The organism is Arthrobacter sp. ES3-54 (genome assembly GCF_029504395.1).
Lineage (GTDB): Bacteria > Actinomycetota > Actinomycetes > Actinomycetales > Micrococcaceae > Arthrobacter.
On sequence record NZ_JAQFIF010000008.1, the window covers coordinates 1 to 115,343 of the forward strand.

A 115,343-nucleotide genomic window follows, 5' to 3' on the forward strand; every position below is an offset into this window, starting at 1 on the left:
CAATTCAACCAATTCAATACAATAAATTGGTATCAACAAACTTGGCACACTATTGAGTTCTCAAACAACAGACACACCCGGCACCACCACAACCACTCGGTCAAGGATCGCTCCGGAGCAACTTTTCAAACTTACCCGATCTTGGGAGTGTTTGCAAATTCGCACTTCTGCGATTTACATTCTCTCAAGAAGGTCCCCGCCTTTATTTAGCACGCAAATTCGCGAACCATTTTCAGGCTGTTTAGAAGGGGGTCGGTCGCTTTCTTTCCGCATCAGCGGCGGCGACTCGAATTACTTTACACGCCGGGAGGACCGGGCACAAATCGGCCTCCTGAGGTGCCTCCTGGCGTCATAATCCCCGCATCGGCGCGGAATCCTCCCGTCCCAGCCGCCCCCGAGGGCATGCCAGTCGGCGTCGGACTTTTATGTAGTGGGTCACACCCCGCACAGGCCTCGCCTGACAGCGAGGAGCTGTTCAATCTCCCGACGGGGCCGCCCCTCCGGGCGGCTGTCCACTCCACATAGCCGCGGCTGTCCGTTGCGCCGGAACGGCCCCGCTGGCTAGGGTGGATGCTAAGCATGCTTAGCATGTGCATGGCGGGCAAGCTGTCCGCGCTGAAACCCATGATCCGGAGGAGCACCATGACTGACCAGTACACCTTCAAGAACCCGGTAACAGCGTACGAACACATCTCACCCCCGAAGCAGAGCCAGCCTGAACCCGGTCTGGATGCCAAGCTCACCCCGAAGTCGGACCTGGGCGAGGACACCTACCGAGGCACCGGCCGTCTCGAAGGCCGCAAGGCGCTCGTCACCGGAGCGGACTCCGGCATCGGCGCCGCCACGGCCATCGCGTTCGCACGCGAGGGCGCCGACGTCGTCCTGTCCTACCTGCCCGAAGAGGAGGAGGACGCCACCCGGATCGCGAACCTGATCGAGAAAGCCGGGCGCAAGGCGATCAAGGTTCCCGGTGACCTCAAAGACTCGGCGACATGCCGCGAGCTGGTGGACACTGCGGTGCGCGAGCTGGGCGGTTTGGACATCCTGGTGAACAACGCCGGCAAGCAAGTGGCCCAGGAGGACATCGGTGAGATCACCGACGAGCAGTTCGACCACACGCAGAAGACCAACGTCTACGCCATGTTCTGGCTGACCAAGGCCGCCGTGCCGCACCTGCCGGCTGGATCTACCATCATCAACACCACGTCCATCCAGGCCTACAACCCCTCGCCGACTCTCGTGGATTACGCCACAACCAAGGCCAGCATCAACAACTTCACCAAGGGTTTGGCGCAGCAGCTCGCCCCGAAGGGAATCCGAGTCAACGCGGTCGCGCCCGGGCCTATCTGGACGCCGCTCCAGCCCAGCAGCGGGCAGCCCGTGGAGGCCTTGCCCGAATTCGGCAAGGACACTCCCCTGGGCCGGGCCGGCCAGCCGGCCGAGCTTGCCCCGGCGTACGTGTTCCTGGCGTCCGCTGAGTCCAGCTACGTCGTCGGCGAGACGCTCAACGTCAACGGCGGCAGCCCCACGCCGTAGTCCAGTCCCGTACTCGATTGCCGGCGCCGGGTGAACCGTGCGGTCCTTCCCTGCAGCGTCAAGATGCTCGGGGAAGGGCCGCTTTTCACCGAGGTGACCCTACGCGATATCCGGGTCAGGGGTCTGGATGAAGCTTCGTCCCGGGCCTATATTTTGCTTAATGGCAATAGCGCGGTCGTACCAAACGGGCGCGGCGTGTTCAGGAGGAGATCATGAGCCCGACACCTAAACAGCCTTTGACCGACGACAGCATCAAAGTCCGTCAGGTCAGCCATTACCAGTTCAGCTGGGTGGCGGGTGAGCCCGGAAAGCCTGGCACGTGGACGCTTCAGTTGGTCCTTGATCAAGGCGCATGGGAAGAGGTCCTGACGTTGGACGGGCAGGATGCCGAGAACCTGCAGACCCTCCTTTCCGCGTCGGCGACCGTGTTTTACGATGTGCCGCGACGGACCCTGATGTTCGGGACCACAGCCTCGGGGCAGCGCTAGTCGTTCCGGCGGTGCCGCATGCGGACCCGCTCAAGCCTGTCTTTGGTCAAGTTTCGCCGCGCTATTCTCTCCCTGCTACGGCACTGCTAGCTTGACTGGATGGAACGATCTCTGGTCAGGCCGAGGAACCGCAAGATTATCGCAGGAGTGTGCGCCGCCCTCGCCGAGCGCTTTGGTATCTCTAAGACGGTGGTCCGCCTCGGCTTCGTGTTCTTCGGCCTCTTCGGCATCGGTGAGTTCGTCTACATTGCGCTGTGGATCCTCATCCCCAAGGGCCGGTAGCGGAAAGTCACCGCGCCGTCTATGTCTCGACGAAAGCCACCTGTGTGGAATATTGCTGATAGAGCTTGACGGCCTCTTCGATCTCGATGTGGCCGAAGTTCAACGCGACCTGCAGCCCCTCCAGCTGGGCGCTGCAGGTTTCGGCCGCGCTCACGCGGTCCGCCAGCGAATGGGACGTGGCAAAGTTCGTGGCCAGCGCCGCGGCCACAGAACAGATCACCGCCAGCAGACACAGCCCGCGCCACACCACCGAGTCGTCGCTCAGGTTGAAGAGTTCGGCCACCGCGTTGGTGAAGCCCGTGCCCCCAACGGCGGGCCCGGCGGTAAACGCTGCGGCCAGCGCGCTGCCCACGATGCTGGTGTTGGCCAGCCGGGTGCGCCGGGGCCTTTCCCGGCCGAGATAGGCGCGGATGGCGCGCTGCTTCTCCTCGATGCGGTTGGACAGCCTTTGCCGCGTATCGGATGTTTCGTCCATGACCTGGTCCCCGGTTCCCTCGCCGATCGTGTCCGCACGCCTGGAAAGTGGGATCCGGCGGCCAGCGGTCCCCCGGTTTCTCCGGCCTCCCCCAGCCAGCGCGGGAAGCATCCCCCGTGGCCGCTCTCCTCCCGAAACGCGCACACGTTTAGGATGCTCCCGCGCCACTGCGGGTGTCTACTGTCACGAGCGGCGTGAAGAGGAGCCCGAACCAGGGGCACCACGCCGATCCGGCCATCAGTCCTTCGTCTTCAGTTCCTCGGCGAGCATCACGATGATGCCGCTGGGACCACGAACGTACGTGAGTTTGTAGACGTCCTCGTAGGTCGCCACGCCGCGTAGCGGCCGGCAGCCGTGCCTCGCGGCGATCTCAAGGGCTTCGTCAATGTCGTCGACTGAGAAGGCGACGCGGTGCATGCCAATCTCGTTGGGACGAGTGGGGCTCGACTCAATTGCTTCGGGGTGGATGTACTCGAAGAGCTCAAGGCGACCGTGACCGTCTGGTGTTTGGAGCATCGCAATTTTGGCATGGTTGCCATCAAGGCCCACGGCAGTATCGGTCCATTCACCACTGACCGTGTCACGGCCGACGACCGTGAGACCGAGGTCGGTGAAAAAGGCGATCGTTGCTTCGAGGTCGCGAACGGCGATGCCGACGTTCTCAAGTTTAATGGCCATGCATTGCACGCTACCGAGTCGGGCCGATTAGCTCCAGTGGGTAGGGGGACTCAATCGAACAAGCCCCGTGGGCAATGAGGGCAACGGTAGTTCTGTCATGGGTCAAATCCGAGCTGACGGCGGCGAACCCTGATGCGGTCGCCCTCTCAGGGTCCGCTTACCTTCTATGCCCTTGAAGGAGCGTGATCCTCGTCAGTTGATGATTTCGCCTCCCTCGTCCGCACGGAGTGCTGCCAGGCGTTCTTTCCACGCCTGGAGCGCCTCGGGCGCTTGTCGTGTCCAATCGGTGACTTCGCCGACGACCCTGAGCGGGGCACTGCTGCGATATGACCGGGTGGGGTTGCCGGGGAATTTCTTGTCGGTCACGTTCGGGTCGTCCTCGAATGCCCCGGTCGGCTCGACGGCGTAGACGCGCGGGGCGCCGTCACCCGCCGCGAGTTCCGCAGCGAGTCCCGCACCGTTCGGAAAAGCGGTGAAATAGATGTGATTCATCACGACTTCGGGACGGTAGTTCGACCTGAAGCCCGCCCTCAGGAGATCACCGTCCCGGAGGTTGGCTTTCGTGCCGTGAAAGAATGGACCCTCGTCCAGCGGTTGGCTCACAGCTACAGCCTAAGGCGACGACATCGCCGAACAGCCTCCGGCACGGCAGACGCTCGATTTGCGGGCGATGGAGACGCCCACAGAACGCCGCCACCAGGCGCTGAACTCCACAAAGGCACCGCACGACGTCGGGCCTGACCCCCGCTTCCAATGCTGGAAGTGGGGGTCAGGCCCGTTCGGTTACTGGCGTGCGGCTGCTGGGATGCGGTCAGCGCAGGGACCGCAGCGACGCGTACGGTTCGCTGGGCAGGTTGCCGGCCATCCACGGGCGGGTGGACCGGACGGGCGGGGTGTGGCCCCGGCCGTCGCGGAAGACCGCGACGATGGTGGCGACGGCTGCGTAGACCACGAGTCCGGCGAGCAGGATAGCGGCAAATTCCATTTGAGAAGCACCTCGGGCGAGTGATGGAGCTGGTTGTTGGGGCGGATGATGGAACAGGTTGTTTGGGCCGGATTCCGGAGTGATCGGTGAGGTTCAGAGCGGCGGCTGTGGTTCAGGTTTCCCGGTCCTTTTGTGGTGACAAGTCCAGTTTCCGCGCCCACCGTGTGAGCCACCGTGTGAGGGCTTTTCGCCCGGTTTACGGCCCGGATCGGCTCGAGTCAGGCGCCCGCCACTCCCCCGACGCACGCCCGCCAACACCCCCTCCCGCGCGGCCGCTGTCGGCGTAGCATGACTCATATGGCCGAGACTTGGATTCGGCTCCTCGGTCCGCCCAGGATCGAGTCCGCTGGCACCGCACTCCGGCAGCCCCGGGGCCGCAAGGCGTGGGCTGTGCTGGCCTACCTCGCGCTGCAACCGGGCGGCACCGGCCGGGCCCGGACGGCCACGATCCTGTTCCCCGACGCCGAGGACCCGCTCGGCGCCCTGCGCTGGAACCTCTCCGAGCTGCGGCGGACCCTCGGCCCGGATTCGGTCGGCGGCGACCCGCTGCGGCTGGTGTTGCCGGCCGGGTGGAACTGCGATGTGAGGGCGGCGCTGGCCCCAAGCGGCGACGCCGATCCCCGCACTTTCGACGGCGAGCTCCTGGAGGGCCTCGCCTTCGCGGACTGCCCCGTGTTCGAGTCCTGGCTGGAGGACCAGCGGCACCGGCTCGAGAACTGCGTGCTGACGCTGCTCTACGAGGCCTCGCTCGCCGCGCTGGCGGCCGGAAGGGCGGACGACGCCGTCGACCTCGCCACCCGCGCGCTGCACCTGGACCCCTTCAACGCCGACTGCCACGCCGTGCTGATCAAGGCCCTGGTGTCCCTGGGCGAGTACCGGCGGGCGCGGGAGCAGGCCGACAAGTGCCGCGAGCTTTACCGGCGGGAGCTCGGGCTCGGGGTGCCCGCGGAGGTGCGCCGGGCGCTGTCCGACGCGGCCCCCGCGGCCGAGCCCGGGCTGCCGGCCAGCTCGGCCGCGGTGCGGTCCTACCTCGATGCCGCCGAGGCGTCGCTCTCGGCAGGCTCGGTGGACCGCGGGCTGGAACAGTTACGGCTCGCGGCTGAAATCGCACAACGGACCGGCGATCACCATCTGCTCGCCGAATCCCTGGTCACGCTGTCCGGGGCGCTGATCCACCAGGCCGGTGGCCGCGGCGCCGAGGTGGCGGATCTCCTGCACAGAGCTTTACAAACAGAGGCGCTGAAATCGGAGGGATTGGACCCGGAGTCGCTGTCAAAGGCGCACAACCCCGGACGGCCGGCGTCGCGGGTGGCGGCGGCCGCGTACCGGGAGCTCGGGTACCTGTCCGTGCAGCGCGGCATTCCGGACCGTGCGGCCGGCTGGCTGGAGCAGGCGGCCCGGGCGGCGGACGGGTTCGACGATGAACGGTCCAGGATCCTGGCCATCCAGGGCATGGCGGCCTCGGACACCGCACATTACGGCGAGGCGCTGGCGGCCCTGGCCGAATCCAGCCGGCTCGCCACCGCCGCGGGCGGCCGGCGTCTGCTGGCGTTCAGCGAGGCCCTGACGGGCCGGGTGCATCTGCTGCGCGGGGATTTGGAGCCGGCGGCCGAAGCCTTGGACCGGGCCCAGGAGCTGATCGCGGCCGAGCACTGGACGGCGTTCGAGCCCTTTGTCGCCGGGCTCCGCGGCGAGACCTTCCTCGCCGCCGGCAAGCTGGACGACGCTGCTCCCCTGATCGACCGCTCGTGGGTGATGGCCGATGTCGCCGGCGACCACTGTTACCTGACCCTGGCCGCCGGGGCCAAGGCCCGGCTCAGCATGGCGCTGAACGATCCGGCCGCGGCCGAGTCGTGGCTGAAGCGCGGGCTCGACACCTCTCCCTGGTATCTCTGGTACCGGGCGCGGCTGCTGGACACGGCCGCCGAGGTCGCGATCGACGGCGGCTCCCCCGCGGCCGGGGACTACGCCGACCGGCTGGGCACCATGGCCAGCCGCGGCGCACTGCGCGAACTCGTGGTCCGGGCGCACTCGCACCGGGCGGTCCTGGGCGACACCGCCGCCGCGGAGACGATTCCGTGGCTTGCCAAGGACATCGATAACCCGGCTCTCAATGAGTACCTGGCGCGGCGCGGCCAGCTCTGACGACGGGCTAAGCCGCGGGGGCTGTGGCGCCTCTGTGTCGTCGCTGCGCGGGCGCGAAGTTTCCTGCTGACGGGACGGAGACCCGGTGCTGGGGTGACGAAATGGCAGCAACCCTGGTTCGTCCCCGGCGTGGCAAGGTCTTCGCCGGGGTGTGTGCGGCCCTGGCCGACCGCTTCGAGGTCCCGCGGGCGTTCGTCCGCGTCGGGTTCATGTTCTTCGGCCTTTTCGGCGTGGGCGAGTTCGTCTATATCGCGCTGTGGATCATCATCCCCCAGTCCGATTACCCGCCGCGCAGGACTGCGCACGGCGCAGCTCTCATCACTGGAACTAAGTAACCCATCCATCGCGCTGCCCCGTGCCCTAGGATCGCGGTATGGGGCCAACCGAGGACTTGTTCGAAGGTCCACCGTCCGGATTGCCGGAGCCAATGCGTCGGGGCCGGGCACGGTATCAACCGGCGGCGGGCGAACCGGCCAAGGTCAGGCACGTCGGGGGCTATGCCCCGTTCATCGAATTTTGCACCGACCGCGGAGTCCGGGCCGAAGAAATGGCCTCGGACCCTGAGCGGCTCATTTCGTTCCTGCGCGCGTTCAGCTCTCACTTTGAAAACGACAGCATGCTCAGTGCCGCGGCGGCCGTCTTCGCCGGGAACGCCATCGCCCGCCTGAGACCGGACGCGCAGTGGGCCGCATACGAAGGCGCACCTCCGACGGTGGGAAACCGGCAGCGGCAGTTCGACGTCGACCGTCTGCTGGTGGCTGTGCGCAGCGCGGACGAACAATCATTGCGCGGGTTCGTTTCCGCGCTTTTGGACTGGGCCCGGGAGGAAGTGGATGAGTCCCCAGCAATGCAGCCCGTTCCGGTATCACCGACGGCCGGACAGCCCCGCTATGTCCGGCCGGACTTGCCGACGGCCACCCACTACTCCCGAGACGGGGAACCCATTCCCTACGGCCGGCAGTGGGGCGCGGAGGGGCCCGATCCCGATTCCTACAGCGTGGACAGCCATTCCGAGCGTTTCGCCGGACTTCACATCGTGGCGCGTGCCTTGATCGACCATCTGGCTAACGCGTACGACGTCGAGGTCCACGAGGATCCGGTCCGTGCCAGGGATCTGCTGATCGAGGTCCGGGACGTGCTGCACGCGGTTCGGGTCACCCCGCGGCGTTCCGGAGCGGCTCCACTGACCTTTGTGCTGACCGGCTATCCGGGCGTCGTGGTCCACGCCGGAGTGCTGCACGACTTCAGGTTCCCCGTGTGCGGCTGCGACGCGTGCGACGAAACGGCGGAGACAACAGCGGACCGCATGGAGCGGCTGGTGCTCTCGGTCGCGGCCGGCGGATACGCCGAACGCTACCCGGTTGGCAGCCGGCGGTGGAGCGAATACGCACTCACCGCATTTGACGGCTCCGGCTCGGAAGGCGGAAGTGGCGAACCCGGCCCCGTCGCCCCCGCCCGACTCCACGAGGCAGAGATCCGGCTGCGGGACGTAGCCGGTCTGTGGAGTCCATGGCCGCTGCGGGGGAGCTGAACGTCGACGGCGCCGGCCCGCCGTCGTCGACCTTCTGTTAAAGCACAGGCGGGTTAAACAAAAGCAGGGCCCGTCCGAAGACGGGCCCTGCTAGAAACCTAACGGTCCCGGGTATCTAAGGAAATTAGATAGCCTGGATGTTGGTGGCCTGGGGACCCTTGGGGCCCTGCTCGGTTTCGAAGGAGACCTTCTGGTTCTCTTCGAGGGAGCGGAAGCCGGAGGAGTTGATCGCAGAGTAGTGTGCGAAAACGTCCTGTGAGGAGTCATCGGGGGAAATGAAGCCGAAGCCCTTTTCAGCGTTAAACCATTTGACGGTACCAGTAGCCATTATTTTTGTCCTTCGTGAAGGTGGAGGAACTGTCCCGACTTTCGGGTCCTCCTGTTTGGGGTGCTCAAAACCGCTGCTTCAGAAGAACATGGGCTTTCGACCATGCGTACTGCCTGAACTACGAACTGCATAAACACAACAACAGGATCAACCATACAGGAGATTCCGGACACCATTTACCACTGCCCCCTCGAGCGGCCGTCGGCGGTAGCCCGGCCGGCACCGTGCCGCCCTCTGCGCGCCTCGCCTGTCCCGTGCCCGGCCGCGGGCATATCCTGCAGGAAGACCAGTCCGTGACCGTCAGTTACCAGAGGAAGACCCATGGAAATGCCGAAAGTGTCCGACGCCGACAAGGAGCACTTCCGCTCGGTGGTCCCTGACCACCCCGAGGTGGTCATCAAGCCGATGTTCGGAAACCTCGGGGCGTTCGTGCACGGGAACATGTTCGCCGGCCTCTTCGGCCCCACCATCGGCGTGAAGCTGGCCGAGGCGGACAAGGAGTTGCTAGAAGGCAGTGAGCGGACCGTTCCGTTCGGGCCGCCGGAGCGTCCCATGGGCGGCTATACCGGCTTGCCGGAAGTCTGGAACGCCGAGGGCTCCGGCGATGAGGCGCGGGCCAAGGCCTGGGTGGAGAAGGCTTATTCCTATGTCGCCGGGCTGCCGCCCAAGGAGTCGAAGGTTTCTAAGCCCCGGCCCAAAAAGGTAGAAGGCTAGGGCTGGACAACGTTCACGAGTTCTGACCGGCTGCCGGTTTCCAGGTCCTCGGTAAGGGCCAGCGCACCAATCTGGGGGCAGTGATATTTATACTCCCGGGAGTTCTTTTCCAGCGGCGTCCAGTCGTAGACCTTGACGCAGTCGGTGTACGTGCCTGACTTGGTGGAGACGGTCTCGCCGGTAGCTACAGTGTCCCGCATGTCTTCCGCGTGACCAACGTAAAATTCCTGCCTGTAGGAGTCGCCAGGGCGCTGCTCGGCCTTCATCCAGATGCCGGCTTTTGCCCCATCTTTTCCATGGCGAAAGCTGCCCGCGTGGTGCACCAAGATCCCATTCAAGTAGTTGTCCACGTCCTCGCCGAAGTACCAGACGTCGCCGTTTTTGTGTTGCGCCAGGTAATCCCGGGTTTCCTCCACCAGCTGCCCGTTCTTGTACTCCTTATCCAGGTAGACCGCCGTCTCAACACCCCCTATGGTCACGGTCTCCGGCAGGATCTCGATCTCGATCCTCTCAGTCACTTTTCCGTGATCGGTGGTCTCGTACGTCAGTTTTTTGCCGATTGGGAGGGCGAAGTATTTGTTAGTGATTTCGGTGGTGAAATCTGCTGGGTTGATCTGCGGGGTGTACTCCGCGGCCCTACTCCTTTTTGCGTTGTCGAGGACAAATAATGTCGCCCCCGCAACAACAAGCAACAGGACGATAACACCAAAGAAGATTTTGGTTCGCCGATTCATGACCCTTTCCCACTCCTTCTGAGTAGAAATTCCTGTAGGTGGTCAGAGCACCGTTGTTTGCCCATGGCCATAGGAAAAAGACTTGCCCAAGGCCATAGGAAAAGATAGGGCAGTCCGCCCTGAACCAGAACACCCTGGCGAACACCACAATTGGGCCCCACGCCGGCGTCGGGCACCTGTACGCAGCGAGGCTACGGGCATATCCTGCCAACAAAGCCAGCCCTGCACCTTGGCTACGGGAGAAGAACCATGGTTACCCCGACGGCCGCCGGACATGCGGCTCCGCAAAGCATCCACACCCTCGTGATCGGCGCCGGGCAGGCCGGGCTGGCCACCAGCTACTGGCTCACCCAGCACGGCGTGGAGCACAATTTGCTGGAACGGCGCGAAACGCTGGGCGGAGCGTGGCAGGACCGATGGGACTCGTTCTACCTGAACACACCCAACTTCTCGTTCATGCTGCCGGGACTGACGTACGACGGTCCCGAGCCGGATGCCTTCCTCCCCCGCGACGCCGCCATTGGCCTGTTCCGCGACTATGCGCAGCGGATCGCCGCGCCGGTGCAACTGGGCACGGAGACCACCCGGATCGTCAAAGCGGGCGGCCACTTCAGCGTGGAGACCACCGGCGGGCACTTCACGGCGGAGAACGTGGTCCTGGCGAACGGCGCCTTCCAGAACCCGCGGATCCCCGCCGCGTCCGCCGGCCTCCCGCGGCACGTGCACCAGCTCCACAGCCACGAGTACTGCAACCCGCAGCAGCTGCCCGACGGTGCCGTGCTGGTGGTGGGCACCGGGCAGTCCGGCGGCCAGATCACCGAGGACCTGCTGGCCGCCGGCCGCGAGGTCCATTTGTCGGTGTCCGCGTGCCCGGAGGCGCCCCGCAGGTACCGCGGCCGGGACACCTTCTACTGGATCGTGCAGATCAACCTGCACGGCCCCGCGTACGGCATCAACGGACTCCAGGTGGAGCAGCTCCCCTCCCCCGCCGCCCGCTTCATGTGCAACCCGCTGGTCTCCGGCAACGACGGCGGACACAGCATCCATCTGCGGGCATTGGGCCGCCGCGGCGTGCGGCTGCACGGCCGCTTTGAGGGAACCGACGACGGCGTCCTCGCCTTCAGCGACGACCTCCCCGGACGCCTTGCGATGGTGGAGGCCGGGTTCGGCCAGCGCCTCAAGCCAATGGCGGACGCCTACATCGCGGCGGCGGGCATCGACGCACCGGCCGCCGAACCGCCCCGGGACGACCCCTGGCTTCCCGGGGAGTCCGGCGCGCGGCTGGACCTGGACGCGGAGAACATCACGTCCGTCATCTGGGCCACCGGTTACGGCCTGGACTTCAGCTTCCTGGACATCCCTGTGCTGGACGAGTGGAACTACCCCCGGCACTCCCGCGGGGTCACTGAGGTTGCCGGACTGTACGCCGTGGGGCTGCCGTGGCTGACCCGGCACGCCTCGGCCACGCTGGCACTGGTGGGCGAGGACGCCCGATACGTGGCCGAGCACATCGCCGGGAGGAACGCGCGGGCTTAAGGTGCTCTTCGCGCTTCGTAGGGAAGCGCGTCCATGACGAACCGACAAGGCGGGAGCCGCGCATTAGGTTATTGACCGCCGTTTGGGGCCGGAGTAATTTACCCAGTAGCCGTGCTGTAACCCGTTGAGACGAGGGCGAACCTCGTTCTGAATCACGCCAAGGCAAACCGCGCGACGATGCTGGGTTGCCAAGGTGCATCCGGTCTCCGCCGCTGTGGAAGCCTGCGGCATAGGCTTTTGCCCTCCACGACACAGGGCCCCATCGGCTGCTAAACCAATTACCCGGCACGACCCCAGTGGCCGTGCCCAGTTGCCCCGGGCATGCCCCGCCCGGGCGAATCGGAGTACACGGTGGACAACAGCTCTTTCCAGGCCCTCCAGGAGAAAGTGCGGGGCCAGGTCATCACGAGCGATCAGGCGGACTACGACACCGCGCGTGCCGTATTCAACGGAATGATCGACAAACGCCCCGCAGCCATTCTGCGCGTGTCGCAAGTCGCGGACGTCATTGCAGGCGTGAACTTCGCGCGGGACACCGGCCTGGACCTGGCGCTGCGCGGCGGCGGCCACAGCGCGCCCGGGTTCGGGACCTGCGACGGCGGCCTCGTCATCGACTTCACAGGCTGCCGGGGCGTGCGCGTGGATCCTGCCAATGGGACAGCACGGGCCGAAGCCGGAGTGACATGGGCGGACTTCAACCACGCCACGTGCGCATTCAGCCTTGCCACCACCGGAGGCATCATTGGATCAACGGGTGTTGCTGGACTAACTCTCGGCGGAGGCATCGGCTACCTCGCCCGCAAGTACGGGCTCTCGTGCGACAACCTGAAATCCGCGGACGTAGTGACCGCCGACGGGAAATTTCTGGTCGCCAGCGACACGCAAAACGAGGACCTCTTCTGGGCGCTGCGCGGCGGGACCGGCAACTTCGGCGTCGTGACTTCCTTTGAGTTCAACCTTCACCCCGTGGATGTTCTCTACGGCGGAGTGATCATCTACCTTCTGGAGCACGCCGACGCGGTGGCAGGGCTCTACCGGGATTACATCGCCACCGCACCGGAGGAAATGGGAGTGTTCCTGGGCTTCCACCAGGGACCGCCTGTCCCCTTCCTGCCTGAGGAATATCACGGGAAGCCCGGTGGTGCTGGTGGGCGGCTGGGCGGGCCCCCACGACGAAGGGGAGCGTCAATGGCAGCCGTTCCTTGACGTTGCGCCCGTCGCCGGCTCCTTCCTGGGTCCCCTTCCCTACACGGTGCTAAATACACTCTTCGACCCCATGTATCCCAAGGGCCTGCAGGCCTACTGGAAGTCCGCATTCCTGCCCCGCCTGACCGACGACGTCGTCCGTGTCGCTGAGAAGTTCGGCGAGGCCATTCCGAGCGTCCAGACGGCCAACCACTTCTATCCAATTAACGGTGCCGTCCAGCGGGTCGGGCGGGACGAGACCGCGTTCCCGTACCGCGACGCCGACTTCGCAGTGGACATTGCCTGCCATTGGGAGGATCCGGCCGACAATGAGGCCAATAGGAAGTGGGTGCGCGACTACTATGCCGAGCTCCACCCCCTCGGATCCGGTGCGGGCTACGTGAACTTCCTCGACGCCGACGACCAGTCACACATCGAGGACACCTACGCGGGGAACTACGCCCGGTTCGCCAAAGTCAAGGCCAAGTACGATCCCGGCAACCTCTTCCACATCAACCAAAACATCAAGCCGGCAGGCTGACACTTCGAACAACCTGGCGAGTGCTCGTCGTGCGCCGACGCGGCGGTCAGTTCTTCTTCAGCTCCTCGGCGAGCATCAGGAGGATGCCGCTGGGACCGCGGACGTAGGTGAGCTTGTAGAGGTCCTCGTACGTCGCGACGCCGCGTAGCGGATGGCATCCGTGCCTCGCGGCTGGGCTCGGTAACCGCTACCGCGGCCGACAAGCTTCAGGAAATCGATGCCCGCATCCAGGACCTGCAGCGCACGCGAGACGCGCTCCAGACGCTCCTGCACCAGCAGTACATCGATCCGACTCTGGTATGCCCGATCGTGCAAGCACTCGGCGTCGATTCCTCGACGTGTTGACTCTTAGCAGGAGCCTCCACCAGCTTTACTGGCGGAGCACTCAAGCCAAGGCTCTGGCTACCGGACGGCCTTGTCTGCGTTCACTCGACCCTTCGCCCAGAAGGTGCCAGTGCCGGAAATCTTGTCGGCCGTTGATTCGACGTTGGCGCGGACCGATGTGTTCGTCGCACCAGGGTGGGAGCTCCAGGCAAGCGCGGCAGTCGCAGCGACGATGGCTGAGGACATGGAACTCCCGTTTCCGACGTCGTAGCCGAAGGAGCGCTGGTTCTGCGTCCCGAGGACAAACGTGTGGTTCGGGAATGTCGAGTAGACATTGACGCCGGGCGCTGCGACGTCCACCCAGCTGGCTCCGTAGGTGGAGAACGATGCTTTGGCGTCGGCGTTGTCGGTAGCGGCGACAGCGATGACGTTGGGGTACGCGCCGGGATAGATCTTGCTCTGGTTGCCGCCGTTGCCTGCTGCGGCAACCAGCACCACACCTTTGCTCCAGGCGTTATTGATGGCCGTCTCCAGGGTGCGTGAGGCCCGCACTCCCAGGCTCATATTGATCACTTTCGCGCCGTTACTGACCGCCCAGTTGATCCCGTTCGCAAGGCCAGAGCTGGACCCGACTCCGCTGTCGTTGAGCACCTTACCGGCCAGGACCGTGCAACCCGGACACACTCCGGCGACACCGACCGTGTTGTTGGAGCTGGCGCCGACGATCCCGGCCACGTGGGTACCGTGACCGTAATTGTCTTCATTGGTGGCCGCGTTGCTGAAGTTCGCCCGCAGCACGACCTTCGGGTTGATGTCGGGGTTGTCGCTGGCAACACCTGAATCGAGGACTGCAACTTTGATGCCGCTCCCGGTCGTGATGTTCCATGCTTCGACGGCGTCCACATCGGCGTCCGGTTTGGACCCGGCGACAGTAAGCGTGCCGGCAGTGTTAGTAAATGATTGGCCAGTGTTTTGCAGGGCGTACTGGCGGGGGAAATACTGGTCATTTGTCGCGGCACCGACCTGCTCGTCCGGCTCGGCGTACTCCACCGCCGGGTTGCGGCTCAGGGCCTCAATGAGCTGGGTTTCCTTGCCGGCCGGTACGTTGACGACATGCGCGCCGGTGCTGCCGATACCAGCGCCTTCACTCAGGGCATGCTGGCGCAGTACGCCGGCCGCCGCTCTGGCATCGCGGAACTTGACGATGATCTGGCCTGTGATCTGTTGCGGCTCCGTTGCCGCGTTGCCCGGGACAGCTACGGTGAGCGCACCGAACCCCAGGACTACCGCTGCGAAGCTGGCAATAACAAGATTTTTCATACGGAGCATCTTGGCCTTAATCTGCACCGGTTAGGAAGCGTCTGCCGGAAAATTACTCCCGCCGGTCCTTTGGACAGACGCAGCCGCCTAGCTCGTTTTAAGGACGGCCGGTTCTGCTATTTCGTGCGCCAATGCGTGCTGATAGACCCGGGCTGGCAGCTGAGCTGGAACGGTGAGTTCCAGCTCTGCCGGGCGAGTGTATGCGTTGGTACGCTGGGTGTGTCACCGGTTCTCAGGAGCTGAGCATGCGGGAACAGCAGGACATTGTTGTCATCGGCGGCGGTCAGGCCGGGCTCGCGATGAGTCGGGTGCTGCAGCAGCAAGGTCGCGAGCACGTCGTCTTGGAGCGCGGGCGGGTCGGTGAGCGCTGGCGGACCGAGCGCTGGGACTCGCTTCGCTTTCAGTTCCCGAACTGGACTCTGCAGCTGCCTGACTACGCATATCAGGGGCTCGATCCGGAGGGGTTCGCCCACTACCGCGGGATCCTTCGTCTCCTGGAGGACTATGCGGGACACATGGCGGCACCGTGCGTGAGCACACCGAAGTCCAAGGTCTCGCAGCGCTCGGCGGGGATGAAGGCTTCGAGCTGTCCCTGGCTGACGGGTCCATCCGCGCGCGGAACGTCGTCATCGCGACGGGGCCCTTTCAGCTTCCCCGGATCCCCGCCTTGGCGCACGAGGTCCCACGATCGGTCATGCAGCTCGACCCCACGCGCTACCGGCGTCCCGAGGCCCTGCCGGAAGGTGCTGTGCTAGTTGTCGGAAGCGGTGCCTCCGGCACCCAGATCGCCGACGAACTGCTCCGTGCAGGACGCCGCGTCTACCTCTCGGTCAGCAGGCACCGGCGCGTCCCGCGGCGCTTCCGGGGCAAGGACGCCTACTGGTGGTTCGAAGCACTGGGCCGTTTCGCGCAAACCATCGACACTTTCCCCGAGCGTCAGTACCCGCCGTCGACGGTCGTGACAGGGGTGAACGGCGGCTACGACGTCGACGTTCGCAAGCTTGCGGCAGCTGGCGCGAAGGTGATCGGCCGGGTCACCGGAGCGTCAGCCGGCGAGCTGGGGGTGCAAGCCAACGCGAATCAGATCCTCGATGAGGCCGGTCAGGCGTACGCCAGCTTCGTGGCGGCAGCACGGGACTTTATCACAAGATGCGGTGAGGATGGGCTCACCGAGGCGGATCCGGGGGAACCAGAGCCTCTTCCCGGTGTACAAGAGGTGGATTCGCTGAGTCTCCGAGTGGAAGGCATTACCACAATCATCTGGGCGACGGGGTACGCCTACGACTACGGCTGGGTCAGGATTCCGGTGTTCGACGCCCGCGGCCGGCCCGCCCAGCAGCGCGGCGTCACCGCCGTTCCGGGCCTTTACTTCCTTGGGCTGCACTGGATGCACACCTTCAAGTCCGGCCTGCTCTCAGGAGTCGGCGCCGACGCCGAATTCCTGGCCGATCGGATGTCTCGGGGGCGCCAAGAATAGACATTGCGGGACGGTGACGCCAGCTTGGGGACGGTACGATCTGTTCCATTGGCAGCGCAGCGGCGCTGCCGGCCGGAGCATATTTGGGGGAATGGACCGATGGTGGAACTGAAGCGCATCTACTGGAGCCGGCAGGCTCTGCGTCTCGCCTATTCGGCTTCGATGGTCTGGTTGGCCGTCTCGGTTGTGACGGCGTTGATGCCGAAGGGGAAGGTCGACTCGGGGAACAGCGCATCAACCGTCGCCGGGGTCTTTCGCAGCCTTGTCGACAGCGTTCTGGCCGCGGTGGCGCTTCCGGGGCTGTTGATCGTTGTTCTATTCATTGTCGCGGCGGTTGTTCACAGCCGGGACGTCCGACGGCGGGACCCGCTCCGGCGTTTCAGTCGCCAGCAGCGCAGGGAGGGCATGGCGCGCGCCGGCGGTCAGTGCGAGATGGAGGCCGACTCGGGCGTCGGTGCTCCCGGCCCGCGGAGCATGGTGACCACTTCTTTCCGTGGTCCAAGGGCGGCACCACCACCCTGCAGAACTTCGTTGCCGCCTGCGCCAGGTGCAACCGAACGAAAGGCGCCAGGATTCCGTCGCCCGGTCAGCAAGCAAGGATAGAACGACGACGGCGGGAGTACGTTGCGTTGGCCGGTTCCGTCAACGTCGGCGAGCGGCGACGCCTAGCCTGAGCGACGTTAGCCGAGCCAAGAGCGTCCCCTGCTGAACGCCTGCGTGAATCAGTGACCCTTCCCTCGGCGAGGGACCGGACAACGAGGTCGACACCCTGGTGATCGGCGCAGGGCAGGCCAACCTGGCCACGAGCTAATCGCCCACCCGGGCCGGCGTCGAACTTCAACTGCTGGAGCAGGGGCCGGAACTGGGCGGCGTCTGGCAGGACCGCTGGGACTCCTTCTACCTGAACACGCCCAACCTTGCGTTCCTGCTGCCGGCAAGTGACTACAACAGTCCGGAGTCACCGGCACCAAGCCCTGGTTGCCCGGCCGGGACGGCCAGGCAACCAGGTGGCCGGGCAACCAGGGAGCGCTGACCTGAGGTCACGGCAAGCAGGGCCGCGACGCTCGGCGGCAGGTCAGGCGGAGGCAGCTGCTGAGCGGACAGCTTCGGCCAGAGACGTGGCGGGGCGTCCGATAAGCGCCTTCAGGTCTCCGGTGCTGACCAGAAGGTCACCTCGGGCAATCCCCAGATCAGAGTCCGCCAGGATTTCCGCGAAGGCCTCCGGGACTCCAACACCCGCCAACATTCCGGCGTACTCCTGCGGGGGGAGGTCCTGATAGGAGATTTCCCTGTCGGTCGCCGCGCTGATCTCCGCCGCGAGCTCATCCATGGTGAACGGTTCGTCGCCGCCCAGCTCATAGATTTTGCCGGCCTGGTCGTCGGCAACCAACACAGCAGCCGCAGCGTGGGCGTAGTCGGTGCGGGAAGCTGCGCTGACGCGGCCCTCCCCTGCGCTTCCGGCGATCCCACCCTGTGCGAGCGTGCCGGGCAGCTGATCGGTGTAGTTCTCCAGGTACCAGCTATTACGAAGGAGAACGAAAGGAACGCCCGCTTCCTGCAGGATGGTCTCGGTTTCCTGGTGCTCCACTGCCAGCTTCATCTTTGTGGTGTCCGCGTTGGCGATGCTCGTGTAGGCGAGCAGTTCAACACCTGCTGCCTTGGCGGCCTCGATGACGGTTCGGTGCTGCTCCACCCGCTGCCCCACCTCGCTGCCGGAAATGAGGAGCACCTTCTGCGCCCCCTGCAACGCCTCCTCCACGGAGGCGGGATCGGTGTAGTCCATGGCCTTGACCTGGACGCCGCAGGCCGCGAAGTCTGCGAGCTTTTCGATGGAGCGGCCCGTGGCCACGATGTCCTCCGCAGGAACGTTGCGCTCCAGCAGGGCCTCGACTACATGGCGGCCCAGCTGGCCGGTTGCGCCGGTGATTACGATGCTCATGGATTTCCTTTCGATTTGGTGTCTATCACCAATCACAACCAAGGAATCTTCAACCTACTTCCCAAAAGAGAGTACGCACTTTGAGGTAAGGTACTGGCATGAAAGTTAGTACCGCCGATCCAGCCCCTGCCACGCGGCTCCCCGCCGCCCTGGCCGACGGCGTTTTTCCGGCCGGCTGCCCCAGCCGCACCCTGCTCGACCACATCACCAGTAAGTGGGGCGTGCTGATTCTGCTTGCTTTATCCGAGGGCGGGCAGCGGTGGAGCGAATTGCGACGGCGCGCCGAGGGTGTTAGCGAGAAAATGCTGGCCCAGACCCTGAAGACCCTTGAGCGCGATGGCTTGGTAAGCCGGAAAGCCCAGCCGGTCATTCCGCCCCGGGTGGACTACAGCCTCACGGAGCGCGGCTATGAGTTGAGCGCCCTGCTGGTTCCGCTGGTTGCCTGGGCCTTCGAGAACGCTGACGACATCATCAACGGACCGCGCACCGACTAACATAACAGGCATCAGCGGGCGCCTCAGCGAGCCAGTACGCGCGGCTCGAAGGAGCGGGCAATGACTGCCGGCACAGCCTCCGCCTGCGGAACGTGAGCCGCCGGGGCGTCCGGCCGCAGCGCAGCACCGGGGAAGATAGGACGACGGCATCCCCCGCCTTCGGCGGCGACCTCCCGGCCCGTCTGGCGCAGGCGGAGGCAGGGTTCGGGCAGCGGATGAAGGTGATGCTGGATGCCCGCAAAGGCATGCGTGGCTAGGGCAGCCGGTCCAGCCTTAGGAGTGCCTGCGGGGTGTGCCAGAGGACATTTTTCATCCATTGGCTTCCGAGTCCCCAGCCTTCGAGTACCTGAATCTGGTGGCTGTAGGAGTAGGGAATCGAAGGAAAATCCGTGCCGACGACGACTTTGCACCGCGACTAAAGAGGGAGCGGAGCACCTGCTAGTATCCCCCTCATGACCCCATCCGAGCTCTCGCCGCAAGTCGAAGAGGCCATCTCCGCTCTCTCGGGCGAGCGTTGGCCCGTCGCACGGGCGAAGGGCCGCGTGCGACCCGTTCCCGGCCTGTACGCCATTTATGGCGACGCCGAGGCGTGGGCCGCCCTGGGCCTCGACCCAAAGCCGGGCTCCGCGCTGTACATCGGCAAGAGCGAGGACGACCTTGTGAGCCGGGAACTCGACACCCACTTCGCGGCCAGCCCGACCAAGAAGCCACGTACGGGCAGTTCGACGGTACGGCGGTCGTTCGCCGCACTGCTGCGCGACGCGCTCGACCTGCACGCGGTTCCCCGCAACCCCGATAAGCCAAGCCACTTTTCGAACTACGGGCTCACGCCGGTTGGAGATGCCCGGCTCACGGCCTGGATGCACGAGCGCCTGTCGCTCGCAGTGTGGGAGCTACCGCCGTTGCTCGCGCAGGCGCTCGGACAGGTTGAGGTCGCAGTCATCCACCGCTGGATGCCGCCGCTGAACATTATGCACAACCCCCGGCCGCTCCCTCGGCTGCGCCGGGCGCGCGAGGTGATGACCCGGGAGGCATCAGGCGCGCAAGTCAGGGAGGCGTCCGCGGTCGTGGCCTCCGTCCCCTCGCCCCGCCAGTCTGCCCCGGCCCCCGCCGCAGAAGCAGGCGGACTCACGCCGGTCGAGCTAGCACGCGAGGTCGGCAAGAGCCCCAAGACGATCCGGCAGGCACTGCGAGATAAGTACGGCAAGCTGCCGTTTGAGGGCGACCGCTGGGGCGCTCTCACACCCGAGCAGGAGGGTTACCTTCGCTCCCGCTTCCATTGATTGGAGCATTGCTGGTCCCACGCCATTAGGGCAACGGCAGTTGCCCTAATGGCGCTGGCGAGTCAAGAAACGGCAGCTAGTGCCCGCCGGATATCTGGCCGGGCTTCGATATCAGACCGCTGCGAGGTAACTGATCGTGATTCTCACACGCCGAACTTCTCGCTCGCGCTGGCCAGCATGCCGTGTGACGGGCCCGCCCCAGAAGCATTCATGCTTCGAGATGAGCTCATCGGCCATTTCCGGCACTATGCGGAGAGCATCGACGCTCCTGTCCGCACGGGTGCGGATGTCACGCGTATCGCGCCCGCGGATGGCGGCGGCTTCACCGTGGCCACAACCCAGGGCGGCTGGCGGGCCCGGAACCTGGTGCTCGCTACCGGCGGTTACCAGGAACCGAAAATCCCCGCACTGTTGGCGCAACTCCCCAGCCACCTCCTGCAACTTCACACCGACAGCTACCGCAACCCGGGCCAACTGCCCGACGGTGCCGTACTCATCGTTGGCACCGGCCAGTCCGGCGGCGAGATCGCCGAGGAACTGCTCGCCGTCGGCCGCGAAATCCACCTGGCGGTGTCCACGTGCCCGGAAGCACCGCGCCGGTACCGCGGCCAGGACCTCCTCTATTGGATGATGCAGCTGGCACAATTCGGCCCCGACTACGGACTGAACGGCCTCACCGTGGGGCAGCTACCCTGCCCCGCGGCGAGGTTCGCCTGCAACCCGCTGGTGTCCGGCGCCGACGGCGGCCACCACGACATCCACCTGCGGGACCTCGGCCGGAGCGGCGTCCGGCTGCACGGCCATTTGGAAGCAGGCGACGACGGCGACCTCGTCTTCAGTGATGACCTTCCGGAACGCCTGGGCCTGGTGGAGGGGGCGTTCTACCAGCGGATGAAGCCGATGTTCGACAGCTATATTGCCGCCGCCGGCATGTCGGCACCGGAGCCGGGGCCGCCGCGCCAGGACGACTGGCTTCCGTCGGAACCGGCGCGGCTGAACCTCGAGGCCGCCAACGTCACGTCGGTCCTCTGGGCCACGGGCTACCGGCTGGACTTCAGCATCCCGGACATCCCGGTGCTGGACGAGTGGAACTACCCCCGGCACCACCGCGGCGTCACCGAACACCCGGGCCTGTACGCCGTCGGGTTGCCGTGGCTGACCGGGCACGGCTCGTCCATCGTGGCGGGCGTGGGCCGCGATGCCGAATACATCGCGCAGCACATCGCTGGGAACGTCGGCGCCCGGTGAAGGCGACGTCCAAGAGGGGCGGCTACCCCGCGCAGGGCCCGCCGAAGTCCACCGGTGCGGCGAGACCGGCCGAGCTGAACCAGTCCCTGGCCCAAGCCTGGACCGAGGGCACAGCGAGTTGCTCGGCAACAAGCTCCGGCGGCCCGTCGAACACGGACTTCCCCTCCTCCAAGAGGTCCCCGGTGCCGCTGCAGGCGAGGCGCCCGAAGAGGGCAGGCTGGTCGAGGAAGGGAAGCTTCCCGCCGTCGCCGTCGGTCAGCACGCCCCAGCGCGAGGTGAACAGCGAAAACTCCTCCGGACGTTCCCCTCGGTCCGCCATGAGCGGGCAGGCTTCGCCGTCGAGCTGAATCCGCCGGTAGTTGGGCTCCGTTTCGTCGAGGGCCATCAGTTGGACGTCGTCCAGCCACGAAAGCCAGACCGCTGTGCACTCTCCCATCATTGGATACGGGGCGGCGGCGATGTAGCCGGCCTTGCTCACGTGGGCGGAGTGGCCAACGGCGATGTTGTGGAGCTGCCCCCGGACCAGCGGCAGGACCGCGCTGACAGGCTGGTGGTAGCTGGCGAATTTCCGCCGCATCACGTCGGCGCTTGAATTCGAGCCGATGGAGACCACCAGGGAACGCGCTTCCAGCGGTGCCGCGCTGGCCTGCGCGAGGGCTTCATCCAGTCCGGCTGAAAGCTCAAGGGGCCGGAAGTCATTGCCGTCCATGACACCCGAGGCCACGGGCGGGTCCCACGGATACAGCAGCGGATCGAGATGGCCGGCGCGGCCAGCCCCGCTCAGTCCCATGGAACTAGCCGGGCGAAGCCGTCGGCATCGTGCTGGAGAGTAGGCAAGGTGGCCCGCTTTCATGGCTCGGGACTTCCAGTGTCCCGCACTTTCGGTAAACGGGCAGCGTTTTTCCCGTATTCAGGCGCGACCGCCCGGTCACCATGCCCCCTAGTGTCAAGATCGTCAGCCACCAGGCGCTTAATGCGCTGGTTTCGCTCAAAGCGAACACTCGTAAGCCGACTATTTCTGGCGCGGTCAGAAGCCGTCACAGGTACCTCGACAAGACACCAGCGAGCCTACCTCCCGTAGTCACAAGCCACGCAACGAGCTCTTGCGACTGAGCCTCGTCTAGGAAATCACCGGGACGACTGATAACGAGTTTGGATGCCTTGCGGTCGGGCTTTTCATCCCATTCGAGGACCGACCCGAGGTCTGCTTCGATGGCGTCGCGCTGGGCCAACAACTTCGCGTAAAGCTCTTTGTCGTGGTTGATCCAGAAGAGGGCGGTGACAGTCTTCTTCTGGGAGTTGGCCTGAAGGGAGATCACGCCACGGGAGTCTCCTATGCTGACGTCATACCAGTGCTGTGGGAGGGGCTTGCGCCAAGATTCAATGTTGGTCGCGTTTGCAATGCCGTGGACCCTTACGCGCTCGAAAAATTCAAGCTGGGCGTCCTGCAGGGACGTCCGGCTGCCGGCTTTGGCTTGGGGCTTGATCTTCCTGCGGCGTGCGGAGAGCGCGTCCTCGTCTACGTCCAGGCCGGCGGCCTCCGCGAGTTCTTCTGCACCCATGAACTGCTCAGGATCCGCATGGCCTTGCGCATCGAACCGGAGGCCCTCCGCCTCAAGGACCAGGCGTGGGTTATCGTTGCGGCCGGGTTCGATCCAGCGGAAACCAGGTGAGATCGTCCCGCCGCTCTGCAAGACTCTCCAAGCGTTGGCCATTGGGTAGTTCGCGATAATCGCGGCCAGCGGCTGGGCCCAGGTACCGGCCACGATCGCGACGTCGCCGTACGAAGTCCAACGCCCTGCCGGGATCTCGGCGACGATCGCAGCAACTTGGCTGCGCAGCGCTGACGGCTCGTCGCCGACTGCGATGATTCTCTCGTCCGGTCCCGGCCACAGCTCGATGATCTTCTCTGCTAATTCAGCGCTACGGACACTGATCTCGTCGACGCCCCACGTGGCGTGCGCAGCAATTGATTGGTTCATCGATACGCCGCTCTTGGCTAACATCTCGCGCTTCACTTCGAAGGGTTTGTTGCTGAGCTCACTGTTGTAGCCACTCAGAGTCAGGTTTCCGAGCGTATGAACGACCCGCTCGTGTTCGTAGTCGATGTCCGCATCGGCGCAGAAGCCCATCGCGAACGCCTTGCGCACGGAATCAGTCATGGTCTGCGGCAACACATGCTCAATGGTCAGATGCCTAGGGTCGAGCTCGACGATCTCCTTCGGGCGGTACGCCTCTTCGAGCCACTGCAGGATGAGCTTTTTTTGCGCTCCGCGGCCCTGCCAGTAAAACGCGATCGTCTTGGCAGCCTCGCGAACCTGGAGGTCGGTCGCAAAATGCTTGCGGCCTCGGGACAGGTACTCGCGCAGCGCGACGTCAATGCGGGCTGCATCACTGATCGCACCTACAGCCTGCAGCAGCGTTCGGTTCAGATTTGCGGTGGCGCGCCCGATCACTATGCGCCGCACAAAATACGATTCCAGGTACGTCAGCGCGCGCACAACCTCATCGTCAGCCGCGGTGCCGGCAGCACGTCGGGCGAGGATCTGCATCACCACCGGATACGCGGTCGTCGAGCCCCAAGCTTTGATCCTGGTGAGGCGACGGCGAATCCCAGGGTGCTTCTCCCCCGCAGGCTTGAGAATCGTCGCGAGCACGTCACCCAGCTTGGCTATACGGATTACCTCAGCTTCTAGCTCGTCGACGTTCCGTAGTCTCTCGAGCCGACGTTGTTGTCCGACGTAGGTATCTGACTGCTTCGCACGCTCGTCGCGCTGAGCGAGGTCGAGCCAGAACAACAGCTCGAGGTTCTCAGAATCAAGCTTCCTCTCCAGTGGAAGCCAAATGTTCTCGTAGACCGTCTCTGCGCGATCACCGAGGCGCATGAACAAATAGTTCTTGAGCAGGTCGCTCTGCGTCAGGCGGAGGCCGGTATTGTTCAGCGACTCAAAGATGCGGTGCGCGTTGTCGGAGGGCTCGGCCGTGACGACGACAAGCGCCAGACCGCGTACGACAGCGGCTTCGAGCAGCTCCAAGTTACGTGGATCGTCCGGGTCGCCGGCCGCGGCGATCTTGGAGCGGAAGAACCGGTAAGCAGCGCCAACGGCATCCTCGCCGCCAGCTTGTGGCGCACGATTGAGTACCGCCATATAGGCAGCCCGGTCTGTCTGGGTCGGCATGACCTTGAGCGGCTTGCCGCTGTCGAAGACATTGACCAGGTACTGCGCGTCGATTCCGTTGGCGCGTTCGGAATGCCCCGCTTCGACCAGGTGATCACGGAGCGCAGCCAGAAGGAGCGTGAGCGTGGTCAGGCGCTGCTGCCCGTCGACGACGAGGAACTTGTTGACCCCGATAGCGCCAAAATCAGGACTGCTCGCCAGCACGAGAGAGCCGATGAAGTGGGAGGCCTTCGGGTCGTCTCCAATGGTGCGCTCCAGCTCAACGACGTCCGACCACAGCTGGTCGAGCTGCTTCTTCCCCCAGGAGTACACGCGTTGATAGAGCGGAACCTGGTACTGCTTCTTGCCTTCTAGAACACCTGCAAGCGTCCCGTTCTCCGCCCGAACCACACATGCCTCCTCTGGATCTCAGTGGCGGTGGAACCGCCTGCCACCGTTACAGGGTAACCGCGAGCCTGGAGTTACCTATGCGGCAGAAGAGTTCGAGGCCCGAGAATTCACCGGAGATTGGCAGGCAGCCGTCGCGGTCCTACAGGTTGCTGGATAATTGTGCCTGACAGGACCAGGCACCCAGGATCTTGGCAGGCTCGAGCAAGTTCCAATCACTACGGATGCGTCAGCACCTTCACTGCCGAGTCCTTTGTTGATGAGGGTGCCGAAGCCCTGTTCCACGAGATCGTCCAGCGCGATTCTGCTCGTGATGAACGATTGAGCTCCACCTCGCCCTCCTACACCATCTTGATGATGGCGGGATGGTCACGGACCTAAGCGACGGCGCCACGCAGGTCGATCTCCTGAGCACAAGCTTCTTCATGTTCAGGGTGGCGTTCCCGACATGAGCACACCTAGCAGCGCTCCCCCGCGCCGGACGGCGGTGAGCCTGCTTTCGAGCACCGCTTTCACGCTGGCGTACTCGAACGCGACGTCGGCGCTGGTACCGCCTGGGGTCCCAATGACCGGCCGGCCGAGCCTTCCGTCTGTGCGCTCGGCGTGGCATGGGATGAGTGTCGGATGCAACCGATAGCTTTGGACTCGGAACAAAGATGACTGAATTGCGCCTCGGCGCAGAGAAGCGGAGGCACCCGATGAGGCGCAGAGAGGCACGACCACCCCGCTTCGACGTCCGGAAGGGCGCTGCGGCTTCACCGTGTCTTGTTGCTTCCCCACGGAGGACTCTCGGATGAGCCGTACGCTGAGCGCGCACCAGGCGAAGTTCTATGCTCACGAGCTGCAGCGCAGCTACGCAAACGATCACGTCGGCAAGCTCGCCGGCCTCCTGTTCGACGCGCAAGTAGAGCCTAAGCCGCACCAGATCGACGCTGCCTTGTTCGCGCTGCAGACGCCGTTTCTGCCGGGCGTGATCCTCGCTGATGAGGTTGGCCTCGGGAAGACGATCGAGGCGGGCATCGTCATCTCGCAGTACTGGGCGGAGCGGCGCCGCAGCATCCTGATCGTTGCCCCGTCGAGCCTGCGGCAGCAGTGGCAGCAGGAGTTGCACGAAAAGTTCCTGATCCCGTCCGCGATCCTTGATCCAAAGTCGAAGGACGCCCTGCTCGCTCACGTGGGTGGGCGCTCAGCGCAGGTGCTGATCTGCTCGTACGAGTTTGCGCTACGGCACGAGACCTCGCTGCTCGCGGCGTGGGATCTCGTCGTGGCGGACGAGGCTCACAGGCTGCGCAACCACTGGACAGGCAAGACCAAGGCCGCTGAGGCGGTCGCGCATATCGTGCAGGGTGCCCACAAGACGGTGCTGCTGACGGCGACGCCGCTGCAGAACAAGCTCGAGGAGCTGTACGGCCTCGTGTCGATCTTTGACCCCGGCTACTTCTACTCGCTTGAAGCGTTCCGAGAACGGTACGTCAAGAACCGGGACCTTGGTGGCGATGACGACTTGGTCGAGCGCGTTGCAACGGTCTCGAAGCGCACGCTTCGGCGAGACGCCGATAAGTACATACACTTCACCAAACGTATGCCGCTGACGGTCGAGTTCACACCGTCCGCCGACGAGGCGCGTCTCTACGACCTGGTGAACGACTACCTGCAGCGCGGTGAGCTGTTTGCCTTCGCAGGCAGTCAGCGCCACCTTTCCGCCCTGATCATCCGTAAGCGCCTCGGATCATCAACTTACGCCGTCGCCAGCACGCTGGAGAACATCGCCAATCGTCTGGCGGATGAGGTTGCGTCCGGGCAGCGCCGCGACGGTCGCGGCGGCCTGGTGGCGGCTGACTTCGCGGTTGACGATGAGATCACGAGCGAAGAGCTTGAGGAGGCCGAGGAGATCGAGGTAGCCACGCCTGGCTCCGGTGCATCTTCGATGGCTTTGGACGAGCCGCTCCTGGAGGCCATGAGGGCCGAGGTTGCTGAGCTGCGGGAGTATGCGGCGCTGGCTCGTTCGATCACCAAGAACCAGAAGGCGGTCAAGCTCGGCGAGGCGCTCGACCTCGGTTTTGAGCGCCTTCGCGAGCTGGGCGCTCCCGAGAAGGCCATCATCTTCACTGACTCGACCAAGACGCAGGAATACATTGCACGCTCCCTCCGTGAGACCGGCCGTGGCGACGGGCTCGTCCTGTTCAACGGCTCGAACAACTTGCCGGAGCAAACGGCGATCTACCAGGAGTGGCTAAAGGCCAACCAGGGCGGCGACCTGATTACCGGGATCGCCGCTGTGGATCGGCGCAAGGCGCTCGTGGACTATTTCCGGAACGAGGGCACGGTCATGATCGCGACCGAGGCGGCGGCCGAGGGCATCAATCTGCAGTTCTGCTCCATGCTCGTCAACTACGACCTGCCTTGGAACCCACAGCGCGTCGAGCAGCGTATCGGCCGCGTGCACCGCTTTGGGCAAAAGCACAACGTCGTCGTCGTGAACTTCTCGAACAAGGGCAACATCGCCGAGCAGCGCATCCTGGAGCTGCTGACGAACAAGTTCCAGCTGTTCTCGAGCGTGTTCGGTGCCAGCGACGAGGTGCTCGGCGCGATCGAGGACGGTCTGGACTTCGAAAAGATGATTAGCGGCATCCTCAACAGCTGCAAGACCGCCGACGATCTGGATGCCGCGTTCCGAGAGCTTGAGGGCCAGTACGCGACCGAGATCTCTCGCGAGATGGCTAACGCCAAGGCCAAGGTCTTCGACAATCTCGATCCGCATGTGCAGGATCGCCTCAAGGCATACGACACGCAGTCCGGCGAGGTGCTCAACAGGTTCGAGCGCCTGCTGCTCGCGGTGACGCGGCATGAGCTGGATCGATTCGCCACCTTCGAAGGCGATGGTCGCACCTTCCTGCTGAACGAATCGCCCGTCAGTGACGCACCGACCGGACGCTACTTCTTCAAATCGCAGCCGCTCGCTAACGCCCACCAGTACCGCTACGTGAGCCCGCTCGCCCAGCACGTCGTCGATGTCTCGAAGACCAACCACACCCCTGCGAGTGAGCTGACGTTCTCACTCAGCAAGTCGGAGCGTGTCAGCAGCGCGATCCGAGCGCTGGAGGGCGCCAGCGGCGAACTGACCGTCAGCCTCGCGACCTTCCGCATGAAGGCACGCGACGAGGACGTCTCCGAGTCCTACATGCTCGCCGGCGCACTGACCAATGATGGACGCTGGCTCGACGAGGAGTACGTCGCGGACATCTTCAACCTAGCCTGCACCTCCGTGGGAGAGCAGCCTGTCGTGACCGACGAGAGCCGCTTCGCGTTCCACCTGGACGCTCGCCGGGCCGAGCTGGAGAAGGAAGTGCAGGGCCGGAACTCCCGCTACTACGATCAACAGGAGGAGCTGCTCTACCGCAACCAGCAGGATCGGAAGGCCGAGCACGAGGCCGCGATCCGTGACTACCGCGCCAAGGAAAAGGAAGCCCGCAAGCTGGCACGTCAGGCCGATGATCCGATGGAACAGCTGCGGCTCAAGAAGGAAGCCCGCAAGTGGGAGCAGCGCGCCGAGGAATCCGACGAGGACTTCCGCGAGACGCGCAAGAAGCTGCGCGCCGAGGCTGACAAGTATCTCGAACTCATTGAGCAGTCGCTCCAGGGAACTCAGGACACGGAGCACCTGTTCACGATTCGCTGGCGGATAGACACATAGACCAAGGTCATTCACAAACCGACGAAAATTGTTAATAACATGAAAGAGATTTACCCGAATGACTGACGAGATCTACGAAACACGATCCACTACCCCGAATTTCCAGACCGAGCTGGCAGCGCAGCTTGCGGATCTGATGCCCGAGGCCATAGCCGACGGCAAGGTGGATGTCGAAAAGCTAAAGGAACTGCTCGACGGCGACGCAGCCGACAGCAGCGAGCGGTTCGGTCTTTTCTGGCCGGGCAAGAAGCGTGCGCTCCGTGCCGCGCAGGAGCCGACGACGGCGACGCTGAGGCCCGACTTCGGGAACTCAAAGGACTGGGATCTACGGGATCGACGTCGATACTGTCCGTGGACAGGTCCGGACGAACCTGGTCGACCTTTTGAATGAGGCGGCCGTCGGCGGACTTCTTTCGGCTGCCGCGCAGCGGATGATCGCCTTCGCGCGGACGAATGGAGCTTCACAATGAAACCCGCCAAGGAGATCTCAGCCGTCAAGCTCCCCTTCGAAACCGGCGAGTACCTCATCACTTGGCAGGTACCAGATCGCAAGGGCGGGTATACCTCAATACCTGGGCTTCTCACCGTCGACCGTGGGAAGTATCCGACCGGGGTTCTCTATGGTGACCTACCAATCGAGTGGGTGTCCGAGGGGGCGCCCGGAGTCGCCTCGTTCCCGCAGCGCCTCGCCTTCGACGTCTTCACAGGCCGACTCTCAAGCGGCGCCTACGTGGCCTTGATGAATGGTGAAATCAGCTACAGCTTTCCGGGCAGCGGCCGAGCCGTGGGAGCCTTCGCGGCCCTTTCGCTTGACGCCTTTGACACCTCAGACCACCGAAAGTACGCCTCCATCGAGCTCCAGATCGAGGGGCTAGAGTCAGTCGCGGGGGTCGCTCCGATCTCGCACGTCAAGATGCCAATGAAGGCAGGCGACCAGCCTGTCTGGGAAGCCACCGTCGATATGGATGCGAAGTTCACCTGGAGCGTGGGCGGCCTGACGATGACCTTCAGCTACGACTACAGCGTGCGTGCGCTTGATGGCTACGAGTTCAGAATGGCCTTCGGCCCCGTCCTACGCCTCACCTCAGACGAGCCTCAGTCGGTTGTCGACTGGTGGCTTGAGTGGGTGCGCCCTCTCCGCCAGCTCATTTCGCTCCTGACGGGTGCTCCACGTGAGGCTCGGTATCTTCTCGCGGCGGTCGACGAAGGCGCCCCCCGTTCGCACCGCGATCAGGTGTTCGGTTGGGACATCACCCACCTGCCGGTCAACTCAACCCGCGCTGCGGTCGAGGAGATTCGCTCGGCGGTCAACCTTGCGAGCGACAACCTGAGCCTGCTCGACCTACTGCATGCCTGGCGGGGACAAGTCGCCGCCAGACATCCCCTCTTTGAGACCTACGGTGCGATGGCGACGGCGACCGACCAGCATCCGCGCTCGAGGTTTCTGCTTCTGCTGCAGGCGCTGGAAGGGTCGCACGGCTACGAGAACCGCGCCAAACATGGGGCAGACAAGGAGAAGTACGGCGCTAAGCGGGAGGACGTGCTTGCGCGTGTCCGGCAGCTCCTTGAGAAGACCGACTTTGCGTTCATCAACAAGCACCTCCGCCGGGAGGCTCAGCAGGGCCTTGACTCGGCGCTTGCTGATCTGCTGAAGCGGCTGCCGGACGAGGTCTCAGAGGAATTCGCGAAGACGGATCTAATCAGCGCCGTTCGCAAAGCAGACACCGGCCAGGGAACGCTCCCGCTTCAAAGCGCACTCACTAGGGCCAGGAACACCTTGTCGCACGGCTCAGGGTCATTCGAACCTCAACACCTCGCGATCGTGGCCGACATTCTCGAGCGGTCGGTGCGTTCGGAGGCCATCCGATTGCTTGGTGCTCCACTTGGCGCCCAAAAACGCGCGGCCGAGAAGGAGGAGCGCTGAGGTCATAATCACGACTTCATACTGCGCGACCCGACCACGCTCCGCTGCTCACTGCAGCGAGTATTCGATCCGTCAACACCGACTCCAGCTGTCGACCCAGCGGAAGGTCACTTCAAGGTTGCGCTCTACTCGCGGCGGCTCGGTCTCGAGATTAGGTCGCTACTAGCGGCTCATCGCTCGGAACCTTAACGCCGTTCGCCAGATGCTTGCCTACTAGAAGGCTCTCGTAGCTCGAGTCCAGACTTGATGAAGGCAACCCTCATCGTCTCCTGGCTGACCGTCATGGTCATCGGTACTTTAGACAGCGACAGCCCACCTTCGTACAGTCGCGGCGCTCGAACGACCTGGTCGAGAGTAAGCGCTTGCCGTCGGCCGACAACATTGTTGGCGCGGAGCGCTCCTATGATCGTGGATTTCGAGACGCCATGCTCAACCCCCAAAGCGGTTGAAGTCTCGCTCGCGGTATAGCGAGCGATCACCTCCCTTCGCGCAGTGTCGCTGAGACGTGTCCATCTACGTCTGGGCTGAGGTACGCCTGGACGTTATGAGTATCATCTGTCCGGTTATCGGCAGGTTCGATGCTTGGCCGGTAAGAGCCCGAAATTCGCGTAATAGTGGTAACGCTGACCCCTGTTACGGAATTAGTGGAACAGAGTGAGACGTCGACCAACAGAAAAACCCCGTCCCTGCCGTTTCCGGCAGGGACGGGGTTTTCTGCTTTCCAGGTTCACACTTTCCCGCGGCCGCGGGCTACTTCAAGAACCGGTTACTTCAGAAAGCGAGAGGTGCGCCGGTCCGCCAGGATCTTCCCCTTCGTCTGGCAGGTAGGGCAGTACTGCAGGGCCGTGCCGCGAAGGAGACCTCCCGGACGCTATCCCCGCAGACCGGGCAGGCCTCGCCGGCCCGGCCGTGAACCCGCAGGTGGGTTAGCTTTCGTGTCCTTAAGGTCGGCGGGCGGCTTCCCGGCCGCCTCCGCCACGGCCGCGACGAGCACTTCATGGATTGCGCCCTTCAGGAGCGTGACGGATTCCAGTCCCTGACGGAGCCTGCTGCTGGCGATCGTGCCTTCAGCCGCGAGTTCGATCAGGGGTTCATCCTGCCCCTCAATCGTGCGCAGGCGGATCCCAAGCGACTCTTTCTCCTCGAAGTCTTCCGACTGCATCTCGACGAGCGCACGGCGCACTTCATTCCGAAGCTCGTTCCGAGCGACCTTTGGGAAATGCTGTGAAACGACGGCGCGGGCGACGGCCGTTTCTGCTTCATCGAGACGCACTGCCCGTATGGTGCACTTGCCTCCTGCTTCGCGGTGCAGAGAAAATACTCATAGGTGCCGCCGTTCTCGATGCAGGACGGGCGCAGCTGGAGAAGGAAGCCCATGGCCGTAAGTCCCGCTACTACGACCAGCAGGAGAAACTGTTCTGCCGAAACTGGCAGGACTGTAAGGCCGAGCACGAGGGTGCCGTCCGCAACTACCGGGCCAAGGCGAAGGAAGCCCTCAAGGTCGCCCGGCCGGCCTACGAGTAGATGGAGCAGTTTCGGCTCAAGAAGGAAATTCGGAATTGCGAGCAGGGTGCCGAGGAGGCTGACGAGGACTTCCGGGATAGGCGCAAGATGCCCCTCGCCGAGGTCGACTAGTATCGCGTCCTGATCGACCAGTCGCTCCAGGGAACGCCCGAGACCGAGCACTTGCTCACGATTCGCTGGCGACGGTCAGGAAGGCACGAAAACCTTGCCTGACCTCGTGAATGCAGTCGACCGCATCATCAGTTTTGGGGTGAGAGTAAGTCCCTAAGCGAGCTTAGCCAGATGGGCGCCATGCTCTGCGAGTCCATAAAGATCTGGGTAAACTGACCCATGATGCAAGCCCCGTTCCCCGAGCAACTTTTTCCTGATTTCAGGCTTTGCCTTGGCTGCAATTCTTAGCGTGTAGGCGGCTTGTGAATTTTCCGCCGTTCGCCGATTAAGACCCTTTAAAAATAATGATACAGATGTTATCTTCCGCACATCGGCCGCAGGCATTGTTTTCATGTTTCTGCGCTCCCATGCACCGGGCATTCGATATCGAGAGTTCTGACCATGCGGCAGAGACGGAACACCGCCCACTAAGAACGCTCCGTGCTGAGCAGTGATTCGCTCGTTTAGCGCACGCGGCGGATCCCAGATGAATGGAAGCTCAGTTTCCCAGCCGTTCTCTTTTGGGCCCCAATTTGTCCAAGGTATCTCCCGTGATCCCCAGTTTGAGTTGAGATCGATCATCCGATCGTCGGATTGGAAAGCAAATAGTCGACCGTCAACATCATCGCGGGGCATATGGGTATTCGTGTCGAACTTTTGCTCGGTTGCGAAGAATACGGCAACGTTCACAGAGTGGCTGACATCGATAAGCCGTGTAGGGCCGCCATAATGTTGAATATGTGCGAGCGTTTCGAGAGCGCTCCCGCCCCTATCGGGCCAAATTTCCCGGGACACTGACAGCAGTCGGGACTCTAGAACGCGCAGTCGGTCTTCCGACGGGACTTTTTGATCGCGGCTCTTCAGCCAACGGTAAGCGGAACTCAACAAGCCATAAGAGGCATCATGAACGCCGCGCCAAACCAATCTTCTTCCGCCCGACACCCTTTCAACGTTTATGAGCTCTTCTTGAAGGCTCGCCCAACTGTCAACCGAACGCTCCCAAGCGTTAAAGTAGCTTTGCGGATCCCAGGACGGTGAACTAGTTGGCATAGGTAGGAGCGTACGCTAATGGACCGGCCGACATTGACTGCGCACGCATCGGCGTTGCCGCATGGGATACTTTGAGGCATGCCTGAGACCCCTGCAACAACCCCTGACTTTCAGACAGAGCTGGCAACGCGACTTGCTGAGCTGGTTCCCGAGGCCATCGCCGACGGAAAGGTGGATGTCGAAAAACTCAAGGAACTTCTTGACGGCGACGCAGCCGACAGCAGCGAAAGGTTCGGGCTGTTCTGGCCCGGTAAGAAGCGTGCCCTCCGCGCGGCCCAGGAACCGACCACGGCTACGCTTCGTCCTGACTTCGAGAACTCGAAGGCCTGGGACACCACACAGAACGTCTTCATCGAGGGTGACAACCTCGAAGTTCTCAAGATCCTGCAAAAGCAGTATCACGCCAAGGTCAAACTGATCTACATCGATCCTCCATACAACACCGGAAAGGACTTCGTCTATCCGGATAATTACCGCGAGGGACTTCAAACGTACCTGAGGTACACCGGCTTGGTCGGTGAAGATGGCAAGGCCAAAAGCACCAGTGCACGGAACACATCTGACAACCCCCACTACCACTCAGCGTGGCTGAATATGATGTATCCGCGACTCAAGCTCGCTCGGAACCTGCTTACAGACGACGGAGTGATCCTGATTTCTATCAATGACGTCGAACAGGCACAGCTTCGTCGGCTCTGTGACGAGGTGTTTGGTGAGAATAACCTCGTTGCCCAATTCGTCTGGCTGAATGACGGCAACGTTGACCAACAAAGCAAGATCAAGGGCGTCCACGAGTACGTATTCGCATACGCGCGGAACGCCGCGAAATTTGCGCGCCCCACCGTGATCGACCCTAATATCGGCGAAGATAGCAAGCTCTATCGCGACCTGATCGAGAACTCCATCACGAAGAATGGCCCGGCGAACCCGCCGTCTGAGGTTGAGCTCCCGGTCGGGTTTCCGACGAACTTCGCAACTGGCCGGATCTCCACGCGCGAGGACTCCTTCCCGCACGTGCTTGACGAGATTGTCGTGAAAGACGGAAAGGTGGTGGGTCCGGCTCGCGTGCGGAGTGGGTGGAGTTCCCGAAACCTGCTCGATCTATTTATCCGCAACGGATGCTCACCCATCGACGATGCTGACGGTCGCGAAACGTGGTTCGAGCTGAGGGATACCGGTGCAATTTACATGATGAAGCGTCGTGCGGGAGATCAGGGCCACGTGCTGTCAGTCCTCCGAAACCTGGGGACGACAAAACAGAACAGCTCGCTGCTCGCGTCGTGGGGGTTGTCTTTCTCTTATCCGAAGCCACTCGGCCTCATCGAGTATCTCGTCACCGTGTTCACGCGGCCGGGTGAAGACGCGTTGATTCTTGACTTCTTCTCCGGGTCGGCAACGACCGCCCACGCTGTGATGTCCGCCAATTTGAGGGACTCTGGTCGGCGTCGCCACATTCAGGTCCAGCTGCCGGAGCCCGTTGGCAACGAAAACAGAAGCACGATTGCGGATCTCGCACGTCTGCGTATAGACAAGGCAGGCGAGTCGCTCGCCGGTACGCGAAGGAATCAGCTTCGGGCTGACCAAGACGCGGGACTCGACGTGGGTTTTCGTTCCTACAAGCTGGCCGATACGAACTTTTCGAAGTGGCGTGTGTCGAGTGATGTTGAGGAGGACGCGTTGCAGCAGCATCTGTTGAGCCTGCGTGACAGCGCGACTGATGATGCCACGGCGGACGAGCTGTTGACTGAGATCCTGCTCAAGCAGGGGTACTCCTTGACCGAGGCTGTCTCGGCGGCTGAGGTTGCGGGTCTCGATGTCCGGCTTGTTCGTGACCGTGATGGAGATGTCGCCGTGCTGGCGTACCTGAACGAGCACGTCAAGCCGACGTTGGAGCAGTTCCGGGCGTTCGTCGACGAGTCCCCGACACGGATCATCGTTCTCGAGGATGCGTTCCAGGGTGACGACGAACTTAAGACCAACCTGGCCCAGCTCGCAAAGAGCAACGGTATTGAACTCTGGACGGCGTGATGAGCGGGTCAGGGTTTCAGTTTGACGCCAGCCAGCCGTATCAGTTGGATGCGATCGCATCCGTGGTCGACCTCATAGACGGGCAACCGAAGGATGCGGAAAAGCTCGTCACGATGCTGCGCGGTGCAGCGGTGCTGCCCGAGTCGGATCAGGCGGCTCTCGATATCGACCTCACGCAGGAGGTCGGTGCCGTCGGTAACAGCTTGGTGCTCGATCGCGAGCTAGTTTTTGCGAACCTGCAGCGCGTGCAGGACCGGAACGGCCTTGAGGTAGCGCCGAAGCTCGCGGGCGACGCCCTGGACTTCGACATCGAGATGGAGACAGGTACGGGCAAGACCTACGTCTATCTGCGCACCATTTTCGATCTCGCCGTCAGATACAACTTCACGAAGTTCGTGATTCTCGTGCCAAGCGTTGCGATTCGGGAGGGTGTCAGCACGAGCATCCGCCTCATGCGCGAGCACTTCGAGAACCTCTACAAGCCGCAGGGCATCACCTTCGATGACTCGATCTACAGCGGCAAGAGCGCCGAGGAAGTCCAGTCGTTCGCGACCTCGACGAACGTGCAGATCCTGATCATGACAATCGACTCGATCCGCGGCAACGCGAACACCCGCATCATCCACCAGACGCGCGACAAGTTGAATGGCCTGCGGCCCATCGACTACCTGAAGGCGACCCACCCGGTCGTCATCATGGACGAGCCGCAGAATATGGAGTCGCAGCTCTCGCAGTCGGCGCTCGGTGAACTCGACCCAGTGTTCACCCTGCGCTACAGCGCGACCCACAAGAAACAGCGCAATGTGGTCTACCGGCTCGACCCGGTCGACGCCCACGACCTGGGGCTGGTGAAGCAGATCGCCGTGGCCGAGGTAGCCCAGCAGGGCGCGGACGCGACACCGTACATCAAGCTGGTCGAGGTGCGGCGTGAGCCGTCGTGGTCGGCCCGGCTGGAACTGTCCTGCCGCAAAGCCGATGGCTCGCTCGAACGGCGTATTGTCAGCGTGAAGCAGGATAAGGAGCTCTCGGACGCGCGTATAACCAACAACCCGATCTACGAGGGTTGGCGGATCAACGAGATGAGCATCCAACCCGCCTGCGTCGACCTCACCACACACGGCTACCTCTACGTGGGCGAGAGCATCGGCGCGTCCGCCGGCGCGATATACAAAGAGATGATCCGCGAGACCGTCCGGGAGCACCTGCGCAAGGAGTCGATGCTGCGTGCCAAGGGCATCAAGGTGCTCAGCCTCTTCTTTGTCGACAAGGTCGCCAGCTACCTGGGCGACGGCACAAACAACGATGACGCCAACGGTGACTTCGTGCAATGGTTCGATGAGGTCTTCATCGAGGAACGTGCCAAATCCCCGCGCTACCAGGAGCTGCTCCCGCAGGCGCCGAGTGAGCTCCGCCGCGCCTACTTCTCCCAGATCAAACGCGGCAAGACAACCGCCTTCCAGGACTCATCCGGTACGACCAAGGCCGATGACGACGCCTACGAACTGATCATGCAGCAGAAAGAGCGCCTGCTCGACGAGAGCGAGCCAGTGCGGTTCATCTTCAGCCACTCTGCCCTGCGCGAGGGTTGGGACAACCCGAACGTCTTCCAGATCTGCACCCTGCGCGAAATGGGTGCCGAGACCGAACGCCGCCAGACGCTCGGGCGCGGCCTGCGCCTCCCCGTCGCCAAGACCAAAAGCGGCTACGCCCGCGTCCCCGACCGCGGGGTTGCGACGTTGACGGTGGTGGCGAACGAGTCGTACACGAAGTTCGCCGACGCGCTCCAAAAAGAGTACAAGGACGCCGGCGTCGAGATCGGGCGGGTGCGCAAGGCTGAGTTCTCGAAGATCCCTCTGCAGGACGAAAACGGTGCGCTCACCGACGAGCGGTTCGGCTACCAGCGTTCCGTCCAAGTGTGGGAACACCTTCATGGCAAGGGATTCATCGACAAAGAAGGTGCCGTCACTCCGAAGTTCCAACCAAACCAGCTCGGTTTCGACCTTGGCCTGCCGGTCGACTTCGTCTGGGCGGAGCCGATTATCATTGAGCTGGTCGATCGCGCGAACATCGGCAAGTACGTCAAGCCGGTCAGTAAGCGCCAGCCGCGCGTGCTCAACAAACAGCTCTACGCGACACCAGAGTTCGAGGAGTTCTGGGAAACGATCAGCCAGAAGACCACTTACCGCGTGCGCGTCAGCCGCGACGAGATCATCGAAAACGCGATCGCCGCGATCAAGGACGCTCCCACCATCGACGCGCTGCGAATCCAAGTCACCCGCGCCGGAGTCAAGGTGCTTCGAGGTGGCGCCAAAGGCGAGGAACTCGGCACCCGCTCGGCGGATCTCAAAGGCAGCTACGACCTGCCAGACATCATCACCGAACTCCAGGAAGCGACCTCCCTCACCCGCAAGACCATCGTCGACATCCTGATCGGCAGTGGCCGGCTCGGCGAGTTCATCGGCAACCCGAACGACTTCATCGCGATGGCCAAACGTGCGCTCCAAGGAGAGCTTGCCAAGCTCGTAGTCGAGGGCATCCAATACGAGAAGATCGCAGGCTCCGTCTACGAGCTGCGTGAACTGCAAAAGGACGGCGAGGAGGAGAAAGAGCGCTTCCTCGACCAGATGTACAAAGTGCAGCACACCCAGAAAACGGACTTCGACTACGTCGTCTTCGACTCCGACGTCGAACGCCAGTTCGCCGAGCTGCTCGACTCGCGTGAGGACATCAAGATGTTCATGAAACTCCCCGCCAAGTTCAAGATCGACACCCCCGTCGGCCCATACAACCCCGACTGGGCGATTATGAAGATAGAGGAAGGCGAGAACCGCATCTACATGATCCGCGAAACGAAGAGCACGCTCGATGACTCAAAGCTCCGCCCGACCGAACTCGCCAAGATCAAATCCGCCAAGCGCCACTTCGACGCCATCGGTGTCGGCGACTACGCACGAGCCGTGCCCGGAGCATGGCACCTATAGACAGCACATTTCATTGGACGGCATTCAGTGCCGGACGGCCTCGTCCGCGCCCCATGCGCGGACGCGGGTTAGTCCGCGAATTGGATGCCTTCACCGAGTAAGCCTCTGACAAGCAGAAGCGAGAACCACCGTGACCTCCCTCATCTCCTGGCTCGACGCGTCTACAGAGGAAAACTCGAAGATGCGCGAGCTCGTGAAGCTCTTCGGCACGCCGGAAACCACTGATGACCTCGGCATGGGGCAGTTGCGCGACGCGATCAGCAACAGCTTGTTCCCGGGCACTTCCGTGCTGCACTTGGGCGCGCGGTACATGCTGCTCGTCCCGTGGGCCTACCAAACTGCCCACCGCAGCACACGGAACCCAGATGAGCTGAGGAAGCGGTCCGAGGAGTCAGAGCGGCAGCTGATCGCAAGGCTCAAAGAAATCGGCGAGGAAAGCTATATCGGCCGTGACGCCGGCCGGAACGTCCAGCTACTCCCCTCGGCCGCATATTGGACCGCGCTGCGCACCTACGGCATCGTCAGCCCGGACACTGACCGCTCTGCCGTCGCGCAGCTCATGTGCGCAGATGCCCCCGCGCCCGAAGACGGCGAACCCACCTATTCGGTCTGGAACCAGACCCTTCCCAAGCCGCCGGCAGGCTTTCCGCAAGCCGAGTATCGCGGACTGAAGCTGTCCCATGACGAAGCCCGCTGGCTCCAGGAACGCATCCTGACCACCTGCCCCCGCACCATGCTTGCCCATGTCGTCGGATCCGAGGTCAGCCCCACCCCGGGACTCTGGGCACCCTGGCTGGACCCTGCGTGCCGCAGTGCGGAGGGCGACCCCGCGCAGTGGCTCAAAGATGCAGAGGTGTTCTCCTTCATCCACAACGGCGCCACCATCCTCTACCAGCACCTGCTGGCCGAGTTCTCAGCTTCCGTTTTCAGCGTTGGCGAGGACACGCTGGAGCCCACGGAGGAACTTCTCGAAGCGTGGGAGGAGCAGCGGGACAGCAAGCGCGAGCTCCTCGCCGGCTGGGACGTGAACGATTTCATCGTCCGCGCCACGGCGCTGAACCGCGGCATCAATAGCAACACCGCCGGCTTCGCCCGGGCCATGACACAGGTAGCCACAAGCCCCGGAAAACTGATCGACAACCAGGACTTCCGTGCCGCCGTCGAAACCCGGGAGAAGCTCATGAAGAAGTCCAACTCTCGGTTCCGCAACGAACGACGGCTTCGCGCCTGGCGGCCTCCGGCCCGAGTGGCAGCGCTGAGCTTCCGCTGGGCGCAAGTACGCCGGAATGTCCTGGACATCCACGCAGGACTCGCACTGGAAGGGCAGTCGAATGCTTGAGGCAGCAAACAGGCAGGCACTCACCCAGCAGCTGCGCCCGCCGGCAGGATTCCGGCTCTCCCACGCCGTAGGCACCACCTTCACCTTGGACATGACCAGCGCCCTTTCCGTGCCGCTGAGCTTCGTCGCGGGCTCCGGAGAAGAATTCACCAACCCGGTGGCGGTGCTCAGCGCCCTGCGCAAAGTCTCCGACCGCGTGGACATCTTCTGCCAGGCCGGCCACATCAAGGCGCCCTCGGACGCCTCGGACCTGCTCGCACTGCTGGAGCCGATGGTCCACCAGGTCAGCGTTCGGCGCGGCCTTTTCCACCCGAAGATCTGGCTCCTCGAATTCGAGAACGACACCGAGCGCCGCTACCGCTTCCTGTGCAGCAGCCGCAACCTCACCGCCGACGCCAGCTGGGACCTCCTCGTCCGCTTGGACGGCGAACCCATGCAGAACGCCGAGGATGCCGGACCGGACAGCGGCCCCTTGGCCCGCTTCATCGCAGGGCTCCCCGATCTCTGCACGGTAACGCCCGACGCCGAACGGCTGGCCAGGATGCGCGGCCTCGCGTCCCGCCTAACTGACGTCCGCTGGGACCTGCCCGAGGATATCCACCGCCTGGCCTTCCGGCCGATGGGCATGGGCGAAAACTTCGAACAAGGCTCAATCGTGGCGCACCTCGGCGATCCGGAGAACTTCATCGCGTTGAATAACAAGACCGGAGACGGGGCCCACTGCGGCCGGGAGAAGCTGGTTATCTCCCCCTTCCTCGATGACACACTGATCCGCCGGCTGCGGGACCGCTGGACAGACAACCTCTACCTCTATTCGCGCGACGATCAGCTGAACCTTCTCCAGCAACAGACGATCGCCGATACCCGCACGTCGTTCAAAGTCTTTGACGAACTCGGCATCCCCGAATCGTCGGAGTCAGGGCAAAGCGATGTAGACGAGTCCGGACTCCAGCGCGTTGCCGACGATCTCACCGGCCTGCACGCCAAGGCCTACTTCTGCGACTACGACCACCATACTTACGCGCTTCTCGGGTCGGCCAACGCCACCGAAGCAGGCTTCACCAGGAACGTGGAGTTCCTGGTGGAAATGCGGGGAGCCAAGAAACGCCTGGGGGTGCAGCGCATCCTGGAGAGTCTCAAGGACGTGCCCTTCGCCGACTATCTGGGCACCGGCGGCGCGGCCCGCTCGGAAGAGGACGTGGCAGCCTTCCGGCTGGAGAATGCGCTGCGGGATGCTGCGGCGCAACGGTTCCTCCTCGACGCCGTCCTCGATGGCGATGCCAAGAGCACGTTCACGGTGACCGTCTCGCATGACTGGTCGCCCAAACCCGAGTTCCACGCGAAGCTTCGGCTCCTTTCACTCCCCCAGCCAAGCGCCGTCGTCGAGCCCTTCGGCGGTCAGCACGAACACGCCTTCCACGCCATCCCGCTGGCTGACGTAACGCCCTATCTGGTGCTCACTCTGGAGGACCCGGCGGCCGGGCTGTCCAAGAGCACAGTGATCCAGGGCAGTCTGCGTACCGATCCTGCGGGAAGACTGGATGAGATCATCGCCCGCCAGCTCGATGACCCGCAAAAGCTCCGGCAGTTCCTGTTGTTGTTCCTCACTCCGGAGGATGCCCTTCCGGGGTCCGGGACGGGCACAGGGTGGTTCGCCGGTTCAGCGTTCGGCGACGGCTCCGCCGCGGGACTCTTCGAAGCGATGGTGGGCGCGATGGCGGGCCCAGACGCCGGCTTGGTCTTTCCGGATCTGAAGGTAGTCATGGACCGGCTGCTCGCCCTTCGCGGCGATGACCCGGAGATTCTGCAGCTGCACGCGCTCTGGACGGCAGCCACCGAAGCATTGGATATAGGGGAACTTCATGGGGTTTGATGCAACGCCCGCGCTGGACGGTCTGAGGGTCTTTCAGCGCCGGACCGTGGAACATGTCTTCAAGCGCCTTTACCTGGATGACCAGCCGGCCGACCGCTTCCTCGTCGCGGATGAGACCGGGCTGGGCAAAAGCATGGTGGCCCGCGGCGTCATCGCGAAAGCGATCGAGCGGCTCGACCGGCCGGATTCCGGCGTGGACCGCATCGACGTCGTCTACGTCTGCTCCAATGCGGACCTGGCCAAGCAGAACCTCGGGAGGCTGAACGTCACCGGGCAGAAGGACATCATCGAGTCGGGCCGGCTGACGCTGCTGCCTGCCGAGCTGACCAAGCTCAATGCTCCTGCGGCGCCGGGAACACGGAAGCGGGTCAACTTCATCTCGCTGACGCCGGGCACGTCGTTCAACGTCGGCGGGGCAACCGGCCAGGCGCGAGAACGGGCTGTGCTGTTTCGGATCCTCGAACAGCTCGGAGTGACCACTACCGAACGCCGGGATGACGCGGTCGAGCTGTTGAGGGCGGGCGCTGGCGTTCCCGGATTCAGCTGGGAAATCAAACGCCTCACCGAACTGCATCCCGAAGGGTTCGTCACCTCGGTGTGTGACAAATTCAGACAGCTCGCCACGAAGAGCGGAAATCTCGCCGCTTTTGAAACGGCGATGAGCGACGCCCTAACCGCCGGAACTGACAATGTCCGGCCCCGCATGAGCGCCATCATCGGAGGGCTCCGGGGAGACCTGGCCCAGGCCGGGCTTGATTGCCTGGAACCTGACCTGATCATCCTGGACGAGTTCCAGCGCTTCCGCGATCTGCTCTACTCCCCCGGCACCGCGCCCGACGACGAGGATTCCGCGGCAGAGCTCGCGCGCCAGTTCCTGAATTATGACGGCGCCAAGCTGATCCTGCTCTCGGCCACGCCGTACAAGGCGCACACCGTGGCGAACGAAGCGGACGGCGACGACCACGCCGCAGACTTCCGCCAGTTGCTGCGTTTCCTCAGCAGCGACCGGCAGGGGTACATGGAAGGCCTCGAAACTGACCTGGATGACCGGCGGACCCAGCTGCTGAAGCAGGTCCGGGACGACGGGCTGACGCACCGCATCGAGGACGATCTGAAGCTGTTCATGAGCCGTACGGAGCGGCCCCAGCTCGGCAAAGATGACATGCTGTCCGTGATCGAGATGGCGCCGACGGACGTTCGCGCCGGGGACCTCACCAGCTACAAGTCCCTGTCCGCTTTGTTCCGGGCCACGCGCGCCGGAAATCCGATGGAGTACTGGAAATCGGTGCCGATGTTCGCGCACTTCCTCACCGACTACAAGGTCGGCAGGATGCTAGATGGCCGGATCAGCTGCGACCGTGAAGCCGTTGACCCGGTGCTGCCGGCCCTGGCGACCATAGACTCTGACGCTTATCGACGCTACGGCGCCGTAGAGACCGACAACGCCAAGTTCCGGGCCGTGCGTGAGCACACCGTCGGCCAGGGCTGGTGGAAGCTGCTGTGGATGCCGCCGTCGCTCCCTTATGTATCGCCCTCCGGCGCATTTGCAGAGGTAAGTGCGGACGTCACCAAGCAGCTGGTCTTTTCTGCGTGGAACGCCGCCCCGACGGCTATCACCACGATGCTCTCCTACGAGGCCGAGCGGCAGATCCTTGAGGCGTCGCCGCTGCACGGTGAAAACACAGCGGAGGCCCGCAAACGCTTCCGCGGTCGACTGCGGTTCCGTGTCCGCGACGGTGAGCCCCAGGCCATGTCCACGCTGGCCCTGTTCATCCCCCATGCTGCTCTGGCACTTGCAGGTGATCCGCTGGAGAGTGCCTCATTGAGTGGTTCCCTGGTGCCCGGCGATGTTGTTCGCGATGCCGCCGCCGCAGCCGGCACCGCGATGGTGGGCGGCGCCGTCGTCGACTCAGCCAGCCGGCTCGGTACCTGGGCGTCCTATTTCTCGGTGCCGGGTGCCCTGCCGGCAGAGTGGAAGAACAATGCCAAACTGGCCACGCGGGAGCTGCGTCAGCTGGACGATTACACCCAGCAGCAGGGCAAAGCTTCGGATGGCGGGGAAACCGAGCGGGAAGGGGGCTCCGATGCCGGGCTCTATCTGGCACACGTTGATCGGATGCTGGGCGCGGTTGTCGGTGAGCCGGCGGGCTGGGAGGACGGGATTGAAGATCTGGCCGTCAACTCCCCCGCCAACTGCCTCTACCGTGCCCTGAGGCGTGTGGTGCCGGACGAGTTCGACGGTGCCGAGCTATGGAAGGCCGCCGTCTTCGCCGCGACCGGCCTGCGCACGCTCTTCAACCGGCTCGACGCCACCGAGCTGCTGGACAAGCTCTATCCCGAAGGCGACTACTGGCAGAAGGTCTTGCGCTACTGCGAAGCCGGAAACCTCCAGGCGGTGCTGGACGAGTACGTCTTCCAGCTCCGCAGCCAGCAGGCCCCCGGAGAGATCGCCAACGAGCAGCTGTGGGCGCTGGCCGATGACATCCGGCGTTCCTTGTCCCTCAAGCCCGCCCAGATGCTCGCCAAGTATCCCGACGGTTCGCACGAGGACCTCCGTATGGGCAGCCGTTTCGCCGTCCGGTACAGCAACGCCAAGACGGACGACGGCGACAGCAACCGCATGCCCGATGTCCGCCGCGCTTTCAACAGCCCCTTCTGGCCGTTCGTGCTTGCGTCCACGTCGGTGGGCCAGGAGGGCATCGACTTCCACTGGTGGGCCCACTCGGTCATCCACTGGAACGTGCCCGGAAACCCCGTTGATTTCGAACAGCGCGAGGGACGGGTCCACCGGTACCTGGGGCACGCGGTGCGGAAGAATGTGGCCGAAGCGCATGGCGCTGAGGTGCTGAAGCCCGGAGTCACGGACCCGTGGGAAGCGCTGTTTTCTGTAGCTTCTGCCGATGTTGCGGCGCACCCGGAAGATTCCAACACGGAGTTCGCCCCGCACTGGATCCACCCGGGAGCGCACAAGATCGAACGGCGGCTCCTAGACCACCCGTTGAGCCGGGATGTACCCAGGACCAAGCACATGCTTGCAGGACTCGCGAAGTACCGGCTGACGCTGGGCCAGGCGAGGCAGGACGATTTGCTGGGGTTGATAAAGGACGGGACTGAGATCAAGCCGCTGAATTTGCAGCCTTAAGTCGACGGTCTGCCGAACCCGGTGGCAGCGAGGTCTCCACGCCTTGCAGCCTGCGCAGCGGGGAGACACTGCAATCGCGGGCTTAGTTCGCAGACGCACGCTCGGCGACAGCATCATGGAGGCACCTAGTGGTTCCGCCGTTCAGCAACTCGGAGAACCCCGCGGAGGAGACGACGCACACGTGATGCTTGCGGCGATCTTGGTTGATGACGTCGAGTAGTTTGTCACTGAACTGAATTTTCATATTTGCAACAATCTGGCCGGTTAGGTCGCCATGAATGAGGAGGGATATCTGGCCAGTCAGATCATTCTTGAACTTCGCACCCTTGGTTTCGATGATCTTTGCCAGATTGTCCCGTTTGATGTGCTCTCCGCGCACAACAACCCTGCCTGTCATCGTCACTGTCTGTCCGCGAAGGGTGGTCACGAAGCCGTTGCATGGTCCTGAATACTTGTACATTTCTGTCCCCCTGCTCGATTGGGTCTAGGCCGCGATGAAGTCTTGGTTGTCCTGGCAGTCCCAGAAGTCATCCTCTGAAAGGCGATGCGTCCACAGGCGAAAATGCTTTGCGGCCTGCTGGGCGATGCGATTTCCCGGGCACCCCCTGCCGTCGGACCACGCTGCCAGTTCCAGATGAGTCGTGGTCTTAAGGACGTCCTGAACAGCCGGGAAACAATCACTGTCCCCCGAGAAGAGGATGAGCGTGTCGAATCGATGGGACTCGGCAGTCTTCACAAGATCCAGGCTGAGACGAACATCGACGCCTGATTCCTTGGGCTGAACGCGATACTTGGCGTAGTGGAGCGGCAAATACGTGGCATGAACCAAGGAATCGGTGCTCCAGCGCCGTTGCTCATCCCTGAAGATCTTCGTGGCTTCCGGATCCAAGAATCGTTCCGGACTTCCTCGGTATAGGAAAATGCCTGCCAGTTCGCCTTCCTTCGTGCGCTTCGACATGATTGATTCGGCAACCCTGCGAGGCGAAACATGCGTGCTCCACTTCTCGAAATCACTGGCGAAAAGATCATGACCCACAAGATGGACGTTCGAATAGTCTAGAAAAACAGCGATTCTTTCCATAGTATTTATCTCCTTTAACAGGTGAAGCCGCCACGGTTACGTGACGGCATTTAGATCTATGATTTTTTTAGTGAAACGAGATTCGAATCATCCTTCGAACTACAGCATGACTTCCAAGATCATTCGGAAGATATCCCGAATAGATATTTCTCCTAGATACAAAAGAAGCCCCGCACCTTGAAGGCGCAGGGATCAGTTGAGTTGAGTTTGCATTGCGGAATGCAAATTGTCAAGTCCGTGCGGGTCTGTGACTGTCGCTCGGACACCCCAGCAACCCTAGGCTGCCTGATTCGGCTGTCAAGAGTTCCGAAATGGACCGCCAGCCGGGGGTCTCCCGGAGCCGCGCCCACACCTTCGTGCCATTCATTGCCCCACCGAACCAGCGTCAGCAAGGGTGCTCGGGGCGGTGCATCTCGGCGCACCGCGGCCGTGGCTAACGCAGAATTGTCGGTGCTGCTGGGTAGCCTTTCCCAGTAACCAATTTTGCACTGTGGGGGAAGAATGAGCACGCTCGACGAAGAACAACAAGCGGCGCTGCGAAAGTTCAAACAGGACGTGCTGGGGGTCGCTCAGGACGCACCACCGGAGCGGCAGCCACCGGTGGCGCGACGCGAGCTACGAGAGCCTCGCCCCCGAATCCTGCATGATCCCCAGTCGCGGGCCGGACGCTCCCCGAGTCCGCGCCTCTCTGGAACGAATAGACCAGGAATTTTGCTTAGTGTCATTGCCCAAGAGACTGGTCTGAAGGTTCAGGACTTGATCCGAGAGTGTCGCAGAGCCGGGATACAGCTCCACTCCAAACCGAGACTAACACGGCTGTTTCCGGAAGAGGCAGACCACCTTCGACGGTTTGCCGTCCGTCCGGCGAAACTAGAGCCTCTGACGCGCGCCACCTATAGACCTGACCCCGGGGGTCGCATCAGTCTCGAAGATTACGACCGGATAGAGAAGGACTTTGTAGCCAGCCTCTTGGCCTTCGGCTTCGTGCCAGCACGTCGTGACATCCAGCGATTCCCCAATCGCTCGTGGGCAGGAATTGTCCGGCACCACCGACAGATTGCGGCGCATATTGCGGAACGGGGGCGGGCTTCAGCGTCGGCAAGACAACAAAACGGGGCACCGCATGCACCGCGTCGCCCATCAACTGAGTCTCCAACGAACACGGGCGCCGCCCAAGTGCCGATCACCGTGCCGAAAGCGACGACGAGCAACATTTACAATCCCCTGGCAGCCAAGATCAAGCGGGAACTCGACGACCGTCGGCATCGACGAGAAATTGACCCTGAGTCCAAGCCGGAAGCGAGCACCATCAAGCTCCTACCTCATGTGGACCCACTGCCCACAACCCTAAGTGTCGGAAGCCCCGCCCTCGAGGAACTGCAACTGACGCTCAGCAGCTTTGCGCCCAAAGACCACCCGGTCTTGTTCGACGGACTAAAAGCAGCGCTCGACCTGGACGAACGCATCGCCAAGGCCTCCCCGGCCGACACGGATAGCGCGAAGCTCACCGCCCGTGCGCTTCGTAACCTGCTGCTTATCGTCTGCCACGGAAAGTTCGGCCTGTTCGCTTATCACGAAGTCAGCAACGCCATTCGGGCAGTCTCGCGCAGGAGCTGCGGGAGCGCCACACCGGGCGGCGTCGCGAACGCCCTAACTAATCTGCGTCCCATGCACACAGGGGTCCTCACCGACACAGGCAAGAGCCGCTTCATCTTCTGGCATGTGGAGCAGCACGAAACGCAGCTGGCAGTCGTAACTTTCGGTGCCATGTCTGATTGGGTCCGGGGTATGGACCTCGGACAATACGTGCCCCTTCGCGGACGCCTGATCTCCACGTCACGGCATGCGAAGCTGACCGAGATGGACCGAGAGGACGCCCAGTTCATGGCGGAGGCCGCGCTGAAGCTACGGAAAGGCATCCACATCCGCCGGACTGCACCCGCGTCCTTGGAACCGCGTAGTCGCAACTACGTCGACGGTCACACCCGAGCCGTAAGTCGAAGCCTCGTATATAAGCCTCATAGCGACTGGCTGGTTCCAGTTGTCATCGAAAATGGCGTTGCTACCGCGGGCCTCCGCGAGGGATTCTTCTCTAACTACGGGGGTAGAAGTGTCCATGAGGTACGCGAGTTCTACCGCCGAGCGCCTGGCAGTTCCTGGAATGACCCAAAGACGGTCCTAGTGAGCGCACATACCCGAGGAGGCTACGACGTCGGTGATATCGGCCCCATGCCGACTGTGACGATCATGCGAGACAAGTGAACCAAGCTCAATACTGAACTACTGAGCTGCAGCAGCAGCCGCGTAGACATCGGCCGGCATTGGTCGGTGCGGCTTCGACGTGATGGCGATCGGCCTCTCCCCCATGTGCTGCACCCACCTGTCCGAGACACATGTACGGAACAGTCAGGCCCCTCTCATCTTCCGACGTTTCCCGGGTGAAGATCAGGAGCTTCGAACCGTGCGTAGCCCGGTTCAGGTACCGCATCCCGGTCGGGCTCGCTGGCGGCGCGGCCATCGAAGAAGTGCTTGGCGATGTCGACGCCGAGATCCGGCTGAGCGTTGGTGTTGAGGGGATTGTGCGAAATCCCGAGGAACTGCGCCTCACCACTCTCCCTTTGAATCCTGTTAGTGCCTTGGCTGGGATGACAAAGATCAGCTACACGTATTGTCAGAGGTGTCCCTTAGCATTGTCGAATGACCATTTCAGTGGGGGAACTTTTCAGTGAAGCAGGACTCAGTCCGGCGGGGGTAGTGCGCTGGGGAGACCGGATTCCGTTGGATCTACCCGGTGTTTATGTCGTTGCTTCTACCTCAGATCTCGGCGATCCGGTGGGCCTAGTGGGGGCCTATCGTCACGATCCCAGAGCTCTCGATGCGCTTATGGAAATCTGCCCGTCAGTGACGGTCGATGGCAGGCCAGCATCCAGTCATGACCTTGCTGAAAGAATCGGTGGCTTCTGGATTCCGGAAACATCCGTTCTCTATGTCGGGCTGGCCGGCACGTCTGTACAGAAACGGGTGGATCAGTACTACGGCACGCGAATTGGCCAGCGCTCGCCTCATGCCGGTGGTTGGTGGATGAAGACCCTTGTCAATCTTGAGGCACTATTCGTCCACTATGCGGCAGCCGAGACCCCAGAATCGGCAGAGGCCGACCTGCTGAAATCTTTCGCAGAGGCCGTGCCGCCTTCCGCGCGCCAAGCCCTTCACGATTCCGAACGCATTGCACCGTTTGCCAACGTTGCGGTTAAACCGGGTCTACGGAAGCGGCACGGCATGGCCGGATACACACTGCAACAGGCCAGATCGCAGCCTGACCCGGCAACCAGCTTCCGGGCGTTGGGGTCGGCCCCTGCGTCTTCCGCGTTTGCCGGGCCGGTGTCGCCAGACGCGGATGTAGTCGGTCATGGGACGCGAATTGAATCCCAGGTCATCACAAAGAACGACCGCGCCGGTTCCAACCTGCGTATCCCCGCCCGCTCGAAGTTCGCATTGCCAGCAGGCGATGGATTTCTATATGTGAAATACCGAGACGAGGTCGTCGAGGCTCGTTGGCGTGTGAACGGCACGCGGTCCGGAACCATCGGACTCGGACGAACCATTATGAGCGCTCTAGGGACGCCCGACAGAAGCATATGGATGCGCGTCGATGGCACCTCAGTCATGATCGAGGTGTGATCAACAAATGAATCATCCCCACGTATTCGTGGCCATGGCGGACATCCTGAATCTGAAATGTGACGCATGGCTTCTGCCAACTGACTCAACCCTTCACATCGAGTCTCATTGGCTCCCTGCTCATCCCGAGCTACGGAGGCTGGCAACGGATTCGGCCTCGGTTAGTTTCCGTGATGGAGCGGCACTGGCTGAGCCGATCCGCCCCTGGGGCCCGGATGCACCGCTGCCGGTCATGACTGCCGTCCCCAACGACGGCCGCTGGACTCCCGCTGCCGTCGCCGAGAGGCTCGAAGCCTTCGTCCTAAGTGCTGTGGCTGCCGTTCCAGAATCGCACGCCCGTCCACGGAGGCTGCTTGCCTTGCCATTCTTCGGCACCGCCGGAGGTGGTGCCGGAAACAATCTTGGCGCGGCACTGCGCGCGATTCTCGATGCCTCTAACGAACTCGCGTATCGTTTCGGCGTCGACCTCGTCCTGGTCCTGCGGGACAAAGCGGCCTTCTCGCTGGCCCAAAAGCTGCGACGTGAGGCACCCTGCCACGCGACGTGGCCCTCCCTTGACGATCAACTGCATGAGAGTGCCAAAGATCTTGGCGGCAAAGCCAGAGCCGGGCATCTGGTGCCATTCCTCGGCGCTGGCGTCAGCGTCAGCGCCGGAGCGCCTAGTTGGGCGCAGCTTCTAGATAAATTGAGGACTCGCGTCAACCTGAAGGAAGCTGAAGAATCCGCGTTCGAAGGTCTAGGTGTGCTGGATCAAGCCGGTGTTCTGGAGCAGCTGTATGCCGATCAGCACGGCTCCCGAGAAGCCTTCGGGGCGGCTGTAGCAGATGCTGTCGACCTGCCCAGATACGGGTTGGCGCCGGCACTGCTTGCCACCCTCCCGTCGGCTGGCGCCATCACACTCAATTACGACAGGCTCTTCGAGACTGCCTGCACCGACGCCCAAAGGCCGAGAACCGTCCTGCCGGAAAATGTCCCTGCAGTCGGCAACAACTGGTTGCTGAAGCTGCACGGATCAGTCAGTCAGCCGGAGAGCATTGTGCTCACCAGGGATGACTACCTTGGTTACAACAGCAACAGAGACGCACTTTCGGCTCTCGTCAAAGCGCACTTGCTCACGCATCATCTGCTATTTGTTGGCTTCGGCCTTGCCGACGATCACTTCCACGAGATCGTCCACGACGTCAGGCGTGCACTCCCAACGGAGGTCTCCAGAAACCACCAGATGGGTACGGTGCTGTCACTCTTCCACGAGCCGCTGCAGAAACTCGTGTGGGAAGGGAAGCTGGATATTTTGCCTATGTCGGGCGACGCTCCTGTCCCCGGGTCCTGCAAAGACGAAGTGCAAACCGCTATAAATGCCGCAGGAAGGAAGCTCGAAATCTTCCTCGACATGATGATGGCCTATGCAACGGATAACCACTCCTATTTGCTGGCGCCCGCATACAGCCGCGGACTCCCTCGAGGAGAAAGCGAACTTCGGCAGCAGCTTCTGACGCTGGCGCAACAACCGAGAGCTGAAACATCTGCCGAAGTGTGGGGCGTACTCGAAGGTGCCCTCGCGAGTCTGGGCTATACCCCCGGCCACAACTATGAACGGAACGAATTGCCATGAAAGTCGACGTCCGGGTCCTGACCCAGGTCGCCGAGTATCTGGGCAATTATGTTTATCTCCTACTTGACCCTCGCACTATGGCCCCCTTCTATGTGGGCAAGGGAACCGGGGCGCGGGCTGTCCAACACGGTCTGGACGCCGAGGTTTGTCGGCTACCGACGACGAACCACCGGTGGAGCACTCTCGAAAAATAGCCACAATCAAAGAGATCCGCCAAGCCGGCTTCGAGCCGGAGATTTGGATTCTAAGGCATGGCATGGGTCCTGAGTACACCCAAGTGGAAGCCGCCACAATCGACCTATTGTCGTCGGTCCTCATTCAACCGAGCCGACACGTCCGACCTCTATCCCACCTCGGTTTACTGACCAACGAACGGCGGGAAGCTTCCAGAGGCCATGGGATTGAGACGTTGGCCAACATCGTTGCAGAGTTTGGTGCCCCACAGCTTGGTCCCGCCGTTCCACCGGTCCTTCTCATCACCCTCAAGCCATGGGTGGACCATCTCGAAGTTTCGCCGGGCGGCACGATGCGACGCGACTACGGATTCCGAACAGAATGGCTCAATTTCGCCGACCGGGCCTCTTACGCCGAGGAGCTCGGCGACTCGGTGCGCTGCTGGTGGAAGTTGAGGCAGTCAAAGGTGGAAGAGCTCAGCATCGAGCACGTCGTCGCCGTCCACCGGGGCGTCACACGTGGCCTGTTCAGGATCATTCCGGACAGCTGGGAGTATGACGCGATTTCGGGCCGCCGAGGGTTCAGGGTTGATCCCGTCCTAGATGGCGCGCTATTCGACGAAGTCGTCGGCGAGTACGGCCACCGGACGGTGGCCAAGAAGCGCGGCGACATGAGCACGGTCAACTACTGGCCGCGCTCGATGTGAAATGTAGGCAATCAACTTCGACGAAGAAGACTTCCTCGGCACGTCATCTATCACTCAGTTGTCCAGAAACAGCCTGACATGGCGGACAAGGTCCTCATCGGCCGACACTTCACATTCCCAGACATCCAGGTAACTCCACCCCTGATCGACTAGCTGGATGCGTTGCAGGGCGTCGCGTTCCTGATTCCGCTGTCGCTTGTTCGCCCAGAACTCGGTGTTGCTTTTCGGGAGGCGCGACCCCACCGGACAGCTATGCCCATGCCAAAAGCACCCGTTGACAAAGATGACCTTCCTCCGCCCGCCGAATACTAAGTCCGGCCTTCCAGGCAAACGTCGATCGTGGAGGCGGTACCGAAGCCCGTCGCGGTGCAGCATCCGTCGAAGCATGATCTCGGGCTTTGTATCTTTGGAGCGGATTTTAGCCATGTGGGCGCTTCGTTGTTCAGGGCTCATGAAGTCAGCCATGTTTTAATCCTAGTTCCGCCCAAGGCGGCCTGAGGACGCCATAGCCTCAGAGGAGGAAGTTGGTGCCGCCCACCTTCATAAACGCGCTTTGCGCTGACGCTTGCGGTTGGCCAGACAGGTCAGTCACTGCGCCTCAGACGATCCTCATAGGGAAGCTGTTCCCGATGCCTTGATTCTTGTGTGCTCTGCCAGCAACTTTGAAATAAGGGTGCCCACTGCAAACGACTGCCACGGTGATACTGCGTTCCCCACCTGGGTGTATTGGGGTACTTCCAGCTTCCGTCGATGCGCGCCTGTCGTTTCCCGACCGAGAAACTCGAATGAATCAGGGAAGCCTTGAAAACGTGCAAGCTCTCGAACCGTAAAGATTCGGGACTCCCTCGGATGGACGTAGTCGTCGGGCAGAGTAACGACGGTTCGGCTCGGTTCATTGGCACTGAGCACCTTCTGGCTATGCTTCCGCGTCACCAGCGCAACACCCAGCTCCACTAGTTCGTCCAAGGAAGAGATTTTCCTGACCGCCGAAGGCCGTGCCGAGCACTGGAGTTCGAGGGGAAATTCTACGTTTGCCAATGCCCGTTTCGCAGTCGACCTCTGGCCTTCCGGATCCAAGGAGCTCATCTGGCTGAGCAGGCGCTGGTCGATGCCATAGCTATGCATCATCCGGTAGAAAGAGAATCGAGTAACTACAATGTCCGTGTGCCGCCGGGGGGTCTGGTTCGGAGGATGATTCGATACCTCAAGTCGTTTGGGACGTACGGCATCCTCCGCTTGCCTCAGCCCGGCTCGGTACTCCTTGTTCCTACCAACGTCGGCGACGTCCCAACCGCCCAAGTCCGAGACGGCATCACGGATGGTGAAGGCACGACCCGAAAGGATAGTCGGGATGGGCGCTAGAGGCGGTATTTCGCCCACCAGATCTGCAAAATCTGATTTCCATATCCCAGGCGTCGCCTGTGTTCGAAGTGTTGTCGCCACGTCACCCCTCAGTGCAATTAGCATGAGCCTGGGGCGGAACTGGGGGGCTCCGTAGTGCACAGCGTTTACGCGTACGGCTTGGACAACGTATCCAGGTCCGAGGTTGGTGAGGGCGGCCTGCAGCTGGGAGAACGAGGATTCTTCGCCCTTGACGAAGCTTTGGCTCATTCCGACAACATTCTCAATTACTACCGCTTTGGGCTCGGTACGTTCCACGAAGTCGAGATATTCCCAGGCAAGTCGGTTCCGTAAGTCGTCCTTGCGCCTACGGCCAGCTAGAGAGAACCCTTGGCAGGGAGGACCACCAACAACGGCGTCGAGATCCTGTCCACTGAATCTCTCCATGAGGCCATCATCGGCCAGCACGTTGCACAGCTCACTCACCAACACTTTGCCTTCGAACTGGCGCCGGAGGCTGCGCTGCAGGTATTCCTGCCAGACACGCGCATCGGCCGCGTCCGCGACATAGTTATGGAAGAACGTCCGCGCGGCCATGTCTGACTTCTCAACGGCCGCGACGAGTTCGCCCCCCGCCCGTTCCATGCCCAACGAGAGACCACCACAACCCGAGAACAGGTCAACGAACTTCATCACTGATACATTGTGCCAGAGCTCGACCCTATTCCTCGGGTACGGCGCAGCGTTCCCTGTTCCCTGCACGTCATAGACCGTACCGCTCGTAGTACGGCACCACCCGAATGAAACGGCCTTCGTCGCATCCCAGAGACTTGTAGAGCACCTGGTGCTGACGCAGCTCTGGGATTCGTCTGGGAACATCGGGCGAAAGGTCCGGCAGCCCAAGGGCAGCGAGCTCCCTCCCACTCACCGATGGCACCTTATGAATGAACCAAGTCCGCAACGGCTGCCCGTAGTTCTCGCGTCCTTCCCTAAAATGCGAAAGGTACTGGGACGCGAGCATGACGCCGTAGCCGAACTGCCGACCCTGCAGCATTAAATCCATGAGGACTTGGAAGTCGTAGCGCATGATGTTTACCGCCTCGTCAACCAAGAGGAATGACTTCAAGTATCGGAGCTGGTGCGGTGGGTCCCCCTGAAACGGCGGCTTGGGCGTCCTCAACATGTTGTCGTAATACAGGTTCAAAAACAGGGCGACAAGGGCGTTCTTGGCACTTTGGTCCTGACCTAGTCGGTCCAGCGCAACAATGAGTACTTTGCCCTCGAGCAACTCCCCAAACGACTTTAGAGTTTCCCTGTCGGCACTGAAGATCTGGCTAAGCACAAAGCTGTCGAGTATCGATGACACTGAATCTGGATTGCCCGACTTCGCCAGATACGCAACCCGAACTTCCGCGAGTGTTGGTGGCCTATCGTCATTCTGCTCATAGAGCTCCCTGACGGCCTCGTTCAAGGAGCTAGCTTGGACTGGGCCCACGCCCCGGTATATCTTCCGGAGCACATCGACGAAGGCAGCGGCCTGTTGGTAGGGCAGCTTTGAATGCTCGCCCGTCACAGGCATGAAGATATTCACTGGTATCTGATGTGGTTCCAAGACAACGCCGCCGACGCGACGCACGAACTCTTCCTTTTGAAAGTCGCCCTTATAGTCAAAAATGAGCATGGACGTCGGCTCAGAAGGCTGCTTTTCGCGAGCTTGCTCCCGGATCTGGGAGATCAAGGCCTTAACCAGTTCCGTCTTACCCGTTCCCAGATCACCGACGATCCCGACGTTCATTTGATTGAGGTTCGTCGTGCTCGGCCAGAAATCCACCTCCGTATTACCCATAGAACCCAAGAGGTTGCCAACTTTGATTCTGACCCCGTCCCCGGTGATTTCGGGTGGGAAGCCCACCTCGCCGCCGACAGGCCGAACTGATTCTGGACCGTCAGTCCCGGACTGGGTTTCAGCGCCGACCCCCGACGATTCTGAGGACTCTTGCTGGCCGCTGGCCCTGGCATCCTCTATCACTGGGTCGGCCGCGTCCTGGCCTTCGGATCCCTCGTGACCGCCATCCCGGTCGATCGGTTCTTCGTCTGAACTGCCCCGCACAGGAAGTTCCTCGCCGGCTGGCTCGGCCGCAGACCAGTCGACCAGCTCGCGCCAGCCCTCGATGATCCCGCCCTGATCAGCTGTGTCCAACGCCTCAAAGACTGCGCCTGTATCAGCGATCAACGCCCCAACTTGAAACTCGTCGGCGCCGACTCTGCCAGCGTAGAAGGCATCACCCGTGGACGTGGTCGCACCATGTTGGAAGTATGTGAGAAGTGGCCTGCCTACACGAATCTTCAAACGACCATCCACCAAAGCCGATAGGCGGTTGGCGAACTCTTCCGGTGAGCCGGCAAGAATGTGGTTGAGGCGCGCCGCTGTCTCCACCAGCGTGGCCAAGCTATTCATCCAGATGACCCTGTCGGCACCTGAGACTTCAGCAGCCCTGAGCTCTAGGCCTGCCAACAGGCGATAGCTGGCTTCGAGTTGCGCCAGGGGTTCCTTTAATGCCGCCGATCCTGGGGCAGGAAGCGTAGAGCCGATTGAATCACCTTTCAGCCCGTAGCACTTGATTTCCACAGGAGAAAGAACGATTTGTTCTTCATCCATTTCTATGAATAGCAAGTCAGCTCGACGCTGATGCTGGCCATGGTTCGCTTGCCCGGAGAGAGTGCGCAAGAAGTAGTCGGCAGCATCGATTGGAAGAACGAATCGGTTGGTTGTCCCTGAAGCCGCCTTATCGAAAAGGCCAAATGTCAGGAAAAATCCTAGAGCGCCTGCCACATGCGTACCGCCCATGGAGAGCAGGGAGGATAGGCCCACGCCACGGCTGCCAAGTCGCGACATGACTGCCGCTTTGAGGGCAGACGTGTCCCCTTGCCCGGTGGCCTTCGTCAAGAGACTTTCGAGTTGGTGCCCGAAGCTATCCGGAACTTTGGCAATGGATACAAAAGGGCGACGTTCCATAAAAGGAACGTCAGACGAACGCTCGAATACCGGCGGACGCCATTCCCAGAGCATGCGCGCACCTTCACCATGCGCGTCCATCAGCTCGGCCATAATCGCCGGGCTTAGGAACGACTCCCCCATCACAGTCCAGTCCGCAGTCACGTCCGCAACGTCGCGGCGCATCATCCCCGCTTCGACGACAGGAGCGGAATCGTCGGACTCACACGATTCTAGGGCGCGACTAAATGAAACCCAGCCCATGTGCCCTGGAACCGCTGGCTGGCTCAGGCTAAGTCGTCTTTCCGTCAGCCGGTTAAGGTTGCTTTCAAATCGCCGAAGGGGCACGTTTCCTAGCACACCGTAGGCCTGCCCACCGTCCCCCACTCGGACGGTTGTGCCGGAGTCCTGTAGAAGTCGTATGTTGCACCAGACCTTTGAGTCCGGACGCGGGACGTACCGGGACCACGTCAACAGCATGTCCCGATTCTCACGAACTAGCCTCGTGACTGCATCCCGGGGGACGGGGCCCTCGCGCTTCACGGAGTCGAGCACCCTCACGCCGCCCATTAGGCGTCCGGCGTCGTCCTTGCCCCATTCCTCGGCGACAGCTAGAACGGAAGCGTCGATTTCGGTGAGCCGGATCTGGCGATCCTGAGCGTGCAGGTCCACCGTCAGTGTCGTGATGTGGGGATGCATCCTGCGGAAAGATCTCAAAGCTGCATCAACTGCTGTCGCATTGAGTCCACTTACGGCCGTACCGGGCGTGACGGCACTTCCAATCCGATCCGGCGGAGACAGCCTCCGGGGCCTTGACTTCCCCGGGGGAAGCATCATGGACCAGCCCAAGAATATTTGGTCCTCGCCCGAGTCCGTGGGAACCGCCAACATCCGACCAGAGCTAGACTCTCCGGGGCCAACGAGTGGGAGGTTCCAGCCTTCAATCGAGCCCGCATGCTGCACCGAGTTCTCCGCTTCGAAAAGCACATGTTCGGCACCGGCTAGCCATGCCAGCCTTAAAGGATGGAGTGGGCTCAGGAGCACCGCCTGACAACCTTCGTCGCCCCTAACATCCCAGACGCTGACGGACATTGGATAGGCGGCCCAGAAGACGTTCTCATCCCTTCCCGTTTCCCGAGCAGCGTCAACGAGTTTGGTGTAGGCATCCAAGTACTCGCCCAACGCACCAGAGCCCCAGAGCGACCGCCAGGACGTCCGCGACGGCCATTCAAAATCGACTCCCTCACCGTGCACGTCCTGCCGCCGCAGAAGGCCACCGAGATTCAGGGCGCGAAATGCGTCTCGGAACCTCTCCGCTTCGGCGCCGCATACAAAGTCTTGGTCCAGCTCGAAGTAGCTGACACCGTCCAGGGCGGTTCGCGCGGCATCCGGCATGAGAATGGCACCGCGGTCCTGAGGACGTGCGTCCGCCACGCGCGCAGACTCATTGCTCGGCATCATGATGTGCCCAAGGGCGGCGATGATGGACTCGTCCCCTGCAACTAGCCGGCTGGCATAGAACGCTTCAGCCTGCCCTCGCACTGATCCTTCTGTCGCTGGTTTGGGCCTGTCCGGAACCACTTGCTGCTTGACTGCAGCAGCGAGAAGCGCGGATTGGTGGCCTCCTCCAGCTGCTACAGGCCGTACGCGGAAAGTAGTGCCTCCGGCCACGAATTCGTTGTCACCTGTCGGCGCGAAGCGTAACGGGAAAAGCCCCGCTAGCCCGGGATGAACCTTGAGGGCGACGCCGTCCAGGAGAGGTTGCTCCGCGGCATCAGGGTGCCAAAGCATTGTCTGGTACCCCCCCGGCACGTCTGGAAGTTCCTCCGCGAAGTCCTGTTCGCGCTCATCCGGGTTAGGAGACGCGGTCCAATCCAGTGGCCCAAGGTACGAGACTTTCCCGAGCGCACCCGACTTCTTGAACGGAGCTGCCGCGAGGAAAGTCTGCATGCCGGAAAATACATATCCCTTGGCTGTCAGGTCGTTCCGGACCCAAGGCGCTAGCGGGTCGTTGGGCGATAGCGAAACTTTAAGCGAGACGAGGCGGAATGGCGCGGCGCTCCGTCCGTTTCCGCGTGGTTTGACGAATCGGCCAACGGCAAGCAAATTTCCGTCTTCTGCCAACTCCACGCTCCCGACCCAATTCGCGATGTTTGCAGGCAAGATTTGAATGGTCAGCTGAGAGGAGCTGGCGCCGTCGGATTCTATGCGCTCCAAAGTCGGAATTCGAATCGCCAGAAGCTCGGATTGAAGCTGCCGCCCACCAGCGGTTCCGTCCGAAGACAACGGAATGAGGAAGGGACTTTCTGGGAGTTCAGGGTCAAGAATGAGTGACCCTCCCGTGGCGAGCGCAATATCAATTTTCAGGGAGTCGATATCCTCGCGGGCCGGACTTCTAAACTGCGCCTCCGTCAACTCTGAGAAGCGCTCTATGTTCTCTGGCGAAGCTCCTATGATGTCCGCCAAGCCCAACCATGAGTTGCCCTCACGAGACACTGCCTCATCGAGGTCGTTAACCGCGAAATCCTCTAGGGGGTGCTTTCCCCCTGCCGCTTTTACTTCTGGACGTGTAGCCAGCTGTCCCGCGCTCATCAGAAAGGTTTCCTCGTCGCTCCAGCACTCCGATAGGGAATCCCCCAATGCCACTGCAGCCGATGCAGAGGTAAGGAACGATCTTGCTACTGCAGAGGTGGGCCTGGGCAGCGCGAAACAGGCGTAAGCATACCGGGCCAAGGCCTCCGGTAATTCGAGAGAGGAACCAGTCGCCATCAAGTGCTTCAGGATTACTAGCAGGTTGCTGATGCCGCGATCGACATGCGCAAACCAGGCTGCGTTCCAGCTCCGTCCGCTATCCGCTGACCGCGAATGAACAGTCGAAAGCGTAGAAAGGCAGGAAGAAATTACCTTGGAACAGCGTGCCAGTTGGCTGTCATTCAGTTCTTCGACGTCGAACTCTCCGACAAGTTCATGGACCATTTGGTTTGATAGTTCGTGGATTGCCACAGCACCTTCGGCCTGCTCCGGGAAGCTCTGGCCAAAGACCTCGCGAAAGACTTGAACGAACGATGAAAGGTCGGGTTGGCGCCCATACACGACTGCCAAATGGTCACCTTGGCGGTACTGAATTGTGCGCTGGGGAGTCACTTGCGGGCAATCCGCATCGTCGAGGGACGCTTTCCCTGCCGTGACTAGAAGGGCAAATGGGGGTGTCGTCGGCCGAGCAGTGTTGGCAGAGCGAACAATCTCCTCGGCTATGTTGCTCCCGATGCCCTCCGGTAGGTGGACGTGGACGAGGCCGTTGGTAGTTGCAAGGGCACGTCCGAGAACTTTACCCAATGAAATCGACGCCATGATTCTCCTAAAAAGCGCTCTCAACAATAACGGCGTGGTCAGCATCTGCACTTCCGCGCGCCATTCCGGCCCGCTCAAGCAACGACACGAGGTCGCCAAGTTCAGGTCGCATTCCTAATATCGTTAGATCGCGTAAGACGTCTCCAACGTTGCACTGGGACCCTGGCGTACCGCAGGTGAGGCTGGCAACAACTGCAATCCATTCAGTGCCCGGATCTATTACAAGGTACCTGCGCCCCCGGGTCTTGAGAATCCCGTAGTAATCCGTGAACGGTCCACTCGACTCACGGACCTGCAACCCATATTTGACGGTCTCCCAGACAAGTTTTCCGGCTTCCTTCTTGTCCGCAACTTCGGCTGCCAACGAGCGCCTGAAGTCACTTTTGGCGGCGCTGCGAAGGAAATCCATGGCGTCCTGCTGCCCCCCAAGTTCGTTCAACCGCTCCTTGAGGCTCTTCCTAATCCTTTCACCACGCGAAATACGCCACTTGATGGTCGAACCAACATCACGCACGGAAATAGTGGAACGGCTCGATTGCCAAGGCAATGGCGACCTGACGGTGCTGCGCAAATCTTCGAATGTTTTAGGTACGGCGCCCTTGATTATGGCGGCTCCCAGCGCCTCGTACCACGCATATTCCCACAGGAACCCGAGTCCCATAGCAAGTCTCAAGACCGTCGTTGCCCAGTCAACCCAGACTCGTGCCGGAAGCGCCTCTACCCACTCTTTTGAGGTCAGGGCCGCCCACGACTTGGCGAACCACTCATAGGGTGTCTCCGGATAGAAGCCGCACCAATCGACGCTGTCTTCAGAAATGGGCAATACTCCGCGACGCCTGCATCGATCTTCGAAGACCGTCGACATCATGGACGCATCAATTGCATTTAGGAGTGGGTCCAGCTCCAGCCGCTGGTCCGCGGCGCGCAGCCACAGCTGTGTAGCGGACGCCGCCGGTCCACCGGGGGCGTGCCCAACGGTGAAGAGGCTTTCAATAATAGAGCCAAAGTCGGGTGGCCCCTTCTTCACTAGAACACCACGGGGATCCTGCATGAGCGCGAGGGCCGGCGTCATCGGACTGGAGGGTTGGTTTCCCGTTTTTTCGATTCGAATGCCCATGACGCTGGACGCGACGGCCTCACCCAAGAGGAGGTCTGAAGCAGCCGTGTTCAAGGCCAGTTTCTTGAGCCCGTGCCCGAGCGCTTCCGCGGCAGCACCTTCTGGTTTCGTCGGACGGAGCGAAAGGTACTGCGTTTCTTTGGCCTCGGCCTTATACATTAGGCCGACAGGCTTGCGCACGTCCGACTCTGATGCCATCTCGTAGGCACGCCAAGCAAGCGCCGAGAGAAGGGCCTCGGGCACCGAAAAGTACTCGGGCCGATTGAACGGGAGCAGCAGATGTTTTGCTTCGGCAACCCTGTCCATCAAGACTCCTTCGTGTACCGCTGGGTTATTTGGACTTCACGGTCGCCATCTGCCAGACAGAATTCTGCCCCGTGGAGGTGAGACGACAGAAGCCGGGATGCACGAACACGTTCCAACCGGGGTGCGGTCACATCGATGAGATCAGTCACGCCGATGTGGTCGTCTACGCAGGCCAAGGCCTCCCGGATCAACGGAAAGTCCAAGGACACCCTGCTCATAGTCGTTCCGTCTGTCCCGATTACCAGGAGGACTTGCTCACCCTGTCCCTGCCTGTCGGTGGAAAGTTGTGGTTCCCTGACGCGAACCGCGAGCTTCGGCGTCGCGGTCCTTCCTGTAATAGGTTCTGTTCGGCTGTCGAATAGCGGCAGCAGCGACGAGCCAGATTCAGTCGGATTCCGCTTGGGCCTGATGAGAGTACGAAGTGGAGACCTCAAGTCATCCGGGAGATGCGGGGACTGCACCCAGGCTCTGATTAGCATGTCTACCTCGCGCCGAAAGGCACAAATGCCGTGTGACACAGCGTAAAGGCGCGTTAGGTAGGCGCCATACCAACCGGTGGCTTCCAACCGCACCTCGTCCTTGAGGTATTTCGATTCCAACAATTGACAGAAAGTTTCGTCGAGGCGCCTGTCAAAGTCCGTTACGACAGCATGCAATGGACTATGTTCCGGTGCAGAATCGAGCAGGCTCTGCAGCGGCGTACCGTCCGACGTGTGAATGCCGAAAGCGTCAGAAATACGAGTCGCCCAGCCTTGGTCCGGTGCATCGGGGTTCGAACCTGGTACGGCATCGCTTACCGGATCGACCGGGATAAGGAGCTTCAGGACGGGATCCCGCATTGAACCCTCCGGCGCTGTGGAGCGCGCCCCAGCACCAAAGATGCTCTGGCTGAACCTAAGTGCCGACAAGATTCGCATGCGATCAAAATCATCTTCCGCCTCCAGACCTGGGGGTTGGTTCGCCATAACAAACTCACCCAGGCGTTCTCGAGGCATCCGGGTTGGCGCATCACCCACCAAAGCGCGAGTCAGAAACCCCCAGAGTTCCCGATAGGTCATGCGCGATGCCGACGTTAGCTCAGCGCTGCGAGCTATGGTCAGCAGCCCTGAACGTACCAACGGTGAACGGAGCGACTGCAGGTTAGCCGCCAGAGGATCGACAAGGGTCTCCGGCACGTGTCCTCGGGGGCCGCGCATCGACTCTTCGACAGCCTTCAAGATATTGACCAGCAAGTCGGCTGCTGGAGTGCGCGTCCCTTCCATTCCTGGACGCTCCGTCAGGGGCACAATTCGGTATTCTTCAGCGGACACGCTGGAATCGGCCCCGATGCTGATGGCGGGACGTTCCTCGAACAGGGAGCATTCGTCAACGAACACTGCCAATACGTTGGCAACGTGCTCACCCATGTAGCTCAGCCTGGCGGATCGGACAAAGTTCTGTCCGGTCACGCCAGCCACTTGCCACGACGACTGAATTGGGCCAGTCAGCGCGGAACCGTACAGCCAGCGCACCAGCACGTCTCCAGCGGTCCAGTCCTCGGAATAACGGAGCCGAGACTCGGACATCTCCTCAACCAGGACGCCTCGATTTACACATGCCATCAAATGCCGCGAACGGGAAGGGCGGAACTCATCCATTCCCACGCCGACGACCCGATCAATGTCTGATATTAGTGGCGCTCGATTGGACGCCTCCAAGTTGATTGTTGCGTCGTTGACGACGACCAGATCAGAAAGCGGCCCCTCATAGTCGTAGATTCGATGCGCCAGTCCTTCTTCAAGCTCGCTCATTAGGCGCATTCCCTGAACCACGTGCGCTGTGGCGTGAGACTTCCCCGCTCCTGGTCCTCCGACTAGGAACAGGAATCGAGGAGGTTGCCCAGCAGATATGCCCGCCTTTAGCCAATCACAGGCCTCTTCTACGCCGGCCGGCCGTAGCGCAGACGGCCAAGACGAATCCACAGGGTGGTCCGGTCGTGCAGCAACATCAGTACCGCCCGTTGCCCGATCCCATAGCCCGACAAGGCCATCCCAGGAATTTCCATTCTTCGTTTCTGGGGTTGAAGCAGACAACGGGCCTCTTTCGTTGAAGGCTGCGGCGGACCGTGCAGCAATACCGGGGGTATCGGACGAAGATAACATCCAACTGAGCGAGTCCGGAGATTCGAAGCCGCTTGGGCGCTTGCTTTCCGCACCAATGTCACCAAGGACGGCCACGCGTAAGGCCTCCTGTACATGGCTTCGCGGCTTGTAGCCCGCAACGTATGGGAGGCCAGCCTCTGCAAGGACATGGCTGATGTTGCAGAATTTGAACTCAATGGAGCCCTTGCTGCGGCCAGTACGTGACTGCACGTGTCTGTTGTGGGCAATCTTCGAGTACGCCGTGCCGCGCGTTTCGAGATCAAGCATTAAGAAGTAAGCGCTGACGAGCGCACGCGTCTCGTCGTCGTTCCACGGTTTCGATTCCCCCACGCTGACAACATACATGGCTCGAACTTAGTAGGCCGATTAGACGCGAATTAGACGCGAAGAACTGGACCGAGGGTGCTTCCCGCCGCCACCATCGAAGTCCCCATGCGCGGCCAGCACTGGTTAGAGGCCTGATGGCCGCTGGGAATCCGAGACAGCGGCCGCGGGTTCCGCTATTGATGGTGCTAAATCAATTTGAAAGGCAGAGACCCTTATAGTGTGACAACTAGATCTACTAGGGGGACATTCGAAATGGAGACCGCTGACTTCGCGCCGGGCACGACGGTGCGGCTCGTAGCCCGCCCAGAGGTCGTCGGCATCGTATCCGGCTCGCGCCATGTGGGCGGCGTGCTCCGGTTCGACGTCTTTCATGACAACGGCGTACATGGATACTTCGCATCACAGATTGAACCAGTCACGATCGCTTCAAAGCCGGACACCATTTCCGCGGCTGGTTTGCGCACCGGACTCACGTCCGAACTACTGCGCGACAAGAACACTGGATATCTGCATGCGCGAAATGTCGGACGCATTGACTACGAGCCGTATCAGTACCGGCCAGTTCTTAAGATCGTGCAGGCCGACCGTCCGCGGATTCTGGTCGCCGACGACGTCGGTGTCGGCAAGACGATCGAAGCATGTCTCATTCTGAAGGAGCTCCAAGCGCGCCAGCGCGCACGCACAGTCTTAGTCATCTGTCCGAAGCCCCTTGTCGTCGACGAGAAGTGGCGCAACGAACTCAAGCGCTTTGATGAGGACTTCGTTCATCTGGATAGTTCCGACCTTCGATTCTGCCTTGAGGAGACGCTTCGCGAAGGTGAGTGGCCATCCCGGTTCGCGAAGGCCATCCTCCCTTACTCCCTCCTTGACGAGCGTCTGCTCGTTGGAGGCAGCGGCAGCGCTCGTCGCATCGGCCTGGTTGACCTCGCTCCCGGTCCACATTTCGACCTAGTGATCGTCGATGAAGCGCACCATATTCGCAACCGATCGACGTTCGCCTACCAGAATGTCCAGCGCCTCACTGAATCAGCCGACGCAGTGGTGATGCTCTCCGCCACCCCGCTGCAAACGGACAGCCAAGACCTTTTCACGCTCGTGAACATGCTCCGTGACGACCTCGTACCGACGGAGCGCGACTTTGCCCAGATGCTCGAACCGAATCACTACCTCTATGAGGCCGTAGAAGCGGCACGCGCTGGCCACGACAAGTGGCAGGCGGACGTAAATCGGGCTCTCGACGGCGCTCTTGCGACGGCGTGGGGACGACAAGTGATGGCAGTCGATCCTCGCGTCGGGCTGGTGCGAGACCTGCTCGGCACCGAACCAGAGGACGCCCGCGCGCGCATCCGGATCGTGCGAACGTTGGAGGACCTCAATACTTTCTCCGCAATCGTGAGCCGCACGCGCCGCAGGGACATCGGTAAGTTCACCACGAGGAAGCCCCGAGCACCTCTGGTTCGTTTTACGCCCGCCCAGGAAGGCGTTTACAACGCTGTGCTCGCTCTGGGGCGCAGGATCGTTGAGCTTCAGGCACCAGGAATGCCGGTCGAGTTTCTCCTATCGATGCTCCGGCGCCAAGCAGCCAGCTCGATCAGTGCGCTCGCCCCCCTCGCCGAGCAGATGCTCGAAAACCGTCTCGACAAAATCGAGTTCTCAGAAATGGGCGACGACGCTCCCGACTCGGAAACAGTTCCCCCGATTATGGCCGAGCTGCGCAACGAGATTGGAAAGGTAGGCCGGTTGGCAGCAGAACTGGACGGGCTCCCCGACCCGAAAGTCGATGTCCTCCAACAGGTAGTGACGGACAAGCAGGCCGAGGACAACAACAAAGTCCTGGTTTTCAGCACCTTCCGCCACACCCTGCGATACCTCGAAGAACAGGCGCGCGGCTGGGATGTCCGGGTCGCCGTCGTCCATGGCGCAGTTCCTGACGAGGATCGGCACTCATTCCGACGGCGCTTCAAGCTTCCAAAGAGCAACCCCGATGCGATCGACCTTATGCTCTGCTCCGAGGTCGGCACCGAGGGGCTCGACTATCAGTTCTGTAACACCCTGGTGAACTACGACATCCCCTGGAACCCGATGCGAATTGAACAGCGAATCGGGCGCATCGACAGACGTGGTCAGCAGAGCGAGTCAGTCGCGATCATCAACATACTCACGCAGGGAACGATCGAGGCCGAAATTTACGAACGATGCCTTCTCCGAATCGGTGTCTTTCATCGAGCCCTCGGAGGCAGCGAGAAGATCCTAGGCGACCTGACCACGGGGCTTCGGAAGATCGCTGAGGACCTGACGCTGTCCGAGTCCGAAAGGGAGGCGAGGCTCCGCCAGCTCGCTGACAATGAGGTCGCGCGCATCCACGAGCTTGAGCGACTGGAGGACCAGCAAGGAGCACTCCTAGGGCTGACGACGGAATCATTCGAGTCGCGTATTGCCGAAGCGAGCACCGAGTGGCTTGAGGACGACAAGATCAGCGGTCTTGTCCGTTCGTATTTCGAGACCATGTCGGGACGTCGTATTGCCTTACAGCCGGGCAGGATAGCCGTTGTTCGGCTGGACGAGAACACAGCTGCCCAGATCGGGGACAACCTGCGTGCCGTTGGCGGCGATGCGCGTCTGGAGAGGTTGCTAAGGCGAATCCCCGTTGTCCTCCGGCTCACGACTGACGCTGAACTGGCAGCGGACGAAGATGATGTCGAGCTGCTCGGAGCGACGCATCCCATTGTCCTCGCCGCCGCGCAACACGCAGCGCTGGCGGGTGTCCCAACGGCCTCGCTGCGAGTGCGCTCGAATCTGGTCCCGCCCGGTCATTATCCAGTCGCGGTCCACAGTTGGACCCGATTCGATTCGCGTGACACGTTGACCCTCCGCTATGTCAGCACGGACGCGTCAGTGGAAGCTGCCGCGGACGCCCTCCTTGCGATGGCCGTAGATGGTGGCCCCCAGACAGGACTGGGGCCTATGCAGGCGGAAATGCTGGAGCAGCGCCACCACGTCGAGTGGGAGTCGGCACGCGACAAGCATGTCGCGCGCGCCAAGGCTGCGGGTGCACAACGGGTTGCCTCCCTCAAAGCTCAGCGAGACCGGCAACTTCGTGTTGTCGAGGAAAACGCTAGCAAGGTGAGCGACGCCAAGATCGTAAAGATGCGTCAGGGCGAATTGGCAGCCATTCAAGAAAAGTTCGACCGACTCATCGCACGGCACCAGCGCGCGGTCACTGGCGCCGACCTGATAACTAAGCAGCTCGCGACTGCGCTCCTTGAGGTAGAGGCACCATGACGACATTCGAAGCCCTGTCCGCGAAGCGGCGCAGCTACATTGAGGCCGCACGCGACAACGGATTCGAGGAAGGCCTCCGGACGCTTCTGGCCGATCTCTACCCGGACAACGCCCACTTTATCTATGAACTGCTGCAAAACGCAGAGGACGCGGGCGCGCGCGAAGTGACCTTCGTCCTCCAGGCCGACGGCCTACGCGTCGCACACGACGGTTCGCGGCTCTTCGATCTGGATGATATCGAGTCGATCACGGGCATTGGGCAGTCCACCAAAAAGGACGATGTCACTAGGATCGGTAAGTTCGGTGTCGGATTCAAGGCTGTTTTTGCCTACACGCAGACGCCCGTGATCCACTCCGGCGAACACTCGTTCGCCATACACGACCTTTTCGTCCCGGCCCGCGTTCCTACCGATGGGCGAGAGGGTTGGACGACTTTCTGGTTTCCATTCGATCGCGCGGACAAGCCAGCGGATCGTGCCGTTATGGAGGTCGCCACCGCACTTCGCGAGATCTCGCGGACTACACTTCTATTCCTGAATAACATCACCCTTATTGGATGTTCACTGCCGGACGGAGATGAACGGCTGCTCGAGCGCCGGTCGCTCGACGAGCACGTAGTTGAGATCGAGAGCGCGCACGAGGAAGAAGTGCCCTCCTACTGGTACCGAATCACGGGGGACGTGACAGTTGATGGCTCGAGCTACCCAGCAGCGGCCGCCTTCGCGCTCGAGCCCCATGCCTCGAAGCAGAAAGAACCGAAGGGCTATACCGTGAAGCCCGTTGACGGCCAAGTCTTCATCTACTTCCCGGCTGTCAAGGAGACCTCGGGACTCAAGTTCCACATTCACGCACCGTTCGCATCGACTGTGGCAAGAGATAGCGTCCGGGACGTTCCTGGAAACGATGCGCTCGTCGAGGGAATCGCCGAGCTTATTACAGAGGCACTTCCTCGCATGCGCGATGCCGGACTTATCACTGACGGTCTTCTCGGTGCATTGCCGAACAATAATGACGACCTCTCGAAAAGGTACGCCGTACTGCGTGACCGGATAACTGAGGCCTTCAGCGTCGAGCCCCTTTCGCCCATGCATGGCGGCGGCCACGCACCCGCCAGCTCACTGCTGAGATCTGAGCGAAACCTGCGCTCGGTGCTCTCCATCGATGATGCAAACACCCTTCGCGGACTGTACGAGTATGTTGGCGACGAACTGAGCACGGGATGGCTGGCCGACCGCGACGCACGGCCAGGCGCCTTCCTCAATTCCCTGAATGCGGTCAGCTTCTCTCGTGACGAACTAGCTGAGGCACTTGAACGCGTTGCAGCTATCTATGACGACGCGGCGACGGGTTTGAATGATCTGGACGACGTGGACCGTGAAGACCTTGACTCCTGGGACACATGGATTTCGGAAAAGGAGGACGTCTGGCTACGTACGTTTTACATCACACTAGAAGAACTGGCTCCAAGGGCAAGTTCGTCCAGCATTTACTTTGATGAAGACGATGCCAGCTATCTCTCCGCTATTCGCAGGGCGCCATTACTACGCGTTCAGGACGGCGACGGCGTTGGCCACGTTCCCGGCTCGCAAACATACCTTCCCGCCGCGCCCGATCTCCGAATCGACGGATTGCTGGCCGACGGGCTTGCCGCATTCGAGGGGAGCGACGATTCCGAACGCCTGGAATTGCTTCGCGCCTTCTACAGACATGCCGGAGCCAAGCCTTGGGATGCAGCTGCCCAGCTGAATGCAAGATTCAATACCTACAGCGATGCAAGTGCCGAAATTACAGAGCAGCATCTAGATGACCTCAAGACTCTGGCGCGGCTCATCGAAGTCAAGGCCGTATCGCCCCATACATACTCAAGCCGCAGCATCTTTGTCGCAGTCAGGACGGACGGTACTCGGTACTGGGCGAGACCCAACAGGGTTTTTTTGGATGAGCCCTTTGAGCAGACAGGGCTCGCCTCACTGTACGAGTCAGCCGAATATCTGGCCAGCTGGGACGGCCGCTACCTCCCGATTGGACGGCTTGACCCCAAGTACGCTGCCTCCTGCACTGACATATCGCTTCTTGCAGGCGCCCTCAACGCAGTGGACGGGCTGAAGATAGTCAAGGTGGGAGTTACGACTAATCCCGACTTTCGACAGATGTGGGTGGATCGGGAAACCGCCTACAAGAAAGATTCTGATTGGACAATCCATCACTTCGACATCATCATCTCTGCCGGAGATGAGACACTTCTTCGTGAACTCTGGCGAATAATAGCCGCGGCTACAACGGAGCAAGCCGACGCCATTTACCGGTCGAATGGTTCCGCCCGCACTCACGTCCTGCAGTCACAGGTGCTGCAGAAGCTCCTCCGTATGCCTTGGATTTTGGACCTCGATGGCAACCTCCGGCTTCCAGAAGACACCACGGCTGAGGATCTGGCGGAGCATTTGTCCGTCCCGACAAATGCTCCGCTTCTCGAACGAGCGGGGTTCGGACGTAATGCGGCCGCCGATGCTGAGCGACAAAAGCAAGACGTCGAGGTGGCTGAAAAGTACAATTTTGAGTCCATACACGAATTAGAAAAATTAGGTCGTCTCCGCAAGCTCAATCCAGAGAAGTTTAAAGCGCTCGTCGAAGACTTGGAGGTTGAGCTACGCCTACCTGAGTCGTCAACCTCGGCTCCGGAGCAACGCGCAAGGCGTTCACGCGAGCTTTCTATTGACGCCCCCACGCGCAAGTACGACAAGCGAGTGCGCTCTGTCTACGTGCAGGTTCCAGGGCATCTCAGCGCAGCCCGCAGCTACCTGAGACAGCACTACACGAATGACGACCAAATCCTGGTTTGCCAGGTGTGTTCGTCGTCAATGCCGTTCAAAATTGCGGGTGATTACTACTTTGAGGCCGTGCAGTTCGTCAAAGACGCCACGCGCGATCTGCGGGAGAATCGGCTTGCCTTGTGCCCAACCTGTGCAGCTAAGTATCGCCATGCACGGGGCACTTCGCTTGAGGACCTGCGGGATGACTTGCTCACGCAGGGCGTAGGACATCAGGGGAGCATCACAGTTGAAGTGATACTCGCCGGCGAGGCGGCCCGCGTTCGATTCGTCGGCAAGCATGCGATTGACTTGCAAGCCGCACTAAGTGCTAATGATGACGAGCCGATCGAAGAGGACGAATTCAGCGAGTTCGAGGATGCCGAGCTGTAGCCGTCCTGCGTGCTCCCGAACCGCGTTGCGCTGTCGGGTCGACCGAGCTGACCGATGCTTATTTGGGTCGTACGCCCCGCTCCCACAACCTTGACGGCCTCCCCCGTGTCCCGTCGGACATCTGCCCCGTTCCCTGCAGCTTCGGCTCCATGAACCGCCGGAACGTGTCGCGCATGAGCGCCTCACCGGCCACCACCTCGTGCAGCTCGCGGAGATCCTTTAGCGTGAACGGATCATCCAGCAGCCCCCCAGGATCCGGGGCCTCCGCATAGGCAGCCCGCAGCCATTCCACGGCCTTCGCTACAATATCCGCGTGGCCGTAGGGAAGTCCCAAGATCAGCTCCGGTTCCCCGGTCACCGAAGCCAGCCGGACGCCGTCGGACTCCACTGCTTCCTCCAGAGCAGCAAGCGGCACCACGTCCACGTGCGCCACTGACAGCACCCAGCCGCGGTCGTCGCGCCCGGGCTCGTCGAAGACCTGCAGCTGGCGCGGCACCCGCCCGGAGATGCCCGCCTTCTCTCGCAGACCGCGAAGCACCGCGTCCGCGAGGGTCTCGCGTTCGCGCAGGAACGTGCCAGGCAGCGCCCACTTTCCGTGCTGACGATCCTCTTCGCGCCGCACCAGCAGCACGCACACGCTGCCCTCCGCAACGGTCAGCACCGCCGTATCCACCGCCACCGAGGGGCGCGGGTAGTCGAGCAAGGACGCACCAGGGCTGTTCTTGGAATCCTTCACACGATTATTTAACGCAGTCTTGCGCGAAAGATGCAAGCCGTGCATACTGAAATCAATTAGCGCAGAAATGCATTAAATCACCTGGAGGTTCATCATGAAGGTTCCACAGCTCCACGTCGGCGCGGGCAGCAGGCTAGGCCCGCTCAGCATCTTCCCCGTCTGGACCTCCGGCTCCGGCAGCCTGGGCATCAGCACCGGTACCCACGCCGACGTCGCCGTGAGCGAACTCGCCAGCGGCCCCCAGGTCGCCCGGCTCACAGTCACCAACAACGGCCCGCACCCCGCCCTGCTGCTGGAAGGCGAGCTGCTCGAGGGCGGACAGCAGCACCGGACCTGCGCCCGCGACGTCGTCCTGGGCCCCGGCGAAACCCGCGACATCGACACCTACTGCGTCGAGGCCGGCCGCTGGGAAGCCGGCAAGTCCAGCCACCGGCGGCACGCGCGGCGCGCACCGCTGAACGTCTGGTCCGAGCTGGCCACTGGTTCGAACGGCCTGCGCGGGACCAACCGGCAGGGCCGCATCTGGGAGCGCGTCGGCCGTTTCGACGCCGCCCGCGGCGCCTCGGTGACGAGTTCCCTGCTCGACCACATGGACCGGTTCAAGGAGGACGTGCACAACCGCTTCGACGCCGCGGACGCACCGGCCGCGCTGGAAGGCCAGCGCGGCGTCGTTATCGGTCTTGGCCAGCAGCCGCTGCTCCTGGAGGTCTTCGGCACTAACACCCTCTTCCGCCGCCACTACCGCCAGCTGATCGATTCCGCGCTGCTGGACCTGGAACTCCTCTCGCCCCAGGCACTGGCGTCCGGCCCCATGCCGGGCCAGCGGGCCCGCGACTTCGCCGCCCACGTCCAGGCGATGGACTTCGGAACGTTCGACGACGGCGTCGCGGCGGTCGAGGTCCGGAACCACGGCGCCCTCCGGAGCCGCAACGTCGCCCGCGCCGGCGGAACTGTTTCCGCCGCCGGCATCGCCGTCGAGCTCCCCAAGCGCCGCCCCCAGCTGGCCCACCTGACCGGCTGGAACACCAAACACCCCCTGATGGAGATGGCATGAAACTGACCCCCTTGCAGAATGACCGCGCGGCCGGCGTCCTCGTCGCCCTAGCCGCAGGCGATGCCCTCGGCGCCGGCTACGAGTTCGGCGCGCCGCTGCCGGACGGCGCCGAGGTCACCATGAAGGGCGGCGGCCCCTTCGGGTTCGCGCCGGCCGAGTGGACCGACGACACGTCCATGGCCATCCCGATCGCCCAGGCGTTGCTGGAGGCAGGGTCCGACGCCGGGTCCTCCTCCCCAGCGGCGCTCACCATGATTGTCCGGGCCTGGACGGCGTGGGCCGCCGAGGCCAAGGATGTGGGCGCACAGACCAGCTCGGTCATCGCCGCTGCCCGACGGCTCGCTTCCGCGGCTGACCGGAGCAAGGTCCATGCCGTTGACTTCAGCGCCGCGGCCGCGGAGTTCCACGCCCGCACCGGCCGCAGCGCCGGCAACGGCTCGCTGATGCGCACCGCACCACTGGCGCTGGCTTACCTGCACCGGGAGCCGTCTGAACTGATGGCCACCGCTGGCATGATGAGCGCCCTGACCCACGCCGATCCTGACGCGCAGGAAGCCTGCGGCCTCTGGTGCGTTGCCATCCGCGGGGCGGTCCTGACCGGGAGGCTCGACGTCCGGACCGGTCTGCCGCTGCTGTCCCCCGAGCGGACGGCCGTGTGGCTGGAGCGGATCGAGACGGCCGAGCGGTCGCGGCCCCGGGATTTCACCAACAACGGCTGGGTGGTCGAGGCGTTCCAGGGCGCCTGGAGCGCCATCCACTTTGCCGGATTGTCGGCTTCAGGTCCGGCCCACCTGCGGGCGGCATTGGAGGAAGCCGTGCGCGGCGGCCGGGACACGGACACCGTTGCCGCCATTGCGGGCGGCCTGCTGGGCGCGGCCTACGGCTACACCGCGGTGCCCTTCGAGTGGAGGCGCCGCCTGCACGGCTGGCCCGGGCTGCGGGGCCGCGACCTGATGATGCTCGGCATGGAACTGGGCCGCGGCGAGGGCCGTCGGACCACATCCTGGCCCCGTGCTCAACGCCACGACTACAGCATTTGGAGCCGCACTGATGCTTTGGTCCAGCACCCGCACGACGACGGCGTCTGGCTGGGCGGCGTCGGCTCGCTCGGGCGGGTGGCCGAGTTGGGGATCGACGCCGTGGTGTCACTGTGCCGGTTGGGGACATCGGATGTACCGTCCGTTCCGCCGGAAGACCACGCCACTTTCTGGATCATCGACTCCCCCTTTGAAGGCGACAACGCGCATACCGCGTTTGTGCTGCGGGACGCGGCGGCCGCCGTCGAACGCTACCGCACGGAGGGGAAAACGGTGCTGCTGCACTGTGTCCGGGCCGAGTCGCGGACCCCGACTGTGGCGGCGCTGTATGGGGCACGGGTGGCTGGTGTTTCTCCGATTGAAGCGCTGGAGGATGTGCGGCGGGTGCTGCCTGGCGCGAATCCGAACCCGCTGTTTCTTAGGTTGCTCGGCGCGGTGCCGACGGACCGAGTGAATAGTGTCACACCGGCCACGTAGTCTGCTTTCACGAGCTTGAACAGTCCAAATGGGGGATGAAATGGCTGACCTGATCCAAGAGGTAATGCATGGGGCGGACTCCGAGTCTGCCGCAGCTACCTCTGTCCCAACGGCCTATGACTATGCGTTCCTGTACTCGTGGCAACAGGAAGCGCTGAAGGCCTGGCATTCAAATGCCAGGCGTGGCGTCGTGGAGGCTGTCACCGGATCAGGTAAGACCCGGGTTGGCATCGCGGCCGCATTTGAAGCCGTCCGCCAGGGAATCAAAGTATTGATCCTTGTCCCCACTGCCGAGCTCCAACGTCAATGGCTGTCCTCCATCCAGCGCGACCTCCCTAAGGTTCGCCGGGGTGCACTCGGCGATGGCCGCACAGATTCTCTCGATCAGGTGGACATCCTGGTGGCGATAGTCCATTCGGCGTCCAACCGCGAGACGCTGCGAAGCCACAAGGCCGGGCTGATCATCGCCGACGAATGCCACCGCTATGCCGCTCCCATGTTCACGGGGGCTCTTCAAGAGGGATTCGCCTGGCGACTCGGACTGACCGCCACCTACGAGCGGTCGGACGGAGAGCACGAGACAGTCTTGTCGCCATATTTCGGCGGAGTTGTCTACAAGCTTTGGTACGACCGCGCACTAAAAGACAATGTCATTGCGCCGTTCGACATCGCCCTCGTCGGTGTTGAACTCACGCCAACGGAGAGAGTCAACTACGACGATCTCTCCAACACCATGCTGGAAGCGGCGCGCAACCTGGAGACCTACGCCGGAATCCCCCGGCGGCCATTCCACCAGTTCATCGCGGCAGTCGCCTCGCTCGCTGGGTCAGACTCCATCACTCGGGAATCGACAATTGCACGGAAGTACATGCGGGCGATGGCGTCCAGGCTCACGTTGCTGGCGGAAGCCCGGACCAAATACCACGCCCTGGCAGCCCTCAAGGAGACCGTTGACTCGTCTCGCGGCACGCTGGTGTTCACCCAAACTCAAGAATCAGCACGGCGTGCTCAGGAGCTGTACACGGCGATGGGTTCCAAGGCTTCTGCGATCTTCAGCGGGATGGCCAAGGATGAACGCCGGCAGGGCATGGAGGAGTTCCGCAACGGTACTTCGCAGATCCTGGCCGCGCCGAGACTGCTCGATGAAGGCATCGACGTGCCGGAAGCTGACCTCGGCATCATCGTCGCGGCCAATCGCAGCCAGCGACAGATGGTCCAGCGCCTGGGACGCGTCATCCGCAAGAAGGCCGACGGTCGCGTCGGGCGTCTCGTTGTCCTGTATTCGAAGGACACTGTCGAGGACCCCAATGTCCAAGGCGAAGAGTTTCTGGGCCGGGTGCTTCCGTTCGCCCGCAAAGTCGAGTTCTTTGACATCAAGACAGACTTGGACCGGCTGCAAGGCTTTCTTCGCCAGGTGGTGGCCGAGCCCAAACCGGGGCTTCCCCCGGTCGCTGAGGCGGATCCGATCGCCACTGTGGAGCAGCCTCAGGCGTTGCCCGAGCCACCACCTGAAGAACCCGAAGATGATTCCGAGCCTGTGGGCTTCGATTTGGACGATGACGAGTGGCCTGAACAGCTTGCCGGCAGCGAGAGCGTCACCGACGACGCCGTCGCGGACTACCTTCGGCGGCTGGGCCGCCACGAATTGCTGACGGCTGAGCAGGAGGTGGAGCTGTCCCAGGAGATCGAGGCCGGACTTTTTGCTGAGCATCTTCTTGACGATAAGGATTCGACGCGCCCGCGACGGGAAATCCGGGAACTCGAGTTCCTTGCTCTGCTGGGAAAACGAGCGTCCGACACTCTGCTGAATGCGAATCTGCGATTGGTCGTGTCGATAGCCAAGAACCACACCAACCGCGGGCTGGACTTTCTGGATCTGATTCAGGAAGGAAATCTGGGACTACACCGGGCCGTCTGCAAGTTCGATTTCACCATGGGCTTCAAATTCTCCACATACGCGACGTGGTGGATTCGCCAAGCCATCACGCGTGCTCTGGCCGACCGAGCCCGTCTTATCCGGTTGCCGGTTCACATGGTCGAGCAGATTCAGAAGCTTCAGTCGGCGCAACGGACTGCTGCAATGAATGGATCGTCATGTAGCAATGAAGATCTTGCCCGGCTCACGGACAATTCAATCGAGAAGGTCGAATACCTCCTGAATTTGGACAAGGCGATCCACTCGCTGGACATGCAAGTGCCAGATGGCCGAGGAGGTACCGAAGCTCTCGCCGAACGGCTGGCTGATCCGTTTGATCTGGAAGTGACGGATTCGCTCTTTCAACAACTTATGAAAGAGCAGGTGCATGCTGTTCTGGACGCACTGGAGGAACGGGAGGCCGGCATCATCGCCATGCGCTTCGGCATGACCGATGGCCAGGAAAAGACCTTGGACGCAATCGGTCAGGTGTATGGCGTCACCCGGGAGCGAATCCGCCAAATTGAAGCCAAAACCATGAAGAAACTCCGCCATCCATCTCGATCCTTGGTGTTGCGGCAGTACATGTTTGACGGCAACGAGTCGCTGCAGGAGGTAACCGTGGAGCCTGGAGCCGACACCACGGAGAGCCTCTAAGCGATGTCTTCCCGCTGGCACGCCCCTGCAGCCGCGGGAGGATGGAGGACGCTCTGGCCGACGAGGTCCAGACGCTGCGAAATGCAAGTTGAGTTCTGGGTGGCCGGTCCAACAATTGCCGCCACCAATCGAATGCCACAACCACCCATGGGGATCACATCATGAATACACCGCGCTTCGACCCTTCGCCTGCTGAAGACCGACAGAATGCAGTTGGGGTGGTTGTCAGCTCATTCCTTGCCGGGGATCCTTTGCGATGCATTGCCGCTGCAGCGAACATGAGCAGCTGGGAGGCTCTCCATGTCCTCGGCAGTCGAATCGCAGACCGGGGTGAGGAGCGGCGGTCCAAAGCCCTCCGGAGTCGTAGTACTGCAGCGGCCGAAGTCCTCTTGAAGGAGATGGACCGTTTCCAGCAGCTTCAGGGAGCAGGTATTGATGTCCTGGACGTCCCGAAGGTTCTGGCTGCTCTGGGCGCACCGCTCGACGTTGATATCGCTGTGGAGCTACTGCGCAGCATGGAGATCCTCAAGGACATCCACCATCAGGTAGCAGGCGTGTGGCCTGCTCCGCCCACCGATACGCTCAGTTTGCTGTATATCACCGGCCGCCACCGCGGTGTGAAACCAGATTATGAACTGGCTCTGGGGATGATGCCTCTCTCGTCAGTCATCGAAATCCGGGAATTGCTGGATGCGGATCATATCTACCGGCAGACAGCCGAAATCTTGGCGGTAATTGAAACAACAGCCCAGGCCATCCGCGCCGGCGATGTCGCGGGAATTTCGTACTCGGACTATGACGAGATAGCGAGGGCAATCTCGGAGGAACTTGGAGACGTCACGACCGATCCCGGAGTCAGCTGGCCGGTGCCGGCAAGAGACCTCCGCCGCGGACTGGGCAAGGGGTTCTGGGACGCTGCACTGAGCTCGGCGGGGCTGCAGCCACCTTCAGCCGCAGACCGCTTCAGCGCGATTGATTTCATCGAAGCGGCTAGAGGATTCATGAGGGCTTACACCCAATTCGGATCCCCGAAGGACGTAGCCAGCTACGACAGTTGGATGATTGCCGAAACGGCGGCCGGTCGCGATCGCCCGTCCGTCGTCGCCATCCGAAGGCATTTCGGCGCCTGGGAATCGGTGATCGGCGCCGTCATGCCTCCGGAAATCGAGGATGAGTACGACGGCATTGTCAACCACATTAGAGCCGAGAACGACGTCCGAGAAGCTTGGGCGAAAGCAGGCGAACTGATCAGCGAGGTTCTGGCCAACATGCCGTGGAACTCATTCCTCAGCATTCAGTACGTTGACGACACCGAAGGACTGACGCCGTACGCCCAGTCAGTTCCCAGCGCTGATGGGGTCTGGTTCGAAATTGTGTCCGAGAAGTATTTACCCGCGGACCAATGGTCCATAGATACTGGCTACCTATCCGAGAATGGCTGGTCCGCTCCCGATAACGATTTTCCGAACTGGTACAAGGACGGTATTCCGCACATCGAAGCGGGGCACCAGATACTCGAAGGCTTGAGATATGGCCGGGGTTGCCACGACGCAAGCAAGCTTCAATGGCATACCGGCGAATTTCCGACCGCGCCCGGTCCGGACGGTGGCGTCACACTTGATGACGCGCTGAACGGTATTGTGCAGACACTTAGTAACGCTGCCTAGCCAAAGTCCGAGTTGATGGAGCACCGATGAAATGCATTCCGGAAGAACCCGAATTCGGCGATGGCCTGGTGGCCGAGAAGGCGGTTTGGGACGCGCTGAAAAACAGCCTCCCGGACGACGTCGTCCTTGCCCACTCAGTCCAGTTGCGGGACGGACGGGCAGAACACGAGATTGACATCCTCGTCTTGTGGCCCGGCGTCGGCATGGCTGCCATTGAGGTGAAGGGCGGGCGTGTCTCGGTGGAAAACGGGCAGTGGCTGCAGTCCGACAGGTCCGGAGTGCACAAGATACAAAGTCCCGTTGCGCAGTCGCAGGGCTCGCTCCACGCCTTCAGGCACTGGATCGGCCGCCAGCTAGGGACGCCGCTGACGAGCCGCTTCGCCTACATGGTCAGCGTCCCCTACACCGATGTGCCCCGTGATTGGGAGATGGCGGGCTGCCCGCGATCGCTGGTTCTCGACAAGGAAGACACAGCGTCGGCGGCCGAACTGGTCCGGACCGCCATCGAGCGGGAAGGCGGCGGAGTTTCCTCGCTGGCGCCGCCGTTCATGGAACGCATCGTGCGCGTGCTCAACGGAACACTGGGACACGATGCCACCAAGCCGCTGGACCCCAAAGAGTCGGAGGACGTCCAGGATCATCTCACCGAGCGGCAGTCGGTGCTGTTGAAGGCCACACGGTCTTTGCCAAGAATCCGTTTCACCGGCGGTGCGGGAAGCGGAAAGACTTGGCTGGCCGTGGAGAAAGCCCGGCTGCTCTGCAAACAGGGCAAACGCGTCGGACTGTTCAGCTATAACAAGGGCCTCAGCCAGTACCTCCAGGACCGGGTCTCGACCTGGCGTCACGCCCAGCCGGCGTTCACCGGAGAGTTCCATGAATATGCCCGGCGCCTCGGAGTGCCGGACGGCACGGGACCCGCCTATTTCGAAGAGGAATTGCCACAGCTACTCAAGGATCTCGCGGTCAGTCTCCAGCCCGAGCAGCGGCTGGATGCCATAATCGTTGATGAGGCTCAGGACTTCGCCCCGCTGTGGTGGGAAGCGTTGCTTGCCACCACCACGGATGACGCCGAGATCTACGCCTTCCTGGACGATCACCAGGACGTCTACCGGCGTTGGAGCAATCCCTCGACGGATGGCGAAAGCCCGCTGGAAGACCTAGTGACCATCCACATCGACGAGAACCTGCGAAACACGAGGAAGATCGCCGAAACATTCAGATCCTTTGCGGGCGATCACTTCACTCCCCGCGGCAGCACGGGACTGCCCGTCCGGCGGGTTCAGTGCGCCACCGAGGACGCCCTCAATGTCGCTGGTGACTGCATTGATGCGCTGATCGAGGAGGGGTGGGTGAACAACCAGATCGCCATGCTGACGACGAAGGAACGCCACCCAATCCATAAGGAATTCTTCGAGAACGGCACCACGGCTGACTACTGGCGCGAGTTCCACGCAAACGAAACCGAGTTCTACGGTCACGTTCTGGGCTTCAAAGGCCTGGAACGGTCAGTGATAGTCCTGTGTGTCAACGGCTTCAAAGACCTGAGCCGAGCTGCTGAACAGCTCTACGTTGGCCTGTCCCGGGCGCGCAGTCTCCTCGTGGTTGTCGGCGACTCTGATTTGCTGGAGGAGGCCGGCGGCCGGGATCTCCAAACGGCTCTGTTGCGCGCCCAGGTTTGGGCGCCGGCGACGCCCATCGACCGCTAAGAACGAGCGCGGGGGCCGCACTCCAGGCGGCCCCTCTTCATTGTCGGTGGGGCAGTGCATGCTTTTTATAGCAGTCAGAAGAATTCCGCCTACCTGGGGATAGACTTCCGAGGGTCTCAGGACTCAATGACGAGTTCCACCGGCAGCACCAGCTAATTGGCGAGCACCACAATTTGGGGGGAAAGATGACAGTTCCGGACATTCTGGATGATGGCAACATCGATGAAGCAGCCAATCTGCTCGTCGCCTACTACCGTCGAACAAGTGCAGATCTGCCTGCGTACACAGGCAGCGTCTTTAATAGCTGGGCCGGTGGAGGAGATGGACCGGGCGTCGTGAACTGCGTCACGGCCGACGACCTCATAGCTGTCTCATTCCTTGCCTTGGATGTCCCCGGCGAAGCGGCCTTTGGAATTCTGAAAACTCATAGAGCGCTGATTTCCGACCTCTTGGCGCAAATTCCTGCCAACCTCGACATGGCTGACATGCAAGCGAACGACTTTGACAAACTACTGGGCGAAGACAGCGCCGCGCTTCAGCTGTGGCACGTCCTCCGGGGACGCGACACCGGCCGCTGGGGCATGGGCGAGACCCGCACAAGCAAACTACTTGCCCGGAAGCGTCCCAAGCTCATCCCCATCTACGATTCGATCGTAGGGCCGCTGATGGAACTTGAGACCGGCTCGCTAGGCCAGTGGAAGAGGTGGCACACGGCGTTGACCGACGGCACGGGCCTCCCCCAGCGGCTCCAGGAAATTCGCACAGTCTCAGGAATATCAGATCCGATCTCCGATCTCCGTGTCATGGATATCGTGCTCTGGATGCACGGCAAGCAGAAACTAGCCTCATGACCGGCAGCAGACTGGGGCACGAGGCGCCCAAGGACAACTACGCACAGTTCATCGAGCAACTGGATGCCGCGTCGAGGAATCTGACCGCTCGCCGCGAACCGCTGACGCGAACGCTCGAGATTCTGGACGTGCTGTTCAGGCAAAACAACCTTGGACTCAAGCTGTGGGAGGAACGGAGCACCAAAGTCGGCAGGCTGGTGGCCAAGGAAGTTAAGTCAGCTGACAAAAATCTAGCGCTGAGTGAACTCCACGAGGTATCTCAGCAGATGGAAAGTATGTTCCTGAACCGCACTCAGCGCATCGGAGAAAAGCAAGCTTCCATTCAGGCCCGCCGGGAAGAAATCAGCAAATCCCTTCTCGAGCTGGACCGCAGCAGGCTCAAGCTGACGTCATCCAGAACACTGTCCCGCGAACGTGAAAATCTGAACAATGCCCTTGCTGACCTTGTGGGTACGCCCCAGGGGGCAACCACCGGTTCGGCAGATCCGGGCCTGCGCGCCGACCTTAACGAGGCTAGAAGGGCAATCGTCCTTGCCGAGGCTCTCATGGAAGTGAAACGGAGATGACCGTGCCCGAATGGCCTACGGAGAAGCGCGTGATCAGAACTTTCACTTCTGCGCAATGGGACGGCAAACGTGGTTTCAAGGCGAGGAGCCTTCTGGCCAAATTCACTGCTAAGCGGTTCTTGGTGGGCCTCGCCGTTCTCGCAATCCTCACCAGGCTTGGAGCATTCGGCGCGGTGGCCATAACGCTCGGCGTGGTCGCCTTACTCCTTTGGATTCTGTCGGAAGACAAGATCCGACAGAAATTTGCGGACGAGCTCATTGCAGATGCCAACGAAACCATCGTCGGCCTCACCGGGGACGCCACCGCGGGGTTGTCCAGAAAGACCTTTGAATCGTTGTGCTCCGCCGGTGGGCGCATTCCTCTGCCGGTAAACGGGGTGCCGGGACTCGAGCTGAGTGTCGTCAGCGACAGGCCAGCTGTGGAACGCATAGCAGCGATAGCGCGGGTGGACGAAACGGTCCGCACGAGTTGCGTCACGGTCTTTGCTACGCCGCCCGACTACGGAACCGCCAGCTTCGACCGGCTTCTTCAGGCCACCCTCGACGCAGACTGACCGGGCGCCCCGGTCCACGGTGGCACCAAACGAGTCGCACCGTTCATTGTCCGACCCTGCCCATATGATCTAGGAACTGTCGCTCCAGCACGTCCCAGGGGATAACGTGAACGTTTTGTTTGGCTTGTACCTCGACCGAGCTCCGTGGACCTACCGTGATTCCGCGCTGGGCGCGGTCAGGCTCGGCCCTTGGGGTTGGCCCAGCTCCTTCAGACCCGGCTGGGGCTGACCGGGCCCGACGCCCGCCACTCCACGCGGATCCGGCAGTATATGGCCCGGCTCGCAGAGCAGGACACCCCGCAGTCTTGGTTCCACGGTTCTTTCTCCGTCGATCCTTGGTCCACCGCCATCGACCTACTGAACATGCGCGATGAACTTGTGGTCAACGGATGGACGGGTCTCGCTCCAGACGGGTCCACCGCAAAGCTAAAAGCCCTCGCTTCCTTGGAGCAGAGCCAGCTCCCCCTCGACAGGGCATTCGCCGATTACCCGATGGAACTCATCCATGAGCTCGAGAGCGCGACCGCTGCCCACTGGACGCTCGGAATCTCGCAACTCAAACTCCAGCACCCCCGCAGCTCGTTCCCCGCCATCTGGAACCGTCTCATCGGCGCCCTGGAACGCCGAGGCGTGATGGTAGTGGAGCCTTCCCTGCCGACAGAGCCGGTGGGCGAGGTAACAGTCCTCGTCGCCAAGACCGAATGGGAAGCGGCGGAACACACCGCCCGATGGCTCGGATCCGCCTCCGCAGACAACTCCGCCACGGAGCGCTCCGCCGTCGTCGCCTCCTCGGGCACCGCGCTGCTGGACCAGGAATTGCAGCTCCGCGGTCTGCCGCGGATCGGTGTCAGCAACCGTTCACGCTGGCGGGCAATCGACCAGATCATTCCGCTCTTCTTCAACGTGATCTGGGGGCCGGTGGACGTCCAGCTGCTGGGCGAGTTCCTGAACCTCCCGGTGAGCCCCGTCCGGCGCGCAGCCGCACGGCACCTGCTGCATGCCCTCGCCGCCCAGCCGGGAACCGGCGGCGATGAATGGCTGGGCGCCCTGCAAAAGATCAGCAACGACGCAATACTCGGCCCGGTCGTCGCTGCAGAGCTGAACCAGCTGCTCAGCACGGGGCTGCTGAGCGACGACGGCACTGTCAGCGGCAGCGTTGTCGTGGAGCGCGCGCAGTGGCTACGCGTCCAGCTCAGCCGCCGCGTGCGGCTCTATCCGCAGCTGGAATCCGTGCTCAGCCACCTCAATGAATTCACGGCCCTGATCGATGGGCCGGAACCGGTGACCCGGAAAACCATCGCGCGGATCCTCGAGTCCGTCATTCCCGCGAGTGCCAGTCCCCTGACTAGAGGCGAGGCCGCGCCGTGGGTGACTCTGCGCAGCCTCGGGGAACTATGCGACAACGTCGACACGCTGGTCTGGTGGGGGTGCCAGGATGACGGCCAGACCCGACCCCGCCATTGGGACGACGCTGAACGGCAGGCGCTGCAGACTATCGGCGTCGAGCTGCCGGATCCTGCGGCCCTTGCCGAGCTGGAACTCTCCGTAGCAGTGAACGCCGCGAGGCACTGCCGGCGGCTGTTGCTGGTGCGCGCCGCCGAAATCAGCGGGGAGCCGACGAAAGCCCATCCCGTGCTGTCCTCCCTCGCCTTCAGCACGCTTCCGACTCCCCTGCCCGGCAATCCGGTCGAAAACAAGAAGGCAGTGGAACACGCCATCACGGCGCTCACCGTTGGTCCCGCCGAACTGGTGCGCGACGGCGTCTGGCGCCTCGCGGGCCGAACCGCTACTTTGACACCGGTGCGGCCCTCCCAAACTCAGCTGCTCCCGGCATCCCACGAATTGGGTCCCCGTCCGGCCTTCATCCCCGACAAGCTCTCCTACTCGCAGCTCAGCACGTTGATCGGCTGCTCCATGAAGTGGGTCTTGGAGAAGAAGGGCCGGCTTAAGGTGGGCGACGCGCAATCGGTCCCCTCGGGGAACACCGTGATCGGCACCTTGGTCCACAAGGTGGTCGAGGAACTCTTTGGCGAGCTCTACGCCGCGAACCGCGCCGTGCCGGAGCCGAAGGAAGTTCAGGCCAAACTAGACCAACTCGTGCCGCACTACGCCTCGGAGCTGCTCTTGCCGGGTAAAGGAAGCAAACTCGCAGGCCTCCGGCCCGTCATCGAGAACTCGGTCATCAAGCTGTTCCAGACCTTGCAGACCCAAGGGGTCTACATCCGCGCCACCGAGCACGAGTTCAACAAGCCTGCCTCCTTCAACGTCAATGGAGCCCCGATCGAAATTCACGTCTCCGGCTTCATCGATGTCCTTGCTGCGGACCAACACGCTGAACCCGTCGTGATCGACCTTAAGTGGACCAACCGCTCGAAGTACCGGAGGGAAGAGATCACCAAGGGCGACGCGATGCAGCTCGCCCTGTACCACTAGGCCCTGGACGAAGGGCCGGACCCCATGTCCACTGTTTCCGAGGACGCTCCGATGTCCTACTACATGCTCAAACAAGGCGAGTTTGCCTCAACCAGCAAACTCTTCGGGGCGGCCTTGGCCAGCCCCGCGTCCAGCCGGAGCACCTGGCAGCGCTCCGTCCGGGCTGCTGAATTCTCCATCTCGGAAGTGGTCGGCGGTCGCGTCCTGGCGGCTGGACGGCAGGAGCTGGGATCGTCCGATGAGCAGCGGGAAACGGCGACGGAGGACGGCCGGCTCTATCAGAAGCCTCCCTGCAACTTCTGCGACTTCTCCGCACTCTGCGGCCTCAAGGGGGACCTGTCATGAGCCACGTACTGAACAACGTCACCATGATCACAGCCAGCGCCGGGACGGGTAAGACATACAGCCTGATGGGCGAAATCGCCCGGGAAATCAACAACGGCACGAAGCCCAGCCAGATCCTGGCCACCACCTTCACCAAGAAGGCCGCCGCAGAACTCATCGACAGGGTCCAAGCCGAACTCTTCGGCCAAGAACGCCCTGACGCCGCCCGGCAGATGTCCGTCAGCATGGTGGGCACGGTCAACAGCGTTTGCAGCCGCCTGCTTCAGGAATACGCGGTCGACGCTGGGCTCTCGCCCGCGCTGCAAGTCATCGCGGAGGATGAACAGCTTCGGGTTTTCCAACTGGCCACAGACGATGTGTTCGCAGATTTCACGCCGCGAATCCAGCCGCTTGCGCGGCGCTTGGGGTACGACGGCGAATCGGACATCCGGGGCAGCGACCCCGACTGGCGCACCATCGTCCGCGACATCACAGACGCCGCGCGCGGCAACACAATCAATCCGGCGGATCTGGCGCACTCAGCTTCATCATCGTGGCAGGGACTGCAACAGGTCTTCGGTCCGGCGGGCCTCGACGACCGTGCTTCCTGGTCCAACCAGCTCCTCCAGGGCCTCATGAGCCTCCGCGGCATGGCCGCCGAGATCATCGAAAGCGGCAAGACCCCGCCGAAGAATCTGCTCGCCTCCATCGCTCTGCTAGAGCCTGTCCTGTCCTACGCTACGCCGGAGGACGCTCCCTGGCGCTTCTGGATCGATGCGGCCGGAGTCTCAAATGCGGGGGCCAAGCGCCTGCTTGAGAGTTACATTTCAGCGGTCGACGTGGACCTGGTGTCCAACCCTGCCTTCCAGACCGAGCTGAGGGAATTCACCGAACTCGTGTTTGCCTGTGCTGCCGCCTGCCTGGACAGGTTTGCAGAATTCAAGCGGGAATACGGGCTCATTGACTTTGCCGACCAGGAAACCCTGGTCCTGGAACTGCTGGAGACCAGCCCGGGGTTCCAGGCATCCATCGCAGGACGGATCAAGTTCATGGTGGTGGACGAGTTCCAGGACACGAGCCCCTTGCAGCTCCAGCTGTTCACCAAGTTCGCCCAGCTGGTGGACAAGGTTGTCTGGGTTGGCGACTCCAAGCAGGCCATCTACCAATTCCGCGGCACGGACCCGGAACTTATGAAGGCCGTCGCAGCCCACATTGAGCAGAAGACCCAGCTGCACGACTCCTGGCGGTCCAAACAAAGGGTGATTGAGCTCTCCAACGAACTCAGCCTCGCCATGTTCCCGGAGCTCGGCGAGGACGAGGTCAAACTGACGGTTCCGGAGGCCCGCCTGGATGCCGCCCATCCCAAGAACGCCCTTGGCGGTTCACGGGAGGCTTGGACTCTGGCGGCGAAAACGGTTCCGGAGCAGCGTCGGGCCATCGCCGCAGGCGTCGCGGACCTGATCCAGCGGCGCGGGTTCAAGGCGTCCGACGTCGCTGTCCTTGCCCGGTCAAACGCGGGAGTGGAGGCCATCGCCGCTGAACTGACGGCCCTCGGGCTCAAGGCGACGACCAACACCTCCTCGTTGTTCGCCGCGCGGGAAGTCCAGCTGGTTCGCGCCGGGATGGCCTTTGTCGCATCCGACGACGACACCGTAGCTTTGGCGGAGCTGGCCCACCTTCACCCCGAGCACGGTGAATTCGGCCGTTGGGTGCCTGCTTTGTTCGACGCCGCCGACCCCAACGAAGAACTCAAGCGCTGGGCCAGCGACCCGCTCGTGTCCGGACTGGTCGAGCTTCGCGGGCTGGCCAAGCTCTGTACCCCCACGGAAATCATGGAGGAGGTCACGTCCCGGCTCGGCATTGGCCGGCTCATCAAATCGTGGAGTACCCCCGGAACGCGCCTCAAGAATTTGGATGCGCTCCGCTTCCTGCTGGAGCGGTACTACGAATCCTGTGCTGCTCTCAGCAAGCCCGCCACCCTGAGCGGCTCCCTCAAATTTATCGCCGACGCCGACAGCGCCGGCAGCGAAAACTTCGGCGACGACGTCGTCAATGTGCTGACCTACCACAAGGCCAAAGGGCTCGAATGGCCTGCAGTTGTACTGGCAAGCCTCGACACTGATGTTGCAGCAAAACCGTGGGGTGTGGCTGTTGAGGGCGTCGCCGAGATAGATGTCCGGAACCCCCTCGCCGGCCGGTGGATCCGCTTTTGGGCGTGGCCGTTTGGTGGCAAGGGCTTCAAGCCGCTCTCCGCCACGGCAGACCTTTCCCCCGTCGCCCAGCAGGTTCTCAAGCGGCGCCAGGCGGACTCCGCGCGGGTACTCTATGTGGGTCTGACCCGCTCGGTCGGCGTGACCTGCCTCGCAGCCGCCAAACCGGCCCCGGCATCGCTGAACACCCTCGCGTCAGGACCGATCGTGGAATGGACCGCGGGAGCCGGCCACGAGGGAACGATGACGGTCCAGGGCCGCGACGGCGAGCGCACGCTCTCCGTGGAAGTCTTCAGTTACGAGCCTGCGGATGGACGAACAACCGACTTTGGAGGCACGGCCCGGGAATTCGAAGACGATCTCACTGCCGCACCGGTAGCACATAAGCCTGCGCGCGAGACTGCGAGCTCGATGGAGAGCTTCGGCTTCGTTGCGGATGTTACGGAGGCCGCAGTTCTCGGGACACAGCTGATCCCCCGCGGAGCTGCCAACTGGGACCATGTGGGCTCTGCCATCCACGGCTACTTCGGTCTGCCACTTGCAGAAATGAATAGCGATGTCCGGCTCGTGGCGGCCCAACGGCTCCTGGACAGGTGGGGTGCTGCGTCCGCCGTCGACGCGGCCGTCGTGGTGGAAGCGGGCGACCGGATGCTCGCGTTTTTCGCACGGCAGTACCCGGACGCGAATGTCATTACGGAACAGTCCGTCGCCTGGCGGAACGCGGATAACCAGCTGATGGAAGGGTGGATCGACCTACTGCTGGAGACACCTGCCGGATACGTGCTGGTGGATCACAAGTCCTATCCAGGCAAAGACCCCGTCGGCCATATCAAGGACAAGTGCGTAGGCCAGATGCGCGGCTATGCCGAGGCGATCCAGTCCATCACCGGGCGGCCCGTCGTCGAGACCCTGATCCACATGCCCGCGTTGGGGAAGATGTTCCGGATCAGCTGACATTCACCACCAGCGGTGCCGACACTCCGGGTTCTGGCACGCCCATTTCGGTGTGCCCCACTCGACTTTGCCCGTTGCGGGGTAGATGCGCTCTTCTTGTACGATCATGCAGCCAGCGAATTCAGTCTTCTTCGGCATCTCCTGGCGCGTCGAGGGCATGATCATCCCGTAGGCGATCCGCCACCCCTCCTGGCCGCACACCGGGCACCGCCTCATGGCGGCCCGTTTCGTCGTCGGTACGGGGGTTGTTTCGTCGGGAGTCATGGAAGCACTGTAGGCCGCCGCTCTGACAGAAAAGGCATCTTGAGGGTTACAAAAAACGCTTAGGGCTTAGCACTTTTTGTAACCCGTCAGCGAGACGACGACCCGGGCCCTTGCGCCGGGGGCTACGTGGCCCGCGGGGCCTGGAGCACCCACCGCTGGGACACCCGCGGCCTGCACACCCGCCCTGACCTATCGGCGGAACCGCCAAGGCGCTACTGCCGAACCTCAATCTCGGGGTGGTGCTCCGTGACCCACTTGGCCATCCGACGATTCCGTCCTTCGATGAACTCCAGCGTGGCCTCCCGGTATGTCACGTACTCGTCTTTTGTGGCCGGTGTCCCGGAACGCTCGAAGTTGTCGAAGGGCAGGTAGAATCGAACAGCTTTGTAGTCGGGCGTCACGAGGTCTTGCAAGTGGAAGAACTCCACGAACTCCTTGAACCCGTCGAAGAGCGCAAAGAAGTCCGCGTACGCGTTGATGACACTGGCGAGGGGGCTCTCCGGTTCTCCCGCGTAATGACGCCGGATGCACTCTAGGGTCAGATCCATCCGGTCGGCGATGAGCGACCTGAACCCCCGGGCCTGGTTCATCGTGGGTCGGTCCTTCTTCCTGACGGGCCAGATCATCGCACTGCCGATGGTGTACGGCGGGTCCAGGTAGCGGGACCGCTCGTCCTCGTTCAGCGAGGCGATGGCGTTCGCCAGAGACGCCGTACGTGACCGGGGGCTGTATGAGCTCGTGATGGCGTCACTGCCGTACCAATGCCTCGCCTCGGAGGGGTCAGTGAAGATGAGGTAGCCGTCCCGACGAGCCGATGGCGCGGTCGGGGCGAAGAGGACGCCGGAGGCCAGCTTCTTAGTCCAAAGCAGTTCATGATCCAGCCGGAGCCTAGGACTGTTTTTGTCCGGGTCGCCTAGCCCTTGGGTGCCCGAGTGGGAGTCCGGCGGGAGGCCGGCGTTGCCCGCTTTGCTCTTCCTAGGCTTGTCAGTTTTGTAGTCGTATGAAGTATCGAAGACGCGCATGTTGGAAGTGTATGCGCACGTCAAGTTCTTAAGGCATCATTCGTTGTTGTTCGGTTACGCGGCGAAGGGTTCCTGGCCGCAGGCTTGATGGGCTGCCAGGCCACCACCGGGATCCGGTGCCCGGCCCTGCCCGTGGAACGTGTGCGTTCCACTGGCACACTCACCAAAGAGTCTCGGACCGAGATCTAGTTTTCGAAGTCGTTTCCGGACGGTGGCTAAGGACTGCGGCGTGTCGTCTAAACCGATGGGGCAGTGGAATGGCGTAAAGTCAGACTGCGGCCAAGGGGGCCATCAAAACGGGAAAGGCCGGCAACTCAATGACTACTCCACCAGCAGGCTGGTACGACGATCAAACCACTCCTGGTCGCCAACGCTGGTTTGATGGAACGCAGTGGACTGACCATTTCCAGAATGCTCCCGTAATGACCGCTCCGCCTGTCTCTCCCCCGCAGCAGTGGCAGCAGCCGCATCACACCATGGGACCAATGACCTCGTCGAATCTTAATGTGATCCGCGAGGTCGTTTACAGTCGTCAGCAAACCCCGCACAGTGCGACCGCGTGGACTCTCATCTCGCTTTTCACCGGCGGCTTCGGGCTCATTTGGGTCGTCTACTACTCGTTGAGCCCCAACCACTACTGGAAGGCCTGACGGACTAGCGTTCCGCCAGGGCTGCCAGCACCCCGCCTGCGCACGGTGATGAAGAACGTGTGGGATGAAGATTCCCAGGGCCTATTCGCCAGCCCTAGCAGTACGATAACGGGGGCGGTCACTCAGTGCCCGCCCCCTCTGCGTCTTTAGGGGTCACCTTGGCTCGAAAGGGCCAGGGTCTCAGCCCGATCAGCCTCCGAGAACACCCGCCGTGCGCCATTTGTTTTCCGGTTTGCCCAGCAGCGGGACCATGTTCCGCACATGACAAACCGCGGGTGCTACTTTTCGGCCGCTTCCTCGTTGCCGGTCGCAGACCCGCCCGCCGTCTGTTCGCCGCGCTTCTTCCGTTTGAACAGCCCTGCGACGCTCCCTCCGACGGAGCCCGCCGTACCGGCAATGGCGCCGCCGACGCCCTTGACCGCGCTGAGGGCCTGGGGTTCATCCGGGATCCCATCCCCGTCGATATCCACGCTGCGGAACGCGCGCGTTACCGTGTCGGCTGCGGTGGCCACCCCGGCGCCCACTGCCACGGCGCCGGTTGCAACGCCGCCACCGACTGTGCTGGCAGTACCAGCAATCCAGGTTCCCGTCACCTTTGCGGCATCCTCCATGGCTGCGAGAGCTCGGTTCTGTTCGACGTCGCGGTCTTCGGCGCCGGCCTCTACAGTGACGGCCAGATGTTCGGGGAACACGTCCGGGGCATCGGCGAATGCTGCCCGGGCTGCGTCGATGACGTCGCGACCGAACACGAAGCGCGTGACTCCTCCCGCCAAGGCGCCAACTCCGTATTCAATCGTTGCCTGCTGCTTTCCACTCAAGTTTTCCCGCACGACGTCCAGCTGACCCGTCTCCATGGTCCGGACCAAACTCTGCGCGGCGCCTCCAGGGAGAGTGTCCGCGAGCGTGTTCGCCCAGTGCGACCAGTCCGTGCGGCCAGCAGCGATCCTATTGCCAACGCCGACAACGCCTTCAGTCGACGCGCTCGATAGGTCTGTCGCCATCGTTGCGATTTGCTTCTGGCTCACGCGTTCGTTCGAGAGTCCGTAGACAAGGGCGAGGGCCTGATCTTTGTCGAGGTCCATTCCGTGAATATCGGCAATAGCGAGCGCGAAAACCGCGGTGATCTCGAACTGCAGCTGCTCATCGCCTGCGGGAAGGAGAGCTGCAGCCCGCTGTGCACCGTTCTTCGCAGTACCCAGTGCCATGTTCTTTGCGGCCTGTTTCGCGGCGCTCTTTGCGGCAAGTTTGACGGCTTCCTTGCCGGTCTTCTTGGCGGCCTGTTGTCCCGCACTCTTCATGCCGGCTGCTGCCGCCCCGACTCCAGGAATCATCGCGATACCAATATCAGCCGCGATCGCGCCGGCGCTGATGAGGGCACCAGCAGTGGTGATCGAGGTTCCGTAGTGACGCTCCAACATCTGGATCACCTCAGCGGGCGTTGCGTCCGGGTGCCGCCGGCGGAGCCTCATGACGTACTTGCGAGCGATTGAATGACGAGCGCTGACCGCCTTTGCAATGTCACGCGTGGCGTCCTCGCCGACGAGCTCCGCCTCCAGCGTGATGCTCTCGATATTGGTCATCGCTTACTCCTTTGTGGTTGCACCTCTCCGGGAGGTGTGAACACGGCTGATTGGTGACAATCCGCCAGTGCCGCTTTGAATCTATGGGTGATTGTATTCATGGATCCAGGCCTGGCAGGTCGCGGCGCGATCAAACTCCTCGACTAAGTGACTCCCGCCTCCCAAAACGAAGACCACCGGCAGACACCCTGAGGTAGGAGGAACAGTGGTCACCATCCGCGATGTCGCCAAGCACGCCGGCGTCTCCCCGGCCACCGCCTCCCGGGTGCTCAACGGCTCGTCGGCCACTCCGACGAGACACGGGAACGTGTCGAGACCGCGGTCAAGAGCCTCAGCTACGAAGCGGACTACCTCGCCCGGGGGCTCAAGACCCGGCAGACGTCCATGATCGGGCTCCTCGCCTCGATGGTCTCGGACGCCCTGGCTTCCCAGGTCATGCAGGGCGTTGAGGAGGAAGCCCAGGAACGCGCGGCTGTGCCGTGATGCTTGGCCGCACCGGCGCCAAGTCCGCCTTCATCGCCAACTACCTTCGGACGCCGTGCACCTACTGGGCCGCCGGCGTCATCCTCACCTCCGCGGTGATCACGCCGGAGACGAGGCAGCTGCTCGCACCGAGCGTCCCCATCATCTCCGTCGCCATCAGCGACAAGTCGGGCTCCCCTACCGTGATGCCCGGCTGGCACGAAAAAGGAGGCCGATCACGACACCCAGTGTCGCCGTCGGCCTCCTTTTATGCCCCCGCGGTGGTGCTATCCCCGCAGGGCGCTGGACCCTAGGCCGCCGTCGGAAGCGTCACGTAGCTGCCCTCGATGACGCCGGCGGCAACAACGGGAGTGCCGTCTATTGTGACATAGCTGCCACGGATGACGGGGGGCAGGTTTCGAGCGCCAGCGACCGTGACATAGCTGCCCTCGACGCCGACGGGGACGCTGCCGGCGGGGAGGGTCACGTAGCTGCCGCCGCGCACTGCGGTGTCAGCGACACTGGTCCCGGTAGCCGCCTTGAAGGTGGCTTCGGTGGTGGATGAGGAGGTTGCGGGGCGTTCGGTCAGCAAAGTCATGGGTTCTCCGTGGGGTTTCGGGATGAGGGACGTACAGGTTCTTGTGCCGCTCAAGCAGGAGGGCGGTTGCGCGTTGTGTCGCTTGCCCCGCTGGCCCGGGTGTCTTCACCGGTGCGGTACTCAAGGGCTACGGCGGCCTGCACCTAACTTTACAGGCTTATCGTGAGCTACTCAGAATAAGGTGGGAAGGCTCACGTTTTACGCAAGGCATCTATGGACTACTCCGAACGGCGCCGGCGCCATAGAAACGCACAGGTCCGTCACCTAACATGGCCCACATGAAGACTGCCCGGGATGCGCGCTCTGCCGCCGTTGTCATCAACGCCGGATCCCGCCGAGGGGCGGCACCCGAACTTGCCGTGGACACGATGCGCAAGGCAGGAGTGCCCATCTCCTCCGTGCACCACGTGCTGTCCGGGGCAGACCTGGCCGGGACGCTTGATCGGGTGCTTGCGGACGGGCACGACATGATCGTTGTTGGAGGCGGCGACGGGACGGTGTCCTACGCCGCCGGCCGGGTTGCCGGCACCAACGTTGTGCTCGGCGTTCTTCCGCTGGGCACCGCCAATGACTTCGCCCGCACGCTGGAGATTCCGAACAATCTTGCCGAGGCGTGCGCTGCCGTCGCCGAAGGGAAGGTGGTGGACATCGACCTCGGCCGGGCCAACAGTGAGCCTTTCCTCAACGTCGCGTCCGTGGGCCTCTCGGTGGCAGTTACCGAAGCTCTAAGCCCCCGCCTGAAGCGGTACATCGGGCCATTGGCGTACAGCATCGCCACGCTTGGGGCTTATGCCCGGCACAAGCCGTTCCGGGCCCGCCTCGAGTTCCCCGAGGGGGACCACGAGCCGCTGGAGCTCGAGGACCTGCTTCAGCTGGCCGTCGGCAACGGCCGGCACTATGGCGGTGGCAACACGGTCTCCCCCACGGCAGGGATCGACGATCACATCCTTGACATCTACGCCATCCTGGCGGGGCCGCTCCGGGAGCACGTGAGTATCGCACGGTTGCTCAAGGACGGAAGCTTCATCAAACACGACCGGGTGTACCACCTGACCAGCCGGCATGTCCGGCTGGTCACCGAGCCGCAGATGCCGGTGAACCTCGACGGCGAGATCGCCGTCACCACGCCGGCCGACTTCACCATCGAGCGCAACGCCGTCCACGTGCTGGTGCCTCAGAGCAGCACCAGCGCGTTGTTCGACGGGCCGGGCACCGCGAACTGGCCGTCCTGAAGGCGTCGTTTCCGAAACAGGCACGACTCCGGCACCTCTCCCCTTACTGTTGATGAGGCAAGTCACGAAACCGTTTACGTAAACCGTTTGCGTACCTGCCTCCAGACCGCAGAGGCCAAGGAGAACCAGTGGTAACCATCAGGGACGTCGCCGTGCACGCCGGCGTATCCCCCGCCACTGTCTCCCGCGTGGTCAACGGCCTGGTGGGCCACTCCGACGAAACAAGGGAACGCGTCGAAACTGCGGTCAAGAGCCTCAGCTACGAAACGGACCACCTCGCCCGCGGCCTGAAAACCCGGCAGACCTCCGTGACGGACTCCTCGCCCCGATCGTCTCCGATGCTCTTCGCCGCCTACGCCATCTCGCGGCTGAACTTCCGCTTCAAGTCGGTCATCCTGAGCGTCATCATCGCGACGTCGATGTTCCCCGGCATCTCCGTGGTGGTGCCGCTGCTGCGCCTCTTCACGGACCTCGGCTGGATCAACACGTACCAGGCCATGATCGTCCCCAGCCTGTCCTTCGCGATCCCGCTGGCAGTCTGGAACCTCACCACGTTCATGAAGGCCCTGCCGTTCGACCTCGAGGAGGCCGCCATGATCGATGGCTGCACCAAGTGGCAGGCGTTCCGCCGGGTCCTGCTCCCGCTCGCCGCGCCGGGCGTCTTCACCACCGCGATCCTGACCTTCATCCACAGCTGGAACGAATTCATTATCGCGCTGTCCATGATCAACGACCCCAAGATCCAGACCGCCACGGTCGCGATCTCCAAATTCACCGGCGCCACCGAATTCCAGGCGCCCTTCGGCGAGCAGATGGCCGCCGGCGTGATCGTCACCGTACCGTTGGTCATTATGGTGCTGATCGTCCAGCGGCGCATCGTCGAAGGCCTCACCGCGGGCGCGAGCAAATGAGCCCTGTTTCGCACGTGGGCCCCGTCGAGGAGACCACCCTTGCGCCCGCTCCCGACTGGTGGCAGTCCGCCGTCATCTACGAGGTCTACCCGCGCTCCTTCGCCGACGGCGACGGCGACGGCGTGGGCGACCTCGCCGGGCTCATCGCCCGGCTGCCGTACATCGCCACCCTCGGCGTCGGCGGCATCTGGATGACACCGTTCCAGCCCTCCCCGCAGGTGGACCAGGGCTACGACGTCACCGACTACTGCGGCGTGGACCCGCTGTTCGGCACCATGGAACAGTTCGAGTCGCTCCTGGGGAAGGCCCACGCGCTGGGCCTGCGGGTCCTGCTCGACGTCGTCCCCAACCACTGCTCCTCGGAGCACCCGCTCTTCCAGGCGGCTCTCGCGGCCGGGCCGGGCTCACCGGAGCGGGACATGTTCCACTTTGTGCCTGGTCCATTGGGCATGTCCGACGACGGCGGCGGCTCGGCTACCAGCGCTGCTGACGTTCCGCCGAACAACTGGCAGAGCGTCTTCGGCGGCCAGGCCTGGAGCCGCGCCACCCCCGGTTCGGCGACGGACACGGACTGGTACCTGCACTTGTTCTCGGCGGGACAGCCCGACTGGAACTGGCGCAACCCCGCCGTCGGCGATTACTTCGACGGCGTGCTGCGCTTCTGGTTCGACAAGGGCGTGGACGGGCTGCGCATCGACGTCGCGCATGCGCTGTTCAAGGCCGACGGGCTGCCGGACTCGCCCTCCACGGGCGGGGTGGTGGACGGGCTGCGGTCCAACCCGCAGGTCTCGGACCAGGAGGATGTCCACGAGGTCTACCGGCGCTGGCGCACCCTCGCCGAGAAGTATGAGCCGCACCGGCTGCTCGTAGGCGAGGTCAACCTGGAGCCGGCCCGCGCCGCCCGCTACACCCGGGCCGACGAGATGCAGCAGGCTTTCGCCTTCGCATTCGTGAAACTGGGCTGGGACGCGGAGGCGTGGGCCGCAGTCGGCAACGAGCTCGAGGCCGCCCGGCAGCTTCATGGCGCCGCCCCCACGTGGGCGCTGGAAAACCACGACATTGTCCGCTCTGTCACCCGGTTCGGCGGCGGCGAGCTCGGCAGCGGCCGGGCCCGGGCTGCCGTCGTGGCTTTGCTGGGACTGCCGGGCGCCTCGTACATCTACCAGGGACAGGAGCTCGGGCTGCCCGAGGTAGACGTCCCGGCGGAGGCCCGGGTGGATCCGATGTGGGCCCGCGGCGGCGTCTGCCGCGACGGTGCCCGCGTCCCGCTGCCGTGGACCGAGGACGCGGCGCTGAACCACGGCTTCTCGCTCGGTGAACCCGCTGCGGATCCGTGGCTCCCGGTCCCCGCCGGCTGGGGCACGCACGCCGTCGAGCGGCAGGAACAGGACCCCGAGTCCGCCCTGCACCTGACCAAGGCTGCTCTGGAGCTGCGCCGTCAGTTGTGGAAGAACGAGGTCTTCACCACGGACGACGGCGGCAGCTGGCGGGTCGACACCGGAAACCTCCTCATCTGCGAACGCAGCGAGCACTTCCTCGTCGCCGTGGCGATGGGAACCGAGCCCGTGCGGCTACCCGCTGGCACATTGCTGCTCAGCGCCGCGCCGCTCACAGAGGAGGGCTGGCTTCAGCCGAACAACGCAGCCTGGGTGCTGCGGGACTGAGGCTGCAGCGCTGCTGAGCCGATCTGCCATACGAAATGGGCCGTCCACGTTTCCTCGGGAACGTGGACGGTCCTTTCGCGCCGCACGGCGACATGGCCCTTTGGGATTCTGACGAGACAATCCGGTCCGATTAAGCCGTTCCAGGTCCGAGTCCGACGGACGTCTCGCGGGTCCTTTCTGATGCCATGCAAACCGTGATCCGCATGGGTGCCTGCCGCCGTCGGCCTCTTGAAAGGGAACGCCTAACTCTCGAGGGCAGACAATGTCAGTCGGGTGCGTCAGACTTTAAGCAGCAGGGGCCACCCCGTCTGATACAAATTTTGGGGATCCATGGGAGAACCGACACAGGTCAACGACAATTACGCCCAGTTCATCGCTCGGCTTGACACCGCCACCGAGAATCTCAGTAACCGGCGACAGTCGCTGAACAAATCCCTCGCGATCCTCACCCTACTGGCAGATCAGAACCGCGCCGGTCTGGAGGCGTGGGTGCAACGGCGTACTAATACCAGCAAGTTACTGGCGGAGCACTCCCAGGGGCCGGAAACGGATTCCCTCAGGGAACTCCTGGAGGTCGCACTCAGGATGGAGCCGATGTTTCGCAACCGAACCGAACGGATCGGGCAGCGGCTAGCGCTGCTCCGAAAACGGTCCGACGAACTCACAAAATCGCTTATGGAGCTTGAGAAGAGCAAGGTCAAACTGGATTCCTCCAGAATGCTTGCGCAGGAGCGGGATAATCTAAGCAGGGCTGTTGCGAAATTGGCGGGCACACCGGAGGGCTCGGTTGGGGGCCTGTCCGACGCTGGCATTCTCGACGATCTCAAGAAAGCCCGTGAGGCAATCGTCCTCGCCGAGGCACTCCTGGAAGTGAAGGGAAAATGAGCAACGCACTTCCCAATCCCGAGCAAAGGCTGCTCGTGACGTTCACATCCCAGCAATGGACCGGTCGGCCGGGTCAGGATGCCGTTTATTCGTTTCTGGGGCTCGGAATTGTCGGGTTCGTCGCTTGTCTGGTATTGATGATCTTCATTGCCGGCCTTCGGGACCCCGGAGCCGCGGCACTCTTCATCGTTGTCTTTGCAGTCGCGTTGACAACGTTCATCGTCTTGGCGAAATCTTCTAGCGAGAAGAAATTCCTGATCGGCATCAACCAACGTGTCAATGACACCATCCTCGAGCTGACCGGCAATCCGGACGACCAACTGTCACTGCGCGGTTTCAGGAGGTTCATCGAGAGCGAGCAGCGCATTCCGTTGCCTGTCCACGGCGTGCCCGGCCTTGAGCTGGTCGTCGTTAGGGAAGGCGAATCCGCCGGCGCAGGCCGAAAGCATCCAGCACAACGCCGAACGGCACCGCCGAATCCATCGTCAATCCACCCGCCGCTCGTTACAACGACCGAATTGATGATTACCGTAACGCCGCCCGATTACGGAACGACCAGCTTCGACCGACTGCTGAATGCTACCCTCGACACCGACTGATTCGGATCGCTGCTAACTGAACCCAACAAATGGCACCGCTCTGTGTCCGACTCCGCTCCTGGTATCAAGAACTGGCCGCCCTCGTGACAACCACGACCCAACGCGACCGCGTACGCCAGATCGAGGTCGCGGCCATGAGAAGCTCAAACACCCGTCCCGGTTCACTGTCGGCAGAGGACGTGCAAGGGTTGTTCGACGGCTGACCAACGATGCGGGCGCGGCGACGAATTGTTCACCGGAAGTCCAGTCCCCCGCACACAACAGTCCATCTCGCCTCCTTACCGTTGTCGGGTCGCCGGCGCAGCGCCGGCAACCGTCATCCAGGAGGAACCATTCCCATGCGCACACCCCTGACTGCCGCGGCGGCCGCCGCACTCATCGCCGCTTTGGCGAGCCCCGCCGTCGCCGCCTCCACTCCCGAAGCCGGCTCGGCGCCGTCGTCGAACGCTGCCGCAACGGCAGCAGACATCAAAACCAACGATCGCAACGGTTCCTTCGACCTGCAGGCACACCGCGGCGGCCGCGGCCAGTGGACCGAGGAATCCCTCGCGGCGTTCGCCAATTCGCTAAAGCTCGGGGTCACCACGTTCGAGCTGGACACCCACCTGACCTCCGACGGAAAGGTCATCATCTGGCATGACGACACCATCCAGGCGGACAAGTGCCGCAACACCGCGCCGGCGACTCCCGGCGATACGCAGTACCCGTATGTCGGTGACCGGGTGGCCGAGCTGTCGCTCGCGCAGATCAAGACCCTGGACTGCGGGTTCACGCAGCTGAAGGGGTACCCGGAGCAGGACGTGATCGAGGGCAACCGGATCGCGGAGCTCAAGGACGTGTTCAAGCTGGTTCACGACGCCGATGCCAAGAAGGTCCGCTTCAACATCGAGACAAAGGTGGAGGACGGCCGGGCCGGCGGCGAGGGCATGGTGGCCCTGACCAAGGCCGTGGTCACCGAGATCTACACCGCCGGCATGGCCGAGCGCAGCACCGTGCAGTCGTTCGACTGGTCCTCGCTGAACCTGACCAAGAAGATCGCCCCGCAGCTGCCGCTCGTTGCCCTGTCCAGCGGCGACGCCTGGCTCGAGGTCGGCAAGCCCGGCGCGAGCCCCAACCTCGGCGGTATCGACATCGACACGTACGGCGGATCCCTCGCCAAGGCAGCGGCAGCCCAGGGCTACGACGCCATCTCCCCCACCTTCCGCTCCGTCACCCCGGGCATGGTCGCCGAAGCCCACGAGCTGGGCCTGCCCGTCATCCCCTGGACCGTCAACACCACGGCCGACATGACACGGCTGATGGACCTCGGCGTGGACGGCATCATCACGGACTACCCCACACGCCTGCGCACGGTCATGGAAGAGCGCGGCCTGAAGCTCCCCAAGGCGTCCGAGCCCAAAGGCTGATGCCCTGATTTACAGGTGCCCGGGTTCTACACTCTCGTCGCCACCCTGAAACCGGCTCCCGCTTTGAAGACGGGAGCCGGTTCCTTCGGCTTCGTTGCCGGCGGCAGCGATGCTTTGCGTCGTCGATCGGTGCCGGACTCCGGCCTACGTGCGCTGGGAGATGTTGATGATGTTGTCCTCGCTGTCCAGGAACCAGGCTGCCTTCCCCCAAGATGCGGTGGCAATGCCGTTCTCCGTCTTCAGGCCGGGAAAATCGTAGTCTTCAAAGACGACGCCGCGGCCCCGCAGTTCCTCCATCTCGCGTTCGAGATTGTCCGTTTCCCAGCCCATCTGGGTGTTCTTCGCGGTCCCGGCATTGTCCGTCTGGTAAACGAGGAAGCGGGTTCCTTGGCCGCAGTTGTACATGACGGCGCCCTCCTCCATGGACTCGGAGGGTTCGATTCCCAGCTTGTCCCGGTAGTACTCCTTCGCCCTGTTGATGTCCTTCGCGGGGAGGACAGCCATGATGTTTGAATCCTTGAGCATGATGATTCCCTTCAGTGCGCAGATGACCGCAGCGATGGCGATGCTCCCCCCGGTTTCGGCCCCCGGAATCCTTATCCGGAGCCCGTGACCGCCCTTGCGCCGAGCCGGGGCAGCCACCTGGAACTCTTCAACGCCGCGCCTCCATGACCAGCCTGAGGGTCCCCGAAGTTATGTGGCCATTATGGCCCGGTTTGGGTCTGCGGAAGTAGGGGTGCTTGGCATCCGGCTGAAGGTCCTGCGCCGGCCCCGATTTAACTGAAGCACCACCGGTCGGGCCTATCTGCCAGCCTCTAATCGAGGAACGGCAAGGGTTATGCTGGAACCCTCGGCTGAAGACACCCGGCCATCGGATCGCACCCCCATGGAGCTGCCATCATGACCGAGCTAATTGCCCCCGCCGTCCCCGCTGACACAGTTTCCACCGACGCAGTCACCAGCCCGAATCCTGACGCCGCCCTCCGCCAGCTCGCGGCCGACACCTTCGGGCTCCCCCACCTCCGCGCCGGCCAGCTCGCAGGAATGAAGGCCCTCGTCACGGGCCGGGACGTCCTCGCCGTGATGCCCACCGGTTACGGCAAGTCGGCCATTTACCAGGTGGCCGCAGTGCAGCTGCACGGGGAGCAGAGCCAGGGGAAAGCCGCCCAGAACCCAAGCGAGGCAGGCAGCGCAAGGCGCGGTCCCGCCGTCGTGGTTTCCCCGCTGATCGCTTTGCAGGAGGACCAGCTGGACCGACTGCTGGAGACGCTGGGCGGGGAGGCCGCCGTCGCCGTCAACTCCGGCCGCAGCGATTCCGAGGTGAACGATGCCTGGGCCGCCGCCGAGCGCGGCGACGCCGCCCTCATCTTCCTCGCCCCCGAACAGCTCGCGAAGACCGAAACCGTCGAACGGCTCGCGGCCCTGGGCGTCTCGCTGTTCGTGGTGGACGAGGCGCACTGCGTCTCCTCCTGGGGCCACGACTTCCGGCCCGACTACCTGCGCCTCGGCGAGGTCCGCGGACAGCTGGGCAACCCGCCCGTCGTCGGCCTCACTGCCACCGCTTCTCCTCCGGTGCGCGACGAAATCCAGCAGCGCCTGCGCATGAAGGACCCGCTGGTGCTGGTCCATGGCTTCGACCGGACCAACATCAGCCTGGACGTGGTCCGCCACCTCACGGACAGGGACAAGCGCCGCGCCGTGACGGAGCAGGTGGCCGAGCTCAAGGGCCCCGGCCTGTTGTACGCCGCCACCCGCAAGGACACCGAGGCCTACGCCGCCGAGCTCACCGAACGCGGCCTGCGCGCCGAGGCTTACCACGCCGGCCGGAAGCAGGGCGAGCGGGACCGCGTGCACGAGCAGTTCCTTGACGACGAACTCGATGTGGTGGTGGCCACCACGGCCTTCGGCATGGGCATCGACAAACCCAACGTCCGCTTCGTCGTCCACGTTGACATCACCGAGTCGCTGGACAGCTACTACCAGGAGATCGGCCGCTCCGGGCGCGACGGCGAACCGGCCTCCGCGATCCTGCACTACCGGCCCGAGGACTTGGGCCTGCGCAAATTCTTCGGCACGCACACCCCGGACGAGGAATCGCTCCTGGCCGTCCTTCAGGTGCTGCGGACCGCCAACGGGCCCGTGACGCAGAAGGCCCTCGCCGAGCAGACCGGTTTCTCCCCGCGGAAGCTCACCGGTCTGCTGAACCAGCTGCAGGAAACCCGCGCCGTCCGGACCGGCAAGCGCGGCATCCGGCTGGAGGCGGGCGCGAAGCTGGCCACGGTGGTGGAACGCGCCGTCGAACATGCCGAGGCGCGCCAGCGGGTGGACCGCTCCCGGATCGAGATGATGCGCGGCTACGCCGAGACTGACGGCTGCCGGCGCCAGTTCCTGCTCGGCTACTTCGGCGAGGACCTCCCCGAGCCTTGCGGCAACTGCGATACCTGCGCCGACGGTTCCGCCTACGAGGAGGATTACGACGACGGCGCCGCGGCCGCCGCTGGCGGGGAACCTTTCCCGCTCCAGGCCGCCGTCATCCACAAGGAATGGGGGCCGGGCCTGGTCATGCGGCATGAGGAGGACGTGATCACGGTGCTGTTCGAACAGGAGGGCTACAAAACGCTGTCCCGCCAGGCCGTGACGGAAGGCAAGCTGCTGACGCTTGCGCCGTGACCGGCCATTGCCAGCCCGATCCGCTTCCGTGAGCGTCCGCAGGATGCCAGAGTTGAAAGATGAATGCGGAAACTGGCGGGCTGGTCCTGAACCTGGAGTGCACGCTGGAAGCTCTCCCGGATGAAGTCTTCAGGATGCTGACGGAACCGGCCGAACTGGTGAAGTGGTGGGGTCCGCACGGCTTCACCATCCCTTCAGCCGAACTCAACCTCACCGAAGGCGGCCGCTACCGATTCCGCATGACACCACCGGACGGCGAACCGTTCCACCTCTCAGGCGAGTTCCTGGAGATCGATCCTCCATGGCGCCTGGTCTACACCTTCCGCTGGGAGGAACCGGCGCCAGACGACCGAGAAACCGTCGTCGACCTTTCACTCGGGAGTTTCGGCAAAGGCACGCGCCTGGTGCTCGCGCAGGGACCGTTCCTGACGGAGGAACGGCTGGACCTGCACCGCAACGGATGGACCGAGTCGTTCGAGAAATTGCAGGCGGTATTGGAGAGCCGCGCCTGAGGAAACCCCGGGATGTGGATTTGATCCCTCTTTGGCGGCGTTCTGTGATCGCTTGGTGTCACTCTAAGGGGGATGCGACCCGACTAGTTCGTGAGTGCTCGCCACCGTCTATGAAATGTTGCTGCCGCGTCGAAACGCGTGCGTAGCCGATCAGTTTCGTCATGGGCTGCTCCGATGTGTCTCGTAACTAACGGTGGCTACAGCGATTCCATCAGAAGGTTGTGAGACATAGTTACGAGAATCGCTGGCCGCGGACGAACTCGTACGATTCCACGAAAATTAAGGCACTGCCTTCGTCGCGGTCGTTCAGTCGGTGAGACGTCTCAAATCTTAAGGGTTGCGAGACTGAGGGATGAGATCATTGCCCTCGCTTCGTGGCTGGTGCATTCTTGCCCTGCGACCTTAATCGACGGTCAGTCGCCTTCGTTCACCTTGTCCGACTCGTCTCGCTATGCGCGGGCACTTCCCGTTGTCGCAGTGCGGGCGGCAATGGCGAGGGTGAAGGCTGTTGCGAGCCCGAGTATCGTCCAGGCGTAAATTTCCCAGCCGGGGAGGCTAGTTGTGGCAAGCCAGCGGATGGCGTAGTTGGTGGTCGCGCCCACGGGGAACGTAAACACCCAGAACGCTGGTGAGAAGGGCAGCTTGCGATACTCGGGGAGGAGCATGACCTGCATTAGCGCCATGATTGCCAGCACACCGGTGAGCCCGAACTGCACGGTCCCTACGGGTCCCGGGTGTGACACAATCCAGGCGATGTTGGCCGTTGCAGGCGCAGCCAGGTATGCGGACAGTCCGGTCTTGGCTGCTGGCGCCAGCGCGCCTCCGGTCATGAGCCGGACGGTGACGACGGTGCCCACGACAAGCCAAAAGAATACGCCGACGCCAAACGTAGCCATTGCCGCATCATGGACGTGGAGGCTTGCAAATCCGATGCTCGCAACGAAGGACCCGGCAACGACAGGCAGCAGGTAGCCGGGATGGATGGACTGCATCGATACCCCGCCTGTCACCCAGTGGGCGAGAAGTTGTGCGGCGACGATGGCCAGGGCGGCGATGGACGCCACACACAGCCAGGCACCCCAGGGCGGCAAATACTGGCTGTAGTGGGAGGAAAGCAGGATCCCGACGAGTGGAATAAAGGATGCGAAAGGCCCTGCCACCTCGTGCTTGAGGTCAGAACGGAATGTTCCTTTCCGCCGAAGGCCCCGGAACACGTACAGGACGGTCAGGACCAGCCACAGGGCGGTGGCTGCTCCGTAGAGAGTTTCCTCAGGCCATAGTGGGGATCCGAGGGTGCCCCTTGCGGCGGACCAGGCGCCGCCCAGGCCGGCAAGCCCCAACGGTACGCCGAACCGGCTCAACTCATGCATCCCTGGCTCGGCGTTCAGAGGCTCAACAGGTTCGTGAGCGGCAGGTGCCAGGGCAACAGCGGCGGCACTATGTGTCATGGTGTCAGCGCCTCCGGTTGGTGGGGAAAGACGAGGAGTGTGCTTGTGGCGGTGGCGAGGAGTTCACCTTCGGTGGTGCAGAGGCGGCCCTCGGTGAAAATCAGCCGCGAACCAGCTTTCACCACTGACCCCTCTGCACGAAGGGCGCCCTTCCGAAGCGTGACGGGCCGAAGGTACTTCACCGCCAGGTCGATGGAGGTGTATCCAAGCCCTGCTGCCAAGGTGGTGTGTGCTGCGCAGCCGAGGGCCGTGTCAAGGAGAGTGCAGGCCAGGCCGCCGTGCACCATTCCAAGGGGGTTGTAGTGGGCTTCACTTGGACGGCACTTGAATTCGACGTGCCCATGTGTAGCTTCGACGAGATCGAACTTCATCAGGGACGCGATCGGCGGCGGCGCTATGCTTCCCTCGCGGAGGCCGGAAAAGTAGTCCATACCGGACAGGCGTGGCAGTTGTTGGAGGGCGATTGCCGGATCCGTCCAGGTGAAGGTCTCCGAGCGCTCTGCGCAGGTGTTGCTTGTCATGAATGTATCTCTCTGAGTTTTAAGAGGTCTTCAGCCTTTGCCGCGGTCTTGCGGAGGTGCCGCGGTCATGCGGAGGCGGCTGCCAGAGCAGGGTACAGATCCGAGATTGGCCCCGACAGCCCAAGTCTCACTCCTGCAGTGATGTCGTCCACGATGACCTCGTAATCTCCCTTAGACGGCGGGCTCTCGCATACACCTTGGCCGTGCCCCTGGCGAGGGCCTGTTCTACGAGTTCGGGGCCGAGCCCTCCATTCGCACCGGTGACAAGGACGACGACACCAGACAGCAGTGGCATGAATTCTCCTGAACTCGGCAGGGCGGCGACGCGGTTTGCTGCAGCCTTCGAAAGTCAGGTTAGCTGAGTCGGTTTGATTTTCCAACTAACTTGTATGCTGATAGAAAGCACTGAAAGCAGGTAAGTCATGACACCAACCGATACGGCCAGGGACGCGCCCAGGGCATGTTTCATCGCAGCAGGGCTCGAGGTGCTGGGAGAGCGGTGGGCGCTGCTGGCCCTTCGGGAGATGTCCCTGGGCGTTCATCGGTTCGACCAGATAGCCCGTAATACAGGCGCCTCCCGCGACATCCTGACAAGCCGGCTGCGGACGCTCGAAAGCCATGGCGTTATTGAGCGCGTCCAATATTCCGAGCACCCCCCGCGCCATGAGTACCACCTCACAACGTCCGGGGCCGAGATTGCTCCCATTCTCATCTCACTCGCGGCCTGGAGCAGTACCTGGATGCGCGACGAGACCCCCCGCGCCTCCTACCGGCACAGTTGCGGGGCCGACCTGGAACCGGTGCTGACCTGCGCGGAATGCGGCGAGGAATTCAGGCCGGGCAGTCTGATGCTGGGACCGCTTGTGTCTACGGCCGACCCGGTCCCGGTGAACCAGCAACGACAAATTTGAAGGGCGACGAGGTGGTCTCCTGTTGCGGCAAACCATGGAATATCGATAAGACGTACATCAGGAGCAGATAGATGTCCGGCAATCCGGCAGTGACACTGCAAATAGTTGACTTTGAAGACCCCAGAGCAGCCCGTCTGCGGGATCTGCTAACAGACGAGCTTCTCGCCCGATACGCTACCGAAGAGGAGCCTCATCTTTCCGAAGCAGCGCAGAAAGCGCTCTCCGTGCCACCGCAAGATTTCATCGCCAATGTCCTGGTACTTAATACCGTAGGTGAAGCCATAGGGCACGGCGCTCTTCGCCGGTTAGATGGGGAGTGGGAGGTCAAACGGGTCATTACAGACCCTGCAGCCCGAGGTATGGGCGCTGCGACCGTACTCATGGCTGAACTCGAGAGGATTGCCGCCAGTGCCGGCGCCCGTCGCGTTATCCTGCAAACCGGGGGCAAGCAGCCGGAAGCTGAAGCCTTTTACCGGAAACTTGGATACCGGCAGATACCAACATATCCTCCCTACGAGGACGCCATCCCGACGTCGATCTGCTTTGCAAAACAGCTTCAGCCTATGAAGGACCGGCTCCCGTCCGTTCTCGGCCAGGAATAGAGGTCCGGCCGTCGGCAAAAAAGGTCCATCTCTGACATGAGCGATTCGTCTCGCTCGAACCACGATAGTGGACCTTTCGTAAGCTACGGCGGCGGGGCAACGGCGCAACTACGCCCCGGCAGGAGAGTGCTTCACCCCAACTTGGCGTGACGCATGTACTGGTAGACGGTTTCCCTGGGCAATAAGACGAGTCCACTCAGTCAGGAGCGCCTTGGCTCAGGCAGCTTTGGGCATCCCATGCAGGGAACCTCGGAAACAAGAACAAGTAGCTGCCCTATCCACCTCGGGTGTCTCGAAACCCCATTGCCTCAAAACGCTACGGATATGTGACGCGTCGTGGGCGCACTCAGCGCAAGCCGTGGCGTTCGATGTTCTGGCCGTGCCCGGAAGGCGTAACTTATAGTTTCAGACGATACCGTATCGAATGAGCGGATGGCTGGTAATGTGTCTTTATGGCCGCCGACGTTCCTCACCAAACCACCGCCTCGCGCGCGACCGACCGCCCCGGGGATACCTCGCCTTTCGCTCTCGGCTTGCTGCTGCGCCGGGCGCACTGGCAAGCGGCCGCGGTGATGGCGGAGGCGCTCGGGCCGCTCGGTATCGAGTTGCGGCATTTCGCCGTGCTGATCGTCCTGGTCAACCGTGGGCCCACAGTGCAGCGAGACCTGGCGACGGCGACGGGGTCGGACAAGGCGGGAATCATGCGGGTCGTGGATGACCTGGAGCGCATGGGGCTGGCTCTACGCAAGACCGTTCCAGGGGACCGGCGGGTGCGGGCTGTGGAGATCACACCTCAGGGTGTCGAGCTTTTCGATGCGGCCCATCTGGCGGCGGAGCCGCTGGCTGAGCGACTGGTCGCCGAACTGGGGCCCGGCGAGCCCGAGCAGCTGACGGATCTGCTCACCCGCTTCGCTCATCCCGCAGACCACCAGGCATAAGCGCGCCCGCGCACACCGTCTGCCTGCCACGCCGGAGCGCCTCGTCTCATGCGGCTTCCACGGCGAACCCCGCCCTGAGAGCCGCGGCCATCGTTGCTACGCGTCGGCCCTGGCTGCAGGCGACTGTCGGGGCTTCGTCGCCAACGGGGGCCGAGTTGTCCGCACGGCTGCCGCACCACATATCTGATCGGCGCTGTGCGCTTCACCCTCCGTCGTCTCGATGCGCGCCCCGCCGACAGGCGAACGCACGGCCGCCCCAGTGCCGGCCACCTGCCCCGGGCGCAGGGCCCCACCGGCACCGTCGGAGCGGGCGCAGGCGCCAGGACGCCGTGTGCCGTCCTGGGGCCAGGCGTCACACGGCGTCTGCCGTCAGTGGTTACGCGGCGAGGCGCTCCACGAGTTCCTTGGCCTTGGTGATCGCATCCTCGAAGGCGCGCTTGCGGGACGCCTCGTAAAGGGGGACCAGTTCTGACATGGCCGGGTTGCGGGGGGCCATGGTGAGTTCCGGGACGATGAAGTCGAGGTCCAGGCCGAGGGTGCCCGTGAGGACGGCCTCCAGGTAGTTCTGTACGAACTCGTAGCCCTCGCGCGGGGTGCCCGGAGCGTAAGAGCCGCCGCGGCTGGCGACGACGACAACCGGGGCGCCTTGGGCGGAGGGCGTCTCGCCCGCGGTGCGGCCGAGCAGGAGCACGCTGTCCAGCCACGCCTTGAGGGTCGACGGGATCGAGAAGTTGTACATGGGGGCACCGATCAGGACGGCGTCCGCCTGCTCCAACTCCTCGATGAGCTTCACGCGCGCGGCGAACGCGGCGGACTGCTCCGGGGTGTGCTCAGTGGGGGCGGCGTAACCGGCGGACCAGGCGTCGGCGGTGATGTGCGGGACAGGGTTGGCAGCGAGGTCGCGGTAGATCACCGCGCCCTCCGGGTGCCGCTCCTCCCAGGTCTTGCGGAAGGCGGCCGTGACCGAACGGGACGAGGACGCCTCGCCGTGGAACACGGACGAGTCGATGTGAAGCAGCGTAGCCAATGGACTTTCTCCTTAAGGTTCACTGCCCGAGGCAGGGAACCAAGGGCTGAGGTTAAATGATTGCACACGATACGGTATCGAGTGATACCATCTTGGATGTAACGAACGAAGATCCGTTGAGAAGATGGAGGTGGGCGATAATGGACGTCTATGAGGCGGCCACGAGCCGACGGGCTGTGCGCGGGTTCACCGACCGGCCCGTCCCGAGGGAGACGCTGGAGCGCGTGCTCTCTGCCGCGGCCTGGGCGCCGTCCGGATCAAACATCCAGCCGTGGCACGCCTACGTGCTGACCGGTGGGCCGCTGGCAGAGCTCAAGGAGCGCGCCAGCGAGCGAGTGGCCACAGGTGACCCCTGGGATGAGCCGGAGTACGAGATGTACCCGCCCGAACTGAAGTCCCGCTACCGTGAGCGCCGATCCGCCTTCGGCGAGCAGCGCTACGGAGCGCTCGGCATTCCGCGCCAGGACATAGACGCGCGCCAGAGGGCCGCTGCCGCGAACTGGGACTGCTTCGGCGCACCCGCTGCCCTGTTCTGCTACATCCACCGCGACATGGGTCGGCCTCAATGGGCCGACGTCGGCATGTATCTGCAGACGGTCATGCTGGTGCTGCGCGCCGAAGGGCTGCACAGCTGCACGCAGATGGCATGGGCGAAGTACTACAAGACCGTCGCGGAGGTCCTTTCGCCCCCGGACGAGCTCATCCTCTTCACGGGCATGTCGATCGGGTTCGAAGACGTCACGGTAGCGGATGCCCGTATAGGCCGGGCGCCGCTCGACGAGACGGTCACGTTCGTCGATGATGGTCTCTAACGCGGCCATTCCTCGGCCGATCAAGGCGCCGTTTCCTGCCGCGCCCCAATAGCGGCTCATATGTCATATTGCGCACGTAACCCCAACGAAAGGCATGTCATGAAGATCGCAGTCATCGGCGGTACCGGGCTGATCGGGTCCCAGGTCGTCAAGAACCTGAACGCCGCCGGGCACCAGGCGGTACCCCACTCGCAATCCACCGGCATCGACGTCATCAGCGGCCAGGGACTGCACGAGGCGGTGGCGGGAGCCGACGTCGTCGTCAACCTGACAAACTCCCCGACCTTCGACGAAGCCTCCCCAGCCTTCTTCCAGACCTCGATGGACAACCTTCTGGCTGCGGCCCAGAAGGGCGGCGTCGGCCACTTCGTCATCCTCTCAATCGTCGGCACGGACCAAGTGCCGGAGCTGGACTACTACCGGGCCAAGTCGCTCCAGGAGGACATCCTCGCGGCCGGGCCGATCCCCTACTCGATCGTCCGGGCTACGCAGTTCATGGAGTTCATGGACGCCGTCCTGTCCTGGACCGCCGACGGCGACACTGTCCGGTTGCCCGCCACACCGATCCAGCCGATCGCCTCCAAGGACGTGGCCAATGCGGTGGCGGAGGTCGCCGCGGGCGCCCCGCTGAATGGCATCCGCAACATCGCCGGCCCCGAGATCTTCACCCTGGACGAGCTGGGCCGGATCACCCTGTCCCACAAGGGCGACAAGCGGACCATCGTCACCGACCCCACCGCCGGCATGTTCGCCGTCGTCAAGGGCGACGTCCTCACCGACAAGGACGCCCACCTCGCCGCCACCCGCTACACCGACTGGCTCTCCTGACTCGCCTCAAGGCCCTCACACCCGAGATCGTCGACGCAGCACGCAAGACCCTCCTCATCGGCCACTGAGCACTGCGAAAAACAGGCCAAATACTGCTGCGATTCACAACCGTCGCAGCAGTCGCTCGATCGGTGAGACGTCTCATATCCCTAGGGTTATGAGGCGCGAGATGGGACTGTCCGATTTTCGGTGGATCCGCGGTTGGCATTTAGTTGATTCTTCCGTCGAAGCTAATGGCGAAGGCATTTAGAGCCGGCTTCCATCGTGAGGCCCATCGTGCCCTGCCTTTGCCGGTGGGGTCCAGTGCGCGGGTCGCCAGGTACAGGCATTTCAGGGCTGCCTGCTCGGTGGGGAAATGGCCCCTGGCCCTAACCGCGCGCCGGTAGCGGGCGTTGAGGGATTCGATGGCGTTGGTGCTGCAGATGACCCGCCGGATTTCCACGTCATAGTCCAAAAACGGCACGAACTCGCTCCAGGCGTTCTCCCACAGCCGGGTGACCGCCGGGTACTGCCTGCCCCACTTCGTCGAGAACTCCACGAACCGTTCCTTCGCCGCGGCCTCCGACGGTGCCGTGTAGACCGGGCGCAGATCCCGTGAGATCTCGTCCCAGTACTGCCGGGCCGCATACCGAAAGGTGTTGCGGATCAGGTGCACGATGCAGGTCTGGACCACGGCCAGCTCCCACACGGTGTTGATGGCCTCCGGCAGGCCCTTGAGCCCGTCGCAGACCGTGATGCAGACGTCCTCCACGCCGCGGTTCTTGATCTCGGTCAGCACCGAGAGCCAGAACTTCGCGCCCTCACCGCCGTCCCCGGCCCACAGCCCGAGGATGTCGCGTTCGCCGTTGACGCTGACACCGATCGCGACGTAAACCGGCCGGTTTGTGACCTGACCGTCGCGGACCTTCACGTGGATCGCGTCGATGAACACCACCGGAAAGATCCGGTCCAGCGGCCGGTTCTGCCACTCAGTCATCTCCCCGATGACCTTCTCGGTGATCCGCGAGATGGTGTCCTTCGAGACCCTGGCACCGAACACGTCGGCGAAGTGCGCGGCGATTTCACCGGTAGTGAGGCCTTTCGCGCTCAGCGACAACACGATCTCATCCACGCCCGTCAGCCGGCGCCGGCGTTTCTTCACGATCTGCGGATCGAACGTCGACCCGGTGTCCCGCGGCACGTCGATCTCCACCGGCCCGATCTCGGTCAGCACGGTCTTCGTACGGGTGCCGTTGCGGGAGTTCCCGCTGCCACGTCCGGACACGTCGTGTTTTCCGTATCCGAGGTGTTCATCCATTTCCGCCTCCAGCGCGGTCTCCAGAACGTTTTTCGTCAGCCGGTTCAACAGCCCGTCCGGACCGACGAGGTCGATGCCCTGCTCTTTGGCCTGGGCCAGGAGCCGCTGCGCTAACTCTTGCTGATCCATTTCAGTCGCCATGGGATCCATGGTTCCGCTCATGATCGGTCCTCCCCGCCAGGCACCGCCCGGCGTGTCAGGCCAACCCCGGATCCACCGTTATTCGTACACTCCCCGCGAGATATATCAACGGTCGATCTGGAGCAATGATCTAGGGTCTTGATTCAAGTGGAGCGGTTCAGAGGCAACGTTCGCTGTAGTCGCGACAGCGCTGGAGGTTGGTCCTGCGTCAGCACGTGGCAGTAACGGATGCCTTTCGGACACCGCCCTACCTAGAAGCGACGGCCGCGAGTCGCGCACGGAGTGTCAGTCTTCGGAGAGGGTGCGCACCACTCGAGCCGGCGAGCCTACAACGACCGTGTCGGCCGGGACATCTTTGGTTACGACGGAGGCTGCGGCCACCACGGCGTTGTCCCCGACGGTGACACCAGGCAGCACTATCGCATTCGACCCGATCCATACATTCCGGCCGATGACGATAGGTGCCGGGTGCATGTCAGCTCGTCGGCTCGGGCGAAGATCGTGGTTGAGCGTTGCTAGGACAACGTTGTGCCCGATGAGGCTTCCGTCGCCAATCGTGACGCCGCCCTGGTCTTGGAACTTGCAGCCCGAATTGATGAATATCCCTTTGCCCAAGGCGATGTTCCTTCCGAAGTCGGAGTAAAACGGCGGGAATAGCGTCACTGACTCGTCGATTGTGGAGCCGGTCAGCTCTGACAGCAGTTGCCGCAACCGCTGCGGGTCTTGATATCCACCGTTCATCTCGGCCGTGATCCTCAGAGCCTCCTGGCTGGCGTCGTGCATGACGCTGTGGAGGGGCGAGGCGCCATCGATGGTGGTGCCTGCGTTCAGGGTTGCAAGCAGATCGTTGAGGTCCATGCTGGGGTCCTTCCGAGTGACCGTAGAGTGATTTGAGCCCTTAGAACTCAAGAATCGGGCTGCCTCATATTTGGCGCAAAAAAGTGTTGAGCGCAATATGAGGTCGGGCGTGACCGGTGGGTCTTTTCGTGGGTCGAGGCTTGTGGACGGCGCGGGGTGGGCAGCAGCCTGCTCGATGAGTTGCTTGCTCTTCTGCATGATGCCGTCGACGGAGTCATCGCCGGCGGGGAGCCGTACTCGTGTTGCAGACACGAAGTATTGATGCGGCAGGAATGACGGGGGGCAGACGTTGCTGCCGCATCCCGTCGCGCTCTTTGTTTAGAGTGCGATAAGCACTTTAAGGGCTTCGCGATCATCCATGGCCCGGTAACCGTCCGAGGTGCTATCGAGACCGATGGTGCGGTCGAAGACACGGCCCGGGTTCACACTTCCATCGAGGATGCCGGGAAGTAGCTCGTCGATGTAGGCGCGAACGGGCGCGGGACCGCCATTGAGGGTGATGTTGCGGCCGAAGAGGCTTCCGAAACCGACGGGCGCTTCTTCGTACTGGGGAACGCCGACTCGGCTTATGACACCGCCAGAGCGGACGATGCCGACGGCTTGGTCGTACGCCGGGCGGTGACCGACGGCCTCGAGTACTTTGGGGGCGCCACCGTAGGTGAGGTCTCGGACGATGGCGATGCCCTCGTCGCCGCGTTCTGAGACAACATGTGTGGCGCCGAATTCGCGGCCGAGGTCGGTGCGCGCCTGGTGGCGTCCCATCAGGATGATGTTTTCTGCACCGAGCTGTTTCGCAGACAGGACCGCGAGAAGTCCGACGGCTCCGTCGCCGATGACCGCGACGGTATCGCCGGCGGTCACCTTCGCCATTTTTGCGGCGTGGTAGCCGGTGCCGTACACGTCGGCGAGGGTGAGAAGCGACGGGAGCAGTTCCGAGTCGGTATCGACGGGCAGGATAACGAGAGTTCCGTCAGCTAAAGGGACACGAATGAGTTCGGCCTGCGCGGCGGAGAAGAATCCGACGTGAACGCACGCGGTCTGGAAGCCTGCACGGCAGAACTCGCACGTGTTGTCCTGGAAGGAGAAGGATGCGACGACCAGGTCGCCCTTTTTGACCGTGGTTACCTCGGAGCCGGTGTCTTCGACGAGGCCGAGGAACTCGTGCCCCATCTGGGTGCCTTGCTCCGAAACGGGGAGGTCGTGGTAGGGGTGAAGGTCGCTGCCGCAGACGCAGGTGCGGACGATGCGGACGATCGCGTCGGTGGGCTGCTGAATCGTGGGGTCGGGAATGGTCTCGACGCGGACATCTCCGGCGCCGTACATGAGTGCTGCACGCATAGTGTTTGTTCCTTTTCAGAGTTAGTGAGTCAGAGCGGGGCTGCTCAGCGGCCTTCGAACTCGTCGTCGGTGATCTGCTCGCCCCACCAGGAGGCGATGTCGGCGCCGTCGTCGGCTTCCAGGAGCACGATGTGTTCCATGAACATGCCGGGGGCTGCTGCGTGCCAGTGCTCTTCGCCGGGGGGCGTGTAGAGGGTCTGGCCGGGGTGGACTTCGATGATGTTGCCGGCGCGGTCGCCGAACCGGGCGATGCCGTCAGTGACGTGCAGGTACTGGCCGCGTGCGTGGGAGTGCCAGGCGGTGCGGGCCCCTGGCTGGAAGCGTACCTTCGCCATTGTCGCGCGCTGCTCGGGTCCGTGCGGTGCTGCGATGACGTCGAGCCACACTCCGCCGGGGAACTGTGCTTCCGGGTTCAGGATGGTCTCGCGCTGGGGTTCGATGATCATGATTTTTCCTTTTCGGCGGGGTGTTACTTGAGGATGCGCTGGGCGAGGGTGAGGGCGGAGACGGCGCGGGGCCAGCCGGCGTAGAACGCGACGTGGGTGATCTCCTCGATGATCTCCTCCTTTGTGAGCCCGTTGGCAATTCCCATCGGCATGTGTGCTTCGAGCTGCTCGATGTTGCCGGCCGAGACGAGGCTGCTGATGGTGATCAAGCTCCGGTCACGGCGAGACAGTTCGGGCCTTGACCAGACCTGCCCGAAGAGCACGTCGTCGGTGAGGGATACGAAGGTAGGGGCGAAGTCGCCCATCATCTTCTGCATAGGGGTCTGTTCGTTGTCGGTCATGGTCGTGACTCCTTCTATTGGTGTGGCGTGGGTATTCAGGAGATGAGGATGCCGCCGTCGACGACGACGATGCTGCCGGTCATGTAGCTGGCGGCGTTGCTGGCCAGGAACAGGGCGACGTTGGTTTTTCCGTTTCAGGATTGTGCGTGGCTTGGTTTAGCGGCCGTCGAAGATGGTCTCGACGTCCCACTCCCCGGTGGGCTGGCTGTGGAGCTGCCAGTAGGCGTCGGCGATCAGCTCGGGGGCCAGGGCGGTGCCGGGCTCGATCGACCCGGCGACGGTCACTCCGGCCGCGTGTACCCCGGCCTCTTGCAGTTCGTCGTGCAGCAGTGAGGTCACCGAGCGGAGTGCGGCCTTGCCGATCGATAAGGAGGCGTACTCGGCGTGCGGGTAGAGAGAGAGCCCCCCGCCGGTAACCAGGAACGTGCCTTCACCGGCTGCGCGCATTGCGGGCGTGAACACCTGCGCGGTCGTGACCGCTCCCAGAACGTTGACGGTGAGGGCGCTTAACAGGTAGTCGGTGTCGCTGGTCAGAATGCTGTCCTGGACCAGGGCGGCAGCGTTGTAGATGACGACGCTCGGTGTGACTCGCTCGGCGAGTGTCTCAAGTGCGGAGCGGCAGGCGCCTGCGTCGGCGGTATCAGCGGTCACCGTGTCGACGGTTAGGCCTTCGCCGCGGAGATCGTCCGCGGTGGCCGCTAGGTTCTGCTCGTTTCGGGCGATGAGGGTGAGGGCGAAGCCCTCACGGCCGAATCGTCGCGCGAGTGCGGCGCCGAGGCCGGGGCCGGCTCCGATGACGAGTGCGTTCTTCTGCGTGGGTGCGGTGTCTGTCATGGGTGTTCTCCTGGGTGGGTGGTGGTCGTGATCAGTCGGGTCTAGTGAGCGGCTCGGGCGCGGTGAGCGGCGTAGCCGGTGAGGCTGATGGCCGCCAGGATGAGCAGCGCTGCCAGCACGATCAGGAGCACGGGGAAGCTCAGGCCGAGCCCGCTGGTGAGTGGGCCGATGCTGGCGCCGAGGAACAGGACGAACCCGTTCACGGCCATGCCGCCGGCACGGTGAGGGGCGCTTGCTTCACCGAACAGGCTGATCATCGACGACACGGCCAGCGAGATCCCGGCGACGAACACGAGGCTAGCCGCGGCTGTTCCGACGAGGTTTGCTGAGAGGAGCGCTTCGAGCAGCAGTCCCACGGCTCCGATGACAACTCCGGCGCGGGCGATCGCTGCGAGGCTCCAGCGCCGGGCGAGTGGGCCGACGAGGAGCGTGGCGAACATGCCGGGCAGCGCGACGAGGCGAAGGAGCATGGTCTGGGAGGAGCCGAGCCCAAGGGCACTCAGGTGGCTTCCGAGCGCGCTATACATTGCGACGAAACTCAGCAGCAGCGTGACGTGCGCCGCACACAGCAGCAGCACGGTGGGACGTCTCACGAGCCGAAGAGACGCGGCAAACTGGGTCAGCACACCGCCGCCACTCTTTGGTGCGCGCGGCTCTTTGATGATCAGAGCGATTACGACCGTGAGCACGAGGAGCGCGGCTCCGCTGATGATGAAGACCCAGCTCCAGCCGAACCCCTGGGCGACCGTGGACGCGTAGAGCTGCCCCAGGATCCCGGATACCAGGAACGACGTCGAAACTGCACCGATCGCGGTTGCACGCATCCGTGGGCTCGTCGCGACCGCCATGTAGGCAAGGGCAGTGGGCGGGAAGCTCGCCGCGGCGAAGCCTTGGAATCCGCGGAGCACGGCGAGCACCAGCACTGAAGTGGCGAAAGCGCAGGCGACGGTCAGCAGCACCAGTGCGGCGAGGCCGATGACCATCACCCGCTTGTTGCCGAGACGATCTGCCAGCGGGCCCCAGATGAGGAAGCCGACCGCGTAGCAGAGGCCATAGACCGTGGACAGGGCGAAGGTCACGCTTCCGCCGAGCTGCTCGCCCACCGGGCCGGCGAGGGGGATGGCGGCGTAGAGCTGGGTCAGCACGAGCACGGCGGTGCCGATTAGCAGCAGCACGCGACCAAGCGATGCGCTGTGAACGGGCGCGACGGTACCGTCCGGTGCAGTCGCATTCGGGTTGTGCGTAGTCTGTGACATTCAATCTCCAACGTTGACGTTGGTTATCAATGTAGTACCGTTGGAGACAGAAAGCAACGCCAACGTTGGAAAATGTGAGGGAGCTGTCATGGCCTGGGATGTCGAAGGCACGAAGCGCAAGATCTTGGATGCTGCGACGCAGGAGTTCGCGGAGAAAGGGCCAGACGGCACGACGATCGAGCGGATCGCCCTGCTGGCCAAGGTGAACAAGGAGCGCGTATACAACTACTTCGGTGGCAAATCTGAACTGTTCGCACAGGTGCTGCGAGAGCAGCTCGCCGTCGCCGCCCAGACCGTGTCCCTGGTGTCGGCAGAGCCCTC

Annotated in this window: 93 protein-coding genes and 3 pseudogenes (1 of these 96 running past the window's edge); 58 read left to right on the forward strand and 38 right to left on the reverse strand. The window is 62.7% G+C overall.

Annotation, left to right across the window (positions count from 1 at the left end; genetic code table 11):
- Positions 1 to 642 precede the first annotated feature (642 nt).
- The 3 genes from M2428_RS14625 (at position 643) to M2428_RS14635 (ending at position 2,306) form a co-directional block, all read left to right on the forward strand.
- A complete protein-coding gene (locus M2428_RS14625; RefSeq protein ID WP_277526683.1) occupies positions 643 to 1,536 on the forward strand; it encodes an SDR family oxidoreductase in 894 nt (297 codons plus the stop codon).
- 212 nt (positions 1,537 to 1,748) lie between these two features.
- Positions 1,749 to 2,024, forward strand: a complete 276-nt coding sequence (locus M2428_RS14630; protein ID WP_277526684.1) for a hypothetical protein — start codon at positions 1,749 to 1,751, stop codon at positions 2,022 to 2,024.
- Between the two features lie 99 nt (positions 2,025 to 2,123).
- Positions 2,124 to 2,306 (forward strand): PspC domain-containing protein, encoded by a 183-nt coding sequence (locus M2428_RS14635; protein WP_277526685.1) that lies wholly within the window; start codon positions 2,124 to 2,126, stop codon positions 2,304 to 2,306.
- Between the two features lie 19 nt (positions 2,307 to 2,325).
- On the opposite strand, the gene M2428_RS14640 is transcribed toward M2428_RS14635, so the two are convergent.
- From M2428_RS14640 to M2428_RS14655, 4 genes are all read right to left on the reverse strand, one after another.
- The gene (locus tag M2428_RS14640; protein WP_277526686.1) at positions 2,326 to 2,781 is read right to left on the reverse strand and encodes a hypothetical protein; all 456 of its coding nucleotides are present in this window, start codon (positions 2,779 to 2,781) and stop codon (positions 2,326 to 2,328) included.
- Positions 2,782 to 3,018: 237 nt separating this feature from the next.
- Entirely contained in the window at positions 3,019 to 3,459 is a 441-nt protein-coding gene (locus M2428_RS14645; RefSeq protein ID WP_277526687.1) for a VOC family protein, read from the reverse strand.
- 192 nt (positions 3,460 to 3,651) lie between these two features.
- Positions 3,652 to 4,062, reverse strand: a complete 411-nt coding sequence (gene arr, locus M2428_RS14650) for an NAD(+)--rifampin ADP-ribosyltransferase (protein WP_277526689.1) — start codon at positions 4,060 to 4,062, stop codon at positions 3,652 to 3,654.
- A 208-nt stretch (positions 4,063 to 4,270) separates the two neighbouring features.
- Positions 4,271 to 4,444: a hypothetical protein gene (locus tag M2428_RS14655; RefSeq protein ID WP_277526690.1), complete on the reverse strand. Its 174-nt coding sequence runs from the start codon at positions 4,442 to 4,444 to the stop codon at positions 4,271 to 4,273.
- A gap of 297 nt (positions 4,445 to 4,741) precedes the next feature.
- Here M2428_RS14655 and M2428_RS14660 point away from each other — a divergent pair, with 297 nt between their 5' ends.
- The 3 genes from M2428_RS14660 (at position 4,742) to M2428_RS14670 (ending at position 8,120) form a co-directional block, all read left to right on the forward strand.
- The gene (locus tag M2428_RS14660; protein WP_277526691.1) at positions 4,742 to 6,589 is read left to right on the forward strand and encodes a BTAD domain-containing putative transcriptional regulator; all 1,848 of its coding nucleotides are present in this window, start codon (positions 4,742 to 4,744) and stop codon (positions 6,587 to 6,589) included.
- A gap of 101 nt (positions 6,590 to 6,690) precedes the next feature.
- On the forward strand, positions 6,691 to 6,924 hold the full coding sequence (locus tag M2428_RS14665; protein WP_277526692.1) for a PspC domain-containing protein: 234 nt from the start codon (positions 6,691 to 6,693) through the stop codon (positions 6,922 to 6,924).
- A 38-nt stretch (positions 6,925 to 6,962) separates the two neighbouring features.
- A complete protein-coding gene (locus M2428_RS14670) occupies positions 6,963 to 8,120 on the forward strand; it encodes a DUF6226 family protein (RefSeq protein WP_277526693.1) in 1,158 nt (385 codons plus the stop codon).
- Between the two features lie 124 nt (positions 8,121 to 8,244).
- Here M2428_RS14670 and M2428_RS14675 read toward each other — a convergent pair whose 3' ends face one another.
- Positions 8,245 to 8,448: a cold-shock protein gene (locus tag M2428_RS14675; RefSeq protein WP_011690916.1), complete on the reverse strand. Its 204-nt coding sequence runs from the start codon at positions 8,446 to 8,448 to the stop codon at positions 8,245 to 8,247.
- A gap of 321 nt (positions 8,449 to 8,769) precedes the next feature.
- Between M2428_RS14675 and M2428_RS14680 the strand changes: the two genes are divergently transcribed.
- Positions 8,770 to 9,162, forward strand: a complete 393-nt coding sequence (locus tag M2428_RS14680; protein WP_277526694.1) for a TfoX/Sxy family protein — start codon at positions 8,770 to 8,772, stop codon at positions 9,160 to 9,162.
- On the opposite strand, the gene M2428_RS14685 is transcribed toward M2428_RS14680, so the two are convergent.
- Entirely contained in the window at positions 9,159 to 9,896 is a 738-nt protein-coding gene (locus M2428_RS14685) for a hypothetical protein (RefSeq protein ID WP_277526695.1), read from the reverse strand. The genes M2428_RS14680 and M2428_RS14685 overlap by 4 nt on opposite strands.
- Positions 9,897 to 10,145: 249 nt before the next feature.
- On the opposite strand from M2428_RS14685, the gene M2428_RS14690 reads away from it, so the two are divergent.
- The 3 genes from M2428_RS14690 (at position 10,146) to M2428_RS14700 (ending at position 13,158) form a co-directional block, all read left to right on the forward strand.
- Positions 10,146 to 11,432, forward strand: coding sequence for an NAD(P)/FAD-dependent oxidoreductase (locus M2428_RS14690; protein WP_277526696.1), 1,287 nt, complete (start codon positions 10,146 to 10,148; stop codon positions 11,430 to 11,432).
- A gap of 351 nt (positions 11,433 to 11,783) precedes the next feature.
- On the forward strand, positions 11,784 to 12,638 hold the full coding sequence (locus M2428_RS14695; protein WP_277526697.1) for an FAD-binding oxidoreductase: 855 nt from the start codon (positions 11,784 to 11,786) through the stop codon (positions 12,636 to 12,638).
- Between the two features lie 70 nt (positions 12,639 to 12,708).
- Positions 12,709 to 13,158: a BBE domain-containing protein gene (locus M2428_RS14700; RefSeq protein WP_277526698.1), complete on the forward strand. Its 450-nt coding sequence runs from the start codon at positions 12,709 to 12,711 to the stop codon at positions 13,156 to 13,158.
- A gap of 46 nt (positions 13,159 to 13,204) precedes the next feature.
- Here M2428_RS14700 and M2428_RS14705 read toward each other — a convergent pair.
- A pseudogene (locus M2428_RS14705) lies at positions 13,205 to 13,330 on the reverse strand (VOC family protein); the annotation flags it as partial.
- A gap of 230 nt (positions 13,331 to 13,560) precedes the next feature.
- Entirely contained in the window at positions 13,561 to 14,802 is a 1,242-nt protein-coding gene (locus M2428_RS14710) for a S8 family serine peptidase (protein WP_277526699.1), read from the reverse strand.
- 526 nt (positions 14,803 to 15,328) lie between these two features.
- Between M2428_RS14710 and M2428_RS14715 the strand changes: the two genes are divergently transcribed.
- Complete coding sequence (locus tag M2428_RS14715; RefSeq protein ID WP_277526700.1) at positions 15,329 to 16,279, forward strand: NAD(P)-binding domain-containing protein; 951 nt, start codon at positions 15,329 to 15,331, stop codon at positions 16,277 to 16,279.
- 149 nt (positions 16,280 to 16,428) lie between these two features.
- Here the strand turns inward: M2428_RS14715 and M2428_RS14720 are convergent, their stop codons facing one another.
- Complete coding sequence (locus M2428_RS14720; protein WP_277526701.1) at positions 16,429 to 16,602, reverse strand: hypothetical protein; 174 nt, start codon at positions 16,600 to 16,602, stop codon at positions 16,429 to 16,431.
- 102 nt (positions 16,603 to 16,704) lie between these two features.
- Between M2428_RS14720 and M2428_RS14725 the strand changes: the two genes are divergently transcribed.
- A complete protein-coding gene (locus M2428_RS14725) occupies positions 16,705 to 16,953 on the forward strand; it encodes an HNH endonuclease signature motif containing protein (RefSeq protein ID WP_277526702.1) in 249 nt (82 codons plus the stop codon).
- Positions 16,954 to 17,354: 401 nt separating this feature from the next.
- On the opposite strand, the gene M2428_RS14730 is transcribed toward M2428_RS14725, so the two are convergent.
- The gene (locus tag M2428_RS14730; RefSeq protein ID WP_277526703.1) at positions 17,355 to 18,218 is read right to left on the reverse strand and encodes an SDR family oxidoreductase; all 864 of its coding nucleotides are present in this window, start codon (positions 18,216 to 18,218) and stop codon (positions 17,355 to 17,357) included.
- Between the two features lie 98 nt (positions 18,219 to 18,316).
- Between M2428_RS14730 and M2428_RS14735 the strand changes: the two genes are divergently transcribed.
- The 4 genes from M2428_RS14735 (at position 18,317) to M2428_RS14750 (ending at position 21,243) form a co-directional block, all read left to right on the forward strand.
- Positions 18,317 to 18,712: a helix-turn-helix domain-containing protein gene (locus M2428_RS14735; RefSeq protein ID WP_277526704.1), complete on the forward strand. Its 396-nt coding sequence runs from the start codon at positions 18,317 to 18,319 to the stop codon at positions 18,710 to 18,712.
- Positions 18,713 to 18,804: 92 nt separating this feature from the next.
- Complete coding sequence (locus M2428_RS14740) at positions 18,805 to 18,969, forward strand: hypothetical protein (protein ID WP_277526705.1); 165 nt, start codon at positions 18,805 to 18,807, stop codon at positions 18,967 to 18,969.
- A gap of 195 nt (positions 18,970 to 19,164) precedes the next feature.
- Entirely contained in the window at positions 19,165 to 19,995 is an 831-nt protein-coding gene (locus M2428_RS14745) for a GIY-YIG nuclease family protein (protein WP_277526706.1), read from the forward strand.
- Positions 19,996 to 20,205: 210 nt separating this feature from the next.
- A complete protein-coding gene (locus tag M2428_RS14750) occupies positions 20,206 to 21,243 on the forward strand; it encodes an NAD(P)-binding domain-containing protein (protein ID WP_346780753.1) in 1,038 nt (345 codons plus the stop codon).
- Positions 21,244 to 21,265: 22 nt separating this feature from the next.
- Here the strand turns inward: M2428_RS14750 and M2428_RS14755 are convergent, their stop codons facing one another.
- Positions 21,266 to 22,033: a hypothetical protein gene (locus M2428_RS14755; RefSeq protein WP_277526707.1), complete on the reverse strand. Its 768-nt coding sequence runs from the start codon at positions 22,031 to 22,033 to the stop codon at positions 21,266 to 21,268.
- A 247-nt stretch (positions 22,034 to 22,280) separates the two neighbouring features.
- On the reverse strand, positions 22,281 to 24,812 hold the full coding sequence (locus M2428_RS14760) for a DUF4268 domain-containing protein (protein ID WP_277526708.1): 2,532 nt from the start codon (positions 24,810 to 24,812) through the stop codon (positions 22,281 to 22,283).
- Positions 24,813 to 25,602: 790 nt separating this feature from the next.
- Between M2428_RS14760 and M2428_RS14765 the strand changes: the two genes are divergently transcribed.
- The 3 genes from M2428_RS14765 to M2428_RS14775 all read left to right on the forward strand — a co-directional run bounded on the left by M2428_RS14765 (position 25,603) and on the right by M2428_RS14775 (position 30,427).
- Complete coding sequence (locus tag M2428_RS14765; protein WP_277526709.1) at positions 25,603 to 28,503, forward strand: SNF2-related protein; 2,901 nt, start codon at positions 25,603 to 25,605, stop codon at positions 28,501 to 28,503.
- 58 nt (positions 28,504 to 28,561) lie between these two features.
- Positions 28,562 to 28,894, forward strand: a complete 333-nt coding sequence (locus M2428_RS14770; RefSeq protein ID WP_277526710.1) for a hypothetical protein — start codon at positions 28,562 to 28,564, stop codon at positions 28,892 to 28,894.
- A gap of 75 nt (positions 28,895 to 28,969) precedes the next feature.
- Positions 28,970 to 30,427 carry a hypothetical protein gene (locus M2428_RS14775; protein ID WP_277526711.1) on the forward strand — a complete coding sequence of 486 codons (1,458 nt, stop codon included), beginning with the start codon at positions 28,970 to 28,972 and terminating at the stop codon, positions 30,425 to 30,427.
- A 766-nt stretch (positions 30,428 to 31,193) separates the two neighbouring features.
- On the opposite strand, the pseudogene M2428_RS14780 reads toward M2428_RS14775, so the two are convergent.
- Positions 31,194 to 31,433: pseudogene (locus M2428_RS14780) on the reverse strand (zinc finger domain-containing protein); the annotation flags it as partial.
- 782 nt (positions 31,434 to 32,215) lie between these two features.
- Entirely contained in the window at positions 32,216 to 33,151 is a 936-nt protein-coding gene (locus tag M2428_RS14785; protein ID WP_277526712.1) for an FRG domain-containing protein, read from the reverse strand.
- Between the two features lie 78 nt (positions 33,152 to 33,229).
- Between M2428_RS14785 and M2428_RS14790 the strand changes: the two genes are divergently transcribed.
- The 5 genes from M2428_RS14790 (at position 33,230) to M2428_RS14810 (ending at position 44,514) form a co-directional block, all read left to right on the forward strand.
- Positions 33,230 to 35,179, forward strand: a complete 1,950-nt coding sequence (locus tag M2428_RS14790) for a site-specific DNA-methyltransferase (RefSeq protein WP_277526713.1) — start codon at positions 33,230 to 33,232, stop codon at positions 35,177 to 35,179.
- Positions 35,179 to 38,160 (forward strand): DEAD/DEAH box helicase family protein, encoded by a 2,982-nt coding sequence (locus tag M2428_RS14795; RefSeq protein WP_277526822.1) that lies wholly within the window; start codon positions 35,179 to 35,181, stop codon positions 38,158 to 38,160. The genes M2428_RS14790 and M2428_RS14795 overlap by 1 nt, the downstream gene beginning before the upstream one ends.
- Before the next feature lie 130 nt (positions 38,161 to 38,290).
- A complete protein-coding gene (locus M2428_RS14800) occupies positions 38,291 to 39,499 on the forward strand; it encodes a DUF6361 family protein (protein WP_277526714.1) in 1,209 nt (402 codons plus the stop codon).
- Positions 39,492 to 41,372, forward strand: a complete 1,881-nt coding sequence (locus tag M2428_RS14805; protein ID WP_277526715.1) for a phospholipase D family protein — start codon at positions 39,492 to 39,494, stop codon at positions 41,370 to 41,372. The genes M2428_RS14800 and M2428_RS14805 overlap by 8 nt, the downstream gene beginning before the upstream one ends.
- The gene (locus M2428_RS14810) at positions 41,362 to 44,514 is read left to right on the forward strand and encodes a helicase C-terminal domain-containing protein (protein ID WP_277526716.1); all 3,153 of its coding nucleotides are present in this window, start codon (positions 41,362 to 41,364) and stop codon (positions 44,512 to 44,514) included. Before M2428_RS14805 ends, M2428_RS14810 begins: the two co-directional genes overlap by 11 nt.
- An 82-nt stretch (positions 44,515 to 44,596) precedes the next feature.
- Here M2428_RS14810 and M2428_RS14815 read toward each other — a convergent pair whose 3' ends face one another.
- Both M2428_RS14815 and M2428_RS14820 read right to left on the reverse strand, forming a co-directional pair.
- Positions 44,597 to 44,974: a hypothetical protein gene (locus tag M2428_RS14815; RefSeq protein ID WP_277526717.1), complete on the reverse strand. Its 378-nt coding sequence runs from the start codon at positions 44,972 to 44,974 to the stop codon at positions 44,597 to 44,599.
- Between the two features lie 24 nt (positions 44,975 to 44,998).
- A complete protein-coding gene (locus M2428_RS14820; RefSeq protein WP_277526718.1) occupies positions 44,999 to 45,595 on the reverse strand; it encodes an NYN domain-containing protein in 597 nt (198 codons plus the stop codon).
- A 1,176-nt stretch (positions 45,596 to 46,771) separates the two neighbouring features.
- On the opposite strand from M2428_RS14820, the gene M2428_RS14825 reads away from it, so the two are divergent.
- The 4 genes from M2428_RS14825 to M2428_RS14840 all read left to right on the forward strand — a co-directional run bounded on the left by M2428_RS14825 (position 46,772) and on the right by M2428_RS14840 (position 51,768).
- Positions 46,772 to 47,857, forward strand: coding sequence for a hypothetical protein (locus M2428_RS14825; RefSeq protein WP_277526719.1), 1,086 nt, complete (start codon positions 46,772 to 46,774; stop codon positions 47,855 to 47,857).
- Between the two features lie 435 nt (positions 47,858 to 48,292).
- Positions 48,293 to 49,276 (forward strand): hypothetical protein, encoded by a 984-nt coding sequence (locus tag M2428_RS14830; protein WP_277526720.1) that lies wholly within the window; start codon positions 48,293 to 48,295, stop codon positions 49,274 to 49,276.
- A 7-nt stretch (positions 49,277 to 49,283) separates the two neighbouring features.
- Positions 49,284 to 50,888, forward strand: coding sequence for an SIR2 family protein (locus M2428_RS14835; RefSeq protein ID WP_277526721.1), 1,605 nt, complete (start codon positions 49,284 to 49,286; stop codon positions 50,886 to 50,888).
- Positions 50,889 to 51,033: 145 nt separating this feature from the next.
- On the forward strand, positions 51,034 to 51,768 hold the full coding sequence (locus M2428_RS14840; protein WP_277526722.1) for a hypothetical protein: 735 nt from the start codon (positions 51,034 to 51,036) through the stop codon (positions 51,766 to 51,768).
- Positions 51,769 to 51,822: 54 nt separating this feature from the next.
- Here the strand turns inward: M2428_RS14840 and M2428_RS14845 are convergent, their stop codons facing one another.
- The 5 genes from M2428_RS14845 to M2428_RS14865 all read right to left on the reverse strand — a co-directional run bounded on the left by M2428_RS14845 (position 51,823) and on the right by M2428_RS14865 (position 62,668).
- Complete coding sequence (locus M2428_RS14845) at positions 51,823 to 52,233, reverse strand: very short patch repair endonuclease (protein WP_277526723.1); 411 nt, start codon at positions 52,231 to 52,233, stop codon at positions 51,823 to 51,825.
- A gap of 144 nt (positions 52,234 to 52,377) precedes the next feature.
- On the reverse strand, positions 52,378 to 53,802 hold the full coding sequence (locus M2428_RS14850) for a DNA cytosine methyltransferase (protein WP_277526823.1): 1,425 nt from the start codon (positions 53,800 to 53,802) through the stop codon (positions 52,378 to 52,380).
- A 70-nt stretch (positions 53,803 to 53,872) separates the two neighbouring features.
- On the reverse strand, positions 53,873 to 59,455 hold the full coding sequence (locus M2428_RS14855) for a type IV secretion system DNA-binding domain-containing protein (RefSeq protein WP_277526724.1): 5,583 nt from the start codon (positions 59,453 to 59,455) through the stop codon (positions 53,873 to 53,875).
- A 7-nt stretch (positions 59,456 to 59,462) separates the two neighbouring features.
- Positions 59,463 to 60,878, reverse strand: a complete 1,416-nt coding sequence (locus M2428_RS14860) for a hypothetical protein (protein WP_277526725.1) — start codon at positions 60,876 to 60,878, stop codon at positions 59,463 to 59,465.
- Positions 60,878 to 62,668 carry a hypothetical protein gene (locus tag M2428_RS14865; protein WP_277526726.1) on the reverse strand — a complete coding sequence of 597 codons (1,791 nt, stop codon included), beginning with the start codon at positions 62,666 to 62,668 and terminating at the stop codon, positions 60,878 to 60,880. The genes M2428_RS14860 and M2428_RS14865 overlap by 1 nt, the downstream gene beginning before the upstream one ends.
- Before the next feature lie 930 nt (positions 62,669 to 63,598).
- Between M2428_RS14865 and M2428_RS14870 the strand changes: the two genes are divergently transcribed.
- Together M2428_RS14870 and M2428_RS14875 are read left to right on the forward strand one after the other, a co-directional pair.
- Positions 63,599 to 66,628 carry a helicase-related protein gene (locus M2428_RS14870; RefSeq protein ID WP_277526727.1) on the forward strand — a complete coding sequence of 1,010 codons (3,030 nt, stop codon included), beginning with the start codon at positions 63,599 to 63,601 and terminating at the stop codon, positions 66,626 to 66,628.
- Positions 66,625 to 69,828 (forward strand): hypothetical protein, encoded by a 3,204-nt coding sequence (locus M2428_RS14875; protein ID WP_277526728.1) that lies wholly within the window; start codon positions 66,625 to 66,627, stop codon positions 69,826 to 69,828. The genes M2428_RS14870 and M2428_RS14875 overlap by 4 nt, the downstream gene beginning before the upstream one ends.
- Before the next feature lie 58 nt (positions 69,829 to 69,886).
- Here the strand turns inward: M2428_RS14875 and M2428_RS14880 are convergent, their stop codons facing one another.
- A complete protein-coding gene (locus M2428_RS14880; protein WP_277526729.1) occupies positions 69,887 to 70,564 on the reverse strand; it encodes an NUDIX domain-containing protein in 678 nt (225 codons plus the stop codon).
- Between the two features lie 94 nt (positions 70,565 to 70,658).
- Between M2428_RS14880 and M2428_RS14885 the strand changes: the two genes are divergently transcribed.
- The 11 genes from M2428_RS14885 to M2428_RS14935 all read left to right on the forward strand — a co-directional run bounded on the left by M2428_RS14885 (position 70,659) and on the right by M2428_RS14935 (position 86,969).
- Positions 70,659 to 71,618 carry a DUF6569 family protein gene (locus M2428_RS14885; protein ID WP_277526730.1) on the forward strand — a complete coding sequence of 320 codons (960 nt, stop codon included), beginning with the start codon at positions 70,659 to 70,661 and terminating at the stop codon, positions 71,616 to 71,618.
- Entirely contained in the window at positions 71,615 to 73,132 is a 1,518-nt protein-coding gene (locus M2428_RS14890; protein WP_277526731.1) for an ADP-ribosylglycohydrolase family protein, read from the forward strand. Before M2428_RS14885 ends, M2428_RS14890 begins: the two co-directional genes overlap by 4 nt.
- Positions 73,133 to 73,172: 40 nt before the next feature.
- On the forward strand, positions 73,173 to 75,704 hold the full coding sequence (locus M2428_RS14895) for a sigma-70 family RNA polymerase sigma factor (protein ID WP_277526732.1): 2,532 nt from the start codon (positions 73,173 to 73,175) through the stop codon (positions 75,702 to 75,704).
- Between the two features lie 161 nt (positions 75,705 to 75,865).
- Positions 75,866 to 77,371 carry a hypothetical protein gene (locus tag M2428_RS14900; RefSeq protein WP_277526733.1) on the forward strand — a complete coding sequence of 502 codons (1,506 nt, stop codon included), beginning with the start codon at positions 75,866 to 75,868 and terminating at the stop codon, positions 77,369 to 77,371.
- Between the two features lie 26 nt (positions 77,372 to 77,397).
- Entirely contained in the window at positions 77,398 to 79,077 is a 1,680-nt protein-coding gene (locus tag M2428_RS14905) for an NERD domain-containing protein (RefSeq protein ID WP_277526734.1), read from the forward strand.
- 185 nt (positions 79,078 to 79,262) lie between these two features.
- Positions 79,263 to 79,928, forward strand: a complete 666-nt coding sequence (locus tag M2428_RS14910) for a DUF6308 family protein (RefSeq protein ID WP_277526735.1) — start codon at positions 79,263 to 79,265, stop codon at positions 79,926 to 79,928.
- Entirely contained in the window at positions 79,925 to 80,494 is a 570-nt protein-coding gene (locus M2428_RS14915; RefSeq protein ID WP_277526736.1) for a hypothetical protein, read from the forward strand. The genes M2428_RS14910 and M2428_RS14915 overlap by 4 nt, the downstream gene beginning before the upstream one ends.
- Positions 80,491 to 81,048, forward strand: a complete 558-nt coding sequence (locus tag M2428_RS14920; RefSeq protein ID WP_277526737.1) for a hypothetical protein — start codon at positions 80,491 to 80,493, stop codon at positions 81,046 to 81,048. Before M2428_RS14915 ends, M2428_RS14920 begins: the two co-directional genes overlap by 4 nt.
- Positions 81,049 to 81,237: 189 nt before the next feature.
- Positions 81,238 to 83,481, forward strand: a complete 2,244-nt coding sequence (locus M2428_RS14925) for a PD-(D/E)XK nuclease family protein (RefSeq protein WP_277526738.1) — start codon at positions 81,238 to 81,240, stop codon at positions 83,479 to 83,481.
- A 24-nt stretch (positions 83,482 to 83,505) separates the two neighbouring features.
- Positions 83,506 to 83,826, forward strand: coding sequence for a hypothetical protein (locus M2428_RS14930; protein ID WP_277526739.1), 321 nt, complete (start codon positions 83,506 to 83,508; stop codon positions 83,824 to 83,826).
- A complete protein-coding gene (locus M2428_RS14935) occupies positions 83,823 to 86,969 on the forward strand; it encodes a UvrD-helicase domain-containing protein (RefSeq protein ID WP_277526740.1) in 3,147 nt (1,048 codons plus the stop codon). Before M2428_RS14930 ends, M2428_RS14935 begins: the two co-directional genes overlap by 4 nt.
- A gap of 3 nt (positions 86,970 to 86,972) precedes the next feature.
- On the opposite strand, the gene M2428_RS14940 is transcribed toward M2428_RS14935, so the two are convergent.
- Both M2428_RS14940 and M2428_RS14945 read right to left on the reverse strand, forming a co-directional pair.
- A complete protein-coding gene (locus tag M2428_RS14940) occupies positions 86,973 to 87,233 on the reverse strand; it encodes a hypothetical protein (RefSeq protein ID WP_277526741.1) in 261 nt (86 codons plus the stop codon).
- A gap of 212 nt (positions 87,234 to 87,445) precedes the next feature.
- The gene (locus M2428_RS14945) at positions 87,446 to 88,255 is read right to left on the reverse strand and encodes a hypothetical protein (protein WP_277526742.1); all 810 of its coding nucleotides are present in this window, start codon (positions 88,253 to 88,255) and stop codon (positions 87,446 to 87,448) included.
- Between the two features lie 317 nt (positions 88,256 to 88,572).
- On the opposite strand from M2428_RS14945, the gene M2428_RS14950 reads away from it, so the two are divergent.
- Positions 88,573 to 88,905 (forward strand): DUF2510 domain-containing protein, encoded by a 333-nt coding sequence (locus M2428_RS14950; RefSeq protein WP_277526743.1) that lies wholly within the window; start codon positions 88,573 to 88,575, stop codon positions 88,903 to 88,905.
- 278 nt (positions 88,906 to 89,183) lie between these two features.
- Here the strand turns inward: M2428_RS14950 and M2428_RS14955 are convergent, their stop codons facing one another.
- Positions 89,184 to 90,485: a hypothetical protein gene (locus M2428_RS14955; protein ID WP_277526744.1), complete on the reverse strand. Its 1,302-nt coding sequence runs from the start codon at positions 90,483 to 90,485 to the stop codon at positions 89,184 to 89,186.
- Positions 90,486 to 90,690: 205 nt separating this feature from the next.
- Between M2428_RS14955 and M2428_RS14960 the strand changes: the two genes are divergently transcribed.
- Together M2428_RS14960 and M2428_RS14965 are read left to right on the forward strand one after the other, a co-directional pair.
- A complete protein-coding gene (locus M2428_RS14960; RefSeq protein ID WP_277526745.1) occupies positions 90,691 to 90,873 on the forward strand; it encodes a LacI family DNA-binding transcriptional regulator in 183 nt (60 codons plus the stop codon).
- 91 nt (positions 90,874 to 90,964) lie between these two features.
- A complete protein-coding gene (locus M2428_RS14965) occupies positions 90,965 to 91,261 on the forward strand; it encodes a hypothetical protein (protein ID WP_277526746.1) in 297 nt (98 codons plus the stop codon).
- Here M2428_RS14965 and M2428_RS14970 read toward each other — a convergent pair.
- Positions 91,258 to 91,545 (reverse strand): hypothetical protein, encoded by a 288-nt coding sequence (locus M2428_RS14970; protein WP_277526747.1) that lies wholly within the window; start codon positions 91,543 to 91,545, stop codon positions 91,258 to 91,260. The two genes, M2428_RS14965 and M2428_RS14970, sit on opposite strands and share 4 nt — an antisense overlap.
- 278 nt (positions 91,546 to 91,823) lie before the next feature.
- On the opposite strand from M2428_RS14970, the gene M2428_RS14975 reads away from it, so the two are divergent.
- The 6 genes from M2428_RS14975 (at position 91,824) to M2428_RS15000 (ending at position 98,242) form a co-directional block, all read left to right on the forward strand.
- Positions 91,824 to 92,777: a lipid kinase gene (locus M2428_RS14975; protein ID WP_277526748.1), complete on the forward strand. Its 954-nt coding sequence runs from the start codon at positions 91,824 to 91,826 to the stop codon at positions 92,775 to 92,777.
- A 128-nt stretch (positions 92,778 to 92,905) separates the two neighbouring features.
- Positions 92,906 to 93,688: an ABC transporter permease subunit gene (locus M2428_RS14980; RefSeq protein WP_277526749.1), complete on the forward strand. Its 783-nt coding sequence runs from the start codon at positions 92,906 to 92,908 to the stop codon at positions 93,686 to 93,688.
- Positions 93,685 to 95,352, forward strand: coding sequence for an alpha-amylase family glycosyl hydrolase (locus M2428_RS14985; protein WP_277526750.1), 1,668 nt, complete (start codon positions 93,685 to 93,687; stop codon positions 95,350 to 95,352). The genes M2428_RS14980 and M2428_RS14985 overlap by 4 nt, the downstream gene beginning before the upstream one ends.
- A gap of 330 nt (positions 95,353 to 95,682) precedes the next feature.
- A complete protein-coding gene (locus M2428_RS14990) occupies positions 95,683 to 96,237 on the forward strand; it encodes a hypothetical protein (RefSeq protein ID WP_277526751.1) in 555 nt (184 codons plus the stop codon).
- The gene (locus M2428_RS14995) at positions 96,234 to 96,836 is read left to right on the forward strand and encodes a hypothetical protein (protein ID WP_277526752.1); all 603 of its coding nucleotides are present in this window, start codon (positions 96,234 to 96,236) and stop codon (positions 96,834 to 96,836) included. Before M2428_RS14990 ends, M2428_RS14995 begins: the two co-directional genes overlap by 4 nt.
- Positions 96,837 to 97,174: 338 nt before the next feature.
- Entirely contained in the window at positions 97,175 to 98,242 is a 1,068-nt protein-coding gene (locus tag M2428_RS15000) for a glycerophosphodiester phosphodiesterase family protein (protein WP_277526753.1), read from the forward strand.
- A 144-nt stretch (positions 98,243 to 98,386) separates the two neighbouring features.
- Here the strand turns inward: M2428_RS15000 and M2428_RS15005 are convergent, their stop codons facing one another.
- The gene (locus M2428_RS15005; RefSeq protein ID WP_277526824.1) at positions 98,387 to 98,767 is read right to left on the reverse strand and encodes a VOC family protein; all 381 of its coding nucleotides are present in this window, start codon (positions 98,765 to 98,767) and stop codon (positions 98,387 to 98,389) included.
- A gap of 375 nt (positions 98,768 to 99,142) precedes the next feature.
- Here M2428_RS15005 and M2428_RS15010 point away from each other — a divergent pair, with 375 nt between their 5' ends.
- Positions 99,143 to 100,912: a RecQ family ATP-dependent DNA helicase gene (locus M2428_RS15010; protein WP_277526754.1), complete on the forward strand. Its 1,770-nt coding sequence runs from the start codon at positions 99,143 to 99,145 to the stop codon at positions 100,910 to 100,912.
- Between the two features lie 59 nt (positions 100,913 to 100,971).
- Entirely contained in the window at positions 100,972 to 101,424 is a 453-nt protein-coding gene (locus tag M2428_RS15015; RefSeq protein ID WP_277526755.1) for an SRPBCC domain-containing protein, read from the forward strand.
- A 449-nt stretch (positions 101,425 to 101,873) separates the two neighbouring features.
- On the opposite strand, the gene M2428_RS15020 is transcribed toward M2428_RS15015, so the two are convergent.
- The 3 genes and pseudogenes from M2428_RS15020 to M2428_RS15030 form a co-directional block, all read right to left on the reverse strand.
- On the reverse strand, positions 101,874 to 102,872 hold the full coding sequence (locus M2428_RS15020; RefSeq protein WP_277526756.1) for a TDT family transporter: 999 nt from the start codon (positions 102,870 to 102,872) through the stop codon (positions 101,874 to 101,876).
- Positions 102,869 to 103,393 (reverse strand): PaaI family thioesterase, encoded by a 525-nt coding sequence (locus M2428_RS15025; protein ID WP_277526757.1) that lies wholly within the window; start codon positions 103,391 to 103,393, stop codon positions 102,869 to 102,871. The genes M2428_RS15020 and M2428_RS15025 overlap by 4 nt, the downstream gene beginning before the upstream one ends.
- 178 nt (positions 103,394 to 103,571) lie before the next feature.
- Positions 103,572 to 103,688: pseudogene (locus M2428_RS15030) on the reverse strand (short-chain dehydrogenase); the annotation flags it as partial.
- A gap of 127 nt (positions 103,689 to 103,815) precedes the next feature.
- On the opposite strand from M2428_RS15030, the gene M2428_RS15035 reads away from it, so the two are divergent.
- The 3 genes from M2428_RS15035 to M2428_RS15045 all read left to right on the forward strand — a co-directional run bounded on the left by M2428_RS15035 (position 103,816) and on the right by M2428_RS15045 (position 105,844).
- Complete coding sequence (locus M2428_RS15035; protein WP_277526758.1) at positions 103,816 to 104,304, forward strand: helix-turn-helix domain-containing protein; 489 nt, start codon at positions 103,816 to 103,818, stop codon at positions 104,302 to 104,304.
- 71 nt (positions 104,305 to 104,375) lie between these two features.
- On the forward strand, positions 104,376 to 104,906 hold the full coding sequence (locus M2428_RS15040; RefSeq protein WP_277526759.1) for a GNAT family N-acetyltransferase: 531 nt from the start codon (positions 104,376 to 104,378) through the stop codon (positions 104,904 to 104,906).
- 452 nt (positions 104,907 to 105,358) lie between these two features.
- Positions 105,359 to 105,844: a MarR family transcriptional regulator gene (locus M2428_RS15045; RefSeq protein WP_277526760.1), complete on the forward strand. Its 486-nt coding sequence runs from the start codon at positions 105,359 to 105,361 to the stop codon at positions 105,842 to 105,844.
- A 376-nt stretch (positions 105,845 to 106,220) separates the two neighbouring features.
- On the opposite strand, the gene M2428_RS15050 is transcribed toward M2428_RS15045, so the two are convergent.
- Entirely contained in the window at positions 106,221 to 106,871 is a 651-nt protein-coding gene (locus M2428_RS15050) for an NAD(P)H-dependent oxidoreductase (protein WP_277526761.1), read from the reverse strand.
- Positions 106,872 to 107,011: 140 nt separating this feature from the next.
- On the opposite strand from M2428_RS15050, the gene M2428_RS15055 reads away from it, so the two are divergent.
- Together M2428_RS15055 and M2428_RS15060 are read left to right on the forward strand one after the other, a co-directional pair.
- A complete protein-coding gene (locus M2428_RS15055) occupies positions 107,012 to 107,683 on the forward strand; it encodes a nitroreductase (RefSeq protein ID WP_277526762.1) in 672 nt (223 codons plus the stop codon).
- 99 nt (positions 107,684 to 107,782) lie between these two features.
- A complete protein-coding gene (locus tag M2428_RS15060) occupies positions 107,783 to 108,511 on the forward strand; it encodes an NAD(P)H-binding protein (protein WP_277526763.1) in 729 nt (242 codons plus the stop codon).
- Positions 108,512 to 108,719: 208 nt separating this feature from the next.
- Here the strand turns inward: M2428_RS15060 and M2428_RS15065 are convergent, their stop codons facing one another.
- From M2428_RS15065 to M2428_RS15095, 7 genes are all read right to left on the reverse strand, one after another.
- Entirely contained in the window at positions 108,720 to 109,970 is a 1,251-nt protein-coding gene (locus M2428_RS15065; protein ID WP_277526764.1) for an IS256 family transposase, read from the reverse strand.
- A 264-nt stretch (positions 109,971 to 110,234) separates the two neighbouring features.
- Positions 110,235 to 110,807 (reverse strand): DapH/DapD/GlmU-related protein, encoded by a 573-nt coding sequence (locus M2428_RS15070; RefSeq protein WP_277526765.1) that lies wholly within the window; start codon positions 110,805 to 110,807, stop codon positions 110,235 to 110,237.
- Positions 110,808 to 111,125: 318 nt separating this feature from the next.
- Complete coding sequence (locus tag M2428_RS15075) at positions 111,126 to 112,145, reverse strand: alcohol dehydrogenase catalytic domain-containing protein (RefSeq protein ID WP_277526767.1); 1,020 nt, start codon at positions 112,143 to 112,145, stop codon at positions 111,126 to 111,128.
- 44 nt (positions 112,146 to 112,189) lie between these two features.
- Complete coding sequence (locus M2428_RS15080; protein ID WP_277526768.1) at positions 112,190 to 112,591, reverse strand: cupin domain-containing protein; 402 nt, start codon at positions 112,589 to 112,591, stop codon at positions 112,190 to 112,192.
- Between the two features lie 23 nt (positions 112,592 to 112,614).
- The gene (locus tag M2428_RS15085) at positions 112,615 to 112,932 is read right to left on the reverse strand and encodes a carboxymuconolactone decarboxylase family protein (RefSeq protein ID WP_277526769.1); all 318 of its coding nucleotides are present in this window, start codon (positions 112,930 to 112,932) and stop codon (positions 112,615 to 112,617) included.
- A 156-nt stretch (positions 112,933 to 113,088) separates the two neighbouring features.
- Positions 113,089 to 113,766: an SDR family NAD(P)-dependent oxidoreductase gene (locus M2428_RS15090; protein ID WP_277526770.1), complete on the reverse strand. Its 678-nt coding sequence runs from the start codon at positions 113,764 to 113,766 to the stop codon at positions 113,089 to 113,091.
- A 41-nt stretch (positions 113,767 to 113,807) separates the two neighbouring features.
- Positions 113,808 to 115,022, reverse strand: coding sequence for an MFS transporter (locus tag M2428_RS15095; protein ID WP_277526771.1), 1,215 nt, complete (start codon positions 115,020 to 115,022; stop codon positions 113,808 to 113,810).
- A gap of 88 nt (positions 115,023 to 115,110) precedes the next feature.
- Between M2428_RS15095 and M2428_RS15100 the strand changes: the two genes are divergently transcribed.
- On the forward strand, positions 115,111 to 115,343 hold the start of the coding sequence (locus M2428_RS15100) for a TetR family transcriptional regulator (RefSeq protein ID WP_277526772.1). The gene runs 388 nt beyond the window's last position; only the first 233 of its 621 coding nucleotides appear in the window; the start codon lies at positions 115,111 to 115,113; its stop codon lies beyond the right edge, outside the window.

Coding starts and splice junctions, on each gene's coding strand:
- M2428_RS14625 (WP_277526683.1), top strand. CDS start 643: ATGACTGACCAGTACACCTTCAAGAACCCGGTAACAGCGTACGAACAC.
- M2428_RS14630 (WP_277526684.1), top strand. CDS start 1,749: ATGAGCCCGACACCTAAACAGCCTTTGACCGACGACAGCATCAAAGTC.
- M2428_RS14635 (WP_277526685.1), top strand. CDS start 2,124: ATGGAACGATCTCTGGTCAGGCCGAGGAACCGCAAGATTATCGCAGGA.
- M2428_RS14640 (WP_277526686.1), bottom strand. CDS start 2,781: ATGGACGAAACATCCGATACGCGGCAAAGGCTGTCCAACCGCATCGAG.
- M2428_RS14645 (WP_277526687.1), bottom strand. CDS start 3,459: ATGGCCATTAAACTTGAGAACGTCGGCATCGCCGTTCGCGACCTCGAA.
- M2428_RS14655 (WP_277526690.1), bottom strand. CDS start 4,444: ATGGAATTTGCCGCTATCCTGCTCGCCGGACTCGTGGTCTACGCAGCC.
- M2428_RS14660 (WP_277526691.1), top strand. CDS start 4,742: ATGGCCGAGACTTGGATTCGGCTCCTCGGTCCGCCCAGGATCGAGTCC.
- M2428_RS14665 (WP_277526692.1), top strand. CDS start 6,691: ATGGCAGCAACCCTGGTTCGTCCCCGGCGTGGCAAGGTCTTCGCCGGG.
- M2428_RS14670 (WP_277526693.1), top strand. CDS start 6,963: ATGGGGCCAACCGAGGACTTGTTCGAAGGTCCACCGTCCGGATTGCCG.
- M2428_RS14675 (WP_011690916.1), bottom strand. CDS start 8,448: ATGGCTACTGGTACCGTCAAATGGTTTAACGCTGAAAAGGGCTTCGGC.
- M2428_RS14680 (WP_277526694.1), top strand. CDS start 8,770: ATGGAAATGCCGAAAGTGTCCGACGCCGACAAGGAGCACTTCCGCTCG.
- M2428_RS14685 (WP_277526695.1), bottom strand. CDS start 9,896: ATGAATCGGCGAACCAAAATCTTCTTTGGTGTTATCGTCCTGTTGCTT.
- M2428_RS14690 (WP_277526696.1), top strand. CDS start 10,146: ATGGTTACCCCGACGGCCGCCGGACATGCGGCTCCGCAAAGCATCCAC.
- M2428_RS14700 (WP_277526698.1), top strand. CDS start 12,709: ATGTATCCCAAGGGCCTGCAGGCCTACTGGAAGTCCGCATTCCTGCCC.
- M2428_RS14710 (WP_277526699.1), bottom strand. CDS start 14,802: ATGAAAAATCTTGTTATTGCCAGCTTCGCAGCGGTAGTCCTGGGGTTC.
- M2428_RS14720 (WP_277526701.1), bottom strand. CDS start 16,602: ATGAATAGAACAACGATCAACAGCCCCGGAAGCGCCACCGCGGCCAGA.
- M2428_RS14730 (WP_277526703.1), bottom strand. CDS start 18,218: ATGAGCATCGTAATCACCGGCGCAACCGGCCAGCTGGGCCGCCATGTA.
- M2428_RS14735 (WP_277526704.1), top strand. CDS start 18,317: ATGAAAGTTAGTACCGCCGATCCAGCCCCTGCCACGCGGCTCCCCGCC.
- M2428_RS14745 (WP_277526706.1), top strand. CDS start 19,165: ATGACCCCATCCGAGCTCTCGCCGCAAGTCGAAGAGGCCATCTCCGCT.
- M2428_RS14750 (WP_346780753.1), top strand. CDS start 20,206: ATGCTTCGAGATGAGCTCATCGGCCATTTCCGGCACTATGCGGAGAGC.
- M2428_RS14755 (WP_277526707.1), bottom strand. CDS start 22,033: ATGGGACTGAGCGGGGCTGGCCGCGCCGGCCATCTCGATCCGCTGCTG.
- M2428_RS14765 (WP_277526709.1), top strand. CDS start 25,603: ATGAGCCGTACGCTGAGCGCGCACCAGGCGAAGTTCTATGCTCACGAG.
- M2428_RS14770 (WP_277526710.1), top strand. CDS start 28,562: ATGACTGACGAGATCTACGAAACACGATCCACTACCCCGAATTTCCAG.
- M2428_RS14775 (WP_277526711.1), top strand. CDS start 28,970: ATGAAACCCGCCAAGGAGATCTCAGCCGTCAAGCTCCCCTTCGAAACC.
- M2428_RS14785 (WP_277526712.1), bottom strand. CDS start 33,151: ATGCCAACTAGTTCACCGTCCTGGGATCCGCAAAGCTACTTTAACGCT.
- M2428_RS14790 (WP_277526713.1), top strand. CDS start 33,230: ATGCCTGAGACCCCTGCAACAACCCCTGACTTTCAGACAGAGCTGGCA.
- M2428_RS14795 (WP_277526822.1), top strand. CDS start 35,179: ATGAGCGGGTCAGGGTTTCAGTTTGACGCCAGCCAGCCGTATCAGTTG.
- M2428_RS14805 (WP_277526715.1), top strand. CDS start 39,492: ATGCTTGAGGCAGCAAACAGGCAGGCACTCACCCAGCAGCTGCGCCCG.
- M2428_RS14810 (WP_277526716.1), top strand. CDS start 41,362: ATGGGGTTTGATGCAACGCCCGCGCTGGACGGTCTGAGGGTCTTTCAG.
- M2428_RS14815 (WP_277526717.1), bottom strand. CDS start 44,974: ATGTACAAGTATTCAGGACCATGCAACGGCTTCGTGACCACCCTTCGC.
- M2428_RS14820 (WP_277526718.1), bottom strand. CDS start 45,595: ATGGAAAGAATCGCTGTTTTTCTAGACTATTCGAACGTCCATCTTGTG.
- M2428_RS14830 (WP_277526720.1), top strand. CDS start 48,293: ATGACCATTTCAGTGGGGGAACTTTTCAGTGAAGCAGGACTCAGTCCG.
- M2428_RS14835 (WP_277526721.1), top strand. CDS start 49,284: ATGAATCATCCCCACGTATTCGTGGCCATGGCGGACATCCTGAATCTG.
- M2428_RS14845 (WP_277526723.1), bottom strand. CDS start 52,233: ATGGCTGACTTCATGAGCCCTGAACAACGAAGCGCCCACATGGCTAAA.
- M2428_RS14850 (WP_277526823.1), bottom strand. CDS start 53,802: ATGAAGTTCGTTGACCTGTTCTCGGGTTGTGGTGGTCTCTCGTTGGGC.
- M2428_RS14855 (WP_277526724.1), bottom strand. CDS start 59,455: ATGGCGTCGATTTCATTGGGTAAAGTTCTCGGACGTGCCCTTGCAACT.
- M2428_RS14860 (WP_277526725.1), bottom strand. CDS start 60,878: ATGGACAGGGTTGCCGAAGCAAAACATCTGCTGCTCCCGTTCAATCGG.
- M2428_RS14865 (WP_277526726.1), bottom strand. CDS start 62,668: ATGAGCGAGCTTGAAGAAGGACTGGCGCATCGAATCTACGACTATGAG.
- M2428_RS14870 (WP_277526727.1), top strand. CDS start 63,599: ATGGAGACCGCTGACTTCGCGCCGGGCACGACGGTGCGGCTCGTAGCC.
- M2428_RS14875 (WP_277526728.1), top strand. CDS start 66,625: ATGACGACATTCGAAGCCCTGTCCGCGAAGCGGCGCAGCTACATTGAG.
- M2428_RS14885 (WP_277526730.1), top strand. CDS start 70,659: ATGAAGGTTCCACAGCTCCACGTCGGCGCGGGCAGCAGGCTAGGCCCG.
- M2428_RS14890 (WP_277526731.1), top strand. CDS start 71,615: ATGAAACTGACCCCCTTGCAGAATGACCGCGCGGCCGGCGTCCTCGTC.
- M2428_RS14895 (WP_277526732.1), top strand. CDS start 73,173: ATGGCTGACCTGATCCAAGAGGTAATGCATGGGGCGGACTCCGAGTCT.
- M2428_RS14900 (WP_277526733.1), top strand. CDS start 75,866: ATGAATACACCGCGCTTCGACCCTTCGCCTGCTGAAGACCGACAGAAT.
- M2428_RS14905 (WP_277526734.1), top strand. CDS start 77,398: ATGAAATGCATTCCGGAAGAACCCGAATTCGGCGATGGCCTGGTGGCC.
- M2428_RS14910 (WP_277526735.1), top strand. CDS start 79,263: ATGACAGTTCCGGACATTCTGGATGATGGCAACATCGATGAAGCAGCC.
- M2428_RS14915 (WP_277526736.1), top strand. CDS start 79,925: ATGACCGGCAGCAGACTGGGGCACGAGGCGCCCAAGGACAACTACGCA.
- M2428_RS14920 (WP_277526737.1), top strand. CDS start 80,491: ATGACCGTGCCCGAATGGCCTACGGAGAAGCGCGTGATCAGAACTTTC.
- M2428_RS14930 (WP_277526739.1), top strand. CDS start 83,506: ATGTCCACTGTTTCCGAGGACGCTCCGATGTCCTACTACATGCTCAAA.
- M2428_RS14935 (WP_277526740.1), top strand. CDS start 83,823: ATGAGCCACGTACTGAACAACGTCACCATGATCACAGCCAGCGCCGGG.
- M2428_RS14940 (WP_277526741.1), bottom strand. CDS start 87,233: ATGACTCCCGACGAAACAACCCCCGTACCGACGACGAAACGGGCCGCC.
- M2428_RS14945 (WP_277526742.1), bottom strand. CDS start 88,255: ATGCGCGTCTTCGATACTTCATACGACTACAAAACTGACAAGCCTAGG.
- M2428_RS14950 (WP_277526743.1), top strand. CDS start 88,573: ATGACTACTCCACCAGCAGGCTGGTACGACGATCAAACCACTCCTGGT.
- M2428_RS14955 (WP_277526744.1), bottom strand. CDS start 90,485: ATGACCAATATCGAGAGCATCACGCTGGAGGCGGAGCTCGTCGGCGAG.
- M2428_RS14970 (WP_277526747.1), bottom strand. CDS start 91,545: ATGACTTTGCTGACCGAACGCCCCGCAACCTCCTCATCCACCACCGAA.
- M2428_RS14975 (WP_277526748.1), top strand. CDS start 91,824: ATGAAGACTGCCCGGGATGCGCGCTCTGCCGCCGTTGTCATCAACGCC.
- M2428_RS14985 (WP_277526750.1), top strand. CDS start 93,685: ATGAGCCCTGTTTCGCACGTGGGCCCCGTCGAGGAGACCACCCTTGCG.
- M2428_RS14990 (WP_277526751.1), top strand. CDS start 95,683: ATGGGAGAACCGACACAGGTCAACGACAATTACGCCCAGTTCATCGCT.
- M2428_RS14995 (WP_277526752.1), top strand. CDS start 96,234: ATGAGCAACGCACTTCCCAATCCCGAGCAAAGGCTGCTCGTGACGTTC.
- M2428_RS15000 (WP_277526753.1), top strand. CDS start 97,175: ATGCGCACACCCCTGACTGCCGCGGCGGCCGCCGCACTCATCGCCGCT.
- M2428_RS15005 (WP_277526824.1), bottom strand. CDS start 98,767: ATGCTCAAGGATTCAAACATCATGGCTGTCCTCCCCGCGAAGGACATC.
- M2428_RS15010 (WP_277526754.1), top strand. CDS start 99,143: ATGACCGAGCTAATTGCCCCCGCCGTCCCCGCTGACACAGTTTCCACC.
- M2428_RS15015 (WP_277526755.1), top strand. CDS start 100,972: ATGAATGCGGAAACTGGCGGGCTGGTCCTGAACCTGGAGTGCACGCTG.
- M2428_RS15020 (WP_277526756.1), bottom strand. CDS start 102,872: ATGACACATAGTGCCGCCGCTGTTGCCCTGGCACCTGCCGCTCACGAA.
- M2428_RS15025 (WP_277526757.1), bottom strand. CDS start 103,393: ATGACAAGCAACACCTGCGCAGAGCGCTCGGAGACCTTCACCTGGACG.
- M2428_RS15035 (WP_277526758.1), top strand. CDS start 103,816: ATGACACCAACCGATACGGCCAGGGACGCGCCCAGGGCATGTTTCATC.
- M2428_RS15040 (WP_277526759.1), top strand. CDS start 104,376: ATGTCCGGCAATCCGGCAGTGACACTGCAAATAGTTGACTTTGAAGAC.
- M2428_RS15045 (WP_277526760.1), top strand. CDS start 105,359: ATGGCCGCCGACGTTCCTCACCAAACCACCGCCTCGCGCGCGACCGAC.
- M2428_RS15055 (WP_277526762.1), top strand. CDS start 107,012: ATGGACGTCTATGAGGCGGCCACGAGCCGACGGGCTGTGCGCGGGTTC.
- M2428_RS15060 (WP_277526763.1), top strand. CDS start 107,783: ATGAAGATCGCAGTCATCGGCGGTACCGGGCTGATCGGGTCCCAGGTC.
- M2428_RS15065 (WP_277526764.1), bottom strand. CDS start 109,970: ATGAGCGGAACCATGGATCCCATGGCGACTGAAATGGATCAGCAAGAG.
- M2428_RS15070 (WP_277526765.1), bottom strand. CDS start 110,807: ATGGACCTCAACGATCTGCTTGCAACCCTGAACGCAGGCACCACCATC.
- M2428_RS15075 (WP_277526767.1), bottom strand. CDS start 112,145: ATGCGTGCAGCACTCATGTACGGCGCCGGAGATGTCCGCGTCGAGACC.
- M2428_RS15080 (WP_277526768.1), bottom strand. CDS start 112,591: ATGATCATCGAACCCCAGCGCGAGACCATCCTGAACCCGGAAGCACAG.
- M2428_RS15085 (WP_277526769.1), bottom strand. CDS start 112,932: ATGACCGACAACGAACAGACCCCTATGCAGAAGATGATGGGCGACTTC.
- M2428_RS15090 (WP_277526770.1), bottom strand. CDS start 113,766: ATGACAGACACCGCACCCACGCAGAAGAACGCACTCGTCATCGGAGCC.
- M2428_RS15095 (WP_277526771.1), bottom strand. CDS start 115,022: ATGTCACAGACTACGCACAACCCGAATGCGACTGCACCGGACGGTACC.